Source organism: Streptomyces sp. NPDC002889, from assembly GCF_042888425.1.
Classification (GTDB): Bacteria; Actinomycetota; Actinomycetes; order Streptomycetales; family Streptomycetaceae; genus Streptomyces.
Window position 1 is genome coordinate 456,845 of record NZ_JBIAPT010000001.1, and the last position, 113,331, is coordinate 570,175.

General features: G+C 70.0%; 103 protein-coding genes, 2 pseudogenes and 1 riboswitch (2 of these 106 only partly in view). Of the genes and pseudogenes, 65 read left to right on the forward strand and 40 right to left on the reverse strand.

The genetic code is table 11. The features are described 5' to 3' along the window. Positions 1-1,959 carry the 3' portion of an AAA family ATPase gene (locus ACFYWI_RS02060; protein WP_389224008.1) on the forward strand. 1,779 nt of this gene lie to the left of the window's left edge, so the window shows 1,959 of its 3,738 coding nt (coding positions 1,780-3,738); the start codon falls outside the window, past its left edge; it ends in the stop codon at positions 1,957-1,959. A 202-nt stretch (positions 1,960-2,161) separates the two neighbouring features. Beyond that, positions 2,162-3,595 (forward strand): sugar porter family MFS transporter, encoded by a 1,434-nt coding sequence (locus tag ACFYWI_RS02065; RefSeq protein WP_389224011.1) that lies wholly within the window; start codon positions 2,162-2,164, stop codon positions 3,593-3,595. A gap of 40 nt (positions 3,596-3,635) precedes the next feature. Here the strand turns inward: ACFYWI_RS02065 and ACFYWI_RS02070 are convergent, their stop codons facing one another. Further along, entirely contained in the window at positions 3,636-4,619 is a 984-nt protein-coding gene (locus ACFYWI_RS02070) for an LLM class flavin-dependent oxidoreductase (protein ID WP_389224014.1), read from the reverse strand. Positions 4,620-4,897: 278 nt separating this feature from the next. Here ACFYWI_RS02070 and ftsY point away from each other — a divergent pair, with 278 nt between their 5' ends. Continuing rightward, positions 4,898-6,121, forward strand: coding sequence for a signal recognition particle-docking protein FtsY (gene ftsY, locus ACFYWI_RS02075; protein ID WP_389224017.1), 1,224 nt, complete (start codon positions 4,898-4,900; stop codon positions 6,119-6,121). 136 nt (positions 6,122-6,257) lie between these two features. Here ftsY and ACFYWI_RS02080 read toward each other — a convergent pair whose 3' ends face one another. Continuing rightward, on the reverse strand, positions 6,258-6,920 hold the full coding sequence (locus tag ACFYWI_RS02080; protein ID WP_389224020.1) for a bifunctional DNA primase/polymerase: 663 nt from the start codon (positions 6,918-6,920) through the stop codon (positions 6,258-6,260). A 428-nt stretch (positions 6,921-7,348) separates the two neighbouring features. Here ACFYWI_RS02080 and ACFYWI_RS02085 point away from each other — a divergent pair, with 428 nt between their 5' ends. From ACFYWI_RS02085 to ffh, 5 genes are all read left to right on the forward strand, one after another. Further along, entirely contained in the window at positions 7,349-8,824 is a 1,476-nt protein-coding gene (locus tag ACFYWI_RS02085; protein WP_389224023.1) for a hypothetical protein, read from the forward strand. A 307-nt stretch (positions 8,825-9,131) separates the two neighbouring features. Continuing rightward, entirely contained in the window at positions 9,132-10,490 is a 1,359-nt protein-coding gene (locus ACFYWI_RS02090; RefSeq protein WP_389224026.1) for an ammonium transporter, read from the forward strand. Then, a complete protein-coding gene (locus ACFYWI_RS02095) occupies positions 10,487-10,825 on the forward strand; it encodes a P-II family nitrogen regulator (RefSeq protein WP_328395966.1) in 339 nt (112 codons plus the stop codon). Before ACFYWI_RS02090 ends, ACFYWI_RS02095 begins: the two co-directional genes overlap by 4 nt. Positions 10,826-10,850: 25 nt before the next feature. Then, the gene (locus tag ACFYWI_RS02100) at positions 10,851-13,310 is read left to right on the forward strand and encodes a [protein-PII] uridylyltransferase (protein WP_389224029.1); all 2,460 of its coding nucleotides are present in this window, start codon (positions 10,851-10,853) and stop codon (positions 13,308-13,310) included. 233 nt (positions 13,311-13,543) lie between these two features. After that, positions 13,544-15,094, forward strand: a complete 1,551-nt coding sequence (gene ffh, locus ACFYWI_RS02105) for a signal recognition particle protein (RefSeq protein WP_389224032.1) — start codon at positions 13,544-13,546, stop codon at positions 15,092-15,094. Positions 15,095-15,302: 208 nt separating this feature from the next. Here ffh and ACFYWI_RS02110 read toward each other — a convergent pair whose 3' ends face one another. After that, complete coding sequence (locus ACFYWI_RS02110; protein ID WP_389224035.1) at positions 15,303-16,151, reverse strand: methyltransferase domain-containing protein; 849 nt, start codon at positions 16,149-16,151, stop codon at positions 15,303-15,305. A 210-nt stretch (positions 16,152-16,361) separates the two neighbouring features. Here ACFYWI_RS02110 and proS point away from each other — a divergent pair, with 210 nt between their 5' ends. The 18 genes and pseudogenes from proS (at position 16,362) to ACFYWI_RS02200 (ending at position 31,343) form a co-directional block, all read left to right on the forward strand. Next, positions 16,362-17,774, forward strand: a complete 1,413-nt coding sequence (proS, locus tag ACFYWI_RS02115; protein WP_389224038.1) for a proline--tRNA ligase — start codon at positions 16,362-16,364, stop codon at positions 17,772-17,774. A 237-nt stretch (positions 17,775-18,011) separates the two neighbouring features. Continuing rightward, complete coding sequence (locus ACFYWI_RS02120) at positions 18,012-18,641, forward strand: hypothetical protein (protein ID WP_389224041.1); 630 nt, start codon at positions 18,012-18,014, stop codon at positions 18,639-18,641. Between the two features lie 244 nt (positions 18,642-18,885). Beyond that, positions 18,886-19,326 (forward strand): 30S ribosomal protein S16, encoded by a 441-nt coding sequence (gene rpsP, locus ACFYWI_RS02125; RefSeq protein ID WP_389224044.1) that lies wholly within the window; start codon positions 18,886-18,888, stop codon positions 19,324-19,326. A 2-nt stretch (positions 19,327-19,328) separates the two neighbouring features. Continuing rightward, positions 19,329-19,568, forward strand: a complete 240-nt coding sequence (locus ACFYWI_RS02130) for an RNA-binding protein (RefSeq protein ID WP_003980229.1) — start codon at positions 19,329-19,331, stop codon at positions 19,566-19,568. Positions 19,569-19,787: 219 nt separating this feature from the next. Beyond that, complete coding sequence (rimM, locus tag ACFYWI_RS02135) at positions 19,788-20,414, forward strand: ribosome maturation factor RimM (protein ID WP_389224048.1); 627 nt, start codon at positions 19,788-19,790, stop codon at positions 20,412-20,414. Continuing rightward, positions 20,414-21,235: a tRNA (guanosine(37)-N1)-methyltransferase TrmD gene (gene trmD, locus ACFYWI_RS02140; RefSeq protein WP_389224051.1), complete on the forward strand. Its 822-nt coding sequence runs from the start codon at positions 20,414-20,416 to the stop codon at positions 21,233-21,235. The genes rimM and trmD overlap by 1 nt, the downstream gene beginning before the upstream one ends. 128 nt (positions 21,236-21,363) lie before the next feature. After that, complete coding sequence (rplS, locus tag ACFYWI_RS02145) at positions 21,364-21,714, forward strand: 50S ribosomal protein L19 (RefSeq protein ID WP_100109387.1); 351 nt, start codon at positions 21,364-21,366, stop codon at positions 21,712-21,714. A gap of 71 nt (positions 21,715-21,785) precedes the next feature. Then, entirely contained in the window at positions 21,786-22,571 is a 786-nt protein-coding gene (gene lepB, locus ACFYWI_RS02150) for a signal peptidase I (RefSeq protein ID WP_389224054.1), read from the forward strand. Then, a pseudogene (gene lepB, locus ACFYWI_RS02155) lies at positions 22,564-23,581 on the forward strand (signal peptidase I); the annotation flags it as partial. The gene lepB (ACFYWI_RS02150) and the pseudogene lepB (ACFYWI_RS02155), both read left to right, overlap by 8 nt. Next, on the forward strand, positions 23,544-24,458 hold the full coding sequence (gene lepB / locus ACFYWI_RS02160; protein ID WP_389224057.1) for a signal peptidase I: 915 nt from the start codon (positions 23,544-23,546) through the stop codon (positions 24,456-24,458). The pseudogene lepB (ACFYWI_RS02155) and the gene lepB (ACFYWI_RS02160), both read left to right, overlap by 38 nt. 72 nt (positions 24,459-24,530) lie before the next feature. After that, positions 24,531-25,289, forward strand: coding sequence for a signal peptidase I (gene lepB, locus ACFYWI_RS02165; protein ID WP_389224060.1), 759 nt, complete (start codon positions 24,531-24,533; stop codon positions 25,287-25,289). A 45-nt stretch (positions 25,290-25,334) separates the two neighbouring features. Beyond that, a complete protein-coding gene (locus tag ACFYWI_RS02170; RefSeq protein WP_389224063.1) occupies positions 25,335-25,841 on the forward strand; it encodes an NUDIX hydrolase in 507 nt (168 codons plus the stop codon). Between the two features lie 56 nt (positions 25,842-25,897). Beyond that, positions 25,898-26,206, forward strand: coding sequence for a DUF2469 domain-containing protein (locus ACFYWI_RS02175; protein WP_005311352.1), 309 nt, complete (start codon positions 25,898-25,900; stop codon positions 26,204-26,206). 162 nt (positions 26,207-26,368) lie between these two features. Beyond that, positions 26,369-26,731, forward strand: coding sequence for a YraN family protein (locus tag ACFYWI_RS02180; protein WP_389224066.1), 363 nt, complete (start codon positions 26,369-26,371; stop codon positions 26,729-26,731). After that, a complete protein-coding gene (locus ACFYWI_RS02185) occupies positions 26,731-28,350 on the forward strand; it encodes a YifB family Mg chelatase-like AAA ATPase (RefSeq protein WP_389224069.1) in 1,620 nt (539 codons plus the stop codon). The genes ACFYWI_RS02180 and ACFYWI_RS02185 overlap by 1 nt, the downstream gene beginning before the upstream one ends. A 116-nt stretch (positions 28,351-28,466) precedes the next feature. Then, complete coding sequence (gene dprA / locus ACFYWI_RS02190; protein WP_389224072.1) at positions 28,467-29,621, forward strand: DNA-processing protein DprA; 1,155 nt, start codon at positions 28,467-28,469, stop codon at positions 29,619-29,621. Between the two features lie 248 nt (positions 29,622-29,869). Further along, positions 29,870-30,706 (forward strand): RNA polymerase sigma factor WhiG, encoded by an 837-nt coding sequence (whiG, locus tag ACFYWI_RS02195; protein WP_389224075.1) that lies wholly within the window; start codon positions 29,870-29,872, stop codon positions 30,704-30,706. Between the two features lie 79 nt (positions 30,707-30,785). After that, entirely contained in the window at positions 30,786-31,343 is a 558-nt protein-coding gene (locus ACFYWI_RS02200) for a TetR/AcrR family transcriptional regulator (protein ID WP_389224439.1), read from the forward strand. A 283-nt stretch (positions 31,344-31,626) separates the two neighbouring features. Here the strand turns inward: ACFYWI_RS02200 and ACFYWI_RS02205 are convergent. Further along, positions 31,627-32,124, reverse strand: a pseudogene (locus ACFYWI_RS02205) (peptidoglycan DD-metalloendopeptidase family protein); the annotation flags it as partial. A 256-nt stretch (positions 32,125-32,380) separates the two neighbouring features. Between ACFYWI_RS02205 and rpsB the strand changes: the two are divergent. From rpsB to ACFYWI_RS02240, 7 genes are all read left to right on the forward strand, one after another. Further along, a complete protein-coding gene (gene rpsB, locus ACFYWI_RS02210; RefSeq protein WP_389224078.1) occupies positions 32,381-33,310 on the forward strand; it encodes a 30S ribosomal protein S2 in 930 nt (309 codons plus the stop codon). A gap of 106 nt (positions 33,311-33,416) precedes the next feature. Next, complete coding sequence (gene tsf / locus ACFYWI_RS02215) at positions 33,417-34,253, forward strand: translation elongation factor Ts (protein WP_389224081.1); 837 nt, start codon at positions 33,417-33,419, stop codon at positions 34,251-34,253. A 160-nt stretch (positions 34,254-34,413) separates the two neighbouring features. After that, on the forward strand, positions 34,414-35,178 hold the full coding sequence (gene pyrH, locus ACFYWI_RS02220; protein ID WP_389224084.1) for a UMP kinase: 765 nt from the start codon (positions 34,414-34,416) through the stop codon (positions 35,176-35,178). A gap of 123 nt (positions 35,179-35,301) precedes the next feature. Further along, the gene (gene frr / locus ACFYWI_RS02225) at positions 35,302-35,859 is read left to right on the forward strand and encodes a ribosome recycling factor (RefSeq protein WP_389224087.1); all 558 of its coding nucleotides are present in this window, start codon (positions 35,302-35,304) and stop codon (positions 35,857-35,859) included. Further along, positions 35,859-36,989, forward strand: coding sequence for a phosphatidate cytidylyltransferase (locus ACFYWI_RS02230; protein WP_389224090.1), 1,131 nt, complete (start codon positions 35,859-35,861; stop codon positions 36,987-36,989). The genes frr and ACFYWI_RS02230 overlap by 1 nt, the downstream gene beginning before the upstream one ends. Positions 36,990-37,299: 310 nt before the next feature. After that, entirely contained in the window at positions 37,300-38,682 is a 1,383-nt protein-coding gene (locus tag ACFYWI_RS02235) for a hypothetical protein (RefSeq protein ID WP_389224093.1), read from the forward strand. Between the two features lie 192 nt (positions 38,683-38,874). Then, positions 38,875-40,002 (forward strand): PP2C family protein-serine/threonine phosphatase, encoded by a 1,128-nt coding sequence (locus ACFYWI_RS02240; RefSeq protein ID WP_389224096.1) that lies wholly within the window; start codon positions 38,875-38,877, stop codon positions 40,000-40,002. 1,138 nt (positions 40,003-41,140) lie between these two features. Here ACFYWI_RS02240 and ACFYWI_RS02245 read toward each other — a convergent pair. From ACFYWI_RS02245 to ACFYWI_RS02305, 13 genes are all read right to left on the reverse strand, one after another. Further along, positions 41,141-42,367, reverse strand: a complete 1,227-nt coding sequence (locus tag ACFYWI_RS02245) for a tyrosine-type recombinase/integrase (protein WP_389224099.1) — start codon at positions 42,365-42,367, stop codon at positions 41,141-41,143. 82 nt (positions 42,368-42,449) lie between these two features. Then, the gene (locus ACFYWI_RS02250) at positions 42,450-42,680 is read right to left on the reverse strand and encodes a helix-turn-helix transcriptional regulator (protein ID WP_389224102.1); all 231 of its coding nucleotides are present in this window, start codon (positions 42,678-42,680) and stop codon (positions 42,450-42,452) included. Positions 42,681-42,978: 298 nt separating this feature from the next. Beyond that, positions 42,979-44,517, reverse strand: a complete 1,539-nt coding sequence (locus ACFYWI_RS02255; protein WP_389224105.1) for a YfjI family protein — start codon at positions 44,515-44,517, stop codon at positions 42,979-42,981. Then, a complete protein-coding gene (locus ACFYWI_RS02260; RefSeq protein ID WP_389224108.1) occupies positions 44,514-44,831 on the reverse strand; it encodes a hypothetical protein in 318 nt (105 codons plus the stop codon). The genes ACFYWI_RS02255 and ACFYWI_RS02260 overlap by 4 nt, the downstream gene beginning before the upstream one ends. Further along, the gene (locus tag ACFYWI_RS02265) at positions 44,828-45,697 is read right to left on the reverse strand and encodes a bifunctional DNA primase/polymerase (protein ID WP_389224111.1); all 870 of its coding nucleotides are present in this window, start codon (positions 45,695-45,697) and stop codon (positions 44,828-44,830) included. The genes ACFYWI_RS02260 and ACFYWI_RS02265 overlap by 4 nt, the downstream gene beginning before the upstream one ends. Positions 45,698-45,855: 158 nt before the next feature. Further along, positions 45,856-46,143: a hypothetical protein gene (locus tag ACFYWI_RS02270; protein ID WP_389224114.1), complete on the reverse strand. Its 288-nt coding sequence runs from the start codon at positions 46,141-46,143 to the stop codon at positions 45,856-45,858. A 230-nt stretch (positions 46,144-46,373) separates the two neighbouring features. Next, positions 46,374-48,458: a hypothetical protein gene (locus tag ACFYWI_RS02275; protein ID WP_389224117.1), complete on the reverse strand. Its 2,085-nt coding sequence runs from the start codon at positions 48,456-48,458 to the stop codon at positions 46,374-46,376. Positions 48,459-48,460: 2 nt separating this feature from the next. After that, positions 48,461-50,020, reverse strand: coding sequence for a hypothetical protein (locus tag ACFYWI_RS02280; protein ID WP_389224120.1), 1,560 nt, complete (start codon positions 50,018-50,020; stop codon positions 48,461-48,463). A 94-nt stretch (positions 50,021-50,114) separates the two neighbouring features. Then, positions 50,115-50,345 (reverse strand): hypothetical protein, encoded by a 231-nt coding sequence (locus ACFYWI_RS02285; protein WP_389224123.1) that lies wholly within the window; start codon positions 50,343-50,345, stop codon positions 50,115-50,117. After that, the gene (locus ACFYWI_RS02290) at positions 50,342-50,707 is read right to left on the reverse strand and encodes an RRQRL motif-containing zinc-binding protein (protein WP_389224126.1); all 366 of its coding nucleotides are present in this window, start codon (positions 50,705-50,707) and stop codon (positions 50,342-50,344) included. Before ACFYWI_RS02290 ends, ACFYWI_RS02285 begins: the two co-directional genes overlap by 4 nt. Further along, complete coding sequence (locus ACFYWI_RS02295; protein ID WP_389224129.1) at positions 50,704-51,708, reverse strand: DUF2637 domain-containing protein; 1,005 nt, start codon at positions 51,706-51,708, stop codon at positions 50,704-50,706. The genes ACFYWI_RS02290 and ACFYWI_RS02295 overlap by 4 nt, the downstream gene beginning before the upstream one ends. Next, the gene (locus ACFYWI_RS02300) at positions 51,708-51,983 is read right to left on the reverse strand and encodes a DUF6303 family protein (protein WP_389224132.1); all 276 of its coding nucleotides are present in this window, start codon (positions 51,981-51,983) and stop codon (positions 51,708-51,710) included. The genes ACFYWI_RS02295 and ACFYWI_RS02300 overlap by 1 nt, the downstream gene beginning before the upstream one ends. Further along, on the reverse strand, positions 51,983-52,246 hold the full coding sequence (locus ACFYWI_RS02305) for a DUF6284 family protein (protein WP_389224135.1): 264 nt from the start codon (positions 52,244-52,246) through the stop codon (positions 51,983-51,985). The genes ACFYWI_RS02300 and ACFYWI_RS02305 overlap by 1 nt, the downstream gene beginning before the upstream one ends. Positions 52,247-52,950: 704 nt before the next feature. On the opposite strand from ACFYWI_RS02305, the gene ACFYWI_RS02310 reads away from it, so the two are divergent. Together ACFYWI_RS02310 and ACFYWI_RS02315 are read left to right on the forward strand one after the other, a co-directional pair. Beyond that, a complete protein-coding gene (locus tag ACFYWI_RS02310; RefSeq protein ID WP_389224138.1) occupies positions 52,951-53,667 on the forward strand; it encodes an XRE family transcriptional regulator in 717 nt (238 codons plus the stop codon). 2 nt (positions 53,668-53,669) lie between these two features. Continuing rightward, positions 53,670-54,143, forward strand: a complete 474-nt coding sequence (locus tag ACFYWI_RS02315) for an NUDIX domain-containing protein (protein ID WP_389224141.1) — start codon at positions 53,670-53,672, stop codon at positions 54,141-54,143. Here the strand turns inward: ACFYWI_RS02315 and ACFYWI_RS02320 are convergent. The 5 genes from ACFYWI_RS02320 to ACFYWI_RS02340 all read right to left on the reverse strand — a co-directional run bounded on the left by ACFYWI_RS02320 (position 54,131) and on the right by ACFYWI_RS02340 (position 57,987). Beyond that, a complete protein-coding gene (locus tag ACFYWI_RS02320; protein ID WP_389224144.1) occupies positions 54,131-54,703 on the reverse strand; it encodes an HD domain-containing protein in 573 nt (190 codons plus the stop codon). The genes ACFYWI_RS02315 and ACFYWI_RS02320 overlap by 13 nt on opposite strands. A 1-nt stretch (position 54,704) precedes the next feature. Further along, positions 54,705-55,166 (reverse strand): GntR family transcriptional regulator, encoded by a 462-nt coding sequence (locus ACFYWI_RS02325; protein ID WP_389224147.1) that lies wholly within the window; start codon positions 55,164-55,166, stop codon positions 54,705-54,707. Positions 55,167-55,545: 379 nt separating this feature from the next. Further along, on the reverse strand, positions 55,546-56,073 hold the full coding sequence (locus tag ACFYWI_RS02330) for a DUF1003 domain-containing protein (RefSeq protein WP_389224150.1): 528 nt from the start codon (positions 56,071-56,073) through the stop codon (positions 55,546-55,548). After that, on the reverse strand, positions 56,070-57,071 hold the full coding sequence (locus ACFYWI_RS02335) for a diacylglycerol/lipid kinase family protein (protein ID WP_389224153.1): 1,002 nt from the start codon (positions 57,069-57,071) through the stop codon (positions 56,070-56,072). Before ACFYWI_RS02335 ends, ACFYWI_RS02330 begins: the two co-directional genes overlap by 4 nt. A gap of 538 nt (positions 57,072-57,609) precedes the next feature. After that, on the reverse strand, positions 57,610-57,987 hold the full coding sequence (locus ACFYWI_RS02340) for a hypothetical protein (RefSeq protein WP_389224156.1): 378 nt from the start codon (positions 57,985-57,987) through the stop codon (positions 57,610-57,612). Between the two features lie 149 nt (positions 57,988-58,136). Between ACFYWI_RS02340 and ACFYWI_RS02345 the strand changes: the two genes are divergently transcribed. Continuing rightward, positions 58,137-61,742: a tetratricopeptide repeat protein gene (locus tag ACFYWI_RS02345; protein ID WP_389224159.1), complete on the forward strand. Its 3,606-nt coding sequence runs from the start codon at positions 58,137-58,139 to the stop codon at positions 61,740-61,742. A 415-nt stretch (positions 61,743-62,157) separates the two neighbouring features. Here ACFYWI_RS02345 and ACFYWI_RS02350 read toward each other — a convergent pair whose 3' ends face one another. Beyond that, entirely contained in the window at positions 62,158-62,364 is a 207-nt protein-coding gene (locus ACFYWI_RS02350; protein WP_389224162.1) for a hypothetical protein, read from the reverse strand. Positions 62,365-62,390: 26 nt separating this feature from the next. Further along, the gene (locus ACFYWI_RS02355) at positions 62,391-62,801 is read right to left on the reverse strand and encodes a DUF6233 domain-containing protein (protein ID WP_389224165.1); all 411 of its coding nucleotides are present in this window, start codon (positions 62,799-62,801) and stop codon (positions 62,391-62,393) included. A gap of 192 nt (positions 62,802-62,993) precedes the next feature. On the opposite strand from ACFYWI_RS02355, the gene rlmN reads away from it, so the two are divergent. From rlmN to ACFYWI_RS02375, 4 genes are all read left to right on the forward strand, one after another. After that, positions 62,994-64,100, forward strand: a complete 1,107-nt coding sequence (rlmN, locus tag ACFYWI_RS02360; protein WP_389224168.1) for a 23S rRNA (adenine(2503)-C(2))-methyltransferase RlmN — start codon at positions 62,994-62,996, stop codon at positions 64,098-64,100. 70 nt (positions 64,101-64,170) lie between these two features. After that, positions 64,171-64,277, forward strand: a riboswitch (TPP riboswitch). Then, positions 64,273-65,370, forward strand: coding sequence for a thiamine ABC transporter substrate binding subunit (locus ACFYWI_RS02365; RefSeq protein ID WP_389224171.1), 1,098 nt, complete (start codon positions 64,273-64,275; stop codon positions 65,368-65,370). It overlaps the preceding riboswitch by 5 nt. 38 nt (positions 65,371-65,408) lie before the next feature. Further along, complete coding sequence (locus ACFYWI_RS02370; RefSeq protein ID WP_389224441.1) at positions 65,409-67,037, forward strand: ABC transporter permease; 1,629 nt, start codon at positions 65,409-65,411, stop codon at positions 67,035-67,037. A gap of 5 nt (positions 67,038-67,042) precedes the next feature. Then, on the forward strand, positions 67,043-68,065 hold the full coding sequence (locus tag ACFYWI_RS02375; RefSeq protein ID WP_389224443.1) for an ABC transporter ATP-binding protein: 1,023 nt from the start codon (positions 67,043-67,045) through the stop codon (positions 68,063-68,065). A gap of 67 nt (positions 68,066-68,132) precedes the next feature. On the opposite strand, the gene ACFYWI_RS02380 is transcribed toward ACFYWI_RS02375, so the two are convergent. From ACFYWI_RS02380 to ACFYWI_RS02400, 5 genes are all read right to left on the reverse strand, one after another. After that, on the reverse strand, positions 68,133-69,260 hold the full coding sequence (locus ACFYWI_RS02380; RefSeq protein ID WP_389224174.1) for an LOG family protein: 1,128 nt from the start codon (positions 69,258-69,260) through the stop codon (positions 68,133-68,135). A 46-nt stretch (positions 69,261-69,306) separates the two neighbouring features. After that, positions 69,307-70,470, reverse strand: a complete 1,164-nt coding sequence (locus ACFYWI_RS02385; protein WP_389224177.1) for a hypothetical protein — start codon at positions 70,468-70,470, stop codon at positions 69,307-69,309. Next, complete coding sequence (locus tag ACFYWI_RS02390; protein WP_389224180.1) at positions 70,452-71,180, reverse strand: ABC transporter ATP-binding protein; 729 nt, start codon at positions 71,178-71,180, stop codon at positions 70,452-70,454. The genes ACFYWI_RS02385 and ACFYWI_RS02390 overlap by 19 nt, the downstream gene beginning before the upstream one ends. 184 nt (positions 71,181-71,364) lie before the next feature. Further along, positions 71,365-72,744, reverse strand: a complete 1,380-nt coding sequence (locus tag ACFYWI_RS02395) for an aspartate aminotransferase family protein (protein WP_389224183.1) — start codon at positions 72,742-72,744, stop codon at positions 71,365-71,367. Then, complete coding sequence (locus tag ACFYWI_RS02400; RefSeq protein ID WP_389224186.1) at positions 72,729-73,229, reverse strand: Lrp/AsnC family transcriptional regulator; 501 nt, start codon at positions 73,227-73,229, stop codon at positions 72,729-72,731. Before ACFYWI_RS02400 ends, ACFYWI_RS02395 begins: the two co-directional genes overlap by 16 nt. Before the next feature lie 185 nt (positions 73,230-73,414). Here ACFYWI_RS02400 and ACFYWI_RS02405 point away from each other — a divergent pair, with 185 nt between their 5' ends. Then, the gene (locus ACFYWI_RS02405; RefSeq protein WP_389224445.1) at positions 73,415-74,854 is read left to right on the forward strand and encodes a gamma-aminobutyraldehyde dehydrogenase; all 1,440 of its coding nucleotides are present in this window, start codon (positions 73,415-73,417) and stop codon (positions 74,852-74,854) included. 121 nt (positions 74,855-74,975) lie between these two features. Here the strand turns inward: ACFYWI_RS02405 and ACFYWI_RS02410 are convergent, their stop codons facing one another. Together ACFYWI_RS02410 and ACFYWI_RS02415 are read right to left on the reverse strand one after the other, a co-directional pair. Then, positions 74,976-75,530 (reverse strand): TetR/AcrR family transcriptional regulator, encoded by a 555-nt coding sequence (locus tag ACFYWI_RS02410; protein ID WP_389224188.1) that lies wholly within the window; start codon positions 75,528-75,530, stop codon positions 74,976-74,978. After that, positions 75,527-75,889, reverse strand: a complete 363-nt coding sequence (locus ACFYWI_RS02415) for a DUF1304 domain-containing protein (RefSeq protein ID WP_389224191.1) — start codon at positions 75,887-75,889, stop codon at positions 75,527-75,529. Before ACFYWI_RS02415 ends, ACFYWI_RS02410 begins: the two co-directional genes overlap by 4 nt. A 165-nt stretch (positions 75,890-76,054) precedes the next feature. Here ACFYWI_RS02415 and ACFYWI_RS02420 point away from each other — a divergent pair, with 165 nt between their 5' ends. Together ACFYWI_RS02420 and ACFYWI_RS02425 are read left to right on the forward strand one after the other, a co-directional pair. Next, a complete protein-coding gene (locus ACFYWI_RS02420; RefSeq protein ID WP_389224447.1) occupies positions 76,055-77,218 on the forward strand; it encodes a PotD/PotF family extracellular solute-binding protein in 1,164 nt (387 codons plus the stop codon). A 50-nt stretch (positions 77,219-77,268) separates the two neighbouring features. Beyond that, the gene (locus ACFYWI_RS02425) at positions 77,269-77,802 is read left to right on the forward strand and encodes a hypothetical protein (RefSeq protein ID WP_389224194.1); all 534 of its coding nucleotides are present in this window, start codon (positions 77,269-77,271) and stop codon (positions 77,800-77,802) included. 50 nt (positions 77,803-77,852) lie between these two features. On the opposite strand, the gene ACFYWI_RS02430 is transcribed toward ACFYWI_RS02425, so the two are convergent. Then, on the reverse strand, positions 77,853-78,554 hold the full coding sequence (locus tag ACFYWI_RS02430) for a glycerophosphodiester phosphodiesterase (protein WP_389224197.1): 702 nt from the start codon (positions 78,552-78,554) through the stop codon (positions 77,853-77,855). A gap of 20 nt (positions 78,555-78,574) precedes the next feature. Then, entirely contained in the window at positions 78,575-79,600 is a 1,026-nt protein-coding gene (locus ACFYWI_RS02435; protein ID WP_389224199.1) for an adenosine deaminase, read from the reverse strand. A gap of 110 nt (positions 79,601-79,710) precedes the next feature. Here ACFYWI_RS02435 and ACFYWI_RS02440 point away from each other — a divergent pair, with 110 nt between their 5' ends. After that, positions 79,711-80,418, forward strand: a complete 708-nt coding sequence (locus ACFYWI_RS02440; protein ID WP_389224202.1) for a DUF4190 domain-containing protein — start codon at positions 79,711-79,713, stop codon at positions 80,416-80,418. Here ACFYWI_RS02440 and ACFYWI_RS02445 read toward each other — a convergent pair. Beyond that, positions 80,408-80,965, reverse strand: a complete 558-nt coding sequence (locus ACFYWI_RS02445; protein ID WP_389224205.1) for an NADAR family protein — start codon at positions 80,963-80,965, stop codon at positions 80,408-80,410. The two genes, ACFYWI_RS02440 and ACFYWI_RS02445, sit on opposite strands and share 11 nt — an antisense overlap. Before the next feature lie 175 nt (positions 80,966-81,140). Between ACFYWI_RS02445 and ACFYWI_RS02450 the strand changes: the two genes are divergently transcribed. The 7 genes from ACFYWI_RS02450 to ACFYWI_RS02480 all read left to right on the forward strand — a co-directional run bounded on the left by ACFYWI_RS02450 (position 81,141) and on the right by ACFYWI_RS02480 (position 90,249). Beyond that, the gene (locus ACFYWI_RS02450) at positions 81,141-82,658 is read left to right on the forward strand and encodes a gamma-aminobutyraldehyde dehydrogenase (protein WP_389224209.1); all 1,518 of its coding nucleotides are present in this window, start codon (positions 81,141-81,143) and stop codon (positions 82,656-82,658) included. Positions 82,659-82,726: 68 nt separating this feature from the next. Then, positions 82,727-83,974 carry a PotD/PotF family extracellular solute-binding protein gene (locus tag ACFYWI_RS02455; RefSeq protein ID WP_389224212.1) on the forward strand — a complete coding sequence of 416 codons (1,248 nt, stop codon included), beginning with the start codon at positions 82,727-82,729 and terminating at the stop codon, positions 83,972-83,974. 45 nt (positions 83,975-84,019) lie between these two features. Continuing rightward, positions 84,020-85,174: an ABC transporter ATP-binding protein gene (locus ACFYWI_RS02460; protein WP_389224215.1), complete on the forward strand. Its 1,155-nt coding sequence runs from the start codon at positions 84,020-84,022 to the stop codon at positions 85,172-85,174. Continuing rightward, complete coding sequence (locus ACFYWI_RS02465; protein WP_389224218.1) at positions 85,171-86,088, forward strand: ABC transporter permease; 918 nt, start codon at positions 85,171-85,173, stop codon at positions 86,086-86,088. Before ACFYWI_RS02460 ends, ACFYWI_RS02465 begins: the two co-directional genes overlap by 4 nt. Next, entirely contained in the window at positions 86,088-86,885 is a 798-nt protein-coding gene (locus ACFYWI_RS02470; RefSeq protein WP_389224221.1) for an ABC transporter permease, read from the forward strand. The genes ACFYWI_RS02465 and ACFYWI_RS02470 overlap by 1 nt, the downstream gene beginning before the upstream one ends. A gap of 21 nt (positions 86,886-86,906) precedes the next feature. Next, complete coding sequence (locus ACFYWI_RS02475) at positions 86,907-88,319, forward strand: NAD(P)/FAD-dependent oxidoreductase (RefSeq protein ID WP_389224224.1); 1,413 nt, start codon at positions 86,907-86,909, stop codon at positions 88,317-88,319. A gap of 148 nt (positions 88,320-88,467) precedes the next feature. Continuing rightward, positions 88,468-90,249: a chitinase gene (locus ACFYWI_RS02480; protein ID WP_389224449.1), complete on the forward strand. Its 1,782-nt coding sequence runs from the start codon at positions 88,468-88,470 to the stop codon at positions 90,247-90,249. Here ACFYWI_RS02480 and ACFYWI_RS02485 read toward each other — a convergent pair. The 3 genes from ACFYWI_RS02485 to ACFYWI_RS02495 form a co-directional block, all read right to left on the reverse strand. Beyond that, a complete protein-coding gene (locus tag ACFYWI_RS02485; RefSeq protein WP_389224227.1) occupies positions 90,185-91,030 on the reverse strand; it encodes a phosphatase PAP2 family protein in 846 nt (281 codons plus the stop codon). The genes ACFYWI_RS02480 and ACFYWI_RS02485 overlap by 65 nt on opposite strands. A gap of 87 nt (positions 91,031-91,117) precedes the next feature. Further along, positions 91,118-92,452 (reverse strand): 4-aminobutyrate--2-oxoglutarate transaminase, encoded by a 1,335-nt coding sequence (gene gabT / locus ACFYWI_RS02490; protein WP_389224230.1) that lies wholly within the window; start codon positions 92,450-92,452, stop codon positions 91,118-91,120. Between the two features lie 50 nt (positions 92,453-92,502). Next, a complete protein-coding gene (locus tag ACFYWI_RS02495; RefSeq protein WP_389224233.1) occupies positions 92,503-93,204 on the reverse strand; it encodes a hypothetical protein in 702 nt (233 codons plus the stop codon). 153 nt (positions 93,205-93,357) lie between these two features. Between ACFYWI_RS02495 and ACFYWI_RS02500 the strand changes: the two genes are divergently transcribed. The 12 genes from ACFYWI_RS02500 (at position 93,358) to ACFYWI_RS02555 (ending at position 110,236) form a co-directional block, all read left to right on the forward strand. Next, positions 93,358-95,475 (forward strand): ATP-binding protein, encoded by a 2,118-nt coding sequence (locus ACFYWI_RS02500; protein WP_389224236.1) that lies wholly within the window; start codon positions 93,358-93,360, stop codon positions 95,473-95,475. Between the two features lie 123 nt (positions 95,476-95,598). Beyond that, positions 95,599-97,185 carry a PucR family transcriptional regulator gene (locus tag ACFYWI_RS02505; RefSeq protein WP_389224239.1) on the forward strand — a complete coding sequence of 529 codons (1,587 nt, stop codon included), beginning with the start codon at positions 95,599-95,601 and terminating at the stop codon, positions 97,183-97,185. 103 nt (positions 97,186-97,288) lie between these two features. Continuing rightward, positions 97,289-98,272 (forward strand): EamA family transporter, encoded by a 984-nt coding sequence (locus tag ACFYWI_RS02510; protein ID WP_389224242.1) that lies wholly within the window; start codon positions 97,289-97,291, stop codon positions 98,270-98,272. A gap of 131 nt (positions 98,273-98,403) precedes the next feature. After that, positions 98,404-99,849, forward strand: coding sequence for an aldehyde dehydrogenase family protein (locus ACFYWI_RS02515; protein ID WP_389224245.1), 1,446 nt, complete (start codon positions 98,404-98,406; stop codon positions 99,847-99,849). Between the two features lie 256 nt (positions 99,850-100,105). Then, a complete protein-coding gene (locus ACFYWI_RS02520) occupies positions 100,106-102,088 on the forward strand; it encodes an acyl-CoA dehydrogenase family protein (RefSeq protein ID WP_389224248.1) in 1,983 nt (660 codons plus the stop codon). Positions 102,089-102,131: 43 nt separating this feature from the next. Further along, positions 102,132-102,917: a hypothetical protein gene (locus ACFYWI_RS02525; RefSeq protein ID WP_389224251.1), complete on the forward strand. Its 786-nt coding sequence runs from the start codon at positions 102,132-102,134 to the stop codon at positions 102,915-102,917. A gap of 45 nt (positions 102,918-102,962) precedes the next feature. Next, entirely contained in the window at positions 102,963-104,210 is a 1,248-nt protein-coding gene (gene dxr / locus ACFYWI_RS02530) for a 1-deoxy-D-xylulose-5-phosphate reductoisomerase (RefSeq protein WP_389224254.1), read from the forward strand. Beyond that, on the forward strand, positions 104,207-105,505 hold the full coding sequence (locus ACFYWI_RS02535) for a M50 family metallopeptidase (protein WP_389224257.1): 1,299 nt from the start codon (positions 104,207-104,209) through the stop codon (positions 105,503-105,505). Before dxr ends, ACFYWI_RS02535 begins: the two co-directional genes overlap by 4 nt. Positions 105,506-105,666: 161 nt before the next feature. Beyond that, a complete protein-coding gene (gene ispG / locus ACFYWI_RS02540) occupies positions 105,667-106,845 on the forward strand; it encodes a flavodoxin-dependent (E)-4-hydroxy-3-methylbut-2-enyl-diphosphate synthase (protein ID WP_389224261.1) in 1,179 nt (392 codons plus the stop codon). Between the two features lie 139 nt (positions 106,846-106,984). After that, the gene (locus ACFYWI_RS02545; RefSeq protein ID WP_389224451.1) at positions 106,985-107,827 is read left to right on the forward strand and encodes a GNAT family N-acetyltransferase; all 843 of its coding nucleotides are present in this window, start codon (positions 106,985-106,987) and stop codon (positions 107,825-107,827) included. 76 nt (positions 107,828-107,903) lie between these two features. Continuing rightward, positions 107,904-108,473 (forward strand): GNAT family N-acetyltransferase, encoded by a 570-nt coding sequence (locus ACFYWI_RS02550; protein WP_389224264.1) that lies wholly within the window; start codon positions 107,904-107,906, stop codon positions 108,471-108,473. A gap of 65 nt (positions 108,474-108,538) precedes the next feature. Continuing rightward, entirely contained in the window at positions 108,539-110,236 is a 1,698-nt protein-coding gene (locus tag ACFYWI_RS02555; protein ID WP_389224267.1) for a proline--tRNA ligase, read from the forward strand. Positions 110,237-110,746: 510 nt separating this feature from the next. Here ACFYWI_RS02555 and ACFYWI_RS02560 read toward each other — a convergent pair. From ACFYWI_RS02560 to ACFYWI_RS02570, 3 genes are read right to left on the reverse strand one after another with little or no spacing between them, the layout of a single operon-like run. Next, a complete protein-coding gene (locus ACFYWI_RS02560; protein ID WP_389224269.1) occupies positions 110,747-111,622 on the reverse strand; it encodes an aminoglycoside phosphotransferase family protein in 876 nt (291 codons plus the stop codon). Positions 111,623-111,645: 23 nt separating this feature from the next. Then, positions 111,646-112,098, reverse strand: a complete 453-nt coding sequence (locus tag ACFYWI_RS02565; protein ID WP_389224272.1) for a ferritin-like domain-containing protein — start codon at positions 112,096-112,098, stop codon at positions 111,646-111,648. Further along, a complete protein-coding gene (locus tag ACFYWI_RS02570) occupies positions 112,095-112,637 on the reverse strand; it encodes a hypothetical protein (protein WP_389224275.1) in 543 nt (180 codons plus the stop codon). The genes ACFYWI_RS02565 and ACFYWI_RS02570 overlap by 4 nt, the downstream gene beginning before the upstream one ends. Before the next feature lie 155 nt (positions 112,638-112,792). On the opposite strand from ACFYWI_RS02570, the gene rimP reads away from it, so the two are divergent. Then, positions 112,793-113,293 (forward strand): ribosome maturation factor RimP, encoded by a 501-nt coding sequence (gene rimP / locus ACFYWI_RS02575; protein WP_389224278.1) that lies wholly within the window; start codon positions 112,793-112,795, stop codon positions 113,291-113,293. A gap of 2 nt (positions 113,294-113,295) precedes the next feature. Then, positions 113,296-113,331: the 5' portion of a transcription termination factor NusA gene (nusA, locus tag ACFYWI_RS02580; RefSeq protein ID WP_389224281.1), read on the forward strand. The gene runs 960 nt beyond the window's last position; 36 of the gene's 996 nt are visible here — the first part of the coding sequence; it begins with the start codon at positions 113,296-113,298; its stop codon lies off the right edge, out of view.

Here is a 113,331-nt window from a genome sequence, read left to right on the forward strand (position 1 = left end):
GCCGGCGGCGCGGACGCCGTGGCCGGGCCGGATGGCAGGACTGCCGCCGCGCAGGTGTACGCGGAGCGGGAGCCGCTGAGCGTGAGCCGGGAGGGCGCTGCCCTGGACGGTGACGGCGCGGCCGGTGTGCGGAGGGTGGCCGGGCGGGTCGTGGACGGGCCCGCGTATGCCACCGATCTTGTGCGCGGCCCCGAGGAACTCATGCCCGCCGTGCGGCGGCTGCTGCGCGGCATGGTCGTCGTCGGGACACTCGAGGACGCCGAGGAGCTGGTGTACGCGCGGCCCGAGCTGACCGCCGTCACCTCCGAGGGCGACGTGCTCGGCGCGCACTTCGCGCAGGGCGGCTCCGCCGGGGCGCCCAGTCTGCTCGAGGTGCAGGCATCCGTCGACGAGGCCGCGGCCGAGCTCGAGGAGCTGGCCGTGCGGTGCGAGGAGCTGGCCGGCGCACAGCGGCAGGCTGTCGCCCGGCACGGTGAATGTGCCGCGCTCGTCGAGGAGTTGGGGGAGCGCCGCCGAGCTGCGGACCGTGAGAAGTCTGCCGTGTCGGGACAGCTGGGACGCCTCGCCGGGCAGGCGCGCGGCGCCGCGGGCGAGGCCGAGCGGACCACCGCCGCCGCCGCCCGCGCCCAGGAGGCGCTGGAGCGGGCCCGCGAGGAGGCCGAGGAGCTCGCCGAGCGGCTGCTCGTGGCCGAGGAGACCCCGGTCGAGGAGGAGCCCGACACCCATGTGAGGGACCGGCTCGCCGCGGACGGCGCCAACGCACGTCAGACCGAGATGGAGGCCCGCCTCCAGGTCCGTACGCACGAGGAGCGGGTGAAGGGGCTCGCCGGCCGGGCCGACGCGCTGGACCGGGGAGCGCGTGCCGAGCGCGAGGCCCGGTCGCGCGCCGAGCAGCGGCGCGCGAGGCTGCGGCACGAGGCCGAGGTCGCTGCCGCCGTGGCGAGTGGCGCCCGCCAGTTGCTGGCGCATGTCGAGGTGTCGCTCGTACGGGCCGAGGCGGAGCGCGGATCGGCCGAGGCGGCCAAGGAGGAGCGCGAGCGGGAGCTGACCACCGCCCGCAACCAGGGCCGCGATCTGAAGGGCGAGCTCGACAAGCTGACGGACTCGGTGCACCGCGGGGAGGTGCTCGGCGCGGAGAAGCGGCTGAGGATCGAGCAGCTGGAGACCAGGGCTCTGGAGGAGCTGGGCGTGGAACCGGCCGGGCTGGTGTCGGACTACGGTCCTGACCAGCTCGTGCCACCGTCGCCGCCCGCCGAGGGCGAGGAACTGCCCGAGGACCCGGAGCATCCCCGTAACCTGCCCCGGCCGTTCGTACGTGCCGAGCAGGAGAAGCGCCTCAAGGCGGCCGAACGGGCCTACCAGCAGCTCGGAAAGGTGAATCCGCTGGCGCTGGAGGAGTTCTCGGCGCTGGAGGAACGGCACAAGTTCCTCTCGGAGCAGCTTGAAGACCTGAAGAAGACCCGGGCCGATCTGCTGCAGGTGGTCAAAGAGGTCGACGAGCGCGTCGAGCAGGTTTTCACCGAGGCGTACCGGGACACCGCCCGGGAGTTCGAGGGGGTCTTCTCCCGGCTCTTCCCCGGCGGCGAGGGCCGGCTCATCCTCACCGATCCCGACAACATGCTCACCACGGGCGTGGACGTCGAGGCGCGGCCGCCCGGCAAGAAGGTGAAACGGCTCTCGCTGCTGTCCGGCGGCGAGCGGTCGCTGACGGCCGTGGCGATGCTGGTGTCGATCTTCAAGGCCCGGCCCAGTCCGTTCTATGTGATGGACGAGGTCGAGGCGGCGCTCGACGACACCAACCTCCAGCGGCTGATCCGGATCATGCAGGAGCTGCAGGAGAGCTCACAGCTGATCGTGATCACGCACCAGAAGCGGACCATGGAGGTCGCGGACGCGCTGTACGGCGTATCGATGCAGGGAGACGGCGTCTCCAAGGTCATCAGCCAGCGTCTCCGTTAACAGATCTTCAAAACTTGTACACAAGTCGGTCGCTTACTCGGCACTTCCGTTCCGGAGCCTCCTCTTGACTTCGAAACTTGAAGGCATAGTCTCTGCAACGTTGTCTTTACCTTCAAGTGGTGGGCGGCGGCATGTTGTGCGCCACTTGAAGGGCTCGCCCCCCCACGTCCGGCGCTGCTGCCGGGCGGCCCCAGGAGTGCATGTGACAGGCACAGCGCAGCCGCAGCCGCAGTCGCCCGAAGGTCGTAAGGCCCGGCCCGAGCATCTCAGCCATGTCGTCTTCATCGCGGCAGCGGCCGCGATGGGTGGCTTCCTCTTCGGCTACGACAGTGCGGTGATCAACGGAGCCGTCGAGGCGATCCGTAGCCGCTTCGACGTCGGTTCCCAGGTCCTTGCCCAGGTCATCGCCGCCGCGCTGATCGGTTGTGCCATCGGCGCCGCGATCGCGGGCCGGATCGCCGACCGCATCGGCCGGATCCGGGTCATGCAGATCGCCTCGGTGCTGTTCACCGCCAGCGCGATCGGCTCCGCGCTGCCGTTCGCCCTCTGGGACCTCGCCATGTGGCGTGTGGTGGGCGGTGTCGCCATCGGCATGGCCTCGGTCATCGCCCCGGCCTATATCGCCGAGGTCTCCCCGTCCGCCTACCGCGGGCGCCTCGCCTCCTTCCAGCAGGCCGCCATCGTCACCGGCATCGCCGTCTCGCAGCTGGTCAACTATGCCGTCCTCAACCTGGCGGGCGGCGAGCAACGCGGCGAGATCGCCGGCTTCGAGGCCTGGCAGTGGATGCTCGGCATCATGATCGTCCCGGCCGTGCTGTACGGCCTGCTGTCCCTGGTCATTCCCGAGTCGCCCCGCTACCTGATCTCGGTCGGCCGTGAGGACCAGGCCCGGAAGGTGCTCCGCGACGTCGAGGGCAAGCAGGTGAACCTGGACACGCGGGTCGCCGAGATCGAGCTCAACATGCGGCACGAGCAGAAGCCCACGTTCAAGGACCTGATGGGCGGCAGGTTCCTGTTCCTGCCGATCGTCTGGATCGGCATCGGCCTCTCCGTCTTTCAGCAGCTCGTCGGCATCAATGTGATCTTCTACTACAGCTCCTCGCTGTGGCAGTCCGTCGGCATCGACCCGGAGAGCTCGTTCCTCTACTCCTTCGAGACGTCCATCGTGAACATCATCGGCACGGTGATCGCGATGCTGCTCGTCGACCGGCTCGGCCGCAAGCCGCTCGCGCTCATCGGCTCTGTCGGCATGACGATCTCGCTGGGCCTGGCTGCCTGGGCGTTCTCGTACAAGACCGGCACCGGCACGGACATCTCACTGCCCGATCTCCAGGGCACGGTCGCCCTCTTCGCGGCCAACTTCTTCGTGCTCTTCTTCGCCCTCTCCTGGGGCGTCGTGGTGTGGGTGCTGCTCGGCGAGATGTTCCCGGGCAAGATCCGCGCCGCCGCGCTGGGTGTCGCCGCCTCGGCCCAGTGGATCGCCAACTGGCTGATCACCGTGACCTTCCCGCCCCTGTCCGACTGGGATCTGTCGGGCGCGTACGTCATCTACACATTCTTCGCCCTGCTCTCGATCCCCTTCATCCTCAAGTGGGTGCCGGAGACGAAGGGCAAGGCGTTGGAGGAGATGGGCTAATCCCCGCTGTCCCTCTCCTCGCCACGGAAACTGCCCCGGCTCAGCGCGTGAGCCGGGGCAGCACCGTCTCGCAGAGCAGCTCCAGGCTGCGCCGGCCCTCGTCCACCGGCATCCCGCCGCACAGAGGGTGCAGGACCAGGCTCGGTGCCCCGCCCCGCGCCCCGAGCTCCACGCACTCGTCCGGCGTGACGATCCGGTACACGCCCTCGCGCCGCAGCTCCTCGACCGTGGTCGCCTCGGAGCGCACCGCGGACCGGATGTCCTTGGACTGCCAGGAGGCATACGTCCGTGCCTCGTGCAGGAAGTGCTCGCCGTACAGCGCCCAGGCCCGGTCCGGGTCCTCGGCGAGATGCAGCAGCTCGGTCCGCTCGGCGGGCATCATGCAAAAGCCCTCTGTGCCGTACTCCGCCCGTTGCTCGTTGTAGTAGGCCTCCAGCTCCGGCAGATGCGCGCTGGGGAAGAACGGCAGCCCGAACCGGGCCGCGCGGCGGGCGGCGGCCCGCGAGGAACCGCCGACCAGCAGCATCGGATGCGGCTGCGTGTACGGGCGCGGGGTGACGCGCACGGTGCGGCCGCGGTACGTGAACGCTTCACCGCTCCATGCCGTGAGCAGCGTGTGGACCAGCTCGTCCTGGAGCGCGCCGCGCCGCCCCCACTCCACGCCCTGCTGCTCGTACTCTTCCGGCCGGTAGCCGATGCCCGCGACGGTGATCAGCCGGCCCGTGCCGATCAGATCGAGTACGGCGATGTCCTCGGCCAGCCGCAGCGGATCGTAGAGCGGCCCGATGATCGCGGAGACGGTGACCGCGATCCGCCGTGTCGAGCCCAGGACCGCGCCCGCGAAGACGAAGGGGGAGGGCAGCCAGTTGTTCACGGCCCCGTGGTGCTCCTCGGTCTGCACGGTGTCGACCCCGTGCCCGTCGGCGTAGGCCGCCATCTCCAGCGCCGCCCGATAGCGCGCCGACAGACTCTCGGGTGTGGCGCCGGGATCGACGAGATTGAAGCGGACAACGGTGAATGCCATGGGAGCGTCCCCCTCCGCCGGGTGTGGACATGGCGAAGGGGGACGTTAGCTGACGTGGCGTCAGATGACTAGACGGGCAGGGGCACGGACTCACTGTGCGGGAGCGGCACCACCGCGTACCGCGGCGACCGCTGCCGCCCGGCCGAGGCCCTTCTCCCCGATCCGGGAAGCGGCGGGCGGCGACATGGGGCCGGACGGCGGACCGGTCCGGCCGGTACGGCAAACCCCCTGTTGGAGGACGGACCCCGAGGCGAGGGGTCACGCATACTGGACGCGTTATGGAAATCGTCATCCTTGCTGTAGTCATCGCCCTGGTCGCGGTCGGCGCGATCAGCGGGCTCGTGGTCAGCAGCCGCAAGAAGAAGCAGCTGCCGCCCCAGGCGCCGTCGAGCACGCCGACCATCACTGCTCCGCCCGCCGAACCGCATGTCGGCGACGAGGCGGAGACGCCGCGGGACGAACCCCGCCGCACCATCGAGGAGGTCGACCTCCCGAGCGCCGACGACGCCGTCGCAACGCCGGTCGCCGTCGAGGACCCGGTCGTCGCCGAGCCTGTCGCTCCCGAGATCGAGATCCCGGAGCCGACCGCCGGCCGGCTGATCCGGCTGCGCGCCCGGCTCGCCCGCTCCCAGAACTCGCTCGGCAAGGGGCTGTTGACGCTCCTGTCCCGCGAGCGCCTCGACGACGAGACCTGGGAGGAGATCGAGGACACGCTCCTCACCGCCGATGTCGGCGTCGCTCCGACGCAGGAGCTGGTCGAGCGGCTGCGCGAGCGCGTGAAGGTCCTCGGCACCCGTTCCCCCGAAGAGCTGCGCACGCTGCTGCGCGAAGAGCTGCTCACGCTGCTCGGCACCGACTTCGACCGCGCGGTCAAGACCGAGAGCGGTGTCGACACCCCCGGCGTCGTCATGATCGTCGGGGTGAACGGCACCGGAAAGACCACTACCACCGGCAAGCTGGCCCGCGTCCTGGTCGCGGACGGGCGCTCCGTGGTCCTCGGTGCGGCGGACACCTTCCGCGCCGCCGCCGCCGATCAGCTGCAGACCTGGGGCGAGCGGGTGGGCGCGCGCACGGTACGCGGCCCCGAGGGCGGCGACCCGGCCTCCATCGCGTTCGACGCGGTCAAGGAGGGCATCGCCGAGGGTGCGGACGTCGTGCTCATCGACACCGCGGGCCGGCTGCACACCAAGACGGGCCTGATGGACGAGCTCGGCAAGGTCAAGCGCGTCGTGGAGAAGCACGGCCCGCTGGACGAGGTCCTGCTGGTCCTGGACGCCACCACCGGTCAGAACGGCCTGGTGCAGGCGCGGGTGTTCGCGGAGGTCGTGGACATCACTGGCATCGTGCTGACCAAGCTGGACGGCACGGCCAAGGGCGGCATCGTCATCGCGGTCCAGCGGGAGCTGGGCGTGCCGGTCAAGCTCGTCGGCCTCGGCGAGGGCGCGGACGACCTGGCCCCCTTCGAGCCGGGAGCGTTCGTCGACGCGCTCATCGGGGACTGACCGCAGGCGTGATCACGATGGCCCGGCCGCACGCGCGGCCGGGCCATCGTGCTGTGCGGGCCCGTGGCCCGGGCCTTCAGGGACCGGGCGGGGAATTCGAGGACCGGGCAGCGACCTCAGGAACGGGCAGCGACCCTCAGGAATGGGAGCGGTGGCAGATGTACGCCAGCGTGCCCAGCAGCAGCCGGGCCTGCGGCGGGGCCGCGGCCGTGTCCAGCGACGGGGCGCGCAGCCACTGCACGGGGCCGAGTCCCCCACGGTCCGACGGCGGAGCGGTGATGTGGTCGCCCGGGCCGAGGCAGTGCAGGTCCAGATCCGCGTCGTCCCATCCCATCCGGTAGAGCAGCTGCGGCAGCTCGGCCGCGGCGCCCGGCGCCACGAAGAACTGGCACCGGCCGTCCGGGGTGAGTGAGACGGGGCCGATCGGCAGGCCCATGCGCTCCATCCGCACCAGCGCACGGCGCCCCGCGAAGGCCGCGACGTCGAGGATGTCGAACGTGCGCCCGGCGGGCAGGAGGAGAGCCGCGCCGGGCACGTCCGCCCATGCCTTGGTCACATCGTCGAGTGTGGCGCCGGCGGGGACCTCCAGCGCGAAGTCCAGTGGATGCGCGCCCGGGGACCCGCATCCCGCATCGCCGCAGGAGCACCGGCCCGCGGCGGCGCGCGCGCCGGGGACCACGGACCAGCCCCACAGGCCGGTGTACTCGGCCACCGCGGTGGCCTCCGTCGTGCGCCCGCGGCGCCGGGAGCCGGACCGGATCTGATGGATGCCCCGGGTGCCGCCGATCGTGAAGCCCATGCCCCCTCCAACGGGTCCAACGCGCCGGTGGTTACGACCCGGAGTTTCGCCGTGACGCTCCGTCGTGCCCGTTCCGGGTGACGGCGGCGCGCGGTGGCGAGCGGGGGAGTGGGAGCCATGGCGCGCGCCCGCATGTGCACCGCTCCGCCGATTCCTGATCGTCCTGTGTCAAGTGAATCGCGCCTGGAGGCAGGCGAGTTCATTCGAAGGGGTGGCGAATGGTGGCGATTGTGGAATCGCCCTCGCTGGAGGGGTGATCGTAGGATTACTTTCAGTGCACGGGCTCTGGGGTTCTGTGCACTTCTGGGTATGCCGGAGGCAACTCGGTTTCCTGTTCGACGGGCGGAACATGGCCACGGACGGTTGCAACTCACGGCATTCTGGTAAGGGTTCGAGGCAACGAGGCTTCGGTGGATGGAGGCGTTCCAGTGGGCGGCAGCGGCGCAGACGGTACGAACACCGGCAAGCGCCCGAACGAGCAGTTGAGCTCGTGGTTCGTGCGCAGCGGCTGGTCCAAGGGCGAGCTCGCGCGCCAAGTGAACCGCAGGGCACGTCAGATGGGCGCACACCACATCAGCACGGACACCTCCCGGGTGCGCCGCTGGCTGGACGGCGAGCAGCCGCGCGAGCCGATCCCGCGCATCCTGTCCGAGCTCTTCTCCGAGCGGTTCGGCAGCGTCGTCGCCATCGAGGACCTCGGACTGCGGTCCGCGCACCAGTCACCGTCGGTGTCCGGGGTCGACCTGCCCTGGGCGGGTCCGCAGACCGTCAGCCTGCTCAGCGAGTTCTCGCGCAGCGATCTGATGCTGGCGCGGCGCGGCTTCCTGGGGACCTCGCTGGCGCTGGCCGCGGGACCTGCCCTCGTCGAGCCGATGCAGCGCTGGCTTGTGCCCACGCCGGTGACCGACCCGGGACACGAGGAGCTGCCCCTCGTCCAGCGCCGTGCGTCCCGGCTGTCCAAGCCCGAGCTGGACCTGCTGGAGTCCACCACCGCCATGTTCCGCCAGTGGGACGCCCAGTGCGGTGGCGGCCTGCGCCGCAAGGCAGTGGTCGGCCAGCTGCACGAGGTGACCGACCTGCTCCAGGAGCCGCAGCCGGCGGCCACCGAGCGGAGGCTGTTCAAGTGCGCCGCCGAGCTGGCCGAGCTCGCCGGCTGGATGAGCTACGACGTCGGCCTGCAGCCCACCGCGCAGAAGTACTTCGTCCTGGCCCTGCACGCCTCAAAGGAAGCCGGCGACAAACCGCTCGGCTCGTACATCCTGTCCTCGATGAGCCGCCAGATGATCCACCTCGGCCGCCCCGACGACGCCCTGGAGCTCATCCACCTCGCGCAGTACGGCAGCCGTGACTGCGCCACCCCGCGCACCCAGGCGATGCTGTATGCGATGGAGGCCCGTGCGTACGCCGGCATCGGCCAGCCCAGCAAGTGCAAGCGGGCCGTCCGTATGGCCGAGGACACCTTCGCCGACGCCGGTCTCGACGGCGAGCCCGAGCCCGACTGGATCCGCTTCTTCTCCGAGGCCGAGCTCAACGGCGAGAACGCCCACTCCTACCGCGACCTGGCCTATGTCGCGGGCCGCAGCCCCACCTACGCCTCGCTCGCCGAGCCGGTCATGGAGCGCGCCGTGGAGCTCTTCCACGACGACAAGGAGCACCAGCGGTCGTACGCACTGAACCTCATCGGCATGGCCACGGTGCACCTGCTGAAGAGGGAGCCCGAGCAGTCCACCGTGCTGGCCGGGCAGGCGCTGTCCATCGCCAAGCGGGTCCGTTCCGAGCGGGTCAACACCCGGCTGCGCAAGACCGTCGACACCATCGCCAGGGACTTCGGTGACGTCCCCGAAGTCGCCCATTTCACCGACCAGCTCACAGCTCAGCTGCCGGAGACCGCCGAGGCGGTCTGACCCGGCGGCGCGCCCTGAGAACCCCGGCCGCGACACTCACCCCGAACAGCCCGACTCGGCTCCCCCTGCCAGGTCATCCGGGTGAGTGCCGCGGCCGGTCCGCGATGGGGCAGAGGATACGGCCCGTCCGGCGGACGATCATCCCGTTCATGGCGACGTAACACGCCGGACCTCTTCGTCACCGCCGCGAAACATCGTGCGGCATTCGCGGAAACCGCGCTGCGCCAACCTCATGGCGCATAACCGGCCCGCCCATACCGCTCAGGCTCCGCCCGCACGCGGCCGCACCGACGACGAGGAGACGCCAATGCCCCCAGGCATCTCGACGCTTGCCGCAGACACACCGACGCTGTCTGCCGCCAACACCGGCTTCATGCTCATCTGCTCCGCCCTGGTGATGCTCATGACACCGGGCCTGGCCTTCTTCTACGGAGGCATGGTCCGAGTCAAGAGCACCCTGAACATGCTGATGATGAGTTTCATCAGCCTCGGAATCGTCACCATCCTCTGGGTGCTGTACGGCTTCAGCCTCGCCTTCGGCACCGACACCGGCTCGATCATCGGGTGGAGCGCCGACTATGTCGGCCTCAGCGGCATCGGTCTCACCGAGCTGTGGGACGGGTACACGATCCCCGTCTATGTCTTCGCCGTCTTCCAGCTGATGTTCGCGATCATCACGCCCGCGCTGATCAGCGGTGCCCTCGCGGACCGCGTGAAGTTCACCGCCTGGGCGGTGTTCATCGCGCTGTGGGTCACCGTCGTCTACTTCCCGGTCGCGCACTGGGTGTGGGGCGCGGGCGGCTGGCTCTTCGAGCTGGGCGTCATCGACTTCGCCGGCGGTACTGCGGTCCACATCAACGCCGGTGCCGCGGCCCTCGGTGTGATCCTCGTGATCGGCAAGCGCATCGGCTTCAAGAGGGACCCGATGCGCCCGCACAGCCTCCCGCTGGTCATGCTCGGCGCCGGTCTGCTCTGGTTCGGCTGGTTCGGCTTCAACGCGGGCTCCTGGCTCGGCAACGACGACGGCGTCGGCGCGGTGATGTTCGTCAACACCCAGGTCGCCACGGCCGCCGCGATGCTCGCCTGGCTCATCTACGAGAAGATCCGCCACGGCGCCTTCACCACGCTCGGTGCCGCCTCCGGCGCGGTCGCCGGCCTGGTCGCCATCACCCCGTCGGGTGGCGCTGTCTCCCCGCTCGGCGCCATCGCGGTCGGCGCCATCGCCGGTGTGCTGTGCGCCATGGCCGTCGGCCTCAAGTTCAAGTTCGGCTACGACGACTCCCTCGATGTCGTCGGTGTCCACCTCGTCGGCGGTGTCGTCGGCTCGCTGCTGGTCGGCTTCTTCGCCACCGGCGGTGTCCAGTCCGACGTCAAGGGACTCCTCTACGGCGGCGGCTTCGACCAGCTCACCAAGCAGGCCATCGGTGTCTTCTCGGTCCTGGCCTACTCTCTGGTGGTCTCGGCGCTCCTCGCCTTCGTCCTCGACAAGACGATCGGCATGCGGGTGGACGAGGACGACGAGGTCACGGGTATCGACCAGGTCGAGCACGCCGAGACCGCGTACGACTTCAGCGGCGCCGGCGGCGGTGCCGGCTCCCGCAAGGCCGTACCCGCGCCGGGCGACACCGTGGCAGGGGCAGCACAGAACAAGAAGGTGGACGCATGAAGCTCATCACCGCAGTCGTGAAGCCGCACCGGCTGGACGAGATCAAGGAGGCCCTGCAGGCCTTCGGCGTCCAGGGGCTCACGGTCACGGAGGCCAGCGGCTACGGCCGGCAGCGGGGCCACACCGAGGTCTACCGGGGCGCCGAGTACACCGTGGACCTCGTCCCCAAGATCCGTATCGAGGTACTGGTCGAGGACGACGACGCCGAGCAGCTCGTCGACGTGATCGTCAAGGCCGCCCGTACCGGCAAGATCGGTGACGGAAAGGTCTGGAGCGTTCCGGTCGAGACCGCCGTACGGGTACGGACCGGCGAGCGCGGCCCCGACGCTCTCTGAGCGCACAACAGAACTGGAGTCCTGGGTGACGAGCCTCGAAGTGACCACCGAAGCGGAAGACTCGGGACCCAGCGGCTACGCGGCGGCCCGGCTGCGCCTTCTCACCGAGAAGGCGCAGTCCGGGCCGCCGCGCCGTGCAGCGCTGGCCGGGCTGACCGACGCATGGCTGTCCGCGCTGTTCACCGCCGCCGCGAAGGCGGCCGGGGTGCGGGGAGCCGCCCTCGTCGCCGTCGGCGGCTACGGCCGCGGCGAGCTCTCGCCACGCAGCGACCTCGATCTCCTGCTGCTGCACGACGGCAGCGCGGATCCCCGCGCGATCGCCACCCTCGCGGACCGGATCTGGTACCCCGTCTGGGACCTCGGGCTCGCCCTCGACCACTCCGTACGCACCCCCGCGGAGGCCCGCCGTACCGCGGGCGAGGACCTCAAGGTGCAGCTCGGGCTGCTCGACGCCCGGCCGGTCGCCGGAGACCTCGGGCTGGTCGCCGCCCTGCGCACCGCCGTGCTCGCCGACTGGCGCAACCAGGCGCCCAAGCGACTGCCCGAACTCGACGAGCTGTGCCGCGAACGGGCCGAGCGCCAGGGTGAATTGCAGTTCCTGCTGGAACCCGACCTGAAGGAGGCCCGCGGGGGACTGCGGGACGCCACCGCACTGCGTGCCGTCGCCGCTTCCTGGCTCGCCGACGCACCCCGCGAAGGACTCGCCCAAGCCCGTCGCACCCTGCTCGACGTGCGCGACGCACTGCACTTGAGCACCGGACGCGCCACCGACCGGCTCGCCCTCCAGGAACAGGACCAGGTGGCCGCCGAGCTCGGCCTGCTGGACGCCGACGCGCTGCTGCGCCAGGTCTACGAGGCGGCCCGTACCGTCTCGTATGCAACCGACGTCACCTGGCGCGAGGTGAACCGCGTCCTTCGGTCGCGGGCGGTACGGCCCCGGCTGCGGGCGATGCTCAGCGGCGGCCGTTCCTCGCAGCCCGAACGCACCCCGCTCGCCGAAGGCGTCGTCGAGCAGGACGGCGAAGTGGTGCTCGCCCGCACCGCACGCCCCGAACGCGATGCCGTGCTCCCGCTGCGTGCCGCGGCCGCCGCGGCCCAGTCCGGGCTGCCGATCTCCCTCCACGCCGTACGCCGCCTGGCCGCCGCCACCAAACCGCTGCCCGTGCCCTGGCCCGCCGAAGCCCGTGAGGAGCTCGTCACCCTGCTCGGCGCGGGAGAGCCGGCCGTCGCCGTCTGGGAGGCACTGGAGGCCGAAGGCCTGATCACCCGGCTGATCCCCGACTGGGAGCGGGTACGGTGCCGGCCGCAGCGCAACGCCGTCCACACCTGGACCGTCGACCGGCACCTCGTCGAGACGGCCGTCGAGGCGTCCGCGTTCACCCGCCGCGTCGGCAGGCCCGACCTGCTGCTGGTCGCCGCGCTGCTGCACGACATCGGCAAGGGCTGGCCCGGCGACCACTCCGTGGCCGGCGAGACCATCGCCCGCGACGTCGCCGTCCGCATCGGCTTCGACCGCTCCGACGTGGATGTCATCGCCACCCTCGTACGCCACCATCTGCTGCTCGTCGAGACGGCGACCCGGCGCGATCTGGACGACCCCGCGACCGTCGCCTCCGTCGCCTCCGTCGTCGGATCGGTGGGCACGCTCGAGCTGTTGCACGCCCTCACCGAGGCCGACGCGCTCGCCACCGGCCCCGCGGCCTGGTCCTCCTGGCGCGGTTCACTCGTCGCCGACCTGGTGAAACGTGCGGCGGCCGTCCTCGCCGGGGACGACCTCGCCGAGCCGGAGCCCGCCGCGCCCAGCGCCGAACAGGAACGGGCCGCCATCGAGGCGCTGCGTTCCGGCGAGCCGGTTCTCGCGCTGCACGCCCACACCGAACCGCTCGCGGGCGAGGACCCCGCTCCCGAACGGGAGCCGGTCGGCGTGGAGCTGCTGATCGCCCTGCCCGACCAGCCTGGTGTACTGCCCGCCGCGGCGGGCGTGCTCGCCCTGCACCGCCTCACCGTCCGCGCCGCCGACCTGCGTGCCGTCGAGCTGCCGAGCGAGGTCGGGCCCGGCCAGGTGCTCGTACTGAACTGGCGGGTCGCGGCCGAATACGGCTCCCTTCCCCAGGCGGCCCGGTTGCGCGCCGACCTCGTACGCGCCCTGGACGGCTCGCTGAACATCCCGGCCAGGCTCGCCGAGCGCGAGGCGGCGTACCCGCGCCGGCGCGGCGTCCAGGCCCCGCCGCCGCGGGTCACCGTTGCCGCTGCCGGTTCGAACCTGGCCACGGTGATCGAGGTCCGCGCCCAGGACGCGCCGGGTCTGCTGCACCGCATCGGCCGTGCCCTGGAGGGCGCCAGGGTCCGGGTCCGGAGCGCGCATGTCTCGACACTGGGTTCGAACGCGGTGGACACGGTGTACGTCACGGACCTGGCGGGCGCTCCGCTGTCGCAGGCCGAGGCGGCGGCTGTGGCGAGGGTGCTGGAGGACGCACTGCGGTGACGGTGCGACCGTGACCAGTTGCACAAATGTTCGTCGAGCACGGCGTGCTCCCCGCGCCTGCGGGGGGTGATACCGGCCGCCGCAAGCCGGCCGGAGAGTGTGTCCGACCTGCTCCGCGCCACTGTGGGGCCCGCCCTTGTCCTTCGCATCCGGCGGGCGAGGGCAATTATGTTGTAAGGCCGGATACCCTGGTGGGCGACCCACGCCCCCGACCCCAAGGACCGACGAGCGCTGTGTTCGACACTCTCTCCGACCGCTTGGCGAATACCTTCAAAGCCCTGCGCGGCAAGGGGCGCCTGTCCGAGGCGGACATTGACGCCACCGCGCGCGAGATCCGTATCGCACTGCTCGAGGCCGACGTCGCCCTTCCTGTCGTACGGGCGTTCATCAAGCAGATCAAGGAGCGTGCGTCCGGCGCCGAGGTCTCCCAGGCGCTGAATCCGGCCCAGCAGGTCATCAAGATCGTCAACGAGGAGCTCATCGGCATCCTCGGCGGCGAGACCCGCCGGCTGCGGTTCGCCAAGACCGCGCCGACCGTGATCATGCTCGCGGGTCTGCAGGGTGCCGGTAAGACCACCCTCGCCGGAAAGCTCGGTCTCTGGCTCAAGAGCCAGGGACACTCCCCGCTCCTCGTCGCCGCCGACCTCCAGCGTCCCAACGCCGTCAACCAGCTCGCCGTCGTCGCCGAGCGCGCGGGTGTCGGCGTCTACGCGCCGCAGCCGGGCAACGGCGTCGGCGACCCGGTCCAGGTGGCCAAGGACTCCATCGAGCACGCGCGGACCAAGCAGTACGACATCGTCGTCGTCGACACCGCCGGCCGTCTGGGTATCGACCAGGAGATGATGCAGCAGGCCGCGGACATCCGTGACGCGGTCTCGCCCGACGAGGTCCTCTTCGTCGTCGACGCGATGATCGGTCAGGACGCGGTCAACACCGCCGAGGCCTTCCGCGACGGCGTCGGCTTCGACGGTGTGGTCCTGTCCAAGCTGGACGGCGACGCCCGCGGTGGTGCCGCGCTGTCGGTCTCGCATGTCACCGGCAAGCAGATCATGTTCGCCTCCAACGGCGAGAAGCTGGACGACTTCGACGCGTTCCACCCGGACCGCATGGCGTCCCGCATTCTCGGCATGGGCGACATGCTCTCCCTGATCGAGAAGGCCGAGCAGACCTTCAGCCAGGAAGAGGCCGCCAAGATGGCCTCAAAGCTGGCGAGCAGCAAGGGCAAGGACTTCACGCTCGACGACTTCCTGGCCCAGATGGAGCAGGTCCGCAAGATGGGCTCCATCTCCAAACTGCTCGGGATGCTGCCCGGCATGGGGCAGATCAAGGACCAGATCAACAACATCGACGAGCGCGACGTGGACCGCACGGCCGCGATCATCAAGTCGATGACCCCGGCCGAGCGCCAGGACCCGACGATCATCAACGGCTCGCGCCGTGCCCGTGTCGCCAAGGGCTCCGGCGTGGACGTCAGTGCCGTGAAGAGCCTCGTGGAGCGCTTCTTCGAGGCCCGCAAGATGATGTCGAGGATGGCTCAGGGCGGCGGGATGCCGGGCATGCCCGGGATGCCGGGCATGGGTGGCGGCCCCGGCCGCCAGAAGAAGCAGATCAAGCAGGCCAAGGGGAAGCGCAAGAGCGGCAACCCGATGAAGCGCAGGGCCGAGGAGCAGGCTGCCGCGGCGCGCCGCGAGGCCGCCGCCCAGGGCAACCCCCTGGGGCTGCCGGCCGGCGAGCCGGGCAAGGACTTCGAACTGCCCGACGAGTTCAAGAAGTTCATGGGCTGACCGCAGGGACGGCCGCAGGGGCCCGTGACCGATTCGGTCGCGGGCCCCTGCGCGTCTGCGGCCCACGGTGCGGATGAGCCCGGGAGAACCTGGCGAGGGACGGGGTTCCGGCCCCTGACGCAGGACGCCGGCCCGCTCGGCGGCACAGGTCACCCGCGCCGCCAGGGTCTGCGAGGGCCCAACCGCCAGAGACTGCGAGGGCCCACGGTCAGGGTGTGCGGGCGATCAGGTACCTGAAGACGTTGGGCATCCACACGGTGCCGTCGCGCCGCCGATATGGATGGAGCGCCTCGGCGATCTCCTTCTCGACCTGTTCCCCGTCGGTCTCCCGCACCGCCGCGTCGTACAGCCCCGTCGAGAGCAGCCCGCGCACCGCGCTGTCGAGGTCGGCGTAGCCGAAGGGACAGGCCACCCGCCCCGAGCCGTCCGGCTTGAGTCCCGCCCTGGCCGCGACGTCCTCCAGGTCGTCCCGGTCCGCGGGGCGCCAGCCGCCTGCCGCGCGCAGCCGTTCGGTGAGCCTTCCCGCCACCCGCAGCACACCGGAGGTGGCGCACCGCTCCGGCGGGCCCCAGCCGGTGAGCACCACGGCGCTGCCGCGTTCCGATCGCCCGACGGCCGCCGCCAGCGCCGCTGTGAGCCCCTCGGTATCGCCCGCGCTGCACCCGATCGGCTGGAAGGCGGTGATGAGGTTGTACGGGCCGGGGCCGGGTTCGCCGGCCGCCGGGAGGTCGCCGTCGTACAACTGGGCCGGCGCGTTGCCTGCCCCGTCCTGAGCCATCCGTTCCAGCGCCAGGTCCAGGCGGGCGCGGTCGGTGTCGAAGCCGGTCACCTGCGCCCCGCGGGTCGCGGCGATGACGAGCGCAAGCCCGGAGCCGCAGCCGAGGCCCAGCAGCCGGGTTCCGGCGTCGATCTCCAGGCGCTCGTACACCGCCTCGTACAGCGGTACCAGCATGCGTTCCTGGATCTCGGCCCAGTCCCGGGCCCGCGCGTACGCCTGCGCCGAGGATTCGGCCGCCGGCGCCGTGCGGGGTCGGTGCCGGACGAGCGTAGGTGTCATCGAAAGCGCCCCAATCCGCCGAGAGGTCGGTTGTGCCCTGAAGGACAGCCCCCCGTGTGCGTACGCCTCGCGCTCCCCCGTATGCCAGAGAACTGCGCCTGCGTCCCCGCGTCCAGGGGTTGTGCGCCACTGCTTCTGTACCAGGGGCGTGCGCCCCCGGCGGCCTGGACGATTCACATGTCGGTCCTCTGTCGCCGTACGATGCGCGCCATGGCAAAGGCACCCGTTCTCACCCCGCAGGCTGAGGACTTCCCACGCTGGTACCAGGACCTGATCAACAAGGCCGAACTGGCGGACAACGGCCCGGTGCGCGGCACCATGGTCATCCGACCGTACGGCTACGGCCTGTGGGAGCGGATGCAGCAGGAGATGGACGCCCGCATCAAGGCCGCGGGCGCTCAGAACGCCTACTTCCCGCTCTTCATCCCACAGTCTTACCTGACTCGGGAAGCTGAGCACGTCGAGGGTTTCGCGCCCGAGCTCGCCGTCGTCACTCACGGTGGCGGCAAGGAGCTCGAGGAGCCCGTCGTGGTACGGCCCACCTCCGAGACGATCATCAACGACTACTTCTCGAAGTGGGTGCAGAGTTACCGGGATCTGCCGCTGCTGATCAACCAGTGGGCGAACGTGGTCCGTTGGGAGATGCGCCCGCGGATCTTCCTCCGGACGACGGAGTTCCTCTGGCAGGAGGGCCACACGGCCCACGCCACCTACGAGGACGCCCGCGACTATGCCGCGCACATCCACAAGGAGGTGTACGCGGACTTCATGGTCAACGTGCTGGGCATCGACGTGGTCCTCGGCCGCAAGACGCCCAGGGAGCGCTTCGCCGGAGCCATCAACACCCTCACCCTGGAAGCGATGATGGGCGACGGCAAGGCCCTGCAGATGGGGACGAGCCACGAGCTCGGCACCAACTTCTCCAAGGCCTTCAACACCTCGTACCTGTCCAGGGACGGCAAGCAGGAGCTGGCCTGGCAGACGTCCTGGGGCGTGTCGACCCGGATGGTCGGCGGCCTGATCATGTCGCACGGCGACGACAACGGGCTGCGGGTCCCGCCCCGGCTCGCGGCCGTGCAGGTCGTCGTGATGGCCATCAAGGGCGACGAAGCGGTCGCCAAGGTCAGGGAGTTGGGCGAGACACTCACGCGGGCGGGGCTGCGCGTGCAGGTCGACGACCGGGTCGACACCCCCTTCGGCCGCCGGGCGGTCGACTGGGAGCTCAAGGGTGTTCCGGTACGGATCGAGATCGGCCCCCGCGATCTGGAGGCGGGCACCGCGATGCTGGCCCGGCGCATCGCCGGGGGCAAGGAGCCGGTGAGCATCGAGTCGCTCGCCGGACTCCTGCCTGAGATCCTCGAAGAGGGCCAGGCGCTGCTGCTCAGGCAGTCACGGGAACGCCGCGAGGCGCGCACCAGCGATGTCACCACGGTCCGGGAGGCCGCCGAGGCGGCGGTCGCCGGCGGCTGGGCCCGTATTCCGTGGTCGACGCTGGGCCAGGACGGTGAGGCCGAGCTCGCCGAGCAGGCCGTCTCGGTGCGCTGCCTGGTCGCCGAGGACGGGTCGGTACCCGACGCCGACGACGCGCCCGGTACTGTCGCGATCGTGGCCCGCGCCTACTGAAACTTCGCCCCGGGCGGCCGCCGCGCCGAGGTTCCCGCCCCCGCAGGGGGGGCAGGAGAGGTTGCGGCCCCGGCGCGCGGACGGTGTCCACGCGCCGGGGCGCACGCGACACTAAATACCACCTTGGTGTGGTCTGTGCGGCTTTTCCACAGATCAGCGCAAATCTGCACAGCCGTCCTCGTCGGTCCACATCAAGGCAACTGACTGGTACGTGCAAATTATTTGGGATGGCCCGGAATGGAACCCGTGGGCACCTCGGCTCGTTGTCACGACGTGAGCACGACACCACCTGTTCTCGCCGCAGAGCTGGCACAGGCGTGGGCCGACATTCAGCGGCACCACCCTGAACTGCCGGATCTTGCCGCGCCAGAGTCCCTGATCGGAGAGTCGTCGTCCGCTTGCGGCGCCGAGCTCTCTTTCGAGCGACTGCTCCATGAAGCAGTCCACGGCATCGCCGCCGCCCGAGGTGTCCGTGACACCTCGCGCGCCGGCCGCTACCACAACCGTCGCTTCCTTGCGATCGCGGAGGAGATGGGCCTGGACCACGTGGACGAGCCGCACCCCAGCAGCGGCTTCTCGCTGGTCGCCCTCAATCCCGAGGCGAAGCGGCGGTACCGTCCCACGATCGAGCGGTTGCAGCGCGCCCTGAAGGCGCACACCGTCGCGACGGCGGCCGACACCAAGCGCACCTTCCGCGGACCGGCCGCCAGGCACGGCTCATCGGGCGGCGGCGTGCGGGTCAAGGCCGTCTGCGACTGCGGCCGCAATGTCAGAGTCGTTCCGTCGGTCCTTGCCCAGGCGCCGATCGTCTGCGGCGGCTGTGGCAAACCGTTCCGCATCCCGGAAGTGGTGGGTGCGGCGAGCTGATTCCCGGATCCGGCCGGAGCCGGGCCGCCCCCTGCCGGCGGCGGGGGACCCTCACGGGGGCGATGCGGCCCCGGCCGGGTGAAAGCCCCGCCACAGGTGTGTGGCACAATAGCTAGCTGTACTCGACAGCCGCACAGGAACCCTCTCGCCTCCGGCTGACGCGTCCATCGGGCACCCGAGTACCGCAACCCCACGTGGCATCTCGTTGTGCCCAACCACGTCAAGACCAGGAGACACCACTCCCGTGGCAGTCAAGATCAAGCTGAAGCGTCTCGGCAAGATTCGCCAGCCCCACTACCGCATCGTCGTCGCCGACTCCCGTACCCGCCGTGATGGCCGGGCCATCGAGGAGATCGGTCTGTACCACCCGACGTACAACCCCTCGCGCATCGAGGTCGACTCGGAGCGTGCGCAGTACTGGCTGTCCGTCGGCGCGCAGCCGACCGAGCCGGTCATGGCCATCCTGAAGCTCACCGGTGACTGGCAGAAGCACAAGGGCCTCCCGGCCCCGGCGCCGCTGCTGCAGCCGGCGACGAAGGAGGACAAGCGCGCCTCCTTCGACGCGTTCGCCAAGGCCCTCGAGGGTGACGACGCCAAGGGTGAGGCCATCACCCAGAAGGCGAAGAAGGCCGACAAGAAGGCGGACGAGGCCGAGGCCGCTCCCGCCGAGTCGACCGAGGCCTGAGCATGCTCGAGGAGGCTCTCGAGCACCTCGTGAAGGGCATCGTCGACAACCCGGACGACGTACAGGTAGCTTCGCGCACTCTCCGTCGAGGCCGCGTGCTGGAGGTCCGGGTGCACCCCGACGATCTCGGTAAGGTGATCGGCCGCAACGGCCGCACCGCGCGCGCCCTGCGCACCGTCGTGGGCGCCATCGGCGGCCGTGGTATCCGCGTCGACCTCGTCGACGTGGACCAGGTTCGCTGATTCGTCAAACGGGAGTCCGGGGGCACGTTCCCCGGATTCACGCAGCACCGGCTCGGGCCGGGGAGGGCTCTGGTCCTCCCCGGCCCGAGCCGTTTCGATCCACGACAACAGCAACCATCAATCGAGCAACCAAGACGGCGACTGCGCCACCTGCGCGAGAGCCTGGGGGCACCCCCAGGCGAAGCTCCGGGGGAGGTTCAGTCGCAAAAGGGGACAAGCGTGCAGCTGGTAGTCGCGCGGATCGGCCGCGCCCACGGCATCAAGGGCGAGGTCACCGTCGAGGTGCGCACGGACGAGCCCGAGCTGCGGCTCGGACCCGGCGCCGTACTGGCCACCGACCCGGCCGGTGCCGGACCGCTGACCATCGAGACCGGCCGGGTGCACAGTGGCCGGCTGCTGCTGCGCTTCGAGGGCGTACGGGACCGCAACGCGGCCGAGACGCTGCGCAACACCCTGCTGATCGCCGAGGTCGACCCCGAGGAACACCCCGAGGACCCGGACGAGTACTACGACCACCAGCTGACGGACCTCGACGTGGTCCTCGCCGACGGCACCGAGGTCGGGCGGATCACCGAGATCAGCCATCTGCCGTCGCAGGACCTGTTCATCGTGGAGCGGCCCGACGGCAGCGAGGTGATGATCCCGTTCGTCGAGGAGATCGTCACGGAGATCGACCTGGCGGAGCAGAAGGCCGTCATCGACCCGCCCCCCGGCCTGATCGACGACCGCGCCGTGATCGCCTCGTCGCGCGACGAGGAGCAGCACGACGAGCAGCGCGGGCAGCAGCGCAAGAACGACAGGCAGGACGCGGGCGAGGAGCGGGCCGCGGGCGGGGACGAGAACTGATGCGGCTCGACGTCGTCACGATCTTCCCCGAGTACCTGGAGCCGCTGAACGTCTCCCTCGTCGGCAAGGCCCGCGCACGCGGCCGGCTCGACGTCCAGGTGCACGACCTGCGCGAGTGGACGTACGACCGCCACAACACGGTCGACGACACGCCCTACGGTGGCGGCCCGGGCATGGTCATGAAGACCGAGCCCTGGGGCGACGCCCTCGACGAGATCCTTGCCGACGGCTACGAGTCGGGCGCACGGCAGCCGGCCCTGATCGTGCCCACCCCCAGCGGACGCCCCTTCACCCAGGAGCTCGCCGTCGAGCTCTCCGAGCGGCCCTGGCTGATCTTCACCCCCGCCCGTTACGAGGGCATCGACCGCCGGGTCGTCGACGAATACGCGACCCGGCTGCCGGTGTACGAGGTGTCGATCGGTGACTACGTGCTGGCCGGCGGCGAGGCGGCCGTGCTGGTGATCACCGAGGCCGTGGCCCGGCTGCTGCCCGGGGTCCTCGGCAACGCCGAATCGCACCGCGACGACTCCTTCGCGCCCGGAGCGATGGCCAACCTGCTGGAGGGGCCCGTCTACACCAAGCCTCCGACCTGGCGCGGCCGCACGATTCCCGACGTGCTGATCAGCGGTCACCACGGGAAGATCGCGCGCTGGCGGCGGGACGAGGCCTTTCGCCGCACCGCCGTCAACAGGCCCGATCTGATCGAGCGTTGCGACCCCGATGCCTTCGACAAGAAGGACCGCGAGATCCTCTCGATGCTCGGCTGGGCGCCGGAGCCCGGCGGCCGATTTTGGCGCAGGCCCGAGGCCGTGGAAGAATGAGCCGCTGCTGTACGTCCGGCCGGCGCCCCTGCCACAGGGGGACCGACGCCCGCCCGACGCGAGCACCCCGAACTCTCATCTCGATATTCCGCTGATGACCTGTGGCATCGGCGAGGAAGCAGACCACCATGGCTCACCTGCTCGACAACGTCAACGCGGCTTCGCTGCGCAGTGACGTCCCGGCCTTCCGTCCCGGCGACACCGTGAACGTCCACGTGCGCGTCATCGAGGGCAACCGCTCCCGTATCCAGCAGTTCAAGGGCGTTGTCATCCGCCGCCAGGGCGCGGGCGTGAGCGAGACCTTCACGGTCCGCAAGGTCTCCTTCTCCGTCGGCGTCGAGCGCACCTTCCCGGTGCACAGCCCGATCTTCGAGAAGATCGAGCTCGTCACGCGTGGTGACGTCCGTCGCGCCAAGCTGTACTACCTGCGTGAGCTGCGCGGCAAGGCCGCCAAGATCAAGGAGAAGCGCGACAACTGAGCCGCGGCTCACGCGCGCGCACCTGCTTCTGACAAAACCCACACAGGGTGGCCGGATAGGCTACGCCCTTGATGGAGACCGAAGCAAAGCACACGGAGCGCGACCGCCCCTTTGCCCCCGAAGCCGGGGACGAGGGCGAGCGGTCGCGCTCCGCGCGTCTTTCCGGCCCCTCCGGGTCCAGGATCTCCCTGCGCACGGCAGGGCTGATCTCGGTGGCGTGCACGGTGTTCGTTCTGCTGCTCAGCCAGTTCGTGGTGCAGCCGTTCCAGATCCCCAGCCGCTCGATGGAACCCACCCTTGAGGTCGGTGACCGGGTGCTGGTGAACAAGCTGGCGTACCGTTTCGGTTCCGGGCCCGAGCGCGGGGACGTGATCGTTTTCGACGGTACGGGCTCCTTCGTACGGGAGGGCGTGACCGAGAATCCGGTCAGCGCCGCCGTACGCGAAGGGTTCGCGACCTTCGGTCTCGCCGAGCCCGCGGAAACCGACTTCGTCAAGCGTGTGGTGGGCGTCGGCGGGGACCGGGTGGTCTGCTGCGACAAGGGGGGCAGGGTCGAAGTGAACGGCGTACCGGTCGACGAGAGATATCTGCACCCCGACGGCACGGCCTCGGAGGTTCCCTTCGACATCGTCGTGCCCGAGGGCGCCCTGTGGGTCATGGGCGACCACCGCACCAACTCGCGCGACTCCCGGGACCACCTCGGGGAGCCGGGCGGCGGCATGGTGCCCGTCGACAAGGTGATCGGCCGGGCCGACTGGATCGGCTGGCCCGTCGGACGCTGGACCTCCCTGGACTCCACGGACGCCTTCGGCGGCGTACCGCAGGTGGCACGAACGCCGGGCGGCGGCCATGGGTAACCGCGGGCGCCCTGCCAGTCACCGGGCCGACACGCGGCTGCCGACCGGGACGCGGCCGACGAACGGTGCGAGGCCCCTGCCGGGCCGCGCCGAACGCCGCAAGCTGGCACAGAAGGTCAAGCGCAAGCGCCGCCGCTCCGCGGTCAAGGAGGTGCCCCTCCTGATCTCCGTGGCGCTGCTCATAGCCCTGGTCCTGAAGACGTTCCTGGTACAGGCCTTCGTGATCCCTTCGGGCTCGATGGAGCAGACCATCCAGATCCAGGACCGCGTGCTGGTGGACAAACTCACCCCGTGGTTCGGCTCCAAGCCGCAGCGCGGCGATGTCGTGGTCTTCAAGGACCCGGGCGGCTGGCTGCCACCGGAGGAGGCCAAGCAGGCGGAGGACCCCATTGTCGTCAAGCAGGTCAAGCAGGGGCTGACCTTCATCGGACTGCTGCCCTCCGACGACGAGAAGGACCTCATCAAGCGCGTGGTCGCGGTCGGCGGCGACCGGGTGGTCTGCTGCGACAACGGTGGCCGGGTCACCGTCAACGGCGTACCGATCAACGAGCCGTATCTGCACCCCGGAAACGTTCCTTCGACGCTGAAGTTCGATGTGCAGGTCCCGGCCGGACGGCTCTTCGTGATGGGGGACCACCGCTCCAACTCGGCCGATTCCCGCTTCCACCTCGACGAACAGGACCGGGGCACCGTCTCGGAGGAACAGCTCGTGGGCCGCGCGGTCGTCATCGCCTGGCCGTTGAACCACTGGAGCAAGCTGGAGGAGCAGGAGACGTACGCATCCGTGCCCAACTCGCGCGCCGGGTCGACGGCTGCGTCGCTCCCGTCGAATAGTGTGTCCACTCAGGATCACAACGGATTGATCCTGCTCCCGAGCCCTGCGGAACTCCCGCTCGTTATGGGAGTGGTGGGCCTGCTCCTTCTGGGAGGCAGGCGGTTGGCACGCAGAAGTGAGGAGTGGATGTGGGGGATGTGGCGGTCGGCGCACGTTCCGGACACGAGGAATCCGACGAGAGGTCAGGGCGACCCCCTGGAGCGACGTCGGCCGTGACGGAAGACTCGGCGCACACGACCGGGGGCGACGACGATTCCTCGGAGGGCAGTGGTACGGGACAGAAGAAGCAGCGATCCTTCTGGAAGGAACTGCCGCTCCTGATCGGTATCGCGCTGCTCCTCGCGCTCCTGATCAAGACCTTCCTGGTGCAGGCCTTCTCGATCCCCTCGGACTCGATGCAGAACACCCTGCAGCGGGGCGACCGGGTGCTGGTGGACAAGCTCACCCCGTGGTTCGGCTCCGAGCCCGAGCGCGGCGAGGTCGTGGTCTTCCACGACCCGGGCGGCTGGCTCGAGGGTGAGCCCACCCCGGATCCGAACGCTCTGCAGAAGTTCCTGAGCTTCATCGGCCTGATGCCGTCGGCCGAGGAGAAGGATCTGATCAAGCGGACCATCGCGGTCGCCGGTGACACCGTGGAGTGCAAGAAGGGCGGCCCGGTCAAGGTCAACGGCAAGGCGCTCGACGAGCCGTACATCTACCCCGGCAACACACCCTGTGACGACCAGCCGTTCGGGCCGTTCAAGGTGCCAGAGGACCGGATCTGGGTGATGGGCGACCACCGTCAGAACTCCCAGGACTCCCGGTACCACATGGAGGACAAGAACGGCGGCTTCGTCCCGGTCGACAAGGTCGTGGGACGCGCTGTCGTGGTCGCCTGGCCGGTGAACCGCTGGTCCACGCTGCCGGTGCCCGCCACATTCGACCAGCCCGGGATCAACAACACCGCCGCTGCCTCCGCAGCGACGGCCGCGCCCGCGGCGATGGGCCTGGTCGGCGCGCTGCCGATCGTGCTGTGGCGCAGGAGACTGACCGGCGGGCGTACCGCCGGGTAGGGTGCCGTCCCAGATCGCCGATCCCGAGGGCCGAGCCCCCGGGACCGACCCTCCAAGGCGAGGAGCGCTGGGATGAGCGGAATGGGACGTACGGACAACGGCCACGGCCGTCTCGGCGGTGCACTGTCGGGACTGGCCGTGGCCGTCGGCTGTGTGCTCTTCCTGGGCGGCTTCGTCTGGGGAGCCCTGGTGTACCAGCCGTACACCGTGCCCACCGACTCCATGTCCCCGACCGTACAGGCGGGCGACCGGGTGCTGGCGGAGCGGATAGACGGCGCCGAGGTGCGTCGGGGCGACATCGTCGTCTTCCGCGACAGGCAGTGGGGCGACATGCCCATGGTGAAGCGCGTGGTCGGCGTCGGTGGCGACACCATCGCCTGCTGCGGTGACGGCGGTCGGCTGACCGTCAACGGCGAGGAGATCGACGAGCCCTATCTCCTCGATTCCGGCCCCGCCGCCCAGAAGTTCACCGCCACCGTGCCCGAGGGGCAGCTGTTCATGCTCGGCGACGAGCGCAAGGGCTCGGTCGACTCCCGGGTCCATCTGCAGGAGCCAGGACAGGGTTCGGTCCCGCGCTCGGCCGTCGACGCCAGGGTGGATGCCGTGGCCTGGCCGCTGAGCGGCGGGACCGTGGACCGGCCCAAGGGGTTCGCGGCACTGGAGGGCGGCATCTCGCAGCCCGGGCCGGTGAAGCTGATGCTCGTGGCCGTGGTGGCCGGGGCCGTGCTGATCGTGGGCGGCGCCGCGTACGGGCCGCTGGCCGGCAGGCTCCGCGGGGGCCGGCGCGCCAGGCGCGACAAGCGCGAGAGGGCCGTCGCCGGTGTCGGCTGAGGACGAGGAGCCGGTGCCGGGGGCGCACGACCTGGGATCGGCGACATGAGCGCGGACACCGGCTTCGGATCCGAGCTGCGCAAGGTCGCGAGGGTCGTCCTGCTCGATCCGCAGGACCGCATTCTGCTGCTGCACGGATACGAGCCGGCCGATCCCGACGACACCTGGTGGTTCACTCCCGGGGGCGGTCTGGAGGGCGACGAGACCCGCGAGGAAGCCGCGCTGCGCGAGCTGGCGGAGGAGACCGGGATCACAGAGGTGGAGCTGGGGCCCGTGCTGTGGCGCCGGCACTGTTCCTTCCCGTTCGACGGGCGGCGCTGGGACCAGGACGAGTGGTACTTCCTGGCACGTACCGCGCAGACGGCGACCGCGCCCGGCGGACTGACCGATCTGGAGCGTCGCAGCGTTGCCGGGCTCAGGTGGTGGACCTCCGCCGAACTGTCTGCGGCGCGTGAGACGGTGTATCCGACCAGGCTCGCCGAGCTGCTGCGTACGCTGCTCGACGAGGGTCCTCCGAGTACGCCCGTGATCCTGGACCCCGAAATCGTCTGAGGGGCCCGGGCGGCTGGCGCACAATAGGGGGACGCAAGGCTGAAGGGGAACATGCCATGAGCGCCGAGGACCTCGAGAAGTACGAGACCGAGATGGAGCTGAAGCTCTACCGGGAGTACCGCGACGTCGTCGGGCTGTTCAAATATGTGATCGAGACCGAGCGTCGCTTCTACCTCACCAACGACTACGAGATGCAGGTGCATTCGGTGCAGGGTGAGGTTTTCTTCGAAGTCTCCATGGCCGACGCCTGGGTCTGGGACATGTACCGACCGGCTCGATTCGTCAAGCAGGTCCGCGTACTGACGTTCAAGGATGTGAACATCGAGGAGCTCAACAAGAGCGATCTCGAGCTTCCGGGCAGCTGATTCCTGCGATCGGGACTTCGCGGCGCCCGGCCTCCCTACCGCTGACCCCCTGGCGCCGGCCCTCTCCCGGGTGACGGAGTTGTCCACACCGGATCGGTTGTCCACCAAGATCCACAGCGGAGGATCCAACGCGTCAGAGTCGGTGCCGGAGGTGGTGCCGCAATGAACGCGACGGGGGCACTGGGACGGTACGGCGAGGACCTGGCGGCACGGTTCCTGACCAGGACCGGTATGACACTGCTGGCGCGGAACTGGCGCTGCGGCCGGGTCGGCGAGGTCGACATCGTGGCCCGCGACGGCGACACAGTGGTCGTCTGCGAGGTCAAGACCCGCAGGGCGGGATCCTTCGAACACCCGATGGCCGCGATCACACCGGCCAAGGCGCGGCGGCTGAGACAGCTCGCCGAATGCTGGCTGGAGCGGCACGGAGGACCGCCGAAGGGCGGGGTGCGCGTAGACCTTGTGGGTGTGGTGCTGCCCAGGCGTGGCGCGGCCGTCGTGGAGCATGCCCGGGGGGTGGCCTGATGGGGTTCGCACGCGCGTGTTCCGTGGCGCTGGTCGGCGTCGAGGGCGTGGTGGTGGAGGTCCAGGCGGACCTGGAGCCGGGCGTGGCCGCCTTCACACTCGTGGGACTGCCGGACAAGAGCCTGGTGGAGAGCCGGGACCGGGTACGGGCCGCGGTGGTGAACTCCGGTGCGGAGTGGCCGCAGAAGAAGCTCACCGTGGGGCTCAGTCCGGCGTCCGTGCCGAAGGGCGGCAGTGGTTTCGATCTGGCCGTGGCGTGTGCCGTGCTGGGGGCGGCCGAGCGGATCGACCCCCGGCAGATCGCGGATCTGGTGCTGATCGGGGAGCTCGGTCTCGACGGACGGGTCAGACCGGTGCGCGGGGTGCTCCCCGCCGTCCTCGCGGCGGCGGAGGCGGGCTACCGGCAGGTGGTCGTTCCCGAGCGGACCGCGGGGGAGGCATCGCTCGTGCCCGGCATCTCGGTTCTGGGCGTACGGAGCCTGCGCCAGCTCATCGCCGTACTGGCCGACGAGCCGGTGCCGGACGAGGAGCCCGTGGAGGAAGGGCGGCCCGATGCCATGCTGGCGGGGCTGCTGGTGCCCGGCGCGGGTATCGGGACAGGGCCGGCCGCGGAGCAGGCGGACGCGTCCGATCTGGCGGACGTCGCCGGCCAGCATGCCGCGCGCACCGGGCTGGAAGTCGCCGCGGCCGGCGGACATCACCTGCTGCTGTCCGGTCCTCCGGGCGCGGGCAAGACGATGCTGGCCGAGCGGCTGCCCGCCGTTCTGCCGCCGCTGACCCGGCGGGAATCCCTGGAGGTCACGGCGGTGCACTCGGTGGCGGGCATCCTGCCGCCGGGCGAGCCACTGGTGCGCAGAGCACCGTACTGCGCGCCGCACCACTCGGCGACGATGCAGTCCCTGGTGGGCGGCGGGAACGGACTGCCGAGGCCGGGTGCGGTCTCGCTGGCCCACCGCGGAGTGCTCTTTCTCGACGAGGCGCCGGAGTTCTCCGGCAAGGTGCTGGACGCACTGCGCCAGCCGCTCGAGTCGGGGTATGTGGTGGTCGCCAGGAGCGCGGGCGTGGTGCGGTTGCCTGCCCGGTTCCTGATGGTGCTGGCCGCCAATCCATGTCCGTGCGGAAGGCACACGCTGCACGGGGCGGGCTGCGAGTGCCCGGCAGCGGTGATCCGGCGCTATCAGGCCCGGCTGTCCGGACCCCTGCTCGACCGCGTCGATCTGCGGATCGAGGTCGAGCCGGTGAGCCGCTCGGATCTGCTCGGCGGCGGCCGGGGAAGCCGAGGGGAGTCCACGGCGGTGGTCGCGGCCCGGGTGCACGAGGCAAGAGCCAGGGCGGCCGCCCGTCTGGAAGGCACCCCATGGACCGTCAACAGCGAGGTGCCCGGCCATGAACTGAGGACCCGCTGGACGGTGGCCCCGGGCGCCCTGGGCGCGGCGGAACGTGACGTGGAACGGGGTCTGCTCACGGCCCGCGGTCTGGACCGGGTGCTGCGCGTCGCGTGGACGGCCGCGGACCTGGCAGGCAGAGACCGCCCCCAGGCAGGCGATGTGGCCCTGGCTCTGCAGTTGCGCACCGGCATCGCAAGGGGCGTCCCTGCGGGGATCGGAGCGGGCCGGTGAGCGCGCGAGGGACGGGAGCGGGGGCGCGAGGGTGCCCCTTGGCCCCGGACGCTTCAGGAGATGAGGCGGACCTCCGTGAGCCGCTCGGGGGTGGACGGTGGACGGTGGGCGGGGAGGTGAGCGAGGCGGAGCGAGTGGCGCGGGCCGCGCTGACGCGGGTGCTGGAGCCGGGCGACGAGCGCGGCGGCAGGTGGTTGCGGGAGTTCGGCGCCGAGGGGCTGCTGGCCCTGCTCGCCTCGGAGGACCGCCCGGAAGGAGCGCTGGCCGGTACCACCGAGAAGCGGATGAGCGGACTGCGGGCGCGGGCCATGGGGCTGGTACCGGAGCGGGATCTGGAAGCGGTCCATGCGTTCGGCGGCAGGTTCATCGTGCCCGGTGACACCGAGTGGCCCAGCCAGCTCGACGACCTCGGCGACGCCCGGCCGCTCGGGCTGTGGCTGCGAGGCCGTCCCGACCTGCGGAAATGGGCGCTGCGCTCGGTCGCTGTCGTCGGCGCACGGGCCTGCACGCCGTACGGGGCGCATATGGCGGCAACCCTCGCAGCGGGGCTTGCCGAGCGCGGATGGGTGGTGGTGTCGGGAGGGGCGTTCGGGGTCGACGGCTCGGCGCACCGCGGAGCCCTCGGCGCGGGAGGAGCCACGGTTGCCGTGCTCGCCTGCGGAGTCGACGTGGTCTATCCCCGGGGTCACACCGAACTGATCGGACGCATTGCCGAACAGGGCCTGGTCATCGGCGAGTTGCCACCGGGCGACCATCCGACGTCCAGCAGGTTCGTCCTCCGCAACCGGGTGATCGCCGCGCTGACCCGGGGCACCGTCGTCGTCGAGGCCGAGTACCGCAGCGGCTCTCTGGTCACGGCACGGTGCGCGCAGCGGCTGGGGCGCTTCACCATGGGCGTTCCGGGCCCGGCGACCAGCGGGCTCTCGGCAGGAGTGCATGAACTGTTGCGAGGCGAGGGCGTGCTGGTCACCGATGCCGCCGAAGTGGTCGAACTGGTCGGAGACATCGGGGAGCTGGCGCCCGCACGCAGGGGCCCCGTACTGCCCAGGGATCTGCTGGATCCCGTGAGCAGACGAGTACTCGAGGCGCTGCCGGCCCGTGGCTCCATGGCCGGGCGCGAGGTGGCGCGGGGCGCGGGCATGACGGCCGACGAGGCACTCGGCAGGCTGTACGAACTGCACTCACTGGGGTTCGTCGAACGTGTGCATGATGGCTGGCGGTTGACGCCCCGGACGAGTCGCGGTTCGAACGCGCGGCGAGGCGTTACTTGACCTGGAGCATTCGGGTGAAAAAGTGATGCAGATGACCTTCGGAGTCCCATCTGTGGCGCCAAAGGGGCCGGCGCGCGATGCGTCGGCCCCGGTTCGAAGGTGCGGACGAGGACGGATACCCCACTGGTTCGTTCCCCCCTCCTTCGCCCACCGCGACGCCGTAGTCACGCTACGCTCACCGGGTTCCGGCCCAAACGGCCCAACCCGCCCCCACCACCCCCTCACAGCAGAACGGCTCAAGGCAACGCATGCCCCAGCACACCTCCGGGTCTGACCGCGCGGCAGCGCCACCCGCTGCCCGTGGCACCGTGCGGCCCCCCGCTCCCTCGTCGCTCGAGGAGCTGTGGCGGTCGTACAAGGCCACGGGTGACGAACGGCTGCGGGAGCAGTTGATCCTGCACTACTCGCCGCTGGTGAAATACGTCGCGGGACGGGTCAGCGTGGGGCTGCCGTCCAACGTCGAGCAGGCCGACTTCGTCTCGTCGGGGGTCTTCGGACTCATCGATGCCATCGAGAAGTTCGACATCGAGCGCTCGATCAAGTTCGAGACCTACGCCATCACCCGAATCCGTGGCGCGATGATCGACGAGCTGCGTGCCCTGGACTGGATTCCGCGCTCCGTACGGCAGAAGGCCCGTGCCGTGGAGCGCGCGTACGCCACGCTCGAGGCGCAGCTGAGACGTACACCCTCGGAGTGCGAGGTCGCCGCCGAGATGGGGATCGCGCTCGACGAACTGCACGCGGTTTTCAGCCAGTTGTCGCTGGCGAACGTCGTGGCGCTGGAAGAGCTGCTGCATGTCGGCGGCGAGGCCGGTGACCGGCTCAGCCTGATGGACACGCTCGAGGACACCGCGGCCGACAATCCCGTCGAGGTCGCCGAGGACCGGGAGTTGCGCCGGCTGCTGGCCCGCGCCATCAACACACTCCCCGAGCGGGAGAAGACCGTCGTCACGCTCTACTACTACGAAGGCCTCACGCTCGCGGAGATCGGTCATGTGCTGGGTGTGACCGAGAGCCGGGTCAGCCAGATCCACACCAAGTCGGTGCTTCAACTGCGGGCGAAGCTGGCCGACGTCGGACGATGACGCGGAGTCCGGCGTTGACGCTGAATCGTCCCTGCCTCATCCGTACAGTGGAGGCGTGCCAAGGATTCGAGCGGCCTCCGTGGCCGAGCACCGGACGATGCAGCGAGCGGCCCTGCTGGATGCCGCGCGCTCCCTGCTGTCCGAGGGCGGTACGGAGGCGCTGACCTTCCCCGCCCTCGCCGAGCGCACGGGCCTGGCAAGGTCCTCCGTCTACGAGTACTTCCGCTCGCGCGCCTCGGTCGTCGAAGAGCTCTGCGCCGTGGATTTTCCCGTCTGGGCGGCCGAGGTCGAGGCCGCGATGGCGGGCGCGAGCACCCCCGAGGGCAAGGTCGAGTCGTATGTGCGCCGGCAGCTGGAGCTGGTCGGGGACCGCAGGCACCGGGCTGTCGTCGCCATCTCCGCGAGCGAGCTGGACGACCGGGCGCGGGAGAAGATCCGGGCCGCGCACGGCGGGCTGATCGCGATGATCGTCGAGGCCCTGGGGGAACTTGGCCACGAGCAGCCAAGGCTGGCCGCGATGCTGCTGCAGGGCGTCGTGGACGCAGCCGTCCGCCGTATCGAACTGGGCGCAGCCGAGGATCCGGCGACCGTCGCCGACGCGGCGGTATCCATGGCACTGAAGGGCGTACGGGGCTGACAGAGCACGCGCCGGAGCACGGGCCCCGACGCTGCGTGCGATGCGCCATGACCGCCGTGATCAGGAGCAGCACGGTGTGAAGCTGCCCGGCCGCATCCGCGAGGACCGGCGCGGCGGGCTCGGGTACACCCCTTGTGCGGGGCGCCGCGGGGCCGGGCACACCGAAGACCGGGAGCAGGCGGGACGGGGCACGGCGCAGCATCCATGGCGGCAGAAGCGACAGCGGGTCCAGATACTGCGTGCCGCGCCGCAGGCCCCAGTGGAGACAGCCCGTGGCGCAGTGGGAAGGCCCCGGGGCCACGGTTGCCACGATCTGACCGGCGGTGACCTCCGCGCCCTCCTCGAGCAGCGGGCTGACGGGTTCGTACGTCGTGCGCAATGGCGGGTCACCCGTACCGGTGAGACTGATGGCGAGCACACCGCGGCCCGCGACCCGGCCCGCGAAGGACACCCGCCCGGGCGCCGCGGCCCGAACGGGTGCGCCCGGCGGCGCGGCCAGGTCCACGCCGCGGTGACCGGGGCCGTACGCGGATGCCGGGGGGTCGAAGCCGCGGACCACAGCCGGGCGCGGCGGCCCGAGCGGCCAGCTCCGTCCCCCGTCCGGCACGGGAGGCGCAGCCGCGCCCGGAACGGGAAGCACCGCCGCGGCCGGAGGCGACCCGGAGCGGGTTCCCGGGCCCGCCCGCGTCGCAGCGGCCGGAGGGACACCGCCCACCATCGCCACGACCAGCAGCACGACGCATACCCGCGCCGAGGCGGAGAAGGAGAGTCTGCAGTTCATGGCACGACGGTCCCGCGGAATGCCCCAGCCGCGCTGATCATGGTCCGCAACTGTGGACAACCGGCCGGTTGTGGACAGCGCCGTCACCCGGCACGGTCCCGGTCCCGTACACTTCTTCTGGCGATCCGGGTCACCGGGTCGACTTCGCACGCCCCGCCACCACACCCTCAGCGGTCGGTGGCCGCGCTCCTCGGTCCTTTGTGGCACGGCGCGTCGGGGCGTCAGGACATAACCGAGAACTCAAGGAGATACGGCCATGGCCGTCGTCACGATGCGGGAGCTGCTGGAGAGCGGCGTCCACTTCGGTCACCAGACCCGTCGTTGGAACCCGAAGATGAAGCGATTCATCTTCACGGAGCGCAACGGCATCTACATCATCGACCTGCTCCAGTCGCTGTCGTACATCGACCGCGCCTACGAGTTCGTCAAGGAGACCGTCGCGCACGGCGGCTCCATCATGTTCGTCGGCACCAAGAAGCAGGCCCAGGAGGCCATCGCCGAGCAGGCGACGCGCGTTGGTATGCCGTACGTCAACCAGCGCTGGCTGGGCGGCATGCTCACCAACTTCTCCACCGTCTACAAGCGTCTGCAGCGCCTCAAGGAGCTCGAGCAGATCGACTTCGAGGACGTGGCCGCCTCGGGCCTCACCAAGAAGGAGCTCCTGGTCCTCTCCCGTGAGAAGGCCAAGCTGGAGAAGACCCTCGGTGGTATCCGCGAGATGCAGAAGGTGCCGAGCGCTGTCTGGATCGTCGACACCAAGAAGGAGCACATCGCCGTCGGTGAGGCGCGCAAGCTCCACATCCCGGTCGTCGCGATCCTCGACACCAACTGCGACCCCGACGAGGTCGACTACAAGATCCCGGGCAACGACGACGCGATCCGCTCCGTCACCCTGCTCACCCGCGTGATCGCCGACGCCGTCGCCGAGGGCCTCATCGCCCGTTCCGGCGTCGCCACCGGTGACTCGAAGCCGGGCGAGAAGGCCGTCGGCGAGCCGCTTGCCGAGTGGGAGCGCGACCTGCTCGAGGGCGAGAAGAAGGCGGACTCCGACGAGGCTGCCGAGAAGCCGGCCGAGGCTCCGGTCGCCGAGGCCCCCGCCACCGAGGCCCCCGCCACCGAGGCTCCGGCTGCGGAGGCTCCGGCCGCCGAGGCCGAGAAGCCGGCGGCGGACGCCGAGCAGGCCTGACCGCACAGGTTCGGTAGTTGACGGCGGGGGACGGTGCGACAAGCGCCGGCCCCCGCCGCTCACCCGTAGATCTTCGACTTTCGACTTCCGAGAGAGATTCAAGGACATGGCGAACTACACCGCCGCCGACGTCAAGAAGCTCCGTGAGCTCACCGGCGCCGGCATGATGGACTGCAAGAAGGCGCTGGACGAGGCCGACGGCAACGTCGACAAGGCCGTCGAGGCCCTGCGTATCAAGGGCCAGAAGGGCGTCGCCAAGCGCGAGGGCCGTTCCGCCGAGAACGGTGCCGTCGTCTCCCTCATCGCCGACGACAACACCTCCGGTGTCATCGTCGAGCTGAAGTGCGAGACGGACTTCGTCGCCAAGGGTGAAAAGTTCCAGGCCGTCGCGAACACGCTCGCCGCCCACGTCGCCGAGACTTCCCCGGCCGACATCGAGGCGCTGCTCGCCTCCGAGATCGAGCCCGGCAAGACCGTTCAGGCGTACGTCGACGAGGCCAACGCCAACCTGGGCGAGAAGATCGTCCTGGACCGCTTCGCGCAGTTCTCCGGCGGTTACGTCACCGCGTACATGCACCGCACGATGCCCGACCTGCCCCCGCAGATCGGTGTTCTTGTCGAGCTCGACAAGGAGAACGCCGAGATCGCCAAGGGTGTCGCCCAGCACATCGCGGCCTTCGCCCCGAAGTACCTCTCCCGCGAGGACGTTCCGGCCGAGGTCGTCGAGGCCGAGCGCCGCGTCGCCGAGGAGACCACCCGCGCCGAGGGCAAGCCGGAGGCCGCGCTCCCGAAGATCGTCGAGGGACGCGTCAACGGCTTCTTCAAGGAGGCCACCCTCCTCGGCCAGCCGTACGCGCTCGACAACAAGAAGTCCGTCCAGAAGGTTCTGGACGAGGCCGGTGTCACCCTGAAGCGCTTCACGCGCATCAAGGTCGGCATCTGAGCCGGTACGCGATCGACAGGGGAGCCCGATAGGGTTGCCCACGTGGACGTCGGCCGCGTCAGCGCCGGACGACCGCAGATCTGACGAGGAGGCCATTGCCGACAGGGACAGCAAGACCCCACGGCAATGGCCTTCTTCGTATGTGCACGAGGAGATCTCCATGAATCAGGGCGCCGCACAGGGCGACGACAACCACGGCAAAAAGGCCGGCCGCTTCATGCTGAAGCTCTCCGGCGAGGCATTCGCCGGCGGCGGAGGCCTGGGCGTCGACCCCGACGTCGTACACGCCATCGCACGCGAGATCGCCGCTGTCGTGCGCGACGGTGCAGAGATCGCCGTCGTGATCGGCGGCGGAAACTTCTTCCGGGGTGCCGAGCTCCAGCAGCGCGGCATGGACCGGGCGCGCTCCGACTACATGGGCATGCTCGGCACGGTCATGAACTGCCTTGCACTCCAGGACTTCCTGGAGAAGGAAGGCATCGACTCGCGCGTCCAGACCGCCATCACCATGGGCCAGGTCGCGGAGCCGTACATCCCGCTGCGCGCCGTGCGTCATCTGGAGAAGGGCCGCGTCGTCATCTTCGGCGCCGGTATGGGCATGCCGTACTTCTCCACGGACACCACCGCCGCCCAGCGCGCACTGGAGATCGACGCCGAGGCCCTGCTGATGGGCAAGAACGGCGTGGACGGGGTCTACGACTCCGATCCCAAGACCAACCCCGACGCGGTGAAGTTCGACGCTCTCGAGTACGGCGAGGTGCTGTCCCGCAACCTCAAGGTCGCCGACGCCACCGCGATCACCCTCTGCCGCGACAACCTTCTTCCGATCCTCGTCTTCGAACTCCTCACCGAAGGCAATATCGCTCGGGCCGTCAAGGGTGAGAAGATCGGCACGCTCGTGAGCGACCGGGACATCCGGGCCTGACCCGGGGCTTCCCTCAAGGGATGGACAAAGTCCTGCCGGTCGGACACCGTGCAGGAAGACGCGACGCAGGTTCCGCCGGCCCATTGTGCGCCGGGCCTATTCCACAACACGCAGGAGCAAGTGGTGATCGAAGAGACCCTCCTCGAGGCCGAGGAGAAGATGGAGAAGGCCGTCCTGGTCGCCAAGGATGACTTCGCCGCGATCCGCACCGGGCGTGCGCACCCGGCGATGTTCAACAAGATCGTGGCGGACTACTACGGCGCCCTCACCCCGATCAACCAGCTGGCGTCGTTCTCGGTGCCCGAGCCGCGGATGGCCGTGGTGACCCCGTTCGACAAGAGCGCGCTGCGCAACATCGAGCAGGCGATCCGCGACTCCGACCTGGGCGTCAACCCGAGCAACGACGGCAATATCATCCGGGTGGTGTTCCCCGAGCTCACCGAGGAGCGCCGCCGCGAGTACATCAAGGTCGCCAAGAGCAAGGCCGAGGACTCGAAGATCTCGATCCGTTCCGTGCGCCGCAAGGCCAAGGAAGCCATCGACAAGATGATCAAGGATGGCGAGGTCGGCGAGGACGAGGGCCGCCGTGCGGAGAAGGAGCTCGACGACACCACCGCGAAGTACGTCACGCAGGTGGACGAGCTGCTCAAGCACAAGGAAGCCGAGCTGCTCGAGGTCTGATGAACGACTCTTCCTGGGGGGCGGGGGCCCCGCACGGCGCCGGATACGCCGGGGCATGGCCGCCGCCCGACCAGGGGCCCCTCCCGGCGGGTCCCGCATACGACGGGCATGACGCACAGCAGACTCGGCCCATGCCCATCGTGCCGGAGTTTCCCGACGCAGGTAGAGACGCCGAGAACCGCAACGGCGGCGACGGCCGCGACGACCGCGATCCGGGGGCCGCTCGGCCGAACGGCCCTTCGTTCCGCGAGGAAATGCCGCAGGAGCCCATGCACACCCCGCAACCGGCCCCCGTGCCCGAGCCGCCGCAGAAGAAGCGGGCCGGCCGTGATCTGAGGGCTGCCATAGGGGTCGGGGCAGGGCTCGGGGCGGTGATCGTCGTCTCGCTGTTCTTCGTCAAGGCCGTGTTCGTCGGCGTGATAGCAGTCGCCGTGGTCGTCGGACTGTGGGAGCTGACCTCACGGCTCGAGGAGCGCAAGCAGATCAAGGCCCCGCTGGTGCCCCTCGCGGTCGGCGGCGCGGCCATGGTCGTGGCCGGCTATGTGCGCGGCGCGGAAGGCGCCTGGGTCGCCATGGCGCTCACCGCGCTCGCCGTCCTGGTCTGGCGCATGACCGAGCCGCCCGAGGGCTACCTCAAGGACGTCACCGCGGCTGTCTTCGCCGGGTTCTACGTGCCGTTCCTGGCGACGTTCGTGTCGATCATGCTCACCGCGGACGACGGACCGGAGCGGGTACTCACGTTCCTGCTGCTCACGGTGGTCAGCGACACCGGCGCGTACGCCGTCGGCTGGCGCTTCGGCAAGCACAAGCTGGCGCCGCGCATCAGTCCCGGCAAGACGCGTGAAGGACTGCTGGGCGCGGTCGCGTTCGCGATGGCGGCAGGCGCGCTGTGCATGCAGTTCCTCATCGACGGCGGCACCTGGTGGCAGGGACTGCTGCTCGGCCTCGCCGTCGCGGTCAGCGCCACCCTGGGAGACCTGGGCGAGTCGATGATCAAGCGGGACCTCGGCATCAAGGACATGGGCACACTGCTGCCGGGCCACGGTGGAATCATGGACCGGCTGGACTCGCTGTTGCCGACGGCTCCGGTGGTGTGGTTGCTGCTGGTGCTGTTCGTCGGCTCGGGCTGACCGCGTACGGCTCCACGGGCTTCAGGACGAGGGGGCTCACCGTTCACACGGTGAGCCCCCTCGTCGTTTTCCGGCGTGATCGCTGAGAGCGGGCTTCGCCACGTGCCCGTCGGGCCGCCTTCCGCGCAGGTGCAGGCCAAGGCCCCCGACATCACCCGGCAGGGGTGATGGGGGCTGAGCAGGCGGGTGATGCGTGCCGGCTGCCGATGGCTGACGATGGACCGAGAGAGAGCCGGCCGGTTCCGCGGCTCTCGCACCCGCAGGGCGAGCACCCCACCGGGGCCGCGGAATGCCCGCAGAGGGAGCACCCATGGACCCGTCCGCCGCCTCCGGCCCGGAGGCCCATCGGCACAGTGGCCCCCTGAGTGATGCCGAGCGAGCGGAGTACGACCGTCTCCGCAGTGCCGAGGGCCTGCGCCACCGCCGCCTGCGGCAATTCGGAGCGTCCGTGCTCCTGGTGCTGGCCATCCTGCTGGCGCCCGTCAGCGTCGTCGCCACCTGGGTGAACTCCGAGGTCAACGACACCGACCGGTACGAGCAGACCGTCTCGCCCCTCGCCAGGAATCCCGCCGTCCAGAGCCTGGTGATCGACCGTGTCACGGACCGCCTGATCGATGTCATCGACGCACGCAGGATCACCGAGGATCTCGCCGACGACATCGCCGACACCCTGGCCGACCGTGACGCGCCCTCCTTCGTCGTCGACGCCGCCAAGTCGCTGGACGGCCCGCTGCAGAGCGGGCTGACCACCGTCGTGCACTACGTGGTGCAGAAGGTGGTGACCAGCGACCAGTTCGCCACGGCATGGGACGAGGTCAACCGACGCGCGCACTCCGCCGTCTCGACCGTCCTCACCGGCGAGGGAGGCGGCGTGATCGAGGCCAAGGGCGACACCATCGTCCTCAACGTCGGCACCGTGATCGACGAGATGCAGGAGCAGCTTCTGGGCACGAAGGTCATCGATGGTAAGAACATTCCCGGGGTCGACAAGTCGATAGTGCTGGTGCGGAACGACAATCTGGGCGAAGCCCAGGACGCCGCCCGTCTGCTGGGCATCCTCGGCGTCTGGCTGCCTGTGGCGGTGGTCGTGCTCGCGGCTCTCGGCGTGTGGGTGGCGCCGTCGCACCGGGTGGCGCTGATGGCCGCGGGCTTCGGCGTCGGCGTGATGATGTGCGCGCTGCTCGTCGCGCTCGCCGTCATGCGCGTGGTCGGGCTGGATGCCGTACCCCCGGATGCCCAGACGCAGGACGCCGCGGCGTCCGTCTACGACACACTGGTCAGATTCCTCCGGCAGGCCGCCGTCACGGTACTCGTCGTCGCGCTGATCACCGTGGCCGCGGGTTATCTGTACGGACCCGGCCAGGGCGCCCGCGCGGTGCGCTCCCCCGTGGCCCGGGGCACCGAAGCCGCCGGACACGCTCTCGCCCGGTCGGGGCTGCGCACCGGCGCGGTCGGGCGCTGGCTGCACACGCATCGCCCCGTGACCACGACCGTCGTCGTCGCAGCCGGAGCTCTCGTGCTGTTCCTGTGGGACTACCCGACGCCTGCCTCTGTGGTCCTTGTGCTGGTGCTCGTCGTGGTCGTCCTGGCGGTCCTCGGCGTTCTCGGCGCCGCGGATGGGGCGGCTGCGGACACCGAGGACGGGCCGCCCGACGCCGGGCCCGGCGCGGCGGCCGTGGAGCGCGGCGGCTGACTGCCGGTCTCCAACGCTCACACCTGCTGTGTCCGGACCGCGCCCTGTGTCCGGACCGCGCCCGTCGGCGCCGACAGCACCCGCGAACGGCCACGGGGCACCGGACTGCGTCGGCGACGACACTGGTCCGCACGGCCGACCAGGAAGAGCGATGAGTGGAACGGCGAGCTTCGACAAGGCAGGCTTGTACCCATGCGGACGATCTTCCGCTCATCTCCCCGACCAGGAGCGGGCGGACACAGCCGGGCCATTCTCTTCACGCTTGCGCAGTGTGTGCCCTTCGCGATCGCCCTGCTCGTGCTGGGCATCGAATTCTCGCCTGCGCACTTCTTGTACACCGGCCCCCTCCTCACCGCGACTCCGGCGCTGGCCGCGGTCACGATGGGCCCCCGGGGCACCATCTCGGCAGCGGCTTTGGCCCTGGCCGTCAGCGTGACCACCGCCACCTACAACCAGGCATGGGGCAGTCAGCAGGTCTACAGCAACCTTCTGGCTCTTCTCGTGGTGTCGGTGGCCAGTGTCGCGACGAGCAGCGCCGTGCGTACCCGCAGGGAGAACGAGCTCAACCAGCTCCGCCGGATCGCCGTGGCAGCACAAGAGGTCATCCTGCGGCCTGTGCCCGCCCGGCTGGGCCCGGTGCGGGCGGCCAGCATCTACCTCGCGGCCGAGACGGGGGCGCAGATCGGCGGTGATCTGTACGAGGCAGTGGAGACCCGCTACGGAGTCCGGATGATCGTCGGGGACGTTCGGGGCAAGGGGCTGCCTGCTGTGCGCGCGGCCGCAGCGGTGCTGGGCGCTTTCCGGGAGGCCGCGCACTATGAGGATGAACTGGGGGAGGTGATAAACCACTGCGCGGCTGCCCTGAAACGGGAGCACCCCGGGTCGGGTGCGGTCGATCAGGAAGCTCTGATGGAGGGCTTCGTCACCGCGCTCGTGGCCCAGGTGTCGGACAGACCGGTGGTCGAGGTGGTCAACCGAGGCCACCAGCCTCCACTGGTGCTGCGCCAGGGCAGGGTTCAGACCCTGATGCCCTCTTTCCCCTTGCCGCCCATCGGCTTGGAAGACCTCATCACCGGTCTTTCCGGCAAGGCGGAGAGCTATCCGTTCGTACCCGGCGACCGTCTGCTGCTGTACACCGACGGTGTGCTCGAAGCCCGTGGTCGTGAAAACGACTTCTTCGCCCTGTCCGAGGCCATGGAAGCGGTGCTTGCCCGCACCCCGCAGGAGTTTCTGGAACAACTGCACCAGGGATTGATCCGGCACACCCAGGGCTGCCTGGGGGACGATGTGGCGATGCTCCTCGTTGACCGGCGCGAATGAGTCGGCAGACAGCCGATGCAGTCACAGGGCACCGACCGGGGAAAAGCGCTGCCCGGCAGGGGTCAGCCGATCTCGCTCGGACCCTCTGTCGGCGGGCCCATCCCGGACCGGCGGTCGGTGTGCCGTCCGAGACGGCCGACAGTGACCGACACCGACCAGCCACGCCTGCCGGGTAGTACATGCCCCCCAGGCCACAGGTATCCGTCTGAGACACTGGTAGCACCATGCCGAAGCCCGGAGAACTGGCGTTCGGCAGCTGTGATGGTCCTCTCACCAGCATGTTCTCGCTGCGCAGGTGCGCTGGGACTGACTTCGGGCCGTCTCTGGGCCGTCTACGGACGACTAGGCGTAGGTGTGCCACCCATATGAGGGCGCACCAGCTCGGCAAAGCGCCAGCGCTCGGCCCGTAGCCGTGTGACTTCAGCGTCGATGTCTAACGGGGTCAAGTTAGCCACCCTCTCGAACGCCTTGTTGAGAGACGTCTCGCATCTTGCCAAGAGAAGATACGCCGCGATGACTACGTCCTCTGGCCCATGCATCTCAATGACTGCGCACGCCTGGCGCATCGATTTCACACTTGTGACCAGCGGCGCGTAAAGCTCTTGGCTCTCCTTCTTGAACCGGCGACGTTGCTCACCGAGCCGTCCAGGCCATGGCCGAAGTCGTCGTGTACCTGGCGAGGATGGTGGTAGCTGTCTAGGCGGGTTGGGGAGCCCGCGAGGAGGCATGCGGGCCCAATCCTGTGTCAATGGGGTGGTGAAGTTGACCTTGCGCCGACCGAGTACGGCCGGGCCTAGGCCGAAGTTGAATTGCGTCAGCAACTTCTCAAAGTCCAGAACCTCGGTGACTAGGGCCGTGTAGGCATTCACGGCGCTTGATTGCATCCATTGAAGGCGTGATGCGTCGGCCTGAACGATGGCACTTCGGTCAGCTGCGGCCGCTTGGGCATGCCCTCCCTTTGCTTGCGCGCGTGCGCCAACCCATCCGAGGACGGCAGCGATGATCCCGGTCACTGCAGGCAGCAGAATCTCCCCCATATCAGCAGTGTGCCCATTGCAGACCGTGCGAAAGGTGTTACTGAAGGTAGCCGCCCGGGACGATCGGCGACGTGGTTTCAAGCGCGATGGTCGTCGGCAGCTCAGACGGACAAAATGTCGTCCACTGCTTTCCTCGTCCGTTCCTGACTCGACGGCATAAGGTGCGCGTACACCCGCAGCGTCAGTGCCGGGTCGGTGTGCCCCAAGTACTGGCTGACGGCCTTGATGCTCTCCCCGGCGTCCAGCAGAACGGACGCGTAGAAGTGCCTCAGCGCGTGCATGCCGTGCTCGCGTGCAGACTCGTACTTGCCGTCCTCCCCGGCGTCCGGGATGAGGCCAGCCACCGCGAGCGCGGGCTTCCACTCCTGGATGTTGAAGTTGCTGCGCCACACGACCCCGCCTGCGGTGTTCGTGAACAGGAGGCGGGCCGACACCTTCGGCCCGTCCGGCTTCCGCCACGGCAGTGTGATCTCAACCGGCTTGCAGGTGTCTATGTGGGCACGCAGGGCCTCAGCCACCGACGACGGAAGCGGTACGTCTCGCTCCTTGTTGCACTTCGGCGGAGCGAACACTGCCTTGCCTCGAATGAGCTTGACCTGCCGGACGACGTGCAGGATGCCGCCCTCGAAGTTGAGTGCGTCCTCGGCGAGTCCCACGATCTCGCCCTGACGGAGCCCGCACCCCGCGCCCGTTTCCACCATGGCTCGGTACCGCTCGGGGAGTGCTGCGCGTACGGCGTGCACCTGCGTCGGCAGCCACGGCACAACGCGCCGGCGCTCTGCCGACGGGGGGCGGACAGACTTCGCAGAGCACGGGTTCCGGGGCAACAGACCGTCGTCGACGGCCGCGCTCAACACGGCGCGAACGTCACCGTAGATGTTGCGTGCGTACGCGCCGCTCACGGCGGGGTTCGCCTCAAGGGCGCTCGCGAGTCCGCGGATGTGCTCGGGGCGGAATGAGTCGAGCGGGCGCGTGCCGAGGACGGGGAACGCGTGCAGGCGCAGCCGCTGCTCGGTCACGATCTGGCTGGACACGTCGGCGGTGTGGGCGTTGAGCCACTTCTCGGCGTAGCCCTTGAAGGTGATCCGAGCGGCATGGGGGTCGATGTACTGCCCGCGCGACATGTCGGACGCGATGTCGGTGAGCCACGTTTCGGCGAGGCGCTTCTGTCGGTCGGGGAAGCTCTTGGACTTCTCGGTGCCGTCGGGGCCGATGTAGCGGGCGCGGTAGCGCATGCCGGTGCCGTGGCGGTCTGTCTTGACGCGGACGGGCTTGCCGTCGGGTCCGGGTGCGGTCTTGTACCAGCGGTCTTGGATGTGGCCTGCCATTGAGGCGGGGTCCCTTCTCGCAACGCGGCGAGGGAGGGCCGCTGGGCGGCCCTCCCTCGTGTGGGTGCTGTGCTGGGGTTCGTTATGCGGCTCTGTCGGCGGCCATCTGCTGCTCGACCCAGGCGCGGACGGCGGCAGGGTCGTAGCGGAGGTGCTTGCCGACGCGGAATCCGGGCGGGCCGGTGCGCTTCTTGCGCCAGGCGTAGACGGTCTCCACGCTCGGGAGCTCGAACATCTCGGCAATGTCGTCGGGGGTGAGGTAGCGGTCGGGCAGTTCGGCCCGGAGGGTGTTCGTGGCGGAAGGTGTCGCCATGAGCGGATCCCTCGGTCAGGCGGGGATCAGAAACCCAGGAATCGCTGACAGAACTGACAGAACCTGGCTTCCACGTCGCTGACCTGCGGGTTCGGTTGCTGTATCGGTCGTGACAGAACCCGCGAAAACTCCGACAGAACCTCCGGGTCGGGACTTTTGTCACGACCAGCCGCCGCGGCCGGTTCGGTTCTGTCGGAGTTTCCGGAGGTTTTGTCACAGCCGCCGAATCGGCCGTCGACGCAGGTCAGCGCGGTGTCATGGAGGTTCTGTCAGTTCTGTCGGTCCGGCGGGGGTTCTGTCAGGCGCTGCGGGTGAGCCGGGGGTGGGTCTCGTAGCGGGGCGAGGGTGGCCGGCCGCCGCGTCCGGTACGCGGGAGCGGGGGCTGCTGACGGAGCCAGCCGTGTTCCTCGAGCAGCACCAGGGCGGGGTCCAGGTCGGCCATGGCGGGGAAGTCGCCACGGGAGAGCTGCCGGAACAGCTCACGCTTGGTGAAGCCGCTCAGCCGCGTTTCCCGGAGGAAGGTGAGCACCTGGTGGGCCGCTTCCTGCGCGGGGTCGGCGCCCATGGCGTCGAAGACGTGCTGGGCGTGGGCGGTGAAGTAGTCCCCCAGCTCGGTCGCGGCGGCAAGCGTCACGGCCGCAATGGGCCGCTGCCACCCGCCCTCGGGGTGAGCGGCAAGGTGCAGCAGTCCGGCGACCCGGGCGACGGCCCCGTCGCGCTTGCTGGCCCACTTCACGACGGCCGCGAGCGCCCCGCCCTTGCCGATACGCGATTCGGTGACCTTCTGATAGGCGAGCATCACCGCATCCGCCTCCGGCGCGAGCGTGAGCAGCGCAGGGTCCGTCCACCCGTTCATGGCCATAGCCAGCCCACCGAGACGCTGCGCGTAGGCAGCCGCGACATCGTCGGGGATGAGTTCCGGCGTAAGGTTGCGCCGGCCAACCAGGGATTCGGGCTGCGCGTACAGGAAGCGGGCGAGCAGCCCGCGCCCGTCGGCGCCCTTGATCTGCCCGATGGATTCGAGCACTTCGGGCTGCACCGCAAGCCCCATCGTCACGGCGGGGCGCTCGATGTGCTGGGCGTCGCGGCCCTGCCGGTTGACCCGGACCATGTCCCCGGCGTGGCCTTTGAGGAAGATCTCCATGTTGGGGGCACCGCTGTAGCGTCCGGCGATGATGTCGAAGATGCCCCCCTCCGGCGACAGCACCGAGATCCGCCCTTCCTGCTCGGTGAGCAGGGTGGCCAGGCCCTCTGGGGTCACGTCGTCCGCAACGAGTTGCGGCTTGCACGGGACCTTGATTTCCTCGGCGGCCTGCGCGAGCGCGACAGCTTCGGCGGTGAGCTGATCCCGCATGCCCGCTTCCGCGTTCGCGGCCTTCGCCGCTGCTTTGTCCGCGGCTGCTTTGGCGAGACGGGCGGTGGTTTCGGCTTCCGCGCGGGCGGGGCCGGAGAGTTCCACGAGGGTCTTCTCCACGGCCATCAGGGGCTCGGTCATGAGGGCGAACACGGCGCTCTTGCGGTTGCCCGGATCGAGGGCGACGGCGGTGTAGAGGTTGACCGGTTCGCGCCATCGGCCCCGCACGCAGACCATGGCACGGCCGCCGGCCGCTGTGGCGATGACGGCGAGAGCCAGGCACCCGGCGAGGTCTGCCGGGGTCTGGGTCTCCTCAGCAACGGCGGCCACCATGTCGCCCAGCCAGGCGGGCAAGGCGTGCACGGGGAAGCCGGGCAGATCCCGATGACCGGTGAGCGGTACCGGCTCGTCCCACACCGGGCCGGTGATCGCTTCAACGGCGAGCGGGTCGAACCCCTCCCATAGATCCGTCTCAGAACTCATGCGGCATCCCTCCTTCCAGGCGCGCTCCGAGCGGTCGGGTGCGGGTCAGGGCAAAGAGCAGAAGGGGGGACGCCCTTGCGGGCGGCGACTTCCCCGTCCACGGTCTTGGCGACGGCGGCTTCGTCGGCGGGGTGCGGGCAGTGGTCGACGCGCACTCGCGTGGTGAGTTCGACGACGGCGGCGCGGCTAACGGCGCGTTCGTGGTGACTGCAACGGCAGAGCCAGTCCGCGACCGGCGGCACGAGCGTCATCCGAATGGGCAGGCCCGGCATGATGCCGGTGATGACGACCGGCGGGTCGGTGTAGGTTGTCACGCCTGCCTCCCCAGCGCTGTGTTGAGGCCGTTGGCGACCGCGCGCCGGGCGTACGGCTCGGGCACGTCGACCGACACGGCGGCGGAGACGATCTGCTCCGTCAGGTACTCCAGCCCGCACGGGCCGGGGCACTGCGCGTGCTGGACGGCCAGGAACCGGGCGACGCCGAACGCCTGTGACCCGGCCCCGGACTCGGTCCGGCTGCTCACCAGGGCAACGCCGCGCTCCAGGCCGGTGCGCACGTAGCCCTCGGTGTGACGGCATCCGGTGGCCACGGTCGCATCCCAGGTGGCGCGCTCAGGGACGGAAGAGACCACTCTCCCCGGGGCGGGGGTGGTCTCTTCCCTTTCGACCAGGGCGAGGACGGCCGGCGGCAGGGGTGTCATGGTGCCGCTGCCGGGGCCGAGCCAGCGGGCGTAGGCCCTGCGCGACTTGATGTCCACGCCCGGCCGGACGTTGTTGGCCGACTGCATGGCCCCGAGGTAGATCCAGTGCTCGCCGCGGGTCGTTGGAACGGTCCTGGTGGCGGGCAGGGTCTGACGGGCCCAGGTGATGGCGTGGGCGTCGTCCAGGTCCACGACGGTCAGTTCGGCCCCTGCGGGGTGGTAGGCGACGGCTTGGGCCTCGCGCCACGCTGCCACCCACGCGGGGGAGGTGAGCACGGCCGGATTGGTGGTGGCTGCGGCCCATCCGTGGCATACGCCGGGGCACTGGCACTCTCCTGCGCTCTTCATGTTCGGGCGCCCACCGCAGGCGCCATCGGCGCAGGTCCGGCAGTTGCCAAACGGCAGTTTGCCTTCTCGCAGCGGCAGTGCGGGCACGCCCGCTGCCGCCAGGTCCAGAGCGGTCCGCAGATGTGTGCTCACGCCGCCGCCCCCAAAAGCGTGGTGGTGAGTAAGGCGCCCGACTGTCGTCGGATGATGGTCGGTTGGGTCATGCTGGAGGTCTCCAGATCTCTTGACGGGACTGGACAGCCGGGACGGGCCGCGCTTCTTTGGCGAGAGTGGGCGGCCCGTCCCGGGCGTCATTTGGCCTTGGAGCGGGCGAGTTTGTAGGTGATGCCGAGCCCGATGGGTCCGGCCGCGAAGGTGATGGCGAGTTCGTACAAGGCCATGGCGGCGGCGATGGTGCCGAGGATGCCGATGACGGCCGCGAAGACGACGGCGAGCGGCATCAGGTAGTGCCGGCCGGGCCGGGCTGCCACCGGGGCCTGTTGGACGATGACCATGGGACGTCCCTCGCGCTCGGCCTGCCGGTAGAGGTCGGCGGGTATGTGAGGGGCGGTTAATCCGGGCGGTTCGCGGTGACGCATGACGGCCTCCTTGGGCGTCTTGGGCAGTCGGGGAAGACGGAGGACAGCGCCTGCCATGTCGGGTGCTGCCAGGTGTCGTGGTGACGGTGTGTGGTCGTAGTGCCTACTGGCTACTGGCTACTGGCAAGCGGGAAAGGGCCTGTCAGGGCCTCTCATGGCCAGTGAACGGGTGTTCTGCTGGCTAGTGGCAAGTTGTCGGTAGCCAGTAGCCGGTAGCGCTCTGCAAGGGTTCAGGCGTGGTCGGGGTGGACGTAGACGGAATGCGGGCCGTTGTCCCGGTAGACCAGCTCGCCCCGCTCGGCAGCGGCCTTGAGGGCGTCGCGGACGGCCTGCCGGCTGCGGCCTACGTGGTCGGCGACGGCGGACGGCTTCATGCCTGCCGTGCCCGCGTCTCGGATCGCGACGATGGCGTCGGGCAGCCAGGCCGGTCCGGTGTCCGTGGTGCCGCTAGGGAGCGCGGACAGGTTCAGCCTCGGCCCGGCCGGCGGCTGCTCCTGCTCGTCCGTCCCCGGTTCGGGAGCCGTGGCGAACTGAGCGTCGATCTCCTCGCGGAACTTCCGCGCGAGCGCGTCCTCGTCCACCACGGGCGGGCCTGCCTTCGGGTGCTCGTTGCGGAGGGCGGAGAGGTTCAGCCCTCCCGCTGCGCGGGTCGGCTGCGCGGTGTCGTCCACAGGGTTGTGGGTGGTGTTCCGCATCAACGCGGTGCGCTCGGGGTCCCACCGGTTCGCGTAGGCGTCGCCGGCCGCCTGGCGGGAGATGTCGTCGAGGCGCGGATGCATGTCGGAGGTGGCGGTGACGATGTCGCGGATCTGGTTGGGCAGGATGCGCCAGTTCTTGAACAGCGCGGCGGGGGATTCGGGGGTCCCCATGAATCCGGCGCCCTTGTAGGGGGCTTGGTCGACCTTGAGACAGCGGGAGCCGGGGAACACCTTGCCCAGATCCATGCCTTCGACCTCGCCGCCGGTCAGGCAGACGCGGGCCTTGGCCTCGCGGCGGATCATCAGGTTGCCGAGCACGGATCCGGTGGCACCGAGCGCGGTCAACACGGTGCGGATGCCCATGGCCCGCAGCATCCGGATCACTTCAAGGATCTTCTTCGCGAGCTCCTTCATGGTCCGGTCGGTGCTGGTCAGGATCTCCGCGCCCTCGTCGATCACCAGCATGATCTGCGGAATCTTCGCACTGATGGGGAGCTGGTCGGTGTTCCGCTCGGCCATGAGGTCCTGGTAGGCGACCTTGCGGTGGTGCCCGACTGCGAGGGCGGTCTCCAGCATCGCCATGGCCTCCGTGTAGGTGGAGGCGAGCCAGTCCACACCCGGTGCCATGCCGTCCACGAACGCTCCGTCGGCGTCGAGGGCGGGGCGCACCCAAGGCAGGCCGGCGGAACCGGCGTTCAGGTCGATCACCCAGGTCAGGACGTCGGTGGTGCGGGCGAATCCGGCGAGGATGACGTGGACCATGTTGGTCTTGCCGGATCCGGTCGGCCCGACCACGAGCGCGCACTGTTCGCGCAGGTGAACGCAGATCTCTTCCGCGTTCGTGCGGTAGCCCCACGGGATGCCGGTGTAGATCGACAAGGGCGTGTAGTCGGACGGGTACGCGCGCTCCTCCATCAGCACGTTGACCGTGGTCACGTCGATGAGCACGCGCCCTTGGTGGATGCCCTGCGAGGCCACGGCGGTGCAGCCGTGCGGCAGCCGGGCATCCGCGGAAAGCTGCGCGGAGTAGGCCGCGATCTTGTCGTAGGTGGTTCCGCCGTGCGGGAGTTCGGCGTCGATGGTGAATCCGGTGCCGGTGGGCCACATCTCCACCGCGAGCACGCGCAGGGTGACGCTGCAGACGCGCTGCACGCGGTCGACCCACTCCGCGGCGATCGCCCGGCGTTCCGCGGACAGTTCGCGGGCGACCTGCCGTTCCGCGACGGCGATGGCCTCCAGCTCCCGCGCCTCCTCGTAAAGGAGGGTGGAGCGGGCCGCCGCGGCGATGCCGACGCCGACGGTGGCGAGCGAGCCGAGGGCGGCCCACGTGAGTGGCCCGGTGGTCATGGCCCACGTCGTCCAGCCCGCCCCGACCAGCCAGGAGGCGGACCGCATGCCGATGGTGCGGGCGGACAGCCGCTCCCGCAGGCTGCTGATGGTGTGGCCGATCGCCCCGGCGGTGCCGACGGCAAGCGCCCAGCCGGGCGGCATGGATGTGGCGGCGCCGGTGGTGGCGACCGCGAGGCATCCGGTGGTGGCGGACAGAGCGCCGGTCACGGGTCCGTGACCGGCAGCCCAGTCCCACACCGGCCCCGTAGAGGCGGTGTTGGTGGTCATGATCAGACGTTCCATCCTTTCTCGGCCTGGGGCCCGTTGCGCGGGTCCTCGTGACGGGCGACGTCCTGCGCGTGGACCTGCCGGAACAGCGGGCCCATGTCCTCGGCGACCGCGACGGCGCTCATCAGCGCACCGAAGATGTCGTTGAAGGCGCCCGCGACCTCCTTCTCCAGCGGAAACTCGGAGTCGGCCCGCTCGGCGAGGATCTTCATCACGTTCGCCACGCTGGTCAGCGCGGCGGGGAGCCCTTCGACCATGGCGAGGATCTCCATGCAGCCGTCCGGGTCGTATGCGTTGGCGGCGGCCTCCATCTCGGCCGCGTACTCCTCGAACCTGAATCCCGACACGTTCTCTCCCTCACTCGTGCTGGTGGTGGATGCAGGAACGAGGCCGGCCGGGCGCTCCGCCCGGTCCCCGACCTGCCCGGCGCTGTCGTCGGCCGCCTCCGCATCAGCGGCGGCCTCCTCGTCCTGCTGAGTCGCGCGGATCTCCTCGTCCTGCGCTTGGCGCTGTTCCTGGGCGGTGCGCAGGATGCGGACGTAGAGGCGGCGGCCGGGGTGATGCAGCCAGGCCCAGCCGAGCTTCCGCCCGAGCGGGGTGGTGAGCATCCCGACGATGCCGAGCGCCCCCGCGAGGAGAGCGGCGAGCAGTCGGCGGCCCTGGAGCCGGGCCGCGGAACGCCACAGCGCTTTCCTCGCCCGTTTGCGGGCCGGGGCTTTGCGTACCGATGCGCGCTGCTGCCCGACCTGCCCGGCCGCGCGCTGGTCGCGCGCCGTCCGGGCCCGGTCAACGGCACCGCTGCGGGCCTTGCTCGCCTTGCTCAATCCCTTGGCGGCCGCACGCGCCACCGGGCCCTTACGGGCGAGAGACGCGGTACGGGCCTGTGTCTTGGCAGCGCGGCGGGCATCGGCTGCCGAACGGCGCGCGCCGATCCTCTCAGCGCGGCGTGCTGCCCGCGACGGCGACGCCTGCCGCTGTGCCTCCCGCAGCGCCTTGACCTGCCCTGCCCGCCCACGGCCCTTGTCCGCGGCGGATGCCGAACCCGTACCTGCGGGCCACGCTCGTGTCTGTCCCGGGCCGCGGTTCAGCACACCCGACCTGCCGGACAGCGACGAACCGGAGGCGTTTCGGGCGGCCTTGCCCCGGCCGCCGCGACCAGCGCCCTTAGTGGTGTCGGCGTTCCCCTTACGGGACTGCGTCAGCACCCGTCCCATGCCGTGGCGGGGTGTTGTCCCCCTCGCCGCGCTGGTACGGGCAGCGCGGCCGGTCTTGGTCTTGCCTCGCTGGCCGCGGCGGTTGCGAGTGGCGGCCGTCGCGGCGATGACGACCGCGCCGGTGGCGGCGACGGCGAGAGCGGCCGGTCCGCCGACCAGCGAAGCAGCCGCGAGCAGGGATGCGGTGGTGTTCGTACCGGTCACCGCGAGGGGGACGACCGGCCAGCCGCCGGGCCTGTGGTCCACCTCGGCAGCAGCCGCCGGGGGTGTGATGTCGGGTGGCTGCTGGGGAGGGATGCCTGGTGCGGCCTCGGGGGCTGCTACCGCAGTGATGGTGGTGTCGGCCATGCTGAGTGCACTCCTTAGCGGGAGAACAGCAGGGCCCGGAACGCGTGCCGTCCAAAGCGATGCGTCCGGGCCCTGCTGGGCGAGGTGGTGCAGGTCAGAGCCGGTCCGGCTCCAGAGCGAAGAACAGGACCACGAAGTCGGACGAGCCGAGCTCGCGGGCGGCGTGGGCGCGCAGGGTGCTGTAGACGTGGCTGCGGCTGGTACCGGACGGGACCTGGGCCGTGTTCGACAGGGTGGTCGTGGTCTGGGCCTGCACGGTCATCACCCAGTGGAACGTGACCAGGGCCGGGGCGGCGGACGTGTTCTCGGTCGTCGTGCCGGTCATACGGAACTCTCCTCACGGTGTCGTCGGTAAGTGCGCTGTTCCTGGTGGTGGATGCAGGTGCCGCACATGCCGCGCGAGCGCGGGATGCGATACCCGGCATCCCTGCGGCAGTTCGGGCAGATCCTCTGCGCGGCATTCGCTTTCGCCAGAGCCGCACGCTTGGCCGGGGTCATCGGCCGCACCGGCACGGCCAGATCGATCCGGTACAGGTACGCGGTCAGCGGCCCGCGCCGGCGGCGCGGCCGCTGCAGTTCGGCGACGACGCCCTGCCCGCCGGGCCGCAGCCCCAGGGCCCGCAGTTGGCGGTAGGTGGCGTAGCCGTCCGGTGCGAGACGCCACCGGTAGACCGGCAGTGTGCTCACGGTGTCGAGCCTTCGAGCGTCCGGCCGGCGGCGGTGTCGCGGTGCTCTTGGTACCGGGTGGAGACCCAGCCGACAGACCAGCCGCACAGGTCGGCAGCCGCCCGCACCGGCATCTGCTCACCAAAGGCGGCGTGCACGATGCGCCGGGCACGCTCCTCGGGCAGCTTCTCGTTCACCGGGCCGCCGGCGAGCAGTGCGGCGCGTTCACGCGCGGCCCGCTCCCCCCGCTCCGCCTGATCACGATGGGCCGCCTGCTCCCGTGCCAGCCGCTCCGCCTCGCGGAGCTGTGCGGCTTCGCGTTCGAGGCGTTCACGCTCACGCTGCTGCTGTTCACGCTCGCGTTCTCGGCGCTTACGTGCTTCCCGCTCGGCACGCTCGCGGGCCTCGGCCTGCTCGCGTTCCTCGCGCCGTGCCGCCTGCTCCCGCTCGGTCTGTTCACGGGCGAGGCGGGCTTCGTGCTCGCGCTGTTCACGAGCCAGCGTCGCGGCGTGCTCGCGGTCCTCGCGGGCCCGCTGCTCGGCCGCCTCCCGGCGCTCGGTCGCGGCCCTCTCTCTTGCCGTCCGCTCGGTGCGCTGCTCCGCCTCCAACCGTGCAACGGCCGCGGCGATCGCGCGCCGGTAGGCGAGCCCGGTCTCTGCCGTAACGATCAGCAGCAGCGGCGCGACCGCGTGCACGGCCACGCCGACCAGGTCCTTCCTCAGCGCGGAGTCGGCCACGTTGAGCGCGAGGGTCATGCAGCCGGTCATCCACCGCAGCACCGCCGGCCACCGGCCACCGTGCCCGCCCAGCCGCGCCAGGACGGCATCGAGACGGACCACAATGACGACCGCAGCGTCCACCACCAGCGGCAGAATCGGCGCGGTCCAGTCCCACTCATCGGGGGTGTGCCGGGCGGCGAGCGGGGTGACCGTGAGGATCGAGTAGAGCATCGCCCCGGCCACGATCATCCACGTCCCGACCGACAGAGCACGCTCGGCTGAACGGATCTGAACACTGTTCATCACGTCGCCCCCCGTACCGCGGCCGACGCGATCAGCAGCACCGCCGACGACGGGGCGTCAGGAGTCTCGCTGTCCTCGGTCCACTCCCACCGCGCACCGTCGGTGAGCGCGTAGCCGAGCGCGTTCAGCGCCCGTGAACGCTCCTGAACAGTCGGCACCACCGTGCTGCCACCCAGGTCCCGCTGCGGCCACGGCGCCCGCGTGTTCAGCAGCACCACATACAGACGCCACCGGCCCCGGCGGCGCGCCATCTGCGCCGTGAACGTGGCGGCCATTAGGCCACCTCCGACGAACCCGCGATGCCCCGGTTGGTCAGCTCACGGCGGGCGGCGAGCACCCGTCGGCGGGCCCGCCGGATACGGCGCACGTCCAGCGGCGACGGCGTGCGGTCCAGGGTCGTGATCTGCGCGTCCAGCAGCTCCAGCTCCGCCGTGATGACGGGCATCTCCAGCTCGATCGCGTCCAGCTCGGCGGGCGTGGGCTCGCGGTCGAACTCAGCGGCGGTAACAACCGCCTGAACAGCACCGATGTGCCTCATGAGTGGTGTTCCTCTCACGTAGGAACGGCTCAACACAGCGGCCCCGGTGTCCTACCACCGGGGCCGCAGGCCGTTAGAACCAGCAGTTCCGGCTCCCCTCAGCGCTGCTCGTAGGAGACGAGCAGCGGAGGCAACCGGCCGCAGCGTTTGCTGCGCAGTCGTTCAGACCTCCCATTCGCGTGGTGCCGCTGACCCTGGCGAGGTCTGGTTCCCGGGGCGTATGCGGCGTCAATGTCGGCCACGCGGTTCTTTAGAGCCGATGGCGTGTCCCCCTGCACGGGGCGTGGGGCCCGGTTGTGACGCGGGCCCGGTCTCGGTCGGCTGGTCTCCACTCGCCTCGGCCGGCGTCGTCACGGCCGTGGTGCTGCGGTGGATCACGCTGTCCAGTTGTTGAGCAGCGCTTCCGAGCAGCCCAAAGAAGGCCCTCTCAGATGCGGCTGAGACCCGCAATCGACCTGAGTTGCCAATGCAGTACCTCTATTACAGGTATCGCATCGAGCTCCGTCAAGCCTGACGGCGAACTCTCCGGTTTTCGCGCCGGGACTTCTTGGCGTTCAATCAGAATCGGTGCAGGTGAGGGGCGTTGTTTACCCCACGTGTGGACACCTGGGGGTCATCTCGCTACGGTCGGGAAGTCCCTAGACGTCCCACCGGGGGTTGAGATGTCCAACGAGCGCTTACGGTCTGCTCTCTTGGCGCAAGGCATGAACGTGCAGGACCTGGCCGAAGCGATCGAGGTCAACCCGAAGACGGTTGAGCGCTGGATCACGCAGGGGAAAGTCCCTTATCGGCGGCACCAGTACGCGACGGCGTCCGTGCTCAAAGTCGAGGTGACGACTCTGTGGGAAGACTCCCGTACGGTGGACAGCGCGACCGACCTGAGCAAAGCGGAGATCGTGACGGTCTACCCGCATCGGCACATGGTGCCCGCCGGCCTGTGGCGGGAGATCTACGGGCGGGCCCAATCGCACATCGACGTGCTCGTCTACTCCGGCCTGTGGCTCTCGGAGGACCCGCTCTTCCACGATCTACTCAAGGCCAAGGTTCTGGGGAACGCGCAGGTGCGCATCCTGCTCGGAGACCCGGACTGTGCAGCCGTCAAGCAGCGCGGCATAGACGAGGGGCACCAGATCATGGACGGCAAGATTCGCAACGCCCTGATGAACTACCGCCCACTGTTCAAGAGCCACCCGGACATCGGCTTCCGGCTGCATGACGCGACGCTCTACAACTCACTGTTCCGGGCCGACGACGAGATGCTCGTGAATACCCACGTTTACGGCATCGGCGCGTACATGGCGCCCGTCCTGCACCTGCGACGCCTCCCGGGCGGCGGCCTCTTCGACACGTACGCGAATAGCATCGAACAGACCTGGGGAGGCGCGCGCCAGGTGACGGATCATGACCTCACGGGAGCTTGAGCATGGGACGCATCGACTACCTTCACGACCCCGACGCTCCGCCGGCCAACTCGGTGGTGCCATCTGTCGTCGCGTTCGTGCAGAACGACGCTGGCGAGGTGCTGGTGATCCAGCGTTCCGACAACGGCCGTTGGGCACTCCCGGGCGGCGGTCACGATGTCGGTGAGTCCATCAGCGACACCGTCGTGCGCGAGGTGTGGGAAGAGACCGGCATCAAGGCCGAAGTCATCGACATGTCGGGGATCTACACGGACCCCGGTCACGTGATGCTGTACGACGACGGCGAAGCACGGCAGCAGTTCAGTATCTGCTTCCGCGCCCGGCCGGTTGGCGGGGAGGTCCGTACGAGCAACGAGACGACACAGGTCCGCTGGGTTGCCCCAGCGGACCTGGCAGAACTCGACATCCACCCCACGATGCGGCTCCGGATCGAGCACGCCATGGACCGGAAGCGTGCGGCCCCCTACATCGGCTGACGCTTCACCGCGGCGACCCGTTCAAGTACGCGGGCCGTACAGGCCAGGATTTCCGGTTCAGCGCGCCGGATGAACATGCCGATGAGACTGTCTGGCCCGTACCGCCCCGCGATCTCGTTGATGCGGTCGACGGGATTCGTTGGGGTCCCGTCCGGTGTCGTGTTCATGTCGCAGAAGCAGAGCGCGTCGGAGAGCTCCGGACGCTCCCGGGGGAACTCGGACTCCAACTCCTCGCGCAGTCCCCGGGCCTCAGCTTCCATCCAAGCGCAGGAGTGATGGGCCACGAGGCGGATCACGCGCACGTCAGCATTGGCGATGTCCTGCAGGTACCGGGCGCCGTCGAGCGGATGGAATCCGGTTTTGGCGAGGTCGGGTGAGTAACCGATGTCGTGAAGCACCGCCGCGGCCTCCAGCAGCTCGGCATCGGCGCTCATGATTGGCGCGATGTTCCGAGCCCGCTCGGCGACCCCGAGTGAGTGCGCCCATCGCCGCGGTAGCGGCTCGGCGAGCAACGACTCCGCGAGCGCGTAGGCCCATTCGGTCAGTCCCGTGCTGCTCACGTTACGAACTCTCCCCTCGGCCCTGCAGGGCCAGTACCGTTCGTTGCTTCCCTTGCTGGCTCGCCGACAGCAGGCCGGCTGCTTCGAGCTTGTCGAGCGCTTTGGCCATCGTTGGCCGTGAGACACCGAAACGCGTAGCCAGGGTGCTTGCGCTGGGGAACTTGTCTCCCACGTTGAGGTTGTCCGAACGAATCACTTCAGCGACTAGCTCGGCCAGCGGTCGGCGGTCCCGTTCCTGCCCCGGCCGAATAACGCGCCACCGGCCTCCAGGCACCCGCTCTGCCCGCCCCTCCTTCTCCAGGACGTCGAAAACACGCAGCGCGACACCACGTGAGACGCCATGCTCACGCATGAGCTCCGCAGCTGACGGCAGCTCGGCCATTTCTGGCTTGGCGTCGATTTCCGCTCTCACCACATCGGCGATCTTGAGGAAGGTTCCGCGAGGGCTGGCCTCCTGCGACACGCGCTCTCCCTTCTCGTGCTCGTGGTCACGCACAAGCGTGCCACGGCATCTTTTCGCACCTGGTGTCAGGCGTACTTGGTTAGAGGGCGGTACAAGTTCCTACCGCCTCTAGGGCGCTTCCGCCGCGGCCCAAGGCGGCGTCGCGCGCCCGTCGCCCCGGGCCTGCGCCCCTATCTCCTCCCGGCTCCAGCCCGCACGCCTGAGGAGCTGGGGCTCGATGGGGCAAACGCGGCCTGATCCGTCGGCTACGCGTCAAGGATTGATGCCTCCGGCGGGGGCGCGCTCCGGCTCGGGGCCCGGTCCCGCACCGGGCGTAGCTGGGCAGCCTGGCGAAGGGCACCGGGGCCTTGGACTGCGCGGGCGACGCAGCGTATTTGGTCTAGAGCTCTCGGGGGTCGGGGGGCTGGCCGGTCGTAGTGCCGCTCATCGCGTCCCTGCTCTGCCTGAGAATCTCCTGTACCTGCCGCTCGATGCTTTCCGGGTCGATGCCGAGCTGCTTCCCGATGTGCGCCGACCACACTTCGGAACGGACGTTGTTCTCGAAGTCCAGGTCCGCCCTGACGTTCTCCCGCGCGGCCTGCCGGTTCTGGCTGACCATGACGAAGGTCGACAGGAAGATCGCCTCCAGGCTTACGATCATGGTGAGCAGCCCGAAGGGGTAGGGGTCGAAGACTGCCGCCTTGCCGAAAGCACCCAGGTTCACCGCGATCCACACCCCGAACCATGTGACGTGGATGTAGACGAACTGGAGGCTCCCGGCGAACGAGGTGATCGCGTCGGCGATCCGGTCCTGTGATGTCCGCAGCCGGGCGAGGACGACCTCGGGTGGGATGGGGGCCTTCAGGTGCTGGGGCACGCCCGGCAAAGGCGCACCGGCCGGCCTGTGCGCCTTTGGGTTTGAGTTCATGCCGATCGTCCTCGCTGCTTGGGATCCGGCCGGGGCCTGACGGCTGCTGCCGCCCGCCGGGTCAAGGCCCAGCCCACCGGCCGTCCGGGGAGCGCGAGGCCGAACCGGTGGCGGGGAACACGTATCCGCAGCGACCGGTGGCTGATCCGGCACCGCACAGGAGTCGGCAGCATCACGGCTTCACCGTCCAGCCCGACGGGGACGACGGGGGTGTCGGCGTCGACGACGATGTCATCGCGTGTGGTGAACCGGGTCAGGCCCGGGGCGTGCCTACTGCGCAGCATGGCGGCCGCCTCGGCGGGGGTGTCCACCCTGGCGGCCAGCAGTCCCAAGGATCCCGAGTCCAGCCGGACGCGCATGCCAAGGCCGGCCGGGTCACCCACCCGGTAGGGGTTGTTGCTGACCAGCACGGCGTCTGGCCGGTCCGCGGTCGGCCGCCCGGCCCGTATCACCAGTTGTGGGCCCTCGTGGCGGGCCAGGAACTCCGGGAGGATCCGCATCATGGTGCCGATCTTGTCCTCTCGGTAGGCCGGGTCCTGCACCAGGGCGGCGTATGCGCCGAAGGACACGTTGTTGACGAAGGCCCGCTCGCCGGCGAAGCCCAGATCCACGAGCAGGTCGACGCCGTCGGTGAGGGCCCGCAGCGCGGCCGAGGGGTCCTTTCGGTCCAGGCCGAGGTCCAATGCGAAGTGGTTGCGGGTACCGGTCGGAATGACCACGAAGGGAAGACCGCTCTCCGCGGCCACCCTGGCGACGGGTGCCTGCGTGCCGTCTCCGCCGGCCACCCCCAGCAGATCCGCACCGTCATCCACCGCGCGTCGGGCCAGCACCGCCAGGTCCTGCGGCTGGGATGGATCGAGCAGGAGGACCTGAGCCCCCAAGGCCCGGGCCTTTTCCACGATCCGGAACCGGCTCGCCTTCCCTCCCCCCGAACGGGGATTCACGATCAGATACGGCCGCCGCGCAGCGGCAACCGGTCGGGACACATTCTTGATCATGACGAAAGCTGACAGGCCGCGTTTATCAGCCCGGCGCATACCCCAGGCGTCGCCAGGGGTGCCGTTGCCGCGCCCAGCGCCGAATGCGCTGTCCACCAGGGGCCCGGTCCAGCCACATGATCGGCCGCCACTACCTTCATGCCATCTCCGTCCGACAGTGCGACTTATGGCACCAGCCTGCGGCTCAGCCCGGGCATATGCATGTCGGGATCACGACGGGCTGGCTCTCCGGCCATCTCCACCGTTCACGCCGGTATCGGCAGCAGGCCCTCGGTGATCAAAGGCGCTCCGGAGCCGTGTGCGCAGGTTCGAATCCTGCCGGGGGCACGGAGCCGGACCAGCGTGATCACGCCGCTGACCACTGGAACTGCCCAGCAGTCCCCCACGCTCATTGAAGAAGAGCCTGCCGTCCTTGGCCGTGCCGCGGAGCTGTCGTCTGCTGCTCCGACGCCGACGCCGACGCCGACGCAGCTGCCTGCGACGAAGGCGACACGGCGATCCCGTACCCGGCGCATCATCCGTTGACGTGCAGCAACCTTCAGCTCGCGTCCAAGGGGGAGTTGGTGATTTCGCCTCCTCGGCTTGCACTCTGGCGGGCGTCGGAGCCGCGGCTGAGGGCGGGCGAGTCGGTGATGCGCCCTGCGCGGGTGGCTTTCTGGTTCACGGAGGCGCCGTCACGTGCCGTGGCGCCGGAACCGGAGATGAGGCCGTGGCGGTTCGCCCGCTGGTGTACCCGGCTACGGTTCGGAGCGCCGCTCCCGCTGCTTTGCACGGCGATGGCGACGCCAGCGACAACCAGCACAGCTAGGGCGGCCGCCAGGGACCAGCTCCATTGGCTGGTGATGAGGTTGGTGACGATGCCGGTAGCGACGCTTACCCCTACCCCGGCAGCGGCCACGGTCTTGGGACCGAGCATCAGCGACTCCTCTGGTCTGCGGGACGCGTGGTGACGGTCCTCGCCCGGCATTCCTCGTTTCATCCTCATTGTCCCCCGGGGACCTGTCACGATGTTGGGGAATCAGCCAAGGGGAAGGCTGATGAGTGTCGTTGGTGGGTGGGGGCGCCATGGGTGATGTTGGGGGGCTGTTCACCGACCGTCGGGCGGCGCTTGAGGCAGCTCAACGGTTGCTGGACGGCGACGGCCGGGCTCGGGTGCTGGTCTTTACAGGGGTGTCCGGCATGGGCAAGTCCACGCTGCTGGCACGGGTTGCCGCCCCACCACTGCCGGGTTCCTGCGTCCGGTTGCTGGATGCCGCGAGCTTGCGGGCCGGCATGGCAGCCAAGGCTGAAGGCGGTGAGCAGGCCGCGCTGGTGCTGCTGCGCCAGCTCGGCGCGGCGCTGGCGGCCGGTGCTCCGTGGTGGCGGCGGCGCTGGGCAGTCCAGCAGGCCGAGGCGATCGGCATACCGCGGACGTGGTCGGTGCGGGTTTGGCAGTGGGCGAGCCGCGGTGCAGTGATCGTTGACTCTCCGGTGACGGTTACCGCGGGCACGCTGACGCAGGGCGAGCGGCGTGCGGGCTGGGTGCGGGACCTGCTGGCCGTGGCCCGTGCGGTGCGTCGGCGACGGTGCGTGCTGCTGATGGACACGTGCGAGTGGCTGATGTACTTCGACGACATACAGGCCGAGCGGCACCGGCCCGAACAGCCGCTGGGCGTCGGCGGCTGGTTCGCCGGCGTACTGGAGCAGGTGATCGACCGTGCGCCACGGCTGCGGGTCGTGCTGGCAGGCACCGCCGTCCCCGATTCCTGGCGCGAAGACACCGATAGCGGCCGGTACGAGCTGCACGAACTGACGCCGTGGACGGCGGCCGACACCCGCGCGTACCTGTCCCGGCGCGGCCTGCCCGGACCGGAGGACCTGGCAGGGGTGCTCACCGAACGCAGTCAGGGGATGCCTGCGGAAATCGCCTGGATCGCCGACGCGCTCACCGGCGTACTGCTCGACGATGCCGCGGTCGACGGCACGTCGGCAACCGGGGCCGTAGCCGTGGATCTGGAGGAACTGGCGCGCGGCGACCGCCAGGACTGGCTGCGCACCCATGTGATGGCCCGTATCAGCGACCGCAACAAGCGTTTCCTGCAGGCGGCGGCGGTACTGGGCCCTTTCACGCCCCAGGCCCTGCACACTGTGGCCTTCGGCCCAGGCTCGCCGCCGCAGGCCGGGAATGACGACTGGTTCGAACCGCTCAGCCGTATGTCATGCATACGGGAACTGCCCGGTACCCCCGGGCAATGGCAGCTGCACCGCACGATCCGTGACTGGCTGCTGGCCGCTCTCACCGAGGACGACACCCACCGCGTCCCGAATGAGCGGACCCTCCCACAACTGCACTCAACAGCAGCCGAATACCACGAGGCGCTGGCCGAGGGCGCGTTCAGCGTGGAGGCCGCACACCACCGCTTTGCCCTCGGCGACAACAGGCACACCGCCAGCTGGACCCAGGCGCTGGCCCGCGCCCTTAGGTCCGACCCGGTCGACGGCCTCTACCTCCAGTTGCTCACCGACGGCGCCCTCGCCGCCCCCGCGATCCGCCACACCCTCCCCATCGTCTACGCGGACGCCAACCTCACCCGCGCCCACCTCGCCTCCACCCGAGGAGACCACACGACCGCATACGAGCACGCCGACCTGGCCCTGACCGCGTACCGGGAGGGCGACCATCCCGGAGTGCGCGCGGCCACGCTGCTCGCCGGGCAGGCCGCGTGGCGCCGAAGCCACTACGCCGAAGCCGCCACACACTGGACCACAGCTCTGGAGACCCTCCAGACGGACGACCCCCTTACTGGGGAACTGCTCTGCGCCCTGGCCGAAGCCCTCGTCAACACCGGCGACTTCCCCCGCGCAGAACAGTTACTCGCGGACGCCCGCCGCCTGACCGAGCCCACTGCTGAGGGAAGCGAGCCCCCAGCTGAACCTCACGGATCCACCCAAACGTTTGCCGTCTGTGACGCGCTACCGCTCCCGCCCTTGGCCGACGCCGTCCCTGCCCGGCTCCGCGAGGCTCATCTGCACCGCCTGAGCTCCCAGGTCGCCGCATGCCTCTCCGAATGGTCCCGCTCCGCTGACCAAGCAGACCTAGCTCTTGAGCGCGCCGACCACGACCCCCACATCACCGCCCACGTCCACCGACTCCACGCCGAACGCGCCATTTTCGCCTGGGACCTCTACACCGCTGACCAGCATGTGAAAGCCGGCTTCACCGCAGCACGCAACTGCCCCGACCAGCGCTGCATGGCTCTCCTCCAGCTCACTCGCGCCTCCCTGGCAGAGCAGAAAGCCACCTGGGCACCCTCACCCTCTGCTGACCGAGTCCGCGACGACTCATCCACTGTCACCACGGTGCCCCCCCGCACTTCGCCTCTCCCTACCACCAGTCTGTCGGTGACCGCCCGCGCCGAAGCCGTACATCAACAAAGACTGGCTCAGGACGCCCGCGTCGCGGCCCACGCCATCGCCACCGAACTCCGCGACATCCAAACCCTCGCTCACACCCAGTCCCTTGATCACTCCGCCGAGGCGCTGGACCTCTACCGCAGCACCGGTGACCGGCACGGCCAGGCCAACGCCCTGCGGAATCTGGCCAGCATCGCCCGGCGGCGGGGCGATCTGGAGACAGCCCAGCAGCACTCCGCCGATGCGCTGGCCCTCTACCGCAGCATCGGTAGCCGGCTCGGCCAGGCCAACGCCCTGGATGGCCTGGCCCACATCGCCCGGCTCCAGGGCGATCTGGAGACAGCCCAGCAGCACTCCGCCGAAGCCCTGGCCCTCTCCCGCAGCATCGGTAACCGGCACGGCCAGGCCAACGCTCTGGACAGCCTGGCCGTCATCGTCCGGCTGCGGGGCGATCTGGAGACAGCCCAGCAGCACGCTGCCGAAGCCCTGGCCCTCTCCCGCAGCATCGGTAACCGGCACGGCCAGGCCAACGCCCTGGACAGCCTGGCCGTCATCGTCCGGCTGCGGGGCGATCTGGAGACAGCCCAGCAGCACGCTGCCGAAGCCCTGGCCCTCTCCCGCAGCATCGGTAACCGGCACGGCCAGGCCAACGCCCTGGACAGCCTGGCCGACATCGTCCGGCTGCGGGGCGATCTGGAGACAGCCCAGCAGCACGCCGTCGAAGCCCTGGCTCTCTACCGCAGCATCGGTGCCCGGCACGGCCAGGCCAACGCCCTGCGGACGTTGGGCATCATCGTCCGGCTGCGGGGCGATCTGGAGACAGCCCAGCAGCACGCCACCGACGCCCAAGCCCTCTACCGCAGCATCGGTAGCCGGCTCGGCCAGGCCAACGCCCTGCACAGCCTGGCCGCAATCGCCCGGCAGCGGGACGATCTGGAGACAGCCCAGCAGCACGCCACCGACGCCCAAGCCCTCTACCGCAGCATCGGTGACCGGCACGGCCAGGCCAACGCCCTGGATGGCCTGGCCGACATCGTCCGGCTGCGGGGCGATCTGGAGACAGCCCAGCAGCACGCCGCCGATGCACTGGCTCTCTACCGCAGCATCGGTGCCCGGCACGGCCAGGCCGACGCCCTGGACAGCCTGGCCAACATCGCCCGGCTGCGGGGCGATGCAGATAGCGCGCGGAGGATGTTCGGCGAGGCAGCCGCGCTGTACGAGGAGATCGGAGCAGGTCCAGCGGCCGACTACTGCCGCAGGCGCCAGCGGGAACTATGAGCCGGCACCGCCACTCCTGATCGAACGGACCGCTCCAACACGGCCACCCCACAGCTGCTGTGGCCGATAGACCGTTGCGCGCCCGCTTGAGGCGCCTCTCACCATTCCGAAGTTGAAGTTTCGGGTCCGCAGCCAGGACATCGATCCCAGGGGCTCAGCACCTGCAGGACAGGCCAGGCCATCCCGACCGGGGTGGCTCGCCAGTCCGGCCACGCCATCCGGAGCCGCGTGTCTCCATGCCCCTCGGGCCGTCTGTGGGCCGTCGAACAGTGGCCCGGAGCGACCAACAACGACCACCGACAACCCTCCCGCTACTGGCCGCGAGGGCTTCGGAGCGGGCCTTCCAAGGCGCGGCAGGGGCCGCACAAGTTCCTGCGCAACAAGAGGCACAGTCGGGAGGGGTGCCGCTTCCCGGTTAAGCCAGGTCGTACGGCCGACCGCCCCGCCACTCCACCCATCGCGGATCGTCCAGTGCCTCCCACGCGTCCGCCAGGCCCGCTCGCCGCAGGAACTCGATCAGGTCGGCGTCACTGTGGGCGAGGCCCACTATCTGGCCGCGGACCGTCACCCGCCGGCCGCCGTTCACAGTCGCCCGGTGCACAACGATCGGTGTTGGGCCCATGCCCTCAGGCTGCGACGGTTCCCGGTTCACAGCACACCGAGGTCCGTGTCTGGCCGGCAGTACGGGCACGCCGTGATGCCGTCCTGTGTAAGCGCGCTAAGCGCCTGCTCACGGGTCAGCCGCTTCGTGGGGTTGCCGGCCATGCCGCAGTCGCTCGTGTGCACCGCGTCCGGGCTGGGTTTGCCACCTCCTCGTAGCATCGAAAGCTTCCACTCCGGCTCTCGCGGCGGCAGGGTGCGTGCCGCACGCTCAGCGGCTGCCTCCTGACGCTCGAGCTCTGCGATGGATTCGTCAGTGCGGCGCAGCTGCCACGCGAGCCACTGGCGGACGCTGCGGAGGCGCTCCAGGCGAGGAACTTGTTCGGACACATGTTCGAGTCTAGATCCCGGAAGCCCTGGTTCGGCAGAGAGACCACACGCGGGGGAGAGGTTCGCCATGCGTGGTCCACGGCTCCAGCGGTGTCGTTCGCGCTTCTCCTTGGCTTGCTGGCCAGCTAGAACGCACTCCGGGCTGGGCCGCCTGTGGGCCGTCCGAGGGTGCCTGGCAGTGACCACCAACGACTGTCAATGCCCACTCCGGGCGTCAAGGCCCGCAGGTCATGAGATTCCGTCTGCGACACTGATAAGACCATGCCGAAGCCCGGAGAACTCACTTTCGTCGCCCCCCGCGGAGCCAAGAAGCCCCCGCGGCACCTTGCCGACCTCACACCAGCCGAGCGCAAGGACGCCGTGGCCGCGATCGGCGAGAAGCCGTTCCGCGCCAAGCAGCTCTCGCAGCACTACTTCGCGCGATACGCCCATGACCCGGCCCAGTGGACCGACATCCCCGCCGCCGCGCGCGAGAAGCTCGCCAGCGAGCTGCTTCCCGACCTCATGGCCGTCGTACGGCACATCTCGTGCGACGCCGACACCACCCGCAAGACGCTGTGGCGACTGCACGACGGGACCCTCGTCGAGTCCGTGCTGATGCGCTATCCCGACCGGGTCACGATGTGCATCTCCTCCCAGGCGGGCTGCGGGATGAACTGCCCGTTCTGCGCGACGGGACAGGCGGGCCTCGACCGCAATCTGTCGACCGCCGAGATCGTGCACCAGATCGTCGACGGTATGCGCGCTCTGCGCGACGGAGAGGTGCCCGGCGGTCCGGCCAGGCTGTCCAACATCGTCTTCATGGGCATGGGCGAGCCGCTGGCCAACTACAAGCGGGTCGTCGGCGCCGTCCGCCGTCTCACCGACCCCGAGCCGGACGGCCTCGGCCTCTCCCAGCGCGGGATCACCGTCTCCACCGTCGGTCTGGTCCCGGCCATGCTGCGCTTCGCCGACGAGGGCTTCAAGTGCCGCCTCGCCGTCTCGTTGCACGCCCCCGACGACGAGCTGCGTGACACCCTGGTTCCGGTCAACACCCGCTGGAAGGTCCGCGAGGTCCTCGACGCCGCGTGGGAGTACGCGGACAAGTCCGGCCGCCGGATCTCCATCGAGTACGCGCTGATCCGCGACATCAACGATCAGGCGTGGCGCGGCGATCTGCTCGGCCGTCTGCTCAAGGGCAAGCGGGTCCATGTGAACCTGATTCCGCTCAACCCGACCCCGGGGTCGAAGTGGACGGCGTCGCGCCCCGAGGACGAGAAGGCGTTCGTCGAGGCCATCGCGGCCCATGGCGTGCCGGTCACCGTCCGGGACACCCGTGGCCAGGAGATCGACGGGGCGTGCGGACAGCTGGCGGCGTCCGAGCGCTGATCCGGGCGTCGGGAGGGCCCGTCGGCCATGGCTGATAGTGTGCCCGTGCATTCGCACAAATGAACAATGAACATTCCGACAGGGGAGCGCACACAGCGCTGAGAGTGCGGCACGCGGCCGCAGACCCTCGGACCTGATCCGGGTCATACCGGCGTAGGGAGTCAGCACCATCATGAACAGCCAGCTTCGCCGTGCCGTCGGCACCGCACTCGTCGGTGCCCTTGGCGTCGCCGGCCTCGCCGCCTGCGGCGGGGAGGCCAAGGACTCGTCGGACGCCGGCGAGGGCAAGTCCAAGACCGTGACGCTGGTCAGCCATGACTCGTTCGCGGCCTCGGAGGCCGTACTGAAGGAGTTCACCCAGCAGACCGGTTACACGGTCAAGGTGCTCAAGAGCGGGGACGCGGGGGCGGCCCTCAACAAGGAGATCCTCACCAAGGGCTCCCCGCAGGGCGACGTCTTCTTCGGCGTGGACAACACCCTCCTGTCGCGCGCGCTCGACAACGACCTGTTCACGCCGTACGAGGCCAAGGGCCTGGACCAGGTCGCGGGCGAGGTGCAGCTCGACAAGGACAAGCACCGCGTCACCCCCGTCGACACCGGCGACATCTGCGTGAACTACGACAAGAAGTACTTCGCCGACAAGAAGCTCGCGCCGCCGCGGACGTTCGACGACCTCGCCAAGCCGGCCTACAAGAACCTGCTCGTCGTCGAGAACGCGGCCACCTCGTCGCCCGGCCTCGGCTTCCTGCTCGGCTCGGTCGCCACGTACGGAGAGGACGGCTGGCAGAGCTACTGGAAGAAGCTCGAGAGCAACGGGGTCAAGGTCGTCGACGGCTGGGAGCAGGCGTACAACGAGGAGTTCTCCGGATCCGCCGGCGGCAAGAAGGCCAAGGCGGAGCGCCCGCTCGTCGTCTCGTACGCCTCCAGCCCGCCGGTCGAGGTGCTCTACGCCGACCCGAAGCCTGCCGAGGCACCGACCGGGGTGGCGACCGGCACCTGCTTCCGCCAGATCGAGTTCGCCGGTCTGCTGAAGGGTGCGAAGAACGAGGCGGGCGGCAAGGCCCTGCTGGACTTCCTGGTCAGCAAGCGGTTCCAGGAGGACATGCCGCTCAACATGTTCGTGAACCCGGTGGTCAAGGACGCGAAGCTGCCCGCCCTGTTCACCGAGCACGGAGTGGTCGTCGACAAGCCGGCGACCGTCGCCCCCGACACGATCGCCAAGAACCGTGAGCAGTGGGTCCAGTCGTGGTCCTCGCTCGTCCTGAAGTAAGCGGAACCGTACGCGGGAACGCGGCGCGGCTGGCTCTGCTGGCCGGGCCCGTCGCGTTCTTCGCACTCTTCTTCGCCTACCCCGTCGCCGCGATCGTCGGACGCGGGCTGAAGGCCGACGGGGTATGGCAGTTCGGGCGGATCGGCGAGGTACTCGGCCGCCCCGAACTGCTGCGCGTGCTGTGGTTCACCACCTGGCAGGCGTTCGCCTCCACCGCGCTCACCCTGCTGATCGCACTGCCCGGCGCCTATGTCTTCGCCCGTCTCGACTTCCCCGGCAAGCGGGTGCTGCGGGCCGTGGTCACGGTTCCGTTCGTGTTGCCGACGGTCGTCGTCGGTACGGCGTTCCTGGCGCTGCTCGGACGCGGCGGGCTGCTCGACGAACTCTGGGGCGTACGCCTCGACACCACTGTCTGGGCGATCCTGCTCGCGCATGTCTTCTTCAACTATGCGGTCGTCGTACGGACCGTGGGCGGCCTCTGGTCCCAGCTCGACCCGCGCCAGGAGGAGGCCGCCCGGGTGCTCGGCGCCGGACGCTTCGCGGCCTGGCGCAGCGTGACGCTGCCGGCGCTGGGCCCTTCCGTGGCAGCCGCCGCTCTGATGGTCTTCCTGTTCACCTTCACCTCGTTCGGTGTGGTGCAGATCCTCGGCGGTCCCACCTTCGCCACCCTCGAGGTGGAGATCTACCGTCAGACGGCCCACCTGCTGGACCTGCGCACGGCGGCCGTGCTCACTCTGGTGCAGTTCGCCGCGGTCGGCATGATCCTCGCCGTGCACGCACGGACGGTACGGCGGCGGGAAAGCGCACTGCGCCTGGTGGACCCGGCGCAGACCGCGCGCCGGCCGCGCGGGGCGGGCCAGTGGGCACTGCTCGCCGCGGTCCTCGCCGGTATCGCCCTGCTGCTCATCGCGCCGCTGGCGGTGCTGGTCGAGCGCTCCTTCGACACCCCCGGCGGATACGGCCTTGCCTACTACCGCGCACTTGGCCGGATGGACGTGAGCGGCGGGGCTTTCCTGGTGCCGCCCATCGAAGCGGTGTGGAACTCCCTCCAGTACGCCCTGGCCGCCACTGCCATCGCGGTGGCCGTCGGCGGGCTCGCGGCGGCCGCGCTCACCCGAAGGGCCGGGCGGCTGGTGCGCGGCTTCGACGCGCTGCTGATGCTGCCGCTCGGGGTCTCCGCGGTCACCGTCGGCTTCGGCTTCCTGATCACCCTCGACGAGCCGCCACTGGATCTGCGGGCCTCCTGGATCCTGGTGCCGCTCGCCCAGGCACTGGTCGGCGTCCCGTTCGTCGTACGCACCATGCTGCCGGTCCTGCGGGCCGTGGACGAACGGCTGCGCGAGGCTGCCGCCGTCCTCGGCGCATCGCCGCTGCGCGCCTGGCGTGAGGTCGATCTGCCGCTGGTACGGCGGGCGTTGCTGATCGCCGCGGGGTTCGCCTTCGCCGTCTCCCTCGGCGAGTTCGGGGCGACCGTCTTCATCGCCAGGCCCGACCGGCCGACGCTGCCGGTGGCCGTGGCGCGGCTCCTGGGGCGGCCGGGTGAGCTCAACTACGGGCAGGCGATGGCGCTCAGCACGATTCTGATGGCGGTGTGCGCTCTGGCGCTGCTGCTCCTCGAACGTATCCGTACGGGGGCCCGTACCGACAAGACCTCGGAGGAGTTCTGATGGTGATGCTGCGGCTGTCGGACGTGACCGTACGGTTCGGGTCGCGCGCTGCGCTCGACGCGGTGGATCTGGAGGTCGCCGAGCACGAGATCGTGTGCGTTCTCGGCCCGAGCGGCAGCGGCAAGTCCACGCTGCTGCGGGCTGTCGCCGGACTGCAGGACACCGACGGCGGCCGGGTGCTGCTCGGTGGCGCGGACCAGACAAGGGTGCCGGCGCACCGGCGCGGGGTGGGCCTGATGTTCCAGGACCATCAGCTGTTCCCACAGCGCGACGTGGGCGGCAATGTCGCCTTCGGGCTGCGGATGCATGGGATCGGACGCGGCGAACAGGCCCGCAGGGCGGGTGAGTTGCTGGAACTCGTCGGGCTGCCGGGTGCCGCGCGGCGGTCTGTCTCGTCGCTGTCGGGCGGTGAGCAGCAACGGGTGGCACTGGCGCGGGCGCTCGCGCCGGAGCCGCGGCTGCTGATGCTCGACGAACCGCTGGGCCAGCTGGACCGTGGTCTGCGCGAGCGCCTGGTCGTCGAACTGCGCGCGCTGTTCGGACGGTTGGGTACGACGGTGCTCGCCGTCACCCATGACCAGGGCGAGGCCTTCGCGCTGGCCGACCGGGTCGTCGTGATGCGCGACGGCCGGATCGCTCAGAGCGGCACGCCGCTTGAGGTCTGGCAGCGGCCCGCGTCCGAGTTCGTCGCGCGCTTCCTCGGCTTCGACAACGTCGTTGCCGCGACGGTACGGGGCGCTGTCGCGGACACTGTGTGGGGCGAGGTCCCGGTGCCGGTCGGCTTTGTGAAGGGGCCGTGCCGTGTACTGATCCGCCCGTCCGGAGTGCGGGTGGGTCCCGTAGCCGACGGCCTGCGATGCACCGTGACCTCCCGTACCTTCCGCGGCACGCATGTCGCGCTGCGGCTCCGTCCGCAGGGCGCCCCGCCGCTGGAGGCGGAGTGCGGGCTCCATCAGGCCCCGGAGCCGGGCACGGAGGTGGGAGTGACGTTCGCTCCGGCCGAGGTGGTCGTGCTCCCGCCGGAGTAGCGCTGCGCCGCGCGGGCCAGGCGGCCGAAACGGTGTCAGTTCTTGACGCGCCTTGTGCTGCAGTCCCTTACGCTGCCGGCCCCTGCGCCGCCAGTCGTGCGAGTGCTTCCGGAGCCTCGTCGACCGTGTCCACCAGGGAGATACGCGTCTGCATCGACCGGCCGCGCGCCAGCGACTCGAGCAGCGGCCAGGTGGGGAGCTGTTCGGTCCAGTGGGCGCGGTTCACCAGCACCATCGGGGTGGGTTCGCCCCGGGACTCGTAGTAGTTGGGGGTCGCGTTGTCGAAGATTTCCTGCACGGTGCCCGCGGCGCCCGGGAGGAATACCACGCCCGCGGTGGAGCGGGACAGCAGGCCGTCCTCGCGGGTTGCGTTGGCGAAGTACTTGCCGATGTGCCCCGCGAAGGCGTTCGGCGGCTCGTGGCCGTAGAACCAGGTGGGAATGCCGACCGAGTCGCCGCCCTGCGGCCAGCGGTTCCGCACCTCGAACGCGGCGAGCGCCCAGTCGGAGACCGAGGGGACGAAGGAGGGCGCCTTGGCGAGGAGGTGCAGGGCGTCGTCCAGCATCTCGTCGGGGTGAGCGGCCGCGTACGCACCGAGGTTGGCAGCCTCCATCGCACCGGGCCCGCCGCCGGTCGCGACCGTGAACCCGTCTCGCGCCAGCGTCCGACCGAGCCGGGCGGCCCCGGCGTACGCATCCGTGCCACGGGCCATCGCGTGTCCGCCCATCACGCCCACGACCCGTGCGCCGACGAGGAGTTCGTCCAGGGCATCGGAGATCGCGTCGTCGTGAATCGAGCGGAGCATCGAGGCGTAGATGTCGCCGTCGGCCTTGGTGGACTGGAACCAGCTGTAGGCGAGAGCGTCGGGAGTGGCGTCGTATCCGCTGCCGGCAAGGCCCGTGAAGAGTTCGTCGGGGGAGTAGAGCCGCCCCCGGTACGGATCGAAGGGCAGCCCGGGCACCGGCGGGAACACGAGCGCGCCATCCGCCCGTACCTTGGCGTCGGCGTCGGCGTGCATGCGGCAACCGAGGAACACGGCGTCGGCGCAGTCGCAGCTGAGCAGTGCGAAGGTGCGGTGCGAGAGATCGACGGACTGCACCCGGTACCCGGCGAGCGAGCCCTGTGCGGCAATCTCGTCGAACTCCTCGATGGACTCGATCTCGCGGTCGTGCCGTGGGTGCTGCGGGTGCGCCATGCGGCAACGATAGGCCCTTCCGGTGGCGCCGCAGGAAGGGGGTGGATCAGTGGGTCAGCGGGGTCGCGGCCAGGGTTGCCACCGTCCAGGTCAGGGGAACGAAAGTCACCAGCAGCGCCGCCACCCGCAACGCCGTGGCCTGGCGGAGGGCGGTGAGCGGGGTGCCCAGGCGCAGAAGGGTGGTCCGGGTGTGGGATCTGGCCTGTCGGGCTTCCAGTGCCGCCGTCAGCAGCGTCGCCGTCGTGCAGGTCACCACCAGGACCATGCCGAGGGCCGTCAGCGGCCCGAAGACGTCGGGAGATCTGCCGTACACCGTCGAGGCCGCGAACGCTGCCGAGGCCACCGCGCACACCACGCCCAGCGGGCGGCCGATGCGGCGGGCCTCCTCCATCAGGACACGGCCGGCCAGCAGCCGGGTCGCCCCGGGACGTGCGGTCTGCATGAGACGCCCGCACAGATGGGTGATGCCCGGGCCCGCGAGTGCGAGGCCGAGGGTGGTCAGGGCCCAGCCCGCGAGGACACCGGCCGGGCCGTCGGCGACCTGGCCGGGCAGCGGGAGCGCCGCGCCGGCCGCACCGCGGCTCGCGTACGTCTCGACGGCGAGCCCCGCGGCGGCCAGGGCGACTCCCCAGGGCAGCCCGGGCGGGGCCGCGAGCGGCGCGGCGGGGTCCTCCGGCCCGGTCTCCTCGCCCGGCTTCGCCGGACGTGGCCGCAGTGCGAGCGCCGCCACGGTGGAGGCCAGCACCGGGACGAGCGACAGCAGCGTCAGCACCGCCCCCAGTGGCAACGGCCGGTTCGCGGCGAGCAGTTCGGCCGCCGCCCCGTCGAACGGCAGCCCCCTCAGATCGCCCCGCAGGTGCAGGAAGAAGAGCAGCGCCAGCATGCTGCCCAGCGTGCAGGCGACGGCCGTCGACACCGCGGCGAGCGCGGCGAGGCGTGCCGGCCCCAGCCCGACCGCCGACAGCCCGGTACGCAGGCGCGAGCCCGGGTCCGTGCGGGCCACGGCCACCGCGAAGTGCACCGTCGCGGCGAGCGGGACCAGGCACCACAGCAGGCGCACCACGGACGTGCCCGAGTCCTCCGGGTGGGACAGCGCATATGCCAGCGTGCACAGCAGCAGAAAGCCGACCCCCGCCGATGCCGCCGCCACCATCAGCCGGCGCAGCAGGACCACGGGATGTGCGCGGCGGGCTAGACGGAGAGCGAGCACGCGGCCTGGCCTTCCGCGTCGGCGGTCCCGAGAGAGCTGACCCGCCGTCCGTCCACGAGCGTGATCGCCCGGTCGGCGAGCGTCGCCACATCGGCGTCGTGCGTGGCGAGCACCACGGTGATCCGGTGCGAGCGGGCCGCGGCTGTCAGCGTACGCAGTACATGCGCCCGGTCGGCGCGGTGGAGCGTCGCCGTCGGCTCGTCGGCGAACAGCACCGTCGGCGTGGTGACCAGGGCCCGGGCGACACACACACGCTGCTGCTCCGCGCGCAGCAGGGCGTAGGGGCGCTTGTCCGCGCAGCCGCCGATGTCCAGCCGCTCCATCCACTCCATCGCCGTGGTCTTCGCAGCACGGTGCGAGACCCCGCGCAGGAGCAGGGGCAGGGCCGCGTTCTCCCATGCCTTCAGCTCCGGCACAAGGGTCGGCTCGGGGTCGATCCAGCCGAACCGTTCGCGCCGCAGCCGTTCCCGGTGGAGCGGAGGCAGCGTGTGCACGGGCGAGCTGTTGAACCACACCTCGCCCTGCTGCGGGACGAGTTGGCCGGACAGGCAGCGCAGCAGTGTGGTCTTGCCGCTGCCGCGCGGGCCGCACACGGCGAGGATCTCGCTCTCCCGCACGCCCAGCGAGACACCGACGAGCGCGGGCGAGCCGCGGTGGGAGTGGTGCAGGGTACGTGACCAGAGCACATCGTTGTCCGGCGGGGCCACCATGGCGTACTCCTCGCTTCTGATCAGATTTCCGGCCCCCCGTACGGGGGAACGAAGACAGGGCCGATCGGTCACTGGGCACGCTAAGGAGTCAGCGGCGAGGTGATGGGAAGCACGCGGCCCGGGTACCGTCCATCTCACTCGGATGGAGGTACCCGGGCCGTTCGCGGGGAGGCCGGGGTGGTGTCTAGAGCTTCGTCCAGGCCTCCGTCAGGACGTTGCGCAGGATCGCCTCGATCTCGTCGAACGTCGACTGGTCGGCGATCAGCGGCGGGGCCAGCTGGACGACCGGGTCGCCGCGGTCGTCGGCCCGGCAGTACAGACCGTTGTCGAACAGCGCCTTGGACAGGAAGCCGTAGAGGACCCGCTCGGTCTCCTCCTCGGTGAAGGACTCCTTCGTCGTCTTGTCCTTCACCAGCTCGATGCCGTAGAAGAAGCCGTTGCCGCGGACGTCGCCGACGATCGGCAGGTCGTGCAGCTTCTGCAGCGTGGACAGGAAGTTGCCCTCGTTGTCCAGGACGTGCTGGTTGAGGCCTTCCTTCTCGAAGATGTCGAGGTTGGCGAGACCCACCGCCGCGGAGACGGGGTGGCCGCCGAAGGTGTAGCCGTGCAGGAAGGTGTTGTCGCCCTTGTAGAACGGCTCGGCCAGGCGGTCGGAGATGATGCACGCGCCGATCGGGGAGTAGCCCGAGGTCATGCCCTTGGCGCAGGTGATCATGTCCGGGACGTAGCCGAACTTGTCGCAGGCGAACATCGTGCCGAGGCGGCCGAACGCGCAGATGACCTCGTCGGAGACGAGCAGCACGTCGTACTGGTCGCAGATCTCGCGCACGCGCTGGAAGTACCCGGGCGGCGGCGGGAAGCAGCCGCCCGCGTTCTGCACCGGCTCGAGGAAGACGGCCGCGACGGTGTCCGCGCCCTCGAAGAGGATCTGCTGCTCGATCTGGTCGGCGGCCCAGCGGCCGAAGGCCTCGGGGTCGTCGCCGTGGATCGGCGCGCGGTAGATATTGGTGTTCGGCACCTTGCGGGCGCCGGGGACCAGCGGCTCGAAGGGGGCCTTCAGGCCGGGCAGGCCGGTGATCGACAGGGCGCCCTGCGGGGTGCCGTGATAGGCGACGGCGCGTGAGATGACCTTGTACTTGGTCGGCTTGCCCTTGAGCTTGAAGTACTGCTTGGCGAGCTTCCACGCGGTCTCGACGGCTTCCCCACCGCCGGTGGTGAAGAAGACCTTGTTGAGATCACCCGGGGCGTGGTCGGCCAGGCGCTCGGCGAGCTCCACGGCCTTCGGGTGCGCGTAGGACCATACGGGGAAGAAAGCGAGCTCCTGCGCCTGCTTGAAGGCGGTCTCGGCGAGCTCGCGCCGCCCGTGCCCCGCGTTGACCACGAAGAGGCCCGCCAGGCCGTCGAGGTAGCGCTTGCCCTTGTCGTCGAAGATGTAGGTGCCCTCGCCGCGCACGATGGTCGGCACGGGGGCGTTCTCGTACGACGACATGCGGGTGAAGTGCATCCACAGGTGGTCGTAGGCGGTCTTGGAGAGGTCCTTGCTCACGGCTATCGGGTTCCCCACATATAGGTCTGCTTCTTGAGCTTTAGATAAACGAAGCTCTCGGTGGAGCGCACGCCGGGGAGCGCGCGGATCCGCTTGTTGATCACTTCGAGAAGGTGGTCGTCGTCCTCGCAGACGATCTCCACCATCAGGTCGAACGAGCCCGCGGTCACCACCACGTACTCGCACTCGGCCATGGCGGTGAGCGCCTCCGCGACCGGGTCGAGGTCGCCCTCGACCCTGATGCCGACCATCGCCTGGCGTCGCAGGCCCACGGTGAGCGGGTCGGTGACGGCGACGATCTGCATCACGCCCTGATCGAGCAGCTTCTGGACACGCTGCCGCACGGCCGCCTCGGACAGGCCCACGGCCTTGCCGATCGCGGCGTAGGGGCGACGCCCGTCCTCCTGGAGCTGTTCGATGATCGCGAGGGAGACGGCATCGATCGTCGGGGTCGACGATCCGTTTCCCGCTCCGGTCCTGGAGTCTGCGCTTCGGCTGGCCACGACGTCACTTTGCACCGCGACTCGTCGGTCTGGCAAGCCCTGAGCGATGAAATTCGTTGTTGAACGGGTGGAATCTAACCGAATCCGAAGTTGCGAACGGTCGGGCCTGTTGAAAACGTCGGCTGAGCGATTAGGGTGGATGTCTCACCGATCGGACGTCCGACAGGACAGGAGGGGTGGCAACAGTGACCACCGAGCTGCGTCGTCTGCGCAACTACATCAACGGGGAGTTCCGGGACGCCGCCGACGGCCGGACCATCGACGTGGTCAACCCGGCCACGGGCGAGGTGTATGCCACGTCGCCGCTGTCCGGCCAGGCCGATGTCGACGCCGCCATGGACGCTGCCGCGGCCGCTTTCCCCGCCTGGCGCGACACCACCCCGGCCGAGCGCCAGAAGGTTCTGCTGAAGATCGCGGACGCCTTCGAGGAGCGGGCCGAGGACCTCGTCGCGGCCGAGTCGGAGAACACCGGCAAGCCGCTCGAGCTGACGCGCACCGAAGAGATCCCGCCGATGGTGGACCAGATCCGCTTCTTCGCGGGCGCGGCGCGCATGCTCGAAGGCCGCTCCGCGGGCGAGTACATGGAGGGCATGACCTCCATCGTCCGCCGCGAGCCTGTCGGCGTCTGTGCCCAGGTCGCGCCGTGGAACTACCCGATGATGATGGCCGTGTGGAAGTTCGCACCGGCCCTGGCGGCGGGCAACACCGTCGTCATCAAGCCGTCCGACACCACGCCCGCCTCGACCGTGCTGATCGCCGAGATCATCGGCTCGATCGCCCCCAAGGGCGTCTTCAACGTCATCTGCGGCGACCGTGAGACCGGCCGCGCCATGGTCGAGCACCCGACTCCGGCGATGGCCTCCATCACCGGTTCCGTACGCGCCGGCATCCAGGTCGCCGCCTCCGCGGCCAAGGACGTCAAGCGCGTCCACCTGGAGCTCGGCGGCAAGGCCCCGGTCGTGGTCTTCGAGGACACCGACATCGACAAGGCGGTCGAGGACATCTCGGTCGCGGGCTTCTTCAACGCCGGCCAGGACTGCACCGCCGCCGCCCGTGTGCTCGTGCACGAGTCCATCCACGACGCGTTCGTGCAGGCGCTGGCGAAGGCCGCTGCCGACACCAAGACCGGACAGCCGGACGACGCCGACGTGCTGTACGGCCCGCTCAACAACGCCAACCAGCTGGCGCAGGTGAGTGGCTTCATCGACCGCCTGCCGGCGCACGCCAAGGTCGAGGCGGGCGGCCACCGGGTCGGGGACAAGGGCTACTTCTACGCCCCGACCGTGGTCTCCGGCCTCAAACAGGACGACGAGATCATCCAGAACGAGGTCTTCGGACCCGTCATCACCGTCCAGTCCTTCGCGGACGAGGCGCAGGCCCTGGAGTGGGCGAACGGCGTCGAGTTCGCGCTCGCCTCCTCGGTGTGGACGAAGGACCACGCGCGGGCGATGCGGATGTCCAAGTCGCTGGACTTCGGCTGTGTGTGGATCAACACCCACATCCCGCTGGTGGCGGAGATGCCGCACGGCGGCTTCAAGAAGTCGGGCTACGGCAAGGACCTGTCGGCGTACGGCTTCGACGACTACACGCGCATCAAGCACGTGATGACGTCGCTCGACGGCTGACATACGTGGCGTAACGGGGAGGGGCGGGGGCGGTTGCCCCCGCCCCTCCCCTGTTCTTCGTGACCGGAGGCGCCCGGAAGCTCCGCAGCGCCGTTGCGGCCGTGGCCCGCATGCCCCGGCACTACTCGGTCGGGGTCGTGTGCAGCGCCAGCAGGAGACGCCAGGTCTGGGCGGCCATCCGGTCCGGGGGCGACGCGATGGTGCCGTGCAGCCAGTCCGCGAGGAGGCCGGCGAACGTGGAGGCCACCGCCGTGGCGATCAGGGCGGGGGCCGGTGCGCCGGCCAGTTCTCGTTCGGAACGGCTTCGTTCGCGCAGCTCGCGGTGGAGGAGCTCGCCCAGCGGGCCGCTGCCGCCCTCGCGCAGCAGTGTCCGGTAGAGAGCGGCGTTCGCGGCCGTCCTGGTGAAGAAATCCGTCAGCGCGGGTGGCGGCACGGCCGGATCCGGCAGGCCCCGCCAGGCGTGCAGAGCGTCCACCGCCTCCCGTACGACTTCGGCGCAGGCGTCGACCGCCAGCGCGTCGAGGTCCGGGTAGTGCACATAGAACGTGGCCCGGCCGACCTGTGCCCGGCGCACCACGGCCGCCACGCTGACCTCCTCGAGAGGTCGCTCGGCGCATTCCTCCAGCAGTGCCTCGCGCAGCCTTGACCGGGTCCGTTCCGCCCTCGGGTCGCTCATCCGGCCAACAGTACGGCTGCCAGCGCGAGGGCGCCGGGAAGGGCCTGTGCCACCAGGATGCGCCGGTTCGCGGTGAAGCCGCCGTACAGGCCCGCGACGACCACGCAGGCGAGGAAGAAGACCTGCACGCGATACCCCGTGGGATCAGCGGCGATCAGGCCCCAGATGAGGCCCGCGGCCAAGAACCCGTTGTACAGCCCCTGGTTCGCGGCGAGCGGGGCGGTGGCGCGGGCCATCTCCGCGTCGAAGCCGGAGAGTTCACGGCCCGGCTTCCGCTGCCACAGGAACATTTCCAGAACCAGGATGTAGACGTGCAGCGCGGCCACGAGGCCGACCAGGATGTGGGCCGTTGTGTTCATGATCTACTCGATTCCACTTTCTGGACAGGTATCCAGTAAGTATAGACACATGTCCATGATTGACAGGGTGTCGGGAGTCACGTCCACGGATCGACGCAGCGTCCATTGCTGCGGGCCCGCGCCGCCCGGCATTCTTCGGACGTGTCGGCGATCCGGAAGAACCTCATGTCGCGACGGTCCCTGCTGTGCGCCATCGGCGGCGGTACGGCCGGGCTCGCGCTGGCCGGCTGCGGTGTCCCCCCTGCCTATGTGGACCCCGGCGACCGTGGCCGCCGCGATCTCTCCGCGCGGGAGCGGAGTCTCGACTTCGCCAACTGGCCGCTCTACATCGACACCGACGACGAGAACACCTCCGAGCGGCCCACCCTCGACGCCTTCACCGAGCGCACCGGGATCTCCGTCCGCTACACGGAGGAGATCAACGACAACGACGAGTTCTTCGGGAAGATCAGCCCCGCCCTGATGAATCATCAGGAGACCGGCCGGGACCTCGTCGTCCTCAGCGACTGGATGGCGGCCCGCTTCGTACGGCTCGGCTGGGTGCAGGAGATGGACCGGGCCGGCCAGCCCAATGTCGCCACCTACCTGGATCCACAGCTGCGTTCGCCCGCCTTCGACACGGGGAGGCGGCACAGTGTCCCCTGGCAGTGCGGGATCACCGGCATCGCGTACAACCGCAGGAGGCTCGGCCGGGAGATCAGGAGTACCCGTGAACTGTGGGCGGACGATCTGCGCGGCAAGGTCACGCTGCTGTCCGGGCTCGACGAGGCCTTTGCGCTGCTGATGCAGGGCAACGGTGTCGACGTCACCCGCTGGCGCGCCGATGACTTCCACCTGATGTGCGAGCAGGTGGAACAGCTCGTGAAGCGCCGTCATATCCGGCGCTTCACCGGCAACGACTACATCAAGGACCTCTCCACCGGCGACGTTCTGGCCTGCCAGGCCTACTCCGGTGACGTCATCCAACTCCGGGCCGACAACCCGGACATCGAGTTCGTGGTCCCCGAAGAGGGCGGCGAGCTGTGGGCCGAGAGCCTGATGATTCCCAACCTCGCCCGCCACAAGCGCAATGCCGAGGCGCTGATCGACCATTACTACCACCCCGAGGTGGCGGCGGAGCTCGCGAGCTGGGTCAACTATGTCTGCCCGGTGCCCGCCGCCCGCGAGGTGCTGGCCTCCGCCAAGGACGAGGAGACCGCGGCGCTGGCCGAGGACCCGCTGATCTTCCCCGACGATCGGATGCGGGCGCGGCTCGCCATCTCCCGTGACATCACGGCGGGGGAGCGGCGGGAGTTCGCGAAACGCTGGAACGCGATCGTGGGACTGTGAAGAGCACCCTTGATTTTTGAACACGTTCATTCGCGCTGTACGCTGCCGGTATGAGCGAGAGCGCGGCCCTTCTGCGGGGCATACGTGTCTGGTTGGGCTTCTTCGTCGTCTGTCTCGTCCTGAGCGGAGTGACCGCGTTTCCGCTGGTCCATGAGCTCCACTGGCTCGAGGACCTGTTGACGTCATCTGCCGCGGGGGTGCCGGAGCACTTCCCCGGCCTGGTGCAGTGGGTCGAGAGGGTCCGCGAGGGCCTGGACGCCACCGACGAGAAGTACCCCTTCGTGCTGTACGGCACGGACTGGCTGGCCTTCGCCCACCTGGTGATCGCGGTCGCCTTCTACGGCCCCTACCGCGATCCGGTACGCAACGTCTGGGTCGTCGAGTTCGGGATGATCGCCTGCGCCGGCATCATCCCGCTCGCCCTGATCTGCGGCCCGATCCGCGGCATCCCCTTCTGGTGGTCGGTGATCGACATGTCCTTCGGGGTCTTCGGCGTTGTCCCGCTGTACCTCGTGCGCCGCAGGATCAAGCGGCTGGAGGCGCTGACGGCGGCGCCCCCCACCGCGCTCGCGGCCGGCACCTGAACGCCGCACGGACGCCGCGAACGTGCCGCAGGCGGTGACCGCGGGCCGGATCAGGCTCGTTCGTCAGCAGCCGAGTTGCGCAGCACGGCCCGCAGCGCGTCCACCCGGTTGGTCGTGATCGAGTCGACTCCGCAGCCGACCAGCCTGCGCATCGTGCGCCGGGTGTCGGCCGTCCAGGCCGAGAGCAACATCCCGTCCCGGTGCACGCGGTCCGCCAACTCCCGCCCGATCAGGCCGAATCGGTAGTTCAGCCAGCGCGGGGCCACCGCGGCGACGAGCACCGGGCGCGGCGGGGCGAGCGTGGTCCAGGTCATCGCGATCTCGGCCGACGGGTCGGCAGCCCGTACCGCGAGCATCGTCGTCGGGCCGGCGCAGTAGTAGACGCGGTCGCCCGCACCGTACTCGTGGACGGTGCCGACCACCGTGCGCACCGACTCCTCTGTGGCGCCCGGGAGATCGACCATCAGGCGATGTGCGCCGACCTCGATCAGAGCGTCGCGCAGCGTCGGCACCGCGCCGCCCGTCAGGCCGTGCACCTCGGCGTGGGTGAGCCTCGCGAGCGGACGGTCGTGGCCCCACAGCCGCTTCAGCGAGTCGTCGTGCAGCAGCACGGGCACCCCGTCGCGGGTGAGCCGTACATCGATCTCGAGTGCGTCCGCGCCGCGTTCGATCGCAGAGCGCAGCGAGGGCAGGGTGTTCTCCCGGACGCGGTACGGGTCCCCGCGGTGGGCGACGGCCGTGACGGTGCGCATGGAACCAGTGTGGGCGCCGGTCAGCGAGCGAGCCACGCGGTGGTGTACTCGTCGATCTCGGAGGTGATCCTGGCCTTGCCCGCGGCGTCCAGGAACGACGCCTCCACCGCGTTCTTCGCCAGGTCCGCGAGTCCCCGCTCGTCCAGATCCAGCAGCCGGGCGGCGACGGCGTACTCGCTGTTGAGGTCGGTGCCGAACATCGGCGGGTCGTCGCTGTTGATCGTCACCAGGACACCGGCGGAGACCATCTCCTTGATCGGGTGCCGGTCCAGGTCGACGACGGCGCGTGTCGCGATGTTGGAGGTGGGGCAGACCTCCAGCGGAATGCGGTGCTCCGCCAGGTGTGCCAGAAGCTTCGGGTCCTGGACAGCACTGGTGCCGTGGCCGATGCGCTCGGCGCGCAGCTCGTTCAGCGCGTCCCAGATGGTCTGCGGCCCGGTCGTCTCGCCTGCGTGCGGCACCGAGTGCAGGCCCGCGTCGATCGCGCGGTCGAAGTACGGCTTGAACTGCGGGCGCGCCACACCGACCTCCGGGCCGCCGAGGCCGAAGGAGACCAGGCCCTCCGGACGCAGGTCCACGGCGAGGCGCGCTGTCTCCTCGGCGGCCGCGAGCCCTGCCTCGCCGGGGATGTCGAAGCACCAGCGCAGTACGACGCCGAGCTCCGCCTCGGCCGCCTTGCGGGCGTCCTCGATCGCCGCCATGAACGCCTTCTCGTCGATGCCGCGCCGGGTCGAGCTGAAGGGCGTGACGGTCAGCTCGGCGTAGCGGATGCTCTGCCGCGCCATGTCCCGGGCCACCTCGAAGGTGAGCAGCCGGACGTCCTCGGGCGTGCGGATCAGGTCGACGACCGAGAGGTAGACCTCGATGAAGTGTGCGAAGTCCGTGAACGTGAAGTAGTCGGCGAGCGCTTCCGGGTCGGTCGGGACCTTCGAGTCCGGATGGTTGGCGGCGAGTTCCGCGACGATGCGCGGGGAGGCCGACCCGACGTGGTGCACATGCAGTTCGGCCTTGGGCAGCCCTGCGATGAAGGGGTGCAGATCGGTCATCGAGTGCCTCCGGATGGGATCGGCCGCTGGTCGTCAGGGATCATCGTAGGGGCCCGGTCCGGCTCAGGAACCAGGCCGTAGCATGGCCGCACCACAAGTGGGGGAGAACAATGTCTGACAATCAGGCCCAGCCGGCGGGCGGGCCGCAGCCGCGCGACCCGTGGGCTCCGCCGGAGAGCAGCGCCGCGCAGAGCGCCCCGCAGGACGGGGTGCCGCTGGGCAAGCAGCCGGCAGCCGCGCCGCGGCCCGTGCACGACCAGCCGACGGTCACCTCGATGCCCGCCGTCGGGTCCGTGGACGACATGGGTGCAGTGCCGCCGCCGCCCACCGCGCCCGGCGGGCCGGCCCAGTCGGCGGCCGGTGCCTACGGCTACCCCGCAGCCCCTGCCGGCGGGGCCTTCGGACCGGCCGCGAGCGACCCGTACGGCGCCGGGTACCCGGGCTACCCCGGCTACCCGGGATACGGCCAGCCCGGCTGGCAGCAGAGCCCGGCGAACGGCATGGGCATCACCGCGATGGTGCTCGGCATCCTCGCCGTGTGCCTGTTCTGTGTCTACGGTGTCCTCTCGGTCATCCTCGGTGTACTCGCGCTGATCTTCGGGATCCTCGGCCGCAAGCGCGTCGGGCGGGGCGAGGCGACGAACGGCGGCATGGCCCTGGCCGGCATCATCCTGGGCTCCATCGGCATCGTCATCGGCGCGGTCGTCATCGGTCTGCTCGCCTGGGGTATCACCAGGGCCATCAACGAGGACCGGAACAACGACTACGACTACGACGACTCGTACTCCAACACCCTCGTGGTCGACGTCAGCCGGTAGCCCACCGCACGCCCAGCTCCGCGCGCGCCTCCATCAGCGCGAAACCCAGCAGATTGAGCCCGCGCCAGCGCGTGGGATCCTCCGCCCGCTCATCGTCGGCGGCCAGTCCGATGCCCCAGATCCGGTCCACCGGGCTGGCCTCGACGAGCACCCGGTCGCCGGTGCCCAGCAGAAACTCCCGCAGGTCGGCATCCTGTCCGAACTTGTGCACACTGCCCGCTCGCACGATCTCGAAGCGCTCCCGCTTCCACCTGTTCTCGTCGAAGCCGCGCACCAGCCGCCCCGCCTTCTTGGCCGCTGCCGGGCTGGTCGCCTCCAGCGCCTTGCGCTCCGCCTCCGCGTCCCCGAACAGACGGGCCTTCGCGGCCATCATCCAGTGCTCCGCGGTGGCATAGCGCACGCCGTCCACCACGAAGGGTGACGGCCACCACTGGCTGAGGCAGCCTGCTCCGATGCTGCCGTCCGGGCGCGGCGCATGGCCCCAGAAATGCAGGTACTTGATCCTCTGTCCGGCCGCGGCTTGCGTGATCAGCTCGTCCATCCCCATGCATGCGAGTCTGGCAGTGACCACCGACAGTGCGTACACGGATTGTTCAGCCGACGCGACACTTGGTCGACCGATTCCGTCGCGTAACCAAAAGGCAACAACGGAATCCCTTGTTGCGCGCATCACCCTCTGCCAGGATCGGCACTCAAATCGAGCTGGAACAACGGAGAGCGTCATGGGCAACCGCTTCCAGATGAACGACCGCTTCGCGCAGGGCGCGCAGTACATCGGCGGTCGACTGCGCCCGGGCACGTCGGGGCGCACGCAGGACATCGTGAACCCCGCGACCGGCGAGACGGTCCACACCTACGAACTGGCCGGCACCGCGGACGTGGACGCCGCCGTCGCCGCGGCCCGCGAGGCCTTTCCCGGCTGGGCCGGCGCCACCCCTGGTGAGCGCTCCGACGCCCTGCACCGGTTCGCCTCCGTGCTCGCCGAGCGGTCGCAGGAGCTCGCGGAGGCCGAGACCGTCCAGTGCGGCAAGCCGATCAAGCTCAGCACCGAGTTCGACGTGCCGGGCACCGTCGACAACACCGCTTTCTTCGCCGGAGCCGCGCGCCACCTCCAGGGCCAGTCCGCGGGCGAGTACAGCGGCGACCACACCTCGTACGTGCGCCGGGAGCCCATCGGCACGGTCGGCTCCATCGCCCCGTGGAACTATCCGCTCCAGATGGCCGCCTGGAAGATCCTCCCGGCCATAGCTTCGGGGAATACCATCGTGCTCAAGCCCGCCGAGATCACCCCGCTGACCTCGCTGATGTTTGCCGAGGCGGCCGCGGAGGCGGGCGTCCCCGACGGTGTCGTCAACATCATCAGCGGCGCGGGCAAGGACGCGGGCGAGCATCTGGTCGGCCACCGGGACATCGCCATGACCTCCTTCACCGGCTCCACCGCCATCGGCAAGCGCGTGGCGGAGATCGCCACCGCCACGGTCAAGCGCCTCCACCTCGAGCTGGGCGGCAAGGCCCCGTTCGTCGTGTTCGACGACGCCGATGTCGAGGCCGCGGCCCACGGCGCGGTCGCGGGCTCCCTGATCAACTCCGGTCAGGACTGCACCGCCGCCACCCGGGCCTATGTCCAGCGGCCCCTGTACGACGCCTTCGTCAGCGCCGTGGCCGACCTGATGGCAAGTGTGCGGCTCGGCGACCCCTTCGACCCGGGGACCGACCTCGGCCCGCTCGTCTCGCACCTCCAGCGCGACCGCGTGGCGGGCTTCGTCGAGCGGGCCCGTGCGTACGCCACCGTCGTCACCGGTGGCGAAGCACCCGGGGCAGAGCTGAAGGACGGCGCGTACTACCGGCCCACGCTCATTACCGGCGCCTCCCAGGACAGCGAGATCGTGCAGTCCGAGATCTTCGGACCTGTCCTGGTCGTGCTGCCCTTCGACACCGACGACGAAGGCATTGCCCTCGCCAACGACACCCCCTACGGACTCGCCGCTTCGGCCTGGAGCCGCGACGTCTACCGGGCGGGCCGGGCGACCCGCGAGATCAAGGCGGGCTGCGTCTGGGTCAACGACCACATCCCGATCATCAGCGAGATGCCGCACGGCGGCTACAAGTCATCGGGCTTCGGAAAGGACATGTCCTCGTACTCGTTCGAGGAGTACACGCAGGTCAAGCATGTGATGTACGACAACACGGCGGTCGTCAGGAAGGACTGGCACCGCACGATCTTCGGGGACCGGCCGTAACGGCACACCATTCCCCTCGTGTGACCGAGCCGCCCGACCGGCGGCCCCATCCCGAAAGGGCACAGCGCATGGATCACCACCAGCCCGAGAGTCTGTCAGCGGCCCAACTGGCAGCGATGCGACGCACTCTGACGAACGGCAGGGGCGCACTCAGCCGCCGCTCGATGCTGCGCGCGGCCGGCCTCGGCGCGATCACGGCCGGGGGCGTGGCCGCCCTGAGCTCCTGCGGCATCCCGCCCGCCAAGCGCGAGGAGGGGGCGGCGGCCTCGGACGACCACTCGGACCAGGAGAAGCAGATCAACTTCTCCAACTGGACCGAGTACATGGACATCAGCGAGGACGGGAAGACCCGCCCGACCCTGGCGGAGTTCACCAAACGGACCGGGATCCAGGTCAAGTACACCGAGGACATCAACGACAACGTCGAGTTCTTCGGCAAGATCCAGCCGCAGCTGGCGGCCGGCCAGGACACCGGCCGTGACCTGATCAACGTCACCGACTGGCTGGCCGCCCGCATGATCCGGCTCGGCTGGGTCCAGAAGCTCGACGCGTCGCTCCTCCCGCACGCGTACGCGAACCTCTCGCCCCAGTTCCGCAGCCCGGACTGGGACCCGGGTCGTGCCTACTCCTACCCCTGGACCGGTATTCCGGCCGTCATCGCCTACAACATCAAGGCGACCGGCGGGAAGAAGGTCGACTCCGTCACCCAGCTGCTGGACGACCCCAGCCTCAAGGGGCGGGTCAGCTTCCTCACCGAGATGCGCGACACGGTCGGCCTGACCCTGCTGGACATGGGCAAGGACCCCGGCAAGGTCAACGACGCCGACTACGACGCCGCCATCAACCGGCTCCAGAAGGGCGTCGACAAGAAGCAGATCCGCCGCTTCACCGGCAACGACTACACCTCGGACCTCGACAAGGGCGACATCGCCGCCTGCGTCGCCTGGGCCGGCGACCTCATCCAGCTCCAGGTCGACAACCCGGACGTCAGGTTCGCGGTCCCGGCCGCCGGCTACATGACGGCCACCGACAATCTGCTGGTCCCGGCGCACGCCCGGCACCAGAAGAACGCGACCCGGCTGATCGACTACTACTACGAGCTCCCCGTCGCGGCCCAGCTCGCCGCCTACATCAACTATGTGACTCCTGTCGCCGGAGTCGGCCCGGAGCTCGCGAAGATCGACCCGGCGCTGGCCAAGAACCCGCTGATCATCCCGGACGAGGCCATGGCGGCCAAGTCCCACTCCTTCCGCTCGCTCTCCTCCGAGGAAGAGACGGCGTACGAAGAGAAGTTCGCCAAGCTCATCGGCGCCTGATCCGACCTTTCTCCCCGACTTACGAGACACCTGGGACCGCGACCCATGACTGAAAAGACAGCCGGCGGCGACGTCCGCCTCTCCGGGATCAGCAAGACGTACGGCTCCTTCATCGCCGTGCAGCCGATGGACCTGACCATCCCGCAGGGCTCGTTCTTCGCCCTGCTCGGCGCGTCCGGCTGCGGCAAGACCACCACCCTGCGCATGATCGCCGGCCTGGAGGAGCCCACCACCGGTACGGTCTCTCTCGGTGGCAGGAACGTCACCGACCTGCCGCCGCACAAGCGACCGGTCAACACCGTGTTCCAGAGCTATGCGCTCTTCCCGCATCTGAACGTCTACGAGAACATCGCGTTCGGCCTGCGTCGCCGCGGTATCAAGTCGGTGAAGAAGCAGGTCGACGACATGCTGGACCTCGTCCAGCTCGGGGACTTCGCCCAGCGCAAGCCGCACCAGCTCTCCGGCGGCCAGCAGCAGCGTGTGGCGGTCGCCCGCGCGCTCATCAACCACCCCCAGGTGCTGCTCCTCGACGAGCCGCTCGGCGCCCTCGACCTCAAGCTGCGCCGTCAGATGCAGCTGGAGCTGAAGAGGATCCAGACCGAGGTGGGCATCACCTTCGTGCATGTCACCCACGACCAGGAGGAGGCCATGACCATGGCCGACACGGTCGCGGTGATGAACAAGGGGCGGGTCGAGCAGCTGGGCGCACCCGCCGAGCTGTACGAGAACCCGCAGACCACCTTTGTCGCCAACTTCCTCGGAACCTCCAACCTCATCGAGGCCGAGGTGGTGGAGAACAGCGGGGGCGATGTCGTCGTCACCGCTGCCGACGCCAAACTGCGGATCTCCGCCGAGCGCTGTGCCACCCGGCCAAGCCCCGGGGAGAAGATGCTGGTCGGTGTGCGGCCGGAGAAGATCTCGCTGGCACACGCGGACGACGCGGGCAGCATCGCCGTCGGCCGCAACCGCTTCACCGGCACGATCGCCGACACCAGCTTCATCGGTGTCTCGACCCAGTTCGTCATCGACAGCCCGGTCTGCCCGGAGCTCGAGGTGTACGTGCAGAACATCGAGCGCGACACGCGACTGGTGCCCGGCGCCGAGGTGGTCCTGCACTGGAACCCCGAGCACACCTTCGGCCTCGATGCGGCACAGGACATCGACGCCGGTGTGGAGACGGTCGAGGAGAAGACGCCATGACCGTCACCAAGGCGCCACCGGCCGCGGAACCGGTCGTGCACAAGACCTCCGTGCGCCGCAAGCTCGTCCCGTACTGGCTGCTGCTGCCCGGCATCCTGTGGCTGCTCGTGTTCTTCGCGCTGCCACTGGTCTACCAGGCATCGACCTCCGTGCAGACGGGCTCCCTGGAATCGGGCTTCGAGGTCACCTGGCACTTCCAGACTTACTGGGACGCGCTGACCGAGTACTACCCGCAGTTCCTGCGCTCCCTGCTGTACGCGGGCACGGCCACCGTCCTGTGTCTGCTGCTCGGCTATCCGCTCGCGTATCTCATCGCGTTCAAGGCCGGCCGCTGGCGCAATCTGCTGCTGGTACTGGTCATCGCGCCGTTCTTCACCAGCTTCCTGATCCGTACGCTCGCCTGGAAGACGATCCTTGCGGACAGTGGACCGGTGGTGGAGGTCCTCAACGCCGTCGGCTTCCTGGACGTCACCAGCTGGCTGGGGATGACCGAGGGCAACCGCGTGCTCGCCACCCCTCTCGCGGTCGTCACGGGTCTGACGTACAACTTCCTGCCGTTCATGATCCTTCCGCTGTACACCGCGCTGGAGCGGATCGACCCGCGCCTCCACGAGGCGGCCGGCGATCTGTATGCCAAGCCCGCAACCACGTTCCGCAGGGTGACGCTGCCGCTGTCCATGCCCGGTGTCGTCTCGGGGACCCTGCTGACCTTCATCCCGGCGAGCGGCGACTACGTCAACGCCGAACTGCTGGGCTCCACCGACACCCGCATGATCGGCAACGTCATCCAGTCGCAGTTCCTGCGGGTGCTCGACTATCCGACAGCCGCCGCGCTGTCGTTCATCCTGATGGGGATCGTGCTGATCATGGTCACCGTCTACATCCGCCGGGCCGGGACGGAGGACCTCGTCTGATGCGTTGGCTGAGGCACAATCTCGTCGTCATCGCGGGCATCCTCACGCTCGCGTACCTGATCATTCCGAACATCGTCGTCATGGTGTTCTCGTTCAACAAGCCGGCCGGGCGCTTCAACTACTCCTGGCAGGAGTTCTCCACGGACGCCTGGAAGGACCCGTGCGGCGTCGCCGACCTGTGCAACTCGCTCACGCTGTCCCTGCAGATCGCCCTGTGGGCGACGATCGGCGCGACCGTGCTCGGCTCGATGATCGCCTTCGCACTGGTCCGCTACCGCTTCCGCGCCCGCGGCACGATCAACTCGCTGATCTTCATGCCGATGGCCATGCCCGAGGTGGTCATGGCCGCCTCGCTGCTGACGCTGTTCCTCAACCTCGGGGCACAGCTGGGCTTCTGGACCATCCTCATTGCCCACACCATGTTCTGCCTCAGCTTCGTGGTGGTCGCCGTCAAGGCGCGCGTGATGACGATGGACCCCCGTCTGGAGGAAGCCGCGCGGGACCTCTACGCGGGACCGGTGCAGACGTTCCTGCGGGTCACGCTGCCGATCGCTGCGCCCGGTATCGCGGCCGGCGCGATGCTCGCCTTCGCGCTGTCGTTCGACGACTTCATCATCACCAACTTCAACTCGGGCAACACCGTCACGTTCCCCATGTTCGTGTGGGGCTCGGCCCAGCGCGGTACGCCCGTCCAGATCAACGTCATCGGTACGGCCATGTTCGCCATCGCCGTACTGATCGTGGTCGCCGGTCAGGTCATCAGCAACCGGCGGAAGAAGACCGCACTGCCCCAGTAGGACCCCGAAGGAGTGGAAACCATGGCCCCAGCTGCCATGACCTTTGCCTCATCACTCTCCGACGCCCAGCCCGTCCCCTTCTGGCTGGAAGATCCCGGCAAGCCCGGCGCACTGCCTGCCCTCACCGGCGACGAGCGGAGCGATCTCCTCGTCGTCGGCGGCGGATACAGCGGACTGTGGACCGCGCTGCTGGCCAAGGAACGCGACCCCGAAAGGGAGGTCGTACTGATCGAGGGGCGCGAGGTGGGCTGGGCCGCCTCGGGCCGCAACGGCGGCTTCTGCGCCGCCTCCCTCACCCACGGCCTGGGCAACGGGCTCGCCCGCTGGCCCGAGGAAATGGCGAAGCTGGAGGAGCTCGGGGAGCGCAACCTCGACGCCATCGAGGACGCCGTCGCCCGCTACGGCATCGACTGCGACTTCGAGCGCACCGGCGAGATCGACGTGGCCACCGAGCCGCACCAGCTCGCCGAACTGCGGGAGATGTACGAGGAGGCGTCCCGGCTCGGCTTCACCGGCCTCGAACTGATGGACGCGGACGCCGTGCGCGCGGAGGTGGACTCGCCGACGTTCCTCGGGGGCCTGTGGGACCGGCGCGGTGTCGCGATGCTGCACCCCGCCAAGCTCGCCTGGGGGCTCAAGCAGGCGTGCACGGACCTCGGTGTGCGCGTCTACGAGAACACCCCGGGACTCGAACTCGCCGCCTCCGGCGCGGGGATGGCGGTCCGCACCCCGTACGGACGGGTCCACGCCCGCCGGGTCGCGCTCGGCACCAACGTGTTCCCGTCCCTGGTCAGACGGGTACGTGCGTACACCGTCCCGGTCTACGACTACGCCCTGATGACCGAGCCGCTCACACCCGCGCAGCTCGCGTCGATCGGCTGGAAGCGACGCCAGGGGCTCGGCGACAGTGCCAACCAGTTCCACTACTTCCGGATCACTGCCGACCATCGCATCCTGTGGGGCGGCTACGACGCCATCTATCCGTACGGCGGCAAGGTCAGCGCCGAGCTGGAGCACCGGCCGCAGACGTATCTGAAGCTCGCCTCGCACTTCTTCCGCTGCTTCCCGCAGCTGGAGGGGCTCCGGTTCAGCCATGCCTGGGGCGGTGCGATCGACACCTGCTCGCGCTTCTCCGCCTTCTTCGGCACGGCGCACGCGGGGAAGGTCGCGTACGCCGCGGGTTTCACGGGCCTGGGGGTCGGCGCGACCCGCTTCGGCGCGGACGTGATGCTCGACCTGCTCGACGGCGAGAGGACGGAACGTACGCAGCTGAAGATGGTGCGCAGCAAGCCGCTGCCGTTCCCGCCGGAGCCCGTTGCGTGGGCGGGTATCGCGCTGACCAAGTGGTCGCTGGCGAGGGCGGATTCCCATGGCGGCCGGCGCAACCTGTGGCTGAAGTCGATGGACCGGCTCGGTCTCGGCTTCGACAGTTGAAGGTGCCCTGCGGGCGCCCGCCGGACGTGTGCCGGGGGACGGGGGAGTGCCGGGGGGATTGACAACTTGATTGGTCTGGACCATTGTGTCGCGCGCCACCACTCCAACACCCCCACGCCTGGAGGAAGTTGTGGACCGCACCAGACCTATGGCTGCCCTGAGCGCGGCTGTCCTCGCCGCCGGAGGACTCGTCGCCACGGCATCGTCCGCAACAGCGGCCGACACCGAACTCGCCCGCAACGGAGGCTTCGAGTCCGCACTGACCGGCTGGAGCTGTACGGCCGGCAGCGGCGCCGTCGTCGGCTCACCCACCCATGGCGGCGCGTCCGCCCTCAAGGCCACCCCGGCCGGCAGTGACAACGCCAGGTGCAGCCAGACCGTCACCGTCAGGCCGAACTCCGACTACACGCTGAGCGGTTGGGTCCAGGGCAGCTATGTCCACCTCGGCGCGACCGGCACCGGCACCACCGACGTCTCCACCTGGACGGCGTCCGCGCCGAGCTGGCAGCGGCTGTCGACGAGCTTCCGCACGGGGGCGTCGACCACCTCGGTGACGATCTACACCCACGGCTGGTACGGCACCCCGGCCTACCACGCCGACGACATCTCCCTGCTCGGGCCCGGTGGCGACCCGGTGCAGTTACCGGCCGCCCCCACGGGGCTGCGGGCCGGCAGCCCCGGCTCCACCTCCGTGCCGCTGAGCTGGACCTCATCGCCGGGCGCCACCGGCTACCACGTCTACCGCGGCGGTACGCGGGTCGCGACCGTCAGCGGCACGTCGGCGAACGTCACCGGACTCGCTCCGTCCACGGCGTACAGCTTCCAGGTCTCCGCGGTCAACGACGCCGGCGAGTCACCGAAGTCGACGGCCGTTAGCGCCACGACCACGGCGGGCGGCGGCAGCGGCGGCGACCTGCCGGCCCACGCCCTCGTCGGCTATCTGCACGCGAGCTTCGCCAATGGCTCCGGCTACACCCGCATGGCCGACGTCCCGGATTCCTGGGACGTCATCAACCTCGCCTTCGGCGAGCCGACTTCGGTCACCTCGGGCGACATCCGCTTCACGCTCTGCCCGGTCGCCGAGTGTCCGAACGTCGAGCCGGAGGCGGACTTCAAGGCGGCCGTCAGGGCCAAGCAGGCCGCGGGCAAGAAGGTCCTCATCTCCATCGGCGGCGCCAACGGCCAGGTCCAGCTCTCCACCACGGCCGCACGCGACGCCTTCGTCAGCTCCGTGTCGAAGATCATCGACGACTACGGACTCGACGGCCTGGACATCGACTTCGAGGGCCACTCACTGTCCCTGAACGCGGGCGACACCGACTTCCGCAACCCGACCACCCCCGTGATCGTCAACCTGATCTCGGCGCTGAAGACCCTCAAGGCCAAGTACGGCAGCGACTTCGTGCTGACGATGGCCCCCGAGACCTTTTTCGTGCAGCTCGGCTACCAGTTCTACGGCTCCGGGTCGTTCGGCGGCCAGGACCCGCGCGCCGGTTCGTACCTCCCGGTCATCCACGCCATGCGTGACGACCTCACGCTGCTGCATGTCCAGGACTACAACTCGGGGCCGATCATGGGCCTCGACAACCAGTACCACACCATGGGCGGCGCGGACTTCCACATCGCGATGACCGACATGCTGCTCACCGGCTTCCCGGTGGCCGGTGACCAGTCCAGGTTCTTCCCGGCGCTGCGCCCCGACCAGGTCGCGATCGGACTTCCGGCCTCGACCAACGCGGGCAACGGTCACACCGCGCCCGCCGAGGTGAACAAGGCTCTGGACTGCCTGACCAGGAAGGCCGACTGCGGCTCGTACCGGACCCATGGCACCTGGCCCTCGCTGCGCGGCCTGATGACCTGGTCGATCAACTGGGACCGCTACAGCCAGTGGGAGTTCTCGAAGAACTTCGACGCCTATCGCTGGAGCTGACGCCGCAGGCGAGAGGCGTGAGCAGCAGCGCACACAGCAAGACGCTGCCGATGACATCCAGCGGCCAGTGGTAGCCGCGCAGCACCAGACCGATGCCCGTCGCCAGGGTGAGCAGCACGGCGACGGGCATCGTCCATCGGCGCCCGAGGTGCGGGGCGAGGAGCAGTGCGGCACCGCCGTAGGCGACCATCGCGGTCGCGGTGTGACCCGAGGGGTACCAGCCGGTGCCGGGTTCGAGCGGGCCCGGGCGGGCGATCCACAGCTTGAGCGGGACGACGAGCGCGGGCACGGCCGCCATGGTGAGCGCGGCGGCGAGCGCCGGCCGCCACCGCCCGGTGCGCCACAGGGTGTACGCGATCGCCGCGGTGAGCACGGGCAGCGCGACCGGCATGCTGCCGAGATCGGCGAGCGGCTCGGTCAGTGCGGCGGGAGCGTCGCCGAACAGGGCGCGCCCCATGTGTTCGTCCGCCCGCCGAAGGGGGCCGTCGTCGGCGACCTGCCAGGTGACGAGGGCGGAGAGTACGGCGCAGAGCGCGAGGGCGAAGGCCCGGACATGCCGAAAGACCGGTCGCCTCGCAACAGGGGGGGTGGTTGCGAGGGGACCGGTCGGATCGGTTTGCCGCGCGCCCCGGGGGGTTTGGGGCGAGCGGCCATCCGATCGGTGAGGAGTTTCGGAGCCTGAGGCTCCAGTGGTGTGCGCCAGGGCACGACCAGGACGGGGCTGGAGAGGCTCCGACCCGGGTTCGCCCGCAGTCTCCTGCGAGCGAGGTGTTTCTCTCATCTGCGCAGACCGTACGTCAGTGGCCGGGGGGACCGACAGACGGATCTCCAACCCGCCATCGGGCCCCCACAGCTTCTTCACAGGACGTCAGATCTGGCCGAACGCGTTCTCGATGAGGTCGAGACCCTCGTTCAGCAGGTCCTCGCCGATGACCAGCGGCGGCAGGAAGCGCAGCACGTTGCCGTACGTGCCGCAGGTGAGCACCATCAGCCCCTCCGCGTGGCAGGCCTTGGCGAGCGCGCCCGCGGCCTCCGGGTTGGGCTCCTTGGTCGCCGGGTCCTTGACCAGCTCGATCGCGATCATGGCGCCGCGGCCGCGGATGTCGCCGATGATCTCGTACTTCTCCTGCATCGCGGTGAGGCGGCCCTTCATGACCTCCTCGATGCGCTTGGCCTTGCCGTTGAGGTCCTGCTCGCGCATGGTCTCGATGGCGCCGAGCGCACCGGCGCAGGCCACCGGGTTGCCGCCGTAGGTGCCGCCGAGGCCGCCCGCGTGCGGGGCGTCCATGATCTCGGCGCGGCCGGTCACGGCGGCGAGCGGCAGACCGCCCGCGATGCCCTTGGCGGTGGTGATCAGGTCCGGGACGATGCCCTCGTCCTCGCAGGCGAACCACTGGCCGGTGCGGCAGAAGCCGGACTGGATCTCGTCGGCGACGAAGACGATGCCGTTGTCGTTCGCGAACTTCACGATCGCCGGAAGGAAGCCCTTGGCCGGCTCGATGAAGCCGCCCTCGCCGAGGACCGGCTCGATGATGATCGCGGCGACGTTCTCCGCGCCGACCTGCTTGGTGATCTGGTCGATGGCCTGGGCAGCGGCCTCGGGGCCGCAGTTCTCCGGGCCGGTCGGCCAGCGGTAGCCGTAGGCGACCGGGACGCGGTAGATCTCGGGGGCGAACGGGCCGAAGCCGTGCTTGTACGGCATGTTCTTGGCGGTCAGCGCCATCGTGAGGTTCGTGCGGCCGTGGTAGCCGTGGTCGAAGACGACGACGGCCTGGCGCTTGGTGTACGCACGGGCGATCTTGACGGCGTTCTCGACGGCCTCGGCACCGGAGTTGAACAGCGCGGACTTCTTGGCGTGGTCGCCCGGCGTCAGCTCGGCGAGCGCCTCACACACCTCGACGTAGCCCTCGTAGGGCGTGACCATGAAACAGGTGTGCGTGAAGTCGGCGAGCTGCGCGGAGGCGCGTCGTACGACGGCCTCGGCGGAGGCGCCGACCGAGGTCACGGCGATGCCGGAGCCGAAGTCGATCAGGCGGTTGCCGTCGACGTCCTCGATGATGCCGCCACCCGCACGAGCCGTGAACACGGGCAGCACGGATCCCACACCACCGGCCACCGTGGCCGTGCGGCGGGCCTGCAGTTCCTGCGACTTCGGGCCGGGAATGGCGGTGACGACGCGGCGCTCCTGCGGGATTGCGGTCATGAGGGGCTCCTGGGGGTGTTCCGGACGCTTCTTGTGTCTTTCTCCGCAGGCTAGGCGCGCGAGCGGGGAGTGGGCATGCGCCGTTCGGGAGTATTGGGGGTGTGTCGTTGTCCTCGACGGACATAGTCCCGCCGCCGGGCGCGCGCCGCCAGGCGGCCGTTGCGCGGCTTGCGGCCCCGTGCCGGGGCGTCGGGTCGCCCAGGTTCCTCAGCCGGCGTCGGACACCGGGACGCCCCGAAGTGGGCGACCGCCGCGGTCAGGCACGCCCGGTCGAGGCGCCAGCCGATCACCGGGCGCGAGGCCATGGCCACATCGACCGGGATGTGGGGAATGAGGATGCGCATGGCGGCACGTGCCCGCCTGCCCTGACCCGGCCCGGGCAGTGGCGCTGCCCTCTCGCGACGGGCCAGGCCCACGTACGGGACGGAGGCGTTCGGCACACGATGTCGCCACAGCACGACCGCGGTGATGTCCTGCCAGGGCGCATGGGCGGTGGTCGCCCGGTGGCGCAACGGGGTGCCGCCGAGAAGCACACCTTTCTCGTCGACCCGCAGCGCCGCCTTGCGGGTCAGCGAGCCCGCCACCATGAGCAGCCCGCCGCCGAACAACGGGATCCCGAGCAGCTGCGCGACGAGCGGAGTGCCGGGCAGCAGAAGGCCCGGGATGAGGACGGCCGCGAGGGCCAGAAGGCCCACGGTTCCGCGGTCCCGGCCGAACCGGGCCCCGTACACCGGTGACTTTGCGTCAGTCATGGGCTGATCATGACCATGCCGGGTGCGGCAGGAAAGCCCTGAAGGTCCCGGCCTGGCCCGTCACACACCGGCAGGAGTCGGTGAACTCCCCACGCGGGGGCACTAGATTGACCGTGCACAGAGCGGGCCTGGCTGGTCAGGGGGCAGCGGTTCATGGAATCCGAAGGCACATTCGACGCACGGGGCACACGGGCCAATCCGGTGCCGCGGCCCGCGGGGCCGCCACCGGGCGGGCGAGAAGTGCCGGGCGCGCCGGGAGTGCCTCCCGGGGCGCCCGCGCTGCCCGGCCACGCGCCGGTCACCCGGCCCGCCGTCGTCGACTGGCTGCGCACGCCGAGGCCGCAGGCCGAGCCCGGCATCTGGCGGCTCGGGCACCGGGCGCGTCCCGACGAGGAGCCCGAACTCGTTCCCGCGCGACGGCTGTTCGCCGGGGCGCTGATCGCCTTGCTCAGCGGCTGGCTGCTGTGGTCCCTGCTGTGGAACGGCTACCTCGGGCGCTACTGGCTGTGGCCGCTGCTGGTGCTGACCCCCGACTCCTGGCGCACCGACGCGACGATGTGGGCCACCGCCAGCTACGTCTACTACGTGATCATCGGCGGCGGGATGCTGATCTTCTTCGCCCGCGTCGGGCATGTCCCGGAGATCTGGCAGCGCTATGTGGTGCGCCCTCGCAGGCGCGCCGCGGCCCCGCCGCCGCCCGCCCCCGGGGCCGACCCCGTGGAATGGCCCGAGCTGCGTGCCGCCGGACTGACCGAGGCCGCCACCCAGCTCGCCGAGGCCGCCCGTGCGGGAACGCTCGGCGATGTCGACTGCGCCAGGATCCGGCGCGCCTGGCAGGGCGTGCACGCCAGGCCCGAGCGGCTGCCCGCCTTCGCCGACACCGTGCGCCGGGACGGCGCGGCCGCCTGCGCGCACCCCTCGGGCGTACGCGACCTGCCGGTGCGCACCGCCGTGCACGACCTGGCCACCGCCCAGGTCAGGATCGGCACCGCCGTGGACGACACCCGCAACCCCTACGCCCGCCGCACCACCGGCGTCGCACTCGAACCCGCACTGCTCGGGACCTCGCTGCTCGCGGTCGGTCCGTCCGGCTCCGGCAAGACCGTGCGCCTGATGCGACCGGTCGTGGAGTCGCTGTGCCTGCAGGCGCTCGCCAACCGGGCGGCCGTCGTCGCTGTCACCGCCCACGGCACCGCACTCGCCCCCGACGACTCCTTCGACCTGGTCGTCGCACCGGGCCGGCCCTCCTCCACCCATGACCTCGACCTGTACGGGGGAGCCGACGACCCCGACGAGGCCGCGCGCATCCTCGCCGAAGCGCTCGTCGGGGACCTGGTCGCCGACATCAGGCGCGCCGCCACCGCGCTCGCCCAGCTGATCGGCCCGTACCGCAGTGTCCACGGGCACTTCCCGGCCGTGCCTCAGCTGCGGGATCTCGTCGGCGGGGCGCCCGGCCCGCTGGGGGACCTGCGCACCGCCCTGGAAGCGGCCAAGGAAGCGTCCCAGCTGCGTGAACTCGACGCCCGGGCCCGGCAGTCGGAGCGCGCCGACGACATCGGGGTGCTGCTCGCCGAGCGGATCGCGTTCCTCGACCGGCCCGCCTTCGTGGACTTCTTCCGCACCGAAGGCGGCGGACGGCAGTTCTCGCTGCGTGCCATCGAGCACCCGCTGCGGGTGCGCGTGGATCTGCCCGAGCGCGGCCATGCCGAGGCATCCCGGATCATCGCCCGGCTCGTCCTGGCCCAGTTCACCGAGGCCGCCCTGGTCCGCTCGGACCGTTCGCTGTTCGCCTGCCTGGTCCTCGACGACGCCGCTTGCACCGTCACCCCCGACTCGGTGCGGGCCGTGCAGCGGCTCCGCTCCGCGCACGCCGGTGTGGTGCTCGCGCTGCGCACTCTGGAGGACGTACCGGAGGCGCTGCGCGATCCGCTGCTCGGCGCGGTCGGCTGCCGGATGGCGTTCGCGGGCCTCGCGCCGTGGGACGGCGGGCGGTTCGCCGAGACCTGGGGCACCGAGTGGGTGCAGACGAGGGACGTCACCAACCGGCAGATCATCTCGGACGAGCCGTTGACCAAGGCGCTGCACATGATGCGCCGACTGGTCACGGGCAAGGCGACCACTGCCGAGGCGGTCACCGTGCGCGAGGTCGAACGGGCCCGCTGGTCGGCGTCCGACCTGGCACACGGACTGCCCGCCGGGCACGCGGTGCTCTCGCTCACCAACGTGCGGGGCGAGCATGCTCCGCCGCTCCTGGTGGATCTGCGGACCTGAGACGACTCGCGGACTGCTACCTCCTGGCAGAATCGAGGTACGACGTTCATACGGGACGGCGAAATACCCCGCACCTCCTGCTCGATACGCCCCGCACCTCCTGCCCGAAGGGCCCACGGTCCCATGCCGCCCACGCTCGCCTCGCTCGTCCAGCACTCGGCGCTCAAGCTCACCGTGCGTGCCGGCGAGGACCGGCTCGAGGTTCCCGTGCGCTGGGCCCATGTCAGCGAACTCGCCGACCCCGTGCCGTACATGGAGGGCGGCGAGCTGCTGCTCGTCACCGCCATGACCCTGGACGCCGAGGACCGCGAGGCCATGCGCCGCTATGTGCGCAGGCTGGTCGGCGCGGGTGTGGTGGGCCTCGGCTTCGCGGTCGGCGTGTACTACGAGGACATCCCGGACGCGCTGGTGGAGGCGGCCAAGGAAGAGGGACTGCCGCTGCTCGCAGTGCCGCGCCGAACGCCGTTCCTCGCGATCAGCAAGGCCGTCTCGGCCGCGATCGCGGCCGACCAGTACCGGGCCGTGACCGCGGGGTTCGAGGCACAGCGCGAGCTGACGCGCGCCGCGCTCGCCGAGGGTCCCGACGCCGTGGTCGCCCGGCTCGCCGCGCACATCGACGGCTGGGCCGCGCTGTACGACGCATCCGGCGCGGTTGTCGCGGCCGCGCCCGAGTGGGCCGCGCGCCGGGCCGCCCGGCTGACCGGTGACGTGGAAAGGCTGCGGGAGCGGGCCGCGCCCGCGAGCGCCGTGGTGGGTGGCACGGACGGCGACGACCGGGTCGAGCTCCAGTCGCTCGGCAGCGGGCGCCGGGTGCGGGGCGCGCTCGCGGTCGGCACGGGAGCGCCACTGGGTACCGCCGAGCGCTATGCCGTGCACTCCGCGGTCGCCCTGCTGACCCTGTCCACCGAGCGTTCCCGGGCGCTCCAGGCGGCCGAGCAGCGCCTGGGCGCCGCGGTGCTGCGGATGCTGCTGTCCGGGCAGCCGGACCATGCGCGGGCGGTCGCCGGGGATCTGTACGGCGGCCTGCTGGACGCCCCCTTCCGGCTGCTGCTCGCCGAACGGGCCGGGGACGCACCCCCCAAGGGCGCCGACGACCCCCTCCATGTGTTCACGGAGTCGCTGGAGTCGGCTGCCGCGCGGGCCGGCGAGGCGCTGCTGGCCGTCCCGGACGTCGACGACCGCCTCGTGGTGCTGGCAGCGGACGGCGGTGCGGTGGTGGCGGCGTGCGCGGCCGCGTACGGGGACAAGGAGGCGGCCGACGCCGAGACGTACGTCGGGCTCTCCGCGCCGACCGGCCCGATAGCGGCAGCCGGCGCGTACAAGCAGGCCGAACAGTCACTCTCGGTGGCCCGCCGCCGCGGCCGCGCCCTGGTCGAGCACGACGAACTGGCGACAGGTTCGATCCTCCCCCTGCTCGCGGACGACGCCGTACGTGCCTTCGCGGACGGCATGCTGCGTGCGCTGTACGAGCACGATGCGACCGGCCGCGGCGACCTGGTCGCCTCCCTGCGCGCCTGGCTCTCCCGCCACGGACAGTGGGACGCGGCCGCCGCCGACCTCGGAGTGCACCGGCACACCCTGCGTTACCGGATGCGCCGTGTGGAGGAGATCCTCGGCCGCTCGCTGGACGACCCGGACGTCCGTATGGAGCTCTGGCTGGCGCTGAAGACGACGGCGGGGCCGGCGACGGCTGCCGCCGCGACCGAGTGATCTCTGGCGTCGCGCTGCTGAAGCGAGAGAATTTCCCGGATTTGTGCCCGGAATCGGGCAGAATTCTGGAAGTTGAGTGCTGAGGTATCTAGGGTCCTGCCTTGTGGTCACCAACTCCAGCACCCCTGAAGCCCGCCCCTGCGAGGCCGGCACCCCTGGCACCTCCGCGCCCGGCGCGGCAGAGACCGCCGCACCCGGCCGCCGGATACCCGGAGCGGTCTGGGGCGCACTCGCCATCGTCTACGTCGTCTGGGGCTCCACCTACCTCGGCATCCGCATCGTCGTCGAGACCATGCCGCCGTTCCTTTCGGCCGCGGGACGGTTCGTCGTCGCCGGTCTGATCCTGGCCACGCTGGTGGCCTGGCGGCAGGGCGTGTCGGCGCTCAAGGTGACGCGTGCCCAGCTCGCCTCCGCCGCGACCGTCGGCGTGCTGCTCCTCCTCGGTGGCAACGGCCTCGTCGTCCTCGCCGAGACCACCGTGCCCTCCGGGCTGACCGCACTGCTGATCGCCGTCGTTCCGGCCTGGGTCGTGCTGCTGCGGCGGGCCTTCGGCGAGCGGCCCGGCCTCGGCGCCTACCTCGGCGTGGCGCTGGGGCTCGCGGGACTGGCCGTACTGACCCTGCCGGGGCTCAGCGGCGAGGTGCGCATCACGGGCGTCCTGACCGTGATCGCCGCCACCACCATGTGGTCGGTCGGTTCCTTCTCCTCCTCGCGCATCCCGATGCCGGCCAACCCGTTCGCGGCGAGCGCGTACGAGATGGTCGCGGGCGGTATCGGCTGTCTGCTGGTCGCGCTGGGCCGGGGCGAGCAGCACGGTTTCGACCTCGCGGACGTCTCCGCACGCTCCTGGACCGCCCTGGCCTATCTCGTCGTCTTCGGCTCGCTCATCGCGTTCACGGCGTACGCCTGGCTGCTGCACTCGGCCCCGCTGTCGCTGGTCGCCACCTACGCCTACGTGAACCCGGTCGTCGCCGTGCTGCTCGGCGCGATGGTCCTGAACGAAGAGCTGAGCTGGCCGATCGCCGTCGGCGGCACCGTCGTCGTGGCCGGGGTGTGTCTGATCGTCAGCACGGAACGACGTCGCTGACCTGCTCACTCGCCAAAGCGTCAGAGACCGCCCGGCCACCACTCCACGCCGGACAAACACGTTCGGGCGGTCCCGGTCCTACCGTGGGCACAGACAAACCCCCATCTACTCGGAAGGGCCGGGATCCGCACATGACTTCCACCCACGCCTTCTGGCTCGCCGGCCGCCAGGCCAACGGCGAGGCCGCCTTCGACGTCACCTCGCCCTGGGACGGCCGTCTCGTCGGCCGGGTCTCCGTCCCCACCGAGGAGCAGGTCGAGGAAGCCGTCGCGGCCGCGCACGCCGTCGTGGACGAGTTCGCGGCCACCCCGGCCCACGTACGCGCCGCCGCCCTGGACCATGTGTCGAAGCGCCTCGTCGAGCGCACCGAGGAGATCGCCCAGCTGATCTCCGCCGAGAACGGCAAGCCGATCAAGTGGGCCCGCGGCGAGGTCGGCCGAGCCGTGTCCGTGTTCCGGTTCGCGGCCGAGGAGGCCCGGCGCTTCAACGGCGGAGACGCGCAGCGTCTCGACACCGACGCCGGCGGCCAGGGCCGCCTCGCACTGACCCGCCGCTTCCCCAAGGGCGTCGTCCTCGGGATCGCGCCGTTCAACTTCCCGCTGAACCTGTGCGCCCACAAGATCGCCCCGGCCATCGCCGTCGGCGCGCCGATCATCCTCAAGCCCGCCCCGGCGACCCCGCTGTCCGGCCTGATCCTCGGTGAACTGCTCGCCGAGACCGAGCTGCCCGCGGGTTCCTGGTCCGTGCTCCCGGTCCCGAACGACCAGATGCCCGCCCTCGTGCAGGACGAGCGCCTTCCGGTCATCTCCTTCACCGGCTCGGACAAGGTCGGCTACGCGATCATGGACTCGGTGCCGCGCAAGCACTGCACCCTGGAGCTCGGCGGCAACGGCGCGGCCGTGGTCCTCGCCGACTGGGCCTCCGAGGAGGACCTGGACTGGGCGGCGACCCGTATCGCCACCTTCTCCAACTACCAGGGCGGCCAGTCCTGCATCTCCGTGCAGCGCGTGATCGCCGATGCCACCGTGTACGACCGGCTGCTGCCGAAGATCGTCGCGGCGGTCGAGGCCCAGGTCACCGGCGACCCGTCCGACTCCGCCACCGAGGTCGGCCCGCTGGTCAGCGAGGACGCCGCGAGGCGCGTGGAGTCCTGGGTCGACGAGGCCGTGCAGGGCGGCGCCGAGCTGCTCGCCGGCGGCAAGCGCGAAGGCGCCTCGTACGAGCCCACCGTTCTCACCGACGTCCCGGCCGATGTCACCCTCGCCTGCGAGGAGGTCTTCGGACCGGTCCTGACCGTGACCAAGGTGGACGGCGAGGCCGAGGCCTTCGCCGCCGTCAACGACTCCAAGTACGGGCTGCAGGCGGGCGTGTTCACCCATGACGTGCAGACCGCCTTCCGCGCCCACCGCGCCCTCGAGGTCGGCGGCGTGATCGTCGGAGACGTTCCGTCCTACCGCGCCGACCAGATGCCGTACGGCGGAGCCAAGCAGTCCGGTGTGGGCCGCGAGGGCGTGCGCTTCGCGATGGACGACTACACGTACGAGCGGGTGCTGGTCCTGACGGGCCTCGCCCTCTAGCTCGAGTACGCGGACCGACGGCCGGAGCCCATTGTGCGGGGGCTCCGGCCGTTGCCGTACCCGCACCGGCGCGCGTTGTCGCCTTTGGTACCGCCGTCCTGACCGGTTCCGTGCCCGGTTCCCTCGACTGCTGTACGAAGACTGGTGGAGGGGGCGGGAATCGGGTACTACGGACGAGTAGCACCGGTCGGTACCAAGGCGCTCCGCGCCCCGGCCGACGCCCGGCAGTCCCCCGACTCGCGGCGAGGTGAACCTCATGTCCGCCCCACTCGAAGAGCCTGTCGAGAAACCGGTCGACCAGGCACTCCACAAGCCCCAGACCCCGAAGGTCAGCGAGCGCGAAGCACGACAGGTCGCCGAGGCCGCGCGCGAACAGGACTGGCGCAAGCCCAGCTTCGCCAAGGAGCTGTTCCTGGGCCGCTTCCGGCTCGACCTGATCCATCCACACCCGATGCCCTCCGGTGAGGCCACCCGGCGGGGCGAGGAATTCCTCTCGAAACTGCGCGACTTCTGCGAGACGAAGGTCGACGGCGCTCTCATCGAGCGCGAGGCCCGGATCCCCGACGAGGTCATCAACGGGCTCAAGGAGCTCGGCGCACTCGGGATGAAGATCGACCCCAAGTACGGCGGTCTCGGCCTCACCCAGGTGTACTACAACAAGGCCCTCGCCCTGGCCGGCTCGGCGAGCCCGGCGATCGGCGCGCTGCTGTCCGCGCACCAGTCGATCGGCGTGCCCCAGCCGCTGAAGCAGTTCGGCACCCAGGAGCAGAAGGACGCATTCCTGCCGCGCCTGGCCCGCAGCGACATCTCGGCCTTCCTGCTCACCGAGCCGGACGTCGGCTCCGACCCGGCCCGTCTGGCGACCACCGCCGTCCCGGACGGCGACTCCTACGTCCTCGACGGCGTCAAGCTGTGGACCACCAACGGCGTCGTCGCCGATCTCCTCGTGGTCATGGCCCGGGTCCCCAGGTCCGAGGGTCACAAGGGCGGCATCACCGCGTTCGTCGTCGAGGCGGCGAGCGAGGGCATCACCGTCGAGAACCGCAACACCTTCATGGGACTGCGCGGTCTGGAGAACGGCGTCACGCGCTTCCACCAGGTGCGGGTCCCCGCCAAGAACCGCATCGGTCCGGAGGGGGCCGGCCTCAAGATCGCGCTGACCACCCTCAACACCGGCCGGCTCTCGCTGCCCGCGATGTGCGTCGGGGCGGGCAAGTGGTGTCTGAAGATCGCCCGCGAGTGGTCGGCGGCCCGTGAGCAGTGGGGCAAGCCCGTCGCGAAGCACGAGGCGGTCGGTGCCAAGATCGCCTTCATCGCGGCGACCACGTTCGCGCTCGAGGCGGTTGTGGACCTCTCCTCCCAGATGGCCGACGAGGACCGCAACGACATCCGCATCGAGGCGGCGCTGGCCAAGCTGTACGGCTCCGAGATGGGCTGGCTGATGGCGGACGAGCTGGTCCAGATCCGCGGCGGCCGCGGCTTCGAGACCGCCGATTCGCTGGCGGCGCGCGGCGAACGGGCCGTACCCGCCGAGCAGATGCTGCGCGATATGCGCATCAACCGGATCTTCGAGGGCTCGACCGAGATCATGCATCTGCTGATCGCCCGTGAGGCGGTCGATGCGCACCTCGCGGTCGCCGGGGACATCATCGACCCCGACAAGCCCTTCGCGGACAAGGCGAAGGCGGGCGCGAACGCCGCGGCCTTCTACGCCCGCTGGCTGCCCAAACTGGTCACCGGCCCCGGTCGACTGCCCGGCTCCTACGGCGAGTTCCACCCGGCCGGGCACCCGGACCTCGCCACGCATCTGCGCTACGTCGAACGAGGCGCCCGCAAGCTGGCCCGTTCCACGTTCTACGCCATGTCCCGCTGGCAGGGCCGGATGGAGACCAAACAGGGCTTCCTGGGCAGGATCGTCGACATCGGCGCGGAGCTGTTCGCGATGAGCGCGGCCTGCGTGCGCGCCGAGCATCTGCGCAACGCCGGGGAGAACGGCCGCGAGGCGTACCAACTGGCGGACATCTTCTGCCGCCAGGCCCGCATCCGCGTCGAGGAACTCTTCACGCGCCTGTGGTCCAACACCGACGACCTCGACCGCAAGGTCGTGAACGGTGTTCTGTCCGGTACGTACACCTGGCTCGAGGAGGGCATCATCGACCCCAGTGGCGAAGGCCCCTGGATCGCCGATGCCACCCCGGGCCCGACGGAACGCGAAAACCTGCATCGCCCCATCCACTGACCGCTAACTTGATCACGTGCAACAAACGCACCAGGCGTAACACGTGATCAGGGCAGGGGCCGGGATGTTCGGGGCGGGGAAGCAGAGGAAGCAGGACAGCCGGCGGTTGTGGCGCGGCGTGACCGCGGCCGCAGCCGCCGGGGCCCTGCTCGCGGGGTGCGGCGCGGGCGGGGACAAGGGCGGGGCCGCCAGCAACGGGAGCGGCAAGCCGTCGGCGCCCGCCGCCGGCCAGAAGGCCCTCACCGAGGCGGACCTGAAGGCCGCGGCCTTCGAGGACGGGGAGCGGATCGGCACGTACCGGGCGCACGAGGACGCATACGGGCCCCTCGACGAGAACTACACCGCCGACCCGGCCCGCTGCCAGCCCCTCGTCAGCCTTACCCACGGCGCCACGGACCACGACCCCGTCGCCGAGGTCAATCGCGATGTCGACATCGCCGACGAGGTGATGGGCGTGGGCGTCCTGGTCCAGCTGCGCTCGTACGAAGGCGCCACGGCCGCCGCCGTGATGAAGAACCTCGCCGCCGCGGGCACCGCGTGCGCCGGTGGATTCACCGAGGAGCGGGCCCTCACGCACGCCAAGGTGCTCGAGGTGGAGCCGGTCAAGGCCCCCGGGATCGGGGACGAGGCCCTCGCTTACCACCTCACCGTCCTCGATGTGAAGGGCAAGCTGAAGCTCCACGAGTATCTGACCGTCGTCCGGTCCGGTTCGACCACACTCTCGTTCCGGGGCGAGTACCTGGGCACCAAGGACATCAAGGAAGTGCCCCCGGAGATCATCGATGCCCAGTGGAAGAAGTTCCGGGCGGGGCGCACGGGCGGCGTGTAGGGACGCACTGTCAGGGGTGGCGGGAACAGCGGCCACAATGGGGGGATGAGCGACAGCCCATCCCCCCTGGCCGACCCGCACATCGTCTTCGACCCTGTCGAAGGCCGCCGGGACATCGTGGTCCTCGGCTCCACCGGGTCCATCGGCACCCAGGCCATCGATCTCGTCCTGCGCAACCCCGACCGCTTCCGTGTCACCGCGCTGTCCGCCGCCGGCGGCCGGGTCGGTCTGCTCGCCGAGCAGGCGCGGCAGCTTCGGGTGGAGCGGGTCGCGGTGGCCCGTGAGGACGTGGTGCCGGCACTGCGCGAGGCGCTGGCCGAGCAGTACGGCGCCGAGCCCCTCCCCGAGATCCTGGCCGGCCCCGACGCCGCGACCGAGCTCGCCGCGTCACGGTGCCACACCGTGCTCAACGGCATCACGGGCTCCATCGGTCTCGCCCCCACGCTCGCCGCGCTGGAGGCCGGGCGCACGCTCGCGCTCGCCAACAAGGAGTCGCTCATCGTGGGCGGGCCGCTGGTCAAGGCGCTGGCCAAGCCCGGACAGATCATTCCGGTCGACTCGGAGCACGCGGCCCTGTTCCAGGCACTGGTCTCCGGAACGCGGGCCGACGTCCGCAAGCTGGTGGTGACGGCCTCCGGCGGCCCCTTCCGCGGCCGTACGAAGGCGGAGCTCGCCCATGTCACCCCCAGGGACGCCCTCGCCCACCCCACCTGGGCCATGGGCCCGGTGATCACGGTGAACAGCGCCACCCTGGTCAACAAGGGCCTCGAGGTCATCGAGGCGCACCTGCTCTACGACATCCCCTTCGACCGCATCGAGGTCGTCGTCCACCCGCAGTCGTACGTCCACTCCATGGTGGAGTTCACCGACGGCTCGACGCTGGCCCAGGCCACCCCGCCCGATATGCGCGGCCCGATCGCCATCGGTATCGGCTGGCCCGAGCGGGTCCCGGACGCAGCCCCCGCGTTCGACTGGTCCAAGGCCTCGACCTGGGAGTTCTTCCCGCTCGACAACGAGGCGTTCCCCTCCGTGGGACTCGCCCGGCATGTGGGGGAGCTGGGCGGCACCGCCCCGGCGGTGTTCAATGCCGCGAACGAGGAGTGCGTGGACGCATTTCTCGCCGGGCGGCTGCCGTTCAACGCAATCATGGATACGGTCACCCAAGTCGTCACCGAACACGGAGTGCCCGCAGCGGGAACTTCGCTCACGGTGGCCGACGTCCTTGAAGCGGAGACCTGGGCCCGGGCCCGGGCTCGTGAACTCGCCGCACAGCACACGGAGGCGCACGCATGATCTGGATGACGATCCTCGGCATACTGATCTTCGCCGTCGGTCTGCTCGTCTCGATCGCCTGGCACGAACTGGGGCACCTGTCGACCGCCAAGCTCTTCGGCATCCGCGTACCGCAGTACATGGTCGGCTTCGGTCCGACCATCTGGTCACGCACCAAGGGTGAGACGGAGTACGGCATCAAGGCGCTTCCGCTCGGCGGGTACATCCGCATGATCGGGATGTTCCCGCCCGGCGCGGACGGCAGGGTCGAGGCCCGCTCCACCTCACCCTGGCGCAGCATGATCGAGGACGCCCGCTCGGCGGCGTACGAAGAGCTGCAGCCCGGCGACGAGAAGCGGCTCTTCTACACGCGCAAGCCGTGGAAGCGCGTGATCGTCATGTTCGCCGGCCCGTTCATGAACCTCATCCTGGCCGTCGTGATGTTCCTCGGTGTGTTCATGACCGTGGGCGTGACCCAGCAGACCACCACGGTCGACTCGGTCCAGCCCTGCGTCATCCAGCAGAGCGAGAAGCGCACCGACTGCCAAAAGGGTGACCCGGTCGCCCCGGCCAAGGCCGCCGGTCTCGAGCCCGGCGACAAGATCGTCGCTTTCAACGGCAAGCCGGTGGACGACTGGCAGACGCTGTCCGAGCGCATCCGCGCGACCATCGGGCGGGCGGAGCTCACGGTCGAGCGCGACGGACAGCAGAAGGTCCTCCAGGCCACCCTCATCGAGAACCAGGTCGCCAAGAAGGACGAGAACGGAAACGTCGTCCCGGGCAAGTTCGTCCCGGCCGGCTACCTCGGCTTCGCCGCCCAGTCCGTCGACGAGCCCCTCACCTTCGGGCAGTCCGTCGGCCGCATGGGCGACATGATGGAATCCGGCGTACAGGCGCTCATCGACATGCCGTCGAAGGTCCCCGACCTGTGGGACGCGGCCTTCAACGGCGCCGAGCGCAAGGCGGACTCCCCGGTCGGCATAGTGGGCGCTGCCCGCATCAGTGGCGAGATCCTGGGTCTCCAGCTGCCGATGGAGAACACGATCGGCATGATCGTGTTCGTCACCGCGGGCTTCAACCTCTCCCTGTTCCTGTTCAACATGCTTCCGCTGCTGCCCCTCGACGGCGGCCATATCGCGGGCGCGCTGTGGGAGTCCGCACGCCGTAAGGTCGCGCGCCTGTTCAAGCGCCCCGACCCCGGCCCCTTCGACGTCGCCAAGCTGATGCCCCTGGCCTACGTCGTCGCGGGGATCTTCGTCTGCTTCACCCTGCTCGTGCTCGTCGCGGACGTCGTCAACCCGGTGCGTATCTCCTGACCGAACGCTGGATGAAGGGGCCGGACACCCTCGGCGTCCGGCTCCCGCCATTGCGCGGACACGTCGACGTGATGTGCTCCGCGCAAGGCGTGTGCCGTAGTCTCGAAGGCCGGAGCCCGCCCATCCGGGACCTTGATCCACACCTTGGGGTTGCACAGCAGATGACTGCGATTTCTCTGGGAATGCCGTCCATTCCGACCAAGCTCGCCGAGCGCAGGGTGAGCCGTAAGATCCAGGTCGGATCGGTGGCCGTCGGCGGAGATGCGCCCGTGTCCGTGCAGTCGATGACGACGACGCGCACCTCGGACATCGGCGCCACGCTGCAGCAGATCGCTGAACTGACCGCGTCCGGCTGCCAGATCGTGCGGGTCGCGTGCCCGACGCAGGACGACGCCGACGCGCTGGCGACCATTGCCAGGAAGTCCCAGATCCCGGTCATCGCGGACATTCATTTCCAGCCGAAGTACGTCTTCGCGGCCATCGACGCCGGCTGCGCCGCGGTCCGCGTGAACCCCGGCAACATCAAGCAGTTCGACGACAAGGTCAAGGAGATCGCCAAGGCGGCCGGTGACGCCGGCACCCCGATCCGGATCGGGGTCAACGCGGGGTCGCTGGACGCACGGCTGCTGCAGAAGTACGGCAAGGCCACCCCCGAGGCGCTCGTCGAGTCCGCGCTGTGGGAGGCCTCGCTCTTCGAGGAGCACGGCTTCCGTGACATCAAGATCTCCGTCAAGCACAACGACCCGGTCGTCATGGTCAACGCCTACCGGCAGCTCGCCGCGCAGTGCGACTACCCGCTGCACCTGGGTGTGACCGAGGCCGGCCCCGCCTTCCAGGGCACCATCAAGTCGGCGGTCGCCTTCGGCGCCCTGCTCAGCGAGGGCATCGGTGACACGATCCGGGTGTCGCTGTCGGCCCCGCCCGCCGAAGAGGTCAAGGTCGGCATCCAGATCCTGGAGTCGCTGAACCTGCGCCAGCGCCGCCTGGAGATCGTCTCCTGCCCCTCCTGCGGCCGCGCCCAGGTCGATGTGTACAAGCTCGCCGACCAGGTCAGCGCCGGCCTGGAGGGCATGGAGGTCCCGCTGCGCGTGGCCGTCATGGGCTGTGTCGTCAACGGCCCGGGCGAGGCCCGCGAGGCCGACCTCGGTGTGGCCTCCGGCAACGGCAAGGGCCAGATCTTCGTCAAGGGCGAGGTCATCAAGACCGTGCCCGAGTCGAAGATCGTCGAGACGCTCATCGAAGAGGCCCTGAAGATCGCCGAGCAGATGGAGAAGGACGGCGTCGCCTCCGGCTCACCGGACGTCGTCGCAGTGGGCGAGCCCGAGGTGGCCGTCGGCTGACGCCCGACTGTTTTCGGGCACTTCCACAAAGGCTCCGCCGCCCCCCCGCGTGGCGAGGCCTCATCGTGGGCAAGCCATCCGGGGGACCTGCCGGGTACAGTGCGGAGATCAGCAGACCGCATGGTGAGGCCCCCTCGTGTTGACGCAGACCACCACCCGGGTCCTCGAACCCAGCGACCTAGGCGCAGCGCTCGCCATCCTCGAGAGCGAGCCCGTGACGAATGCTTTCGTCACGTCCCGCGTCCAGGTCGCCGGGCTCGACCCCTGGCGCCTCGGCGGCGAGATGTGGGGCTGGTACGCCGACGGGCATCTGAGCTCGCTGTGCTACTCCGGCGCCAATCTCGTCCCGATCTGTGCCACCCCCGACGCCGTACGCGCCTTCGCGGACCGGGCACGCAGGGCAGGCCGCCGCTGCTCCTCCATCGTCGGCCCCGCCCAGCCCACCGCACAGCTGTGGCGGCTGCTCGAGCCCAGCTGGGGTCCGGCCAGGGACGTACGCGGCCATCAGCCGCTGATGGTCACCGATCAGCTTCCCGACGGCATAGAACCCGACCCGTACGTCCGCCGGATCCGCAAGGACGAGATGGAAGTGATCATGCCCGCGTGTGTGGCCATGTTCACCGAGGAGGTCGGCATCTCACCGATGGCCGGCGACGGGGGCCTGCTCTACCAGGCCAGGGTCGCCGAACTCGTCGGCACCGGGCGCTCGTTCGCCCGTATCGACAACGGCAAGGTGGTCTTCAAGGCCGAGATCGGGGCGGCCACCCCGCAGGCCTGCCAGATCCAGGGCGTGTGGGTGGCGCCCGAGTACCGGGGCCGCGGACTGTCCGAGACCGGAATGGCGGCGGTGCTGCGCTACGCACTGGCCGATGTCTCCCCGATCGCCAGCCTCTACGTGAACGACTACAACACCGCGGCCAGGGCCGCGTACCGCCGGGTGGGCTTCCGCGAGGTCGGTGCCTTCATGAGTGTGCTGTTCTGACGTGCGGCTCTGTGCCGTGTTCTGATTCGCCGAACGTACGGTTCAGCGCGCGCACAGCGGCAAGTAGGGTGCGGGCATGGCAGCACTCTCTGGGGAGCGGTCCCAGGTCCCCGACGTCGTGGTCGGTCCGCTCGATCTCACCGCGCGGGTGGACGAGGCCCTTGCCGTACAGGCCCTTGCCTTCGGACTCAGCGACGAAGAGATCGACATCCGCCGCTACATCGTGCTGCGGCATCTGCTGAACCGGGGCTCCCGTGCCCTCGGCGCCACCACCGCGACCGGCCGGCTCGTCGGCTTCGTCTACGGCATGCCCAACGACCGCACCTACTGGTGGTCCACCGTCGTCGAACCGTATCTGCACAGAAGCGGCAACGCGGGCTGGCTCGACGAGTCCTTCGTGATCACCGAACTCCATGTCCACCCCGACTTCCAGGGGCGCGGCATCGGACGCGAGCTGATCACCACCATCACCGACGGTGCCGACCAGCAGCGCTCGATCCTGTCCGCGATCGACATCGAAAGCCCGGCCCGTGGCCTGTACCGACGGCTCGGCTACCAGGACCTTGCCCGCCAGGTCATGTTCCCGAGCGCGCCCAGCCCGTACGCGGTGATGGGCGCGGCGCTGCCCCTGCTGCGCGGGAACTGATTTCCGCCTGCCGGTGCGGCCCGGCTAACCTCCTGCACATCACACGTTCCGAGCAGGAGTTCACCATGGCCCAGGTCCAGCGCATGTCCCGTCTGATGGTCAAGACACTGCGCGACGACCCGGCCGACGCCGAGACGCTCAGCCACAAGCTGCTCGTCCGCGCCGGTTACGTACGCCGCAACGCCGCAGGCATCTGGTCCTGGCTGCCGCTCGGCAAGCGGGTCCTCGAGAACGTCACCCGCGTCGTACGCGAGGAGATGGACGCGATCGGCGCGCAGGAGGTCCTGCTGCCGGCCGTGCTGCCCAAGGAGCCCTACGAGGCGACGGGCCGCTGGGAGGAGTACGGCGCCGAGCTGTTCCGGCTCAAGGACCGCAAGGGCGCCGACTATCTGCTCGGCCCGACCCACGAAGAGATCTTCACCCAGCTCGTCAAGGACCAGTGCACGTCCTACAAGGACCTGCCGGTGATCCTCTACCAGATCCAGTCGAAGTACCGCGACGAGGCGCGTCCGCGCTCCGGCATCCTGCGCGGCCGCGAGTTCCAGATGAAGGACTCGTACTCCTTCGACACCACGGACGAGGGCCTCGCCGAGTCGTACGCCCTGCACCGCGAGGCGTACGTCAAGATCTTCCAGCGCCTCGGGCTCGACCACAAGATCGTCTCCGCGGTCTCCGGCGCGATGGGCGGCTCGGCGTCCGAGGAGTTCCTGGCGCCTGCCGCGGCCGGCGAGGACACGTTCGTCCACTGCCCGTCCTGCGACTACGCGGCCAACACCGAGGCCGTCACCTTCGCCCTCGCTCCGGTCGACGGCGCCGCGCACGGCCCGGTCGAGGAGCTGGACACCCCTGACACCCCGACGATCGAGACGCTGGCCCGGCATCTGGGCGTCCCGGCCTCCGCGACCCTGAAGAACCTGCTGGTCAAGGTGGACGGCGAGATCGTCGCCGTGGGCGTGCCGGGCGACCGCGAGGTGGACCTCGGCAAGCTGGGTGACCACCTGGCGCCCGCCACCGTCGAGCTGGTCACCGCCGACGACTTCACCGACCGCCCCGGCCTGGTCCGCGGCTACGTCGGCCCGCAGGGCCTCGAGAAGGTCCGTTACATCGCCGACCCGCGCGTCGCGCCCGGCACGGCCTGGATCACCGGCGCCAACAAGCCGGGCACCCATGCGAAGAACGTCGTCGCCGGCCGTGACTTCGAGGTCGACGAGTACCTGGACGTCGTCGTGGTCGAGGACGGTGACCCGTGCCCCACGTGCGGCACGGGCCTGAAGCTGGACCGCGCCATCGAGATCGGTCACATCTTCCAGCTCGGCCGCAAGTACGCCGACGCCTTCCAGCTCGACGTGCTCGGGCAGAACGGCAAGCCGGTCCGCGTCACCATGGGCTCGTACGGCATCGGCGTCTCCCGCGCGGTCGCGGCGCTGGCGGAGCAGACCGCCGACGAGCAGGGCCTGTGCTGGCCCCGCGAGATCGCCCCGGCCGACGTCCACGTGGTCGCCGCGGGCAAGGCACTGCAGACCGAGCTGGCGCTCGACGTCGCCGAGCAGCTGGGCGCGGCGGGCCTGCGGGTGCTGGTCGACGACCGGGCGGGGGTCTCGCCCGGCGTGAAGTTCACCGACGCGGAGCTGATCGGCGTGCCGCACATCCTGGTCGCCGGGCGCCGCTCGGCCGAGGGCGTGGTGGAGCTGAAGGACCGGCGGACGGGCGAGCGCGAGGAGCTGCCGGTGGCGGACGCGATTGCGCGCCTCGCGGCCTCGTAGTTGACCAAGCCGGGGGCGTTGGTGGCGCTGTCCGGCGGATGGTCTCCACGGCTGACTGCTGACGGCTTGGGACGGGCGGGGCTTTTTGGCTCCGCCCTTCCGGGACCTCGCCTTGCGCGTGGAAGGGTGCGGCTTCGGCCGCGCCGTCGTGTGCCGACCGGTTGGCCGCTCCTGCCCCATGGGCGGACAGCCGGTCCGCTCGGGCGGGGAATGGGTTGGTGGCGGCCGCGGGCGTGGGGCCGGCCGTCGCGCGCGGGGGGTCTTCCCGTTCCCCTGCCCTACGCCTACGCCCGGGGGGCGGCCTGAGGCCCCCCTTCCCGGACTGGCAAGCCCCAGACCCTGTACGGCTCGGTCGAGTCCCCGCCCGCCGGACGGGCCGCACTGTCCGGACCGGGCCCATTGCCGCCCCGTGGCGAGGCGCCGGATCCTCGCACGCCGTCCGGGCCCGACCTCGGCACCGCACCTCGATCCCCGGCGGGCATCGCACGGGCCTCGTCAGGGGTGGTCCGGCTACAGCCAGCCCGCGAACTCCAGCGCCAGCTCGCCCTCTTGTACCCGGCCCGCCTCAATCGCCCGCGTCCCCGACTCCACTGCCCTGAACAGCGTCCAGCCCCTCAGCCGCTCCCGGTCCACCTCCAGCGAGTCGGCCAGCCTGTTCACCCGGCGGCGGGCCGCCGACGCGCCCGCGGACGTGGCGATCAGGTCCTCGACGCGGTCGCGGACGAGGCGGGCGAGGTCGTACGCGCGCTCGCCCACGAGCGGCTCGGGGCCGACCGCGAGCCACGGCGTCCGGTCGCCCGAAAGCACCTTGCCCTGACGGAAGTTGCCGTGCAGCAGCACCTCTTCGGGCCCGAGCGCGGCGAGTTCGTCGCGCGCGGCCAGCGCGGCGGAAACCAGCTCCGCGGCCCCCGGGTCACCGAACTCCCGCATCGCAGCGGCCTGTCGGGCCGTGCGCTCCGCGACCGATTCGAAGCCGTGGTCCGCGGGCGGCTCGACCCACAACCGCCGCACCGTTCCCGCCGCCTCCAAAAGCGCCTTCGCCTCCGGCAGGGAACGCAGGGAGACGTCGGGATGCAGCCGCTCCAGCAGCAGCGCGTCATCGGCCGGGTCCAGCAGCCGTACGGCGCCCCAGCCGTTCCAGTGCTCCAGGGCCGCTCGCTCCAGCGCGGGGGAGGCGGACGGTGGGGCCAGCTTCAGCGCGGCGGGAGTGCCGTCGGGCTGCCGTACGAGGACGACCAGGCCGGTTCTGCCGCCGGGGGCGAGCACTCGTTCGACTTCCAGACCGCGCCGGTCCACCGCCTCCTGGGCGATCTTGGGCAGCTGCCCGAGCCAGTGGTCACCCTCGCCGAGGGCCCGGACCAGCCGTTGCGGCGGTTCGAAAGCCATACGTTCGTTGTTCCCTTTCCGCTTCAGCGGTTGTCGCCCTGGGCACGCTCCGCGAGCCCAGGAAAGGCTACGCCGCTGCCGCGCCAGCGCACCGCGCGGACCGCCGCCTCGCGCAGTGCCACCGCGGCCTCCACCCGCAGCGGCCCCTCCGTGGCCCGTACGAGATCGGAGTAGGCGCCCGCCACCCCGTCCTCCAGCGCCGCGGCGAGCCGCACGGCGGCGGCCTCGTCCGGGACCGGGAACGGCAGCTCGTACGCCGGGGCGGCTGCCACGGGTTCACCCTTCAGATCGCGGACGGTGCGCGTCAGCGCATCGCGTCGCGCCCGGTGTGCGGCGTAACCCGCCTCCGCGTCGGCCTCGCGGTCGTCGCCGACGCGGCCTCCGACCACCCCGTATCCGTAGACCGCCGCATGCTCCGCGGCGAGCGCGGCCTGAACGGCCTGAACGGCCTTCAGCGTGGCGTCCACCGCACTCATCGCGCGTCCCCCTTCGTCAGCAGGTACGCATGCGCGGCGCCGGCCGCCGCGACCGATGCCAGCAGACGGGCCAGTTCCGGCTCGGCGTCGGCCAGGGACGCGGCGTGCGAGGCGGAGGTACGGCGCTCCGCCGCGGCCAGCGCCTTGAGCGCGGCGCCCGGGTCGGGCGCGACCACGGCCTTCGCGGTCGGCGGCGACGAGGGGGGCGGGGCGGGGGAGAGGGAGGCAGAGGGTGAGGGCGAGGCACCCGAGCCGGGTGCCAGTGCCGTCACATGCTCGGCGACCGCAGCCCGCAGCGGCATCAACCGGCCTGTCAGCGCGGGGTGTTGGGCGATGACGGCGTCGTACTCGTCCAGCAGCGCCCGGCTCGTGTCCGCGAGTGCGCGGCGCAGCCGTGCCGCGGCGTGGACGGGGTCGGGAGCGGAGCCGGCCGTACGCCGGTCACCGGACGCATCGTTCGAACAACCCGTCAACAGACCGGCCGCGACTGCCCCCGTCACCACGAGTGCGCGTCTGCGTGTCGTCCCCGTGCGCCCCACGCGTCTCTCCCTCGGCCCTCGCAATGATCATCGCCGCAGGCGAGCGTACCTGCGGCTCCGATGCCGGTGGACGGCAACACCCCCCGCGACCGGATACCCTTTGATCTGACACGCGACGATCCCACAACAGCACACGCGGCCGAGGAGTCACCCGGATGAGCACCACCCAGAGCGAGAGGCTGCGCGGGCTGCTGGAACCGCTCGTCAGCGCCGCGAACCTGGACCTGGAAGAGATCGAGGTGTCCCGGGCCGGCAGGCGCCGCATGCTGAGGATCATCGTCGACTCCGACGAGGGCGTGGAACTGGACGCGTGCGCGGAGCTGAGCCGCACCATCTCCGAGAAGCTCGACGAGACGGATGCGATGGGCGAGGACGAGTACGTCCTGGAAGTCAGCTCACCCGGCGCAGACCGTCCCCTGACCGAGCACCGTCATTACGTGCGTGCCACCGACCGGCTGGTGAAGCTGCAGCTGCAGGAGGGCGGCGAGCTGGTGGCCCGCATTCTCGCCGTAGACGAGGAGGGACTCGACCTCGAGGTGCCGGGCGTGAAGGGGCGCAAGCCCACCGCCCGGCGCGTCGGATTCCCGGAGATCGCCAAGGCGCGCGTGGAGATCGAGTTCAATCGCAAGGACAAGAAGGAAGAAGAGGAGGCGTAGCCGTGGACATCGACGTGAAGCTTCTGAAGGGCTTGGCG

Bases quoted from the DNA above. Each gene is read 5' to 3' on its own strand.
- ACFYWI_RS02070 (WP_389224014.1), bottom strand. From the start codon at position 4,619: ATGGCATTCACCGTTGTCCGCTTCAATCTCGTCGATCCCGGCGCCACA.
- ftsY (WP_389224017.1), top strand. From the start codon at position 4,898: ATGGAAATCGTCATCCTTGCTGTAGTCATCGCCCTGGTCGCGGTCGGC.
- ACFYWI_RS02080 (WP_389224020.1), bottom strand. From the start codon at position 6,920: ATGGGCTTCACGATCGGCGGCACCCGGGGCATCCATCAGATCCGGTCC.
- ACFYWI_RS02090 (WP_389224026.1), top strand. From the start codon at position 9,132: ATGCCCCCAGGCATCTCGACGCTTGCCGCAGACACACCGACGCTGTCT.
- ACFYWI_RS02095 (WP_328395966.1), top strand. From the start codon at position 10,487: ATGAAGCTCATCACCGCAGTCGTGAAGCCGCACCGGCTGGACGAGATC.
- ACFYWI_RS02110 (WP_389224035.1), bottom strand. From the start codon at position 16,151: ATGACACCTACGCTCGTCCGGCACCGACCCCGCACGGCGCCGGCGGCC.
- proS (WP_389224038.1), top strand. From the start codon at position 16,362: ATGGCAAAGGCACCCGTTCTCACCCCGCAGGCTGAGGACTTCCCACGC.
- ACFYWI_RS02120 (WP_389224041.1), top strand. From the start codon at position 18,012: ATGGAACCCGTGGGCACCTCGGCTCGTTGTCACGACGTGAGCACGACA.
- ACFYWI_RS02130 (WP_003980229.1), top strand. From the start codon at position 19,329: ATGCTCGAGGAGGCTCTCGAGCACCTCGTGAAGGGCATCGTCGACAAC.
- trmD (WP_389224051.1), top strand. From the start codon at position 20,414: ATGCGGCTCGACGTCGTCACGATCTTCCCCGAGTACCTGGAGCCGCTG.
- rplS (WP_100109387.1), top strand. From the start codon at position 21,364: ATGGCTCACCTGCTCGACAACGTCAACGCGGCTTCGCTGCGCAGTGAC.
- lepB (WP_389224054.1), top strand. From the start codon at position 21,786: ATGGAGACCGAAGCAAAGCACACGGAGCGCGACCGCCCCTTTGCCCCC.
- lepB (WP_389224060.1), top strand. From the start codon at position 24,531: ATGAGCGGAATGGGACGTACGGACAACGGCCACGGCCGTCTCGGCGGT.
- ACFYWI_RS02170 (WP_389224063.1), top strand. From the start codon at position 25,335: ATGAGCGCGGACACCGGCTTCGGATCCGAGCTGCGCAAGGTCGCGAGG.
- ACFYWI_RS02175 (WP_005311352.1), top strand. From the start codon at position 25,898: ATGAGCGCCGAGGACCTCGAGAAGTACGAGACCGAGATGGAGCTGAAG.
- ACFYWI_RS02180 (WP_389224066.1), top strand. From the start codon at position 26,369: ATGAACGCGACGGGGGCACTGGGACGGTACGGCGAGGACCTGGCGGCA.
- ACFYWI_RS02185 (WP_389224069.1), top strand. From the start codon at position 26,731: ATGGGGTTCGCACGCGCGTGTTCCGTGGCGCTGGTCGGCGTCGAGGGC.
- whiG (WP_389224075.1), top strand. From the start codon at position 29,870: ATGCCCCAGCACACCTCCGGGTCTGACCGCGCGGCAGCGCCACCCGCT.
- rpsB (WP_389224078.1), top strand. From the start codon at position 32,381: ATGGCCGTCGTCACGATGCGGGAGCTGCTGGAGAGCGGCGTCCACTTC.
- tsf (WP_389224081.1), top strand. From the start codon at position 33,417: ATGGCGAACTACACCGCCGCCGACGTCAAGAAGCTCCGTGAGCTCACC.
- pyrH (WP_389224084.1), top strand. From the start codon at position 34,414: ATGAATCAGGGCGCCGCACAGGGCGACGACAACCACGGCAAAAAGGCC.
- ACFYWI_RS02230 (WP_389224090.1), top strand. From the start codon at position 35,859: ATGAACGACTCTTCCTGGGGGGCGGGGGCCCCGCACGGCGCCGGATAC.
- ACFYWI_RS02235 (WP_389224093.1), top strand. From the start codon at position 37,300: ATGGACCCGTCCGCCGCCTCCGGCCCGGAGGCCCATCGGCACAGTGGC.
- ACFYWI_RS02240 (WP_389224096.1), top strand. From the start codon at position 38,875: ATGCGGACGATCTTCCGCTCATCTCCCCGACCAGGAGCGGGCGGACAC.
- ACFYWI_RS02245 (WP_389224099.1), bottom strand. From the start codon at position 42,367: ATGGCAGGCCACATCCAAGACCGCTGGTACAAGACCGCACCCGGACCC.
- ACFYWI_RS02250 (WP_389224102.1), bottom strand. From the start codon at position 42,680: ATGGCGACACCTTCCGCCACGAACACCCTCCGGGCCGAACTGCCCGAC.
- ACFYWI_RS02255 (WP_389224105.1), bottom strand. From the start codon at position 44,517: ATGAGTTCTGAGACGGATCTATGGGAGGGGTTCGACCCGCTCGCCGTT.
- ACFYWI_RS02270 (WP_389224114.1), bottom strand. From the start codon at position 46,143: ATGCGTCACCGCGAACCGCCCGGATTAACCGCCCCTCACATACCCGCC.
- ACFYWI_RS02275 (WP_389224117.1), bottom strand. From the start codon at position 48,458: ATGACCACCAACACCGCCTCTACGGGGCCGGTGTGGGACTGGGCTGCC.
- ACFYWI_RS02280 (WP_389224120.1), bottom strand. From the start codon at position 50,020: ATGGCCGACACCACCATCACTGCGGTAGCAGCCCCCGAGGCCGCACCA.
- ACFYWI_RS02285 (WP_389224123.1), bottom strand. From the start codon at position 50,345: ATGACCGGCACGACGACCGAGAACACGTCCGCCGCCCCGGCCCTGGTC.
- ACFYWI_RS02295 (WP_389224129.1), bottom strand. From the start codon at position 51,708: ATGAACAGTGTTCAGATCCGTTCAGCCGAGCGTGCTCTGTCGGTCGGG.
- ACFYWI_RS02300 (WP_389224132.1), bottom strand. From the start codon at position 51,983: ATGGCCGCCACGTTCACGGCGCAGATGGCGCGCCGCCGGGGCCGGTGG.
- ACFYWI_RS02305 (WP_389224135.1), bottom strand. From the start codon at position 52,246: ATGAGGCACATCGGTGCTGTTCAGGCGGTTGTTACCGCCGCTGAGTTC.
- ACFYWI_RS02310 (WP_389224138.1), top strand. From the start codon at position 52,951: ATGAACGTGCAGGACCTGGCCGAAGCGATCGAGGTCAACCCGAAGACG.
- ACFYWI_RS02315 (WP_389224141.1), top strand. From the start codon at position 53,670: ATGGGACGCATCGACTACCTTCACGACCCCGACGCTCCGCCGGCCAAC.
- ACFYWI_RS02330 (WP_389224150.1), bottom strand. From the start codon at position 56,073: ATGAACTCAAACCCAAAGGCGCACAGGCCGGCCGGTGCGCCTTTGCCG.
- ACFYWI_RS02335 (WP_389224153.1), bottom strand. From the start codon at position 57,071: ATGATCAAGAATGTGTCCCGACCGGTTGCCGCTGCGCGGCGGCCGTAT.
- ACFYWI_RS02340 (WP_389224156.1), bottom strand. From the start codon at position 57,987: ATGCTCGGTCCCAAGACCGTGGCCGCTGCCGGGGTAGGGGTAAGCGTC.
- ACFYWI_RS02345 (WP_389224159.1), top strand. From the start codon at position 58,137: ATGGGTGATGTTGGGGGGCTGTTCACCGACCGTCGGGCGGCGCTTGAG.
- ACFYWI_RS02350 (WP_389224162.1), bottom strand. From the start codon at position 62,364: ATGGGCCCAACACCGATCGTTGTGCACCGGGCGACTGTGAACGGCGGC.
- ACFYWI_RS02355 (WP_389224165.1), bottom strand. From the start codon at position 62,801: ATGGCGAACCTCTCCCCCGCGTGTGGTCTCTCTGCCGAACCAGGGCTT.
- rlmN (WP_389224168.1), top strand. From the start codon at position 62,994: ATGCCGAAGCCCGGAGAACTCACTTTCGTCGCCCCCCGCGGAGCCAAG.
- ACFYWI_RS02365 (WP_389224171.1), top strand. From the start codon at position 64,273: ATGAACAGCCAGCTTCGCCGTGCCGTCGGCACCGCACTCGTCGGTGCC.
- ACFYWI_RS02375 (WP_389224443.1), top strand. From the start codon at position 67,043: ATGCTGCGGCTGTCGGACGTGACCGTACGGTTCGGGTCGCGCGCTGCG.
- ACFYWI_RS02380 (WP_389224174.1), bottom strand. From the start codon at position 69,260: ATGGCGCACCCGCAGCACCCACGGCACGACCGCGAGATCGAGTCCATC.
- ACFYWI_RS02390 (WP_389224180.1), bottom strand. From the start codon at position 71,180: ATGGTGGCCCCGCCGGACAACGATGTGCTCTGGTCACGTACCCTGCAC.
- ACFYWI_RS02410 (WP_389224188.1), bottom strand. From the start codon at position 75,530: ATGAGCGACCCGAGGGCGGAACGGACCCGGTCAAGGCTGCGCGAGGCA.
- ACFYWI_RS02415 (WP_389224191.1), bottom strand. From the start codon at position 75,889: ATGAACACAACGGCCCACATCCTGGTCGGCCTCGTGGCCGCGCTGCAC.
- ACFYWI_RS02420 (WP_389224447.1), top strand. From the start codon at position 76,055: ATGTCGCGACGGTCCCTGCTGTGCGCCATCGGCGGCGGTACGGCCGGG.
- ACFYWI_RS02425 (WP_389224194.1), top strand. From the start codon at position 77,269: ATGAGCGAGAGCGCGGCCCTTCTGCGGGGCATACGTGTCTGGTTGGGC.
- ACFYWI_RS02430 (WP_389224197.1), bottom strand. From the start codon at position 78,554: ATGCGCACCGTCACGGCCGTCGCCCACCGCGGGGACCCGTACCGCGTC.
- ACFYWI_RS02435 (WP_389224199.1), bottom strand. From the start codon at position 79,600: ATGACCGATCTGCACCCCTTCATCGCAGGGCTGCCCAAGGCCGAACTG.
- ACFYWI_RS02440 (WP_389224202.1), top strand. From the start codon at position 79,711: ATGTCTGACAATCAGGCCCAGCCGGCGGGCGGGCCGCAGCCGCGCGAC.
- ACFYWI_RS02445 (WP_389224205.1), bottom strand. From the start codon at position 80,965: ATGGGGATGGACGAGCTGATCACGCAAGCCGCGGCCGGACAGAGGATC.
- ACFYWI_RS02450 (WP_389224209.1), top strand. From the start codon at position 81,141: ATGGGCAACCGCTTCCAGATGAACGACCGCTTCGCGCAGGGCGCGCAG.
- ACFYWI_RS02455 (WP_389224212.1), top strand. From the start codon at position 82,727: ATGGATCACCACCAGCCCGAGAGTCTGTCAGCGGCCCAACTGGCAGCG.
- ACFYWI_RS02460 (WP_389224215.1), top strand. From the start codon at position 84,020: ATGACTGAAAAGACAGCCGGCGGCGACGTCCGCCTCTCCGGGATCAGC.
- ACFYWI_RS02465 (WP_389224218.1), top strand. From the start codon at position 85,171: ATGACCGTCACCAAGGCGCCACCGGCCGCGGAACCGGTCGTGCACAAG.
- ACFYWI_RS02470 (WP_389224221.1), top strand. From the start codon at position 86,088: ATGCGTTGGCTGAGGCACAATCTCGTCGTCATCGCGGGCATCCTCACG.
- ACFYWI_RS02475 (WP_389224224.1), top strand. From the start codon at position 86,907: ATGGCCCCAGCTGCCATGACCTTTGCCTCATCACTCTCCGACGCCCAG.
- ACFYWI_RS02480 (WP_389224449.1), top strand. From the start codon at position 88,468: ATGGCTGCCCTGAGCGCGGCTGTCCTCGCCGCCGGAGGACTCGTCGCC.
- ACFYWI_RS02485 (WP_389224227.1), bottom strand. From the start codon at position 91,030: ATGAGAGAAACACCTCGCTCGCAGGAGACTGCGGGCGAACCCGGGTCG.
- gabT (WP_389224230.1), bottom strand. From the start codon at position 92,452: ATGACCGCAATCCCGCAGGAGCGCCGCGTCGTCACCGCCATTCCCGGC.
- ACFYWI_RS02495 (WP_389224233.1), bottom strand. From the start codon at position 93,204: ATGACTGACGCAAAGTCACCGGTGTACGGGGCCCGGTTCGGCCGGGAC.
- ACFYWI_RS02500 (WP_389224236.1), top strand. From the start codon at position 93,358: ATGGAATCCGAAGGCACATTCGACGCACGGGGCACACGGGCCAATCCG.
- ACFYWI_RS02505 (WP_389224239.1), top strand. From the start codon at position 95,599: ATGCCGCCCACGCTCGCCTCGCTCGTCCAGCACTCGGCGCTCAAGCTC.
- ACFYWI_RS02515 (WP_389224245.1), top strand. From the start codon at position 98,404: ATGACTTCCACCCACGCCTTCTGGCTCGCCGGCCGCCAGGCCAACGGC.
- ACFYWI_RS02520 (WP_389224248.1), top strand. From the start codon at position 100,106: ATGTCCGCCCCACTCGAAGAGCCTGTCGAGAAACCGGTCGACCAGGCA.
- dxr (WP_389224254.1), top strand. From the start codon at position 102,963: ATGAGCGACAGCCCATCCCCCCTGGCCGACCCGCACATCGTCTTCGAC.
- ACFYWI_RS02535 (WP_389224257.1), top strand. From the start codon at position 104,207: ATGATCTGGATGACGATCCTCGGCATACTGATCTTCGCCGTCGGTCTG.
- ispG (WP_389224261.1), top strand. From the start codon at position 105,667: ATGACTGCGATTTCTCTGGGAATGCCGTCCATTCCGACCAAGCTCGCC.
- ACFYWI_RS02550 (WP_389224264.1), top strand. From the start codon at position 107,904: ATGGCAGCACTCTCTGGGGAGCGGTCCCAGGTCCCCGACGTCGTGGTC.
- ACFYWI_RS02555 (WP_389224267.1), top strand. From the start codon at position 108,539: ATGGCCCAGGTCCAGCGCATGTCCCGTCTGATGGTCAAGACACTGCGC.
- ACFYWI_RS02560 (WP_389224269.1), bottom strand. From the start codon at position 111,622: ATGGCTTTCGAACCGCCGCAACGGCTGGTCCGGGCCCTCGGCGAGGGT.
- ACFYWI_RS02565 (WP_389224272.1), bottom strand. From the start codon at position 112,098: ATGAGTGCGGTGGACGCCACGCTGAAGGCCGTTCAGGCCGTTCAGGCC.
- rimP (WP_389224278.1), top strand. From the start codon at position 112,793: ATGAGCACCACCCAGAGCGAGAGGCTGCGCGGGCTGCTGGAACCGCTC.